The organism is Pseudoalteromonas sp. OF5H-5 (genome assembly GCF_021530695.1).
In the GTDB taxonomy this organism is placed as follows: domain Bacteria; phylum Pseudomonadota; class Gammaproteobacteria; order Enterobacterales; family Alteromonadaceae; genus Pseudoalteromonas.
In genome coordinates, this window is record NZ_JAKGBF010000001.1 from 346,029 (window position 1) to 461,371 (window position 115,343).

Annotated in this window: 110 protein-coding genes, 7 tRNA genes and 1 pseudogene (1 of these 118 only partly in view); 83 read left to right on the forward strand and 35 right to left on the reverse strand. The window is 42.3% G+C overall.

Annotated elements, in window-relative coordinates; genetic code table 11:
- Positions 1–210: 210 nt before the first annotated feature.
- Positions 211–1,041: a M90 family metallopeptidase gene (locus L1271_RS01560; protein ID WP_235366622.1), complete on the forward strand. Its 831-nt coding sequence runs from the start codon at positions 211–213 to the stop codon at positions 1,039–1,041.
- 67 nt (positions 1,042–1,108) lie between these two features.
- On the opposite strand, the gene L1271_RS01565 is transcribed toward L1271_RS01560, so the two are convergent.
- The 6 genes from L1271_RS01565 to L1271_RS01590 all read right to left on the reverse strand — a co-directional run bounded on the left by L1271_RS01565 (position 1,109) and on the right by L1271_RS01590 (position 8,407).
- On the reverse strand, positions 1,109–2,923 hold the full coding sequence (locus L1271_RS01565) for a DEAD/DEAH box helicase (protein WP_102057245.1): 1,815 nt from the start codon (positions 2,921–2,923) through the stop codon (positions 1,109–1,111).
- Between the two features lie 129 nt (positions 2,924–3,052).
- Positions 3,053–3,316, reverse strand: coding sequence for a GrxA family glutaredoxin (locus tag L1271_RS01570; protein WP_010378880.1), 264 nt, complete (start codon positions 3,314–3,316; stop codon positions 3,053–3,055).
- 291 nt (positions 3,317–3,607) lie between these two features.
- On the reverse strand, positions 3,608–3,886 hold the full coding sequence (locus L1271_RS01575; RefSeq protein ID WP_010378882.1) for a peptidylprolyl isomerase: 279 nt from the start codon (positions 3,884–3,886) through the stop codon (positions 3,608–3,610).
- Positions 3,887–3,946: 60 nt separating this feature from the next.
- On the reverse strand, positions 3,947–6,010 hold the full coding sequence (locus L1271_RS01580; protein WP_235366623.1) for a TonB-dependent receptor plug domain-containing protein: 2,064 nt from the start codon (positions 6,008–6,010) through the stop codon (positions 3,947–3,949).
- 109 nt (positions 6,011–6,119) lie between these two features.
- On the reverse strand, positions 6,120–6,602 hold the full coding sequence (locus L1271_RS01585) for a TlpA family protein disulfide reductase (protein WP_211866660.1): 483 nt from the start codon (positions 6,600–6,602) through the stop codon (positions 6,120–6,122).
- A gap of 83 nt (positions 6,603–6,685) precedes the next feature.
- Positions 6,686–8,407 carry a GNAT family N-acyltransferase gene (locus L1271_RS01590; protein ID WP_235366624.1) on the reverse strand — a complete coding sequence of 574 codons (1,722 nt, stop codon included), beginning with the start codon at positions 8,405–8,407 and terminating at the stop codon, positions 6,686–6,688.
- A 116-nt stretch (positions 8,408–8,523) separates the two neighbouring features.
- Here L1271_RS01590 and L1271_RS01595 point away from each other — a divergent pair, with 116 nt between their 5' ends.
- Positions 8,524–9,450, forward strand: coding sequence for a 2-hydroxyacid dehydrogenase (locus L1271_RS01595; RefSeq protein WP_235366625.1), 927 nt, complete (start codon positions 8,524–8,526; stop codon positions 9,448–9,450).
- 136 nt (positions 9,451–9,586) lie between these two features.
- Complete coding sequence (locus L1271_RS24675; protein ID WP_010378895.1) at positions 9,587–9,721, forward strand: hypothetical protein; 135 nt, start codon at positions 9,587–9,589, stop codon at positions 9,719–9,721.
- Between the two features lie 34 nt (positions 9,722–9,755).
- Here L1271_RS24675 and smrA read toward each other — a convergent pair whose 3' ends face one another.
- Together smrA and L1271_RS01605 are read right to left on the reverse strand one after the other, a co-directional pair.
- Positions 9,756–10,337, reverse strand: coding sequence for a DNA endonuclease SmrA (smrA, locus tag L1271_RS01600; protein ID WP_010606588.1), 582 nt, complete (start codon positions 10,335–10,337; stop codon positions 9,756–9,758).
- 122 nt (positions 10,338–10,459) lie between these two features.
- Complete coding sequence (locus tag L1271_RS01605) at positions 10,460–10,699, reverse strand: hypothetical protein (protein WP_010378899.1); 240 nt, start codon at positions 10,697–10,699, stop codon at positions 10,460–10,462.
- A gap of 360 nt (positions 10,700–11,059) precedes the next feature.
- Here L1271_RS01605 and L1271_RS01610 point away from each other — a divergent pair, with 360 nt between their 5' ends.
- The 6 genes from L1271_RS01610 to L1271_RS01635 all read left to right on the forward strand — a co-directional run bounded on the left by L1271_RS01610 (position 11,060) and on the right by L1271_RS01635 (position 18,371).
- Positions 11,060–12,670, forward strand: a complete 1,611-nt coding sequence (locus tag L1271_RS01610) for a diacylglycerol kinase family protein (protein WP_102057240.1) — start codon at positions 11,060–11,062, stop codon at positions 12,668–12,670.
- 80 nt (positions 12,671–12,750) lie between these two features.
- Positions 12,751–14,154: a sigma-54-dependent transcriptional regulator gene (locus L1271_RS01615; RefSeq protein ID WP_029215868.1), complete on the forward strand. Its 1,404-nt coding sequence runs from the start codon at positions 12,751–12,753 to the stop codon at positions 14,152–14,154.
- A gap of 15 nt (positions 14,155–14,169) precedes the next feature.
- On the forward strand, positions 14,170–14,385 hold the full coding sequence (locus L1271_RS01620) for a histidine kinase (RefSeq protein WP_010606592.1): 216 nt from the start codon (positions 14,170–14,172) through the stop codon (positions 14,383–14,385).
- Complete coding sequence (locus L1271_RS01625; RefSeq protein ID WP_102057239.1) at positions 14,382–15,866, forward strand: sensor histidine kinase; 1,485 nt, start codon at positions 14,382–14,384, stop codon at positions 15,864–15,866. Before L1271_RS01620 ends, L1271_RS01625 begins: the two co-directional genes overlap by 4 nt.
- A complete protein-coding gene (locus L1271_RS01630) occupies positions 15,856–16,305 on the forward strand; it encodes a response regulator (protein WP_010606594.1) in 450 nt (149 codons plus the stop codon). The genes L1271_RS01625 and L1271_RS01630 overlap by 11 nt, the downstream gene beginning before the upstream one ends.
- 113 nt (positions 16,306–16,418) lie before the next feature.
- On the forward strand, positions 16,419–18,371 hold the full coding sequence (locus L1271_RS01635) for a response regulator (protein ID WP_235366626.1): 1,953 nt from the start codon (positions 16,419–16,421) through the stop codon (positions 18,369–18,371).
- 28 nt (positions 18,372–18,399) lie between these two features.
- Here the strand turns inward: L1271_RS01635 and L1271_RS01640 are convergent, their stop codons facing one another.
- The 5 genes from L1271_RS01640 to L1271_RS01660 form a co-directional block, all read right to left on the reverse strand.
- Positions 18,400–18,654 (reverse strand): hypothetical protein, encoded by a 255-nt coding sequence (locus L1271_RS01640; RefSeq protein ID WP_045989359.1) that lies wholly within the window; start codon positions 18,652–18,654, stop codon positions 18,400–18,402.
- Positions 18,638–19,075 (reverse strand): hypothetical protein, encoded by a 438-nt coding sequence (locus tag L1271_RS01645; protein WP_010606597.1) that lies wholly within the window; start codon positions 19,073–19,075, stop codon positions 18,638–18,640. Before L1271_RS01645 ends, L1271_RS01640 begins: the two co-directional genes overlap by 17 nt.
- A gap of 2 nt (positions 19,076–19,077) precedes the next feature.
- Positions 19,078–19,407: a hypothetical protein gene (locus L1271_RS01650; RefSeq protein ID WP_010606598.1), complete on the reverse strand. Its 330-nt coding sequence runs from the start codon at positions 19,405–19,407 to the stop codon at positions 19,078–19,080.
- A 584-nt stretch (positions 19,408–19,991) separates the two neighbouring features.
- On the reverse strand, positions 19,992–20,567 hold the full coding sequence (locus tag L1271_RS01655) for an outer membrane beta-barrel protein (protein ID WP_010606599.1): 576 nt from the start codon (positions 20,565–20,567) through the stop codon (positions 19,992–19,994).
- Between the two features lie 62 nt (positions 20,568–20,629).
- The gene (locus tag L1271_RS01660; protein WP_010606600.1) at positions 20,630–21,193 is read right to left on the reverse strand and encodes a BON domain-containing protein; all 564 of its coding nucleotides are present in this window, start codon (positions 21,191–21,193) and stop codon (positions 20,630–20,632) included.
- Between the two features lie 236 nt (positions 21,194–21,429).
- Here L1271_RS01660 and L1271_RS01665 point away from each other — a divergent pair, with 236 nt between their 5' ends.
- The 5 genes from L1271_RS01665 to L1271_RS01685 all read left to right on the forward strand — a co-directional run bounded on the left by L1271_RS01665 (position 21,430) and on the right by L1271_RS01685 (position 25,180).
- Entirely contained in the window at positions 21,430–22,314 is an 885-nt protein-coding gene (locus L1271_RS01665) for a mechanosensitive ion channel family protein (RefSeq protein WP_235366627.1), read from the forward strand.
- Positions 22,315–22,479: 165 nt separating this feature from the next.
- Complete coding sequence (locus L1271_RS01670) at positions 22,480–22,926, forward strand: PA2169 family four-helix-bundle protein (RefSeq protein WP_235366628.1); 447 nt, start codon at positions 22,480–22,482, stop codon at positions 22,924–22,926.
- A gap of 10 nt (positions 22,927–22,936) precedes the next feature.
- Positions 22,937–23,104 (forward strand): DUF1328 domain-containing protein, encoded by a 168-nt coding sequence (locus L1271_RS01675; RefSeq protein ID WP_010378934.1) that lies wholly within the window; start codon positions 22,937–22,939, stop codon positions 23,102–23,104.
- 40 nt (positions 23,105–23,144) lie between these two features.
- Positions 23,145–23,336 (forward strand): hypothetical protein, encoded by a 192-nt coding sequence (locus L1271_RS01680; RefSeq protein WP_010606603.1) that lies wholly within the window; start codon positions 23,145–23,147, stop codon positions 23,334–23,336.
- A 218-nt stretch (positions 23,337–23,554) separates the two neighbouring features.
- Positions 23,555–25,180 carry a methyl-accepting chemotaxis protein gene (locus tag L1271_RS01685; RefSeq protein WP_235366629.1) on the forward strand — a complete coding sequence of 542 codons (1,626 nt, stop codon included), beginning with the start codon at positions 23,555–23,557 and terminating at the stop codon, positions 25,178–25,180.
- A gap of 361 nt (positions 25,181–25,541) precedes the next feature.
- Here the strand turns inward: L1271_RS01685 and L1271_RS01690 are convergent, their stop codons facing one another.
- The gene (locus L1271_RS01690; protein ID WP_235366630.1) at positions 25,542–27,698 is read right to left on the reverse strand and encodes a TonB-dependent siderophore receptor; all 2,157 of its coding nucleotides are present in this window, start codon (positions 27,696–27,698) and stop codon (positions 25,542–25,544) included.
- A gap of 354 nt (positions 27,699–28,052) precedes the next feature.
- Here L1271_RS01690 and L1271_RS01695 point away from each other — a divergent pair, with 354 nt between their 5' ends.
- Positions 28,053–29,387, forward strand: coding sequence for a PepSY-associated TM helix domain-containing protein (locus tag L1271_RS01695; RefSeq protein WP_235366631.1), 1,335 nt, complete (start codon positions 28,053–28,055; stop codon positions 29,385–29,387).
- 59 nt (positions 29,388–29,446) lie between these two features.
- On the opposite strand, the gene L1271_RS01700 is transcribed toward L1271_RS01695, so the two are convergent.
- The 3 genes from L1271_RS01700 to L1271_RS01710 form a co-directional block, all read right to left on the reverse strand.
- Positions 29,447–29,818: a hypothetical protein gene (locus tag L1271_RS01700; RefSeq protein WP_010606607.1), complete on the reverse strand. Its 372-nt coding sequence runs from the start codon at positions 29,816–29,818 to the stop codon at positions 29,447–29,449.
- Positions 29,819–29,963: 145 nt separating this feature from the next.
- Positions 29,964–30,728: a YdcF family protein gene (locus tag L1271_RS01705; protein WP_235366632.1), complete on the reverse strand. Its 765-nt coding sequence runs from the start codon at positions 30,726–30,728 to the stop codon at positions 29,964–29,966.
- A 100-nt stretch (positions 30,729–30,828) separates the two neighbouring features.
- Positions 30,829–31,716, reverse strand: coding sequence for a LysR substrate-binding domain-containing protein (locus L1271_RS01710; protein ID WP_010606609.1), 888 nt, complete (start codon positions 31,714–31,716; stop codon positions 30,829–30,831).
- Positions 31,717–32,005: 289 nt separating this feature from the next.
- Here L1271_RS01710 and metE point away from each other — a divergent pair, with 289 nt between their 5' ends.
- On the forward strand, positions 32,006–34,282 hold the full coding sequence (gene metE / locus L1271_RS01715) for a 5-methyltetrahydropteroyltriglutamate--homocysteine S-methyltransferase (protein ID WP_267134924.1): 2,277 nt from the start codon (positions 32,006–32,008) through the stop codon (positions 34,280–34,282).
- Between the two features lies 1 nt (position 34,283).
- Here the strand turns inward: metE and L1271_RS24815 are convergent, their stop codons facing one another.
- Complete coding sequence (locus L1271_RS24815) at positions 34,284–34,484, reverse strand: hypothetical protein (protein ID WP_328265817.1); 201 nt, start codon at positions 34,482–34,484, stop codon at positions 34,284–34,286.
- 111 nt (positions 34,485–34,595) lie between these two features.
- Positions 34,596–36,956, reverse strand: coding sequence for a bifunctional diguanylate cyclase/phosphodiesterase (locus tag L1271_RS01720; RefSeq protein ID WP_235366633.1), 2,361 nt, complete (start codon positions 36,954–36,956; stop codon positions 34,596–34,598).
- A gap of 184 nt (positions 36,957–37,140) precedes the next feature.
- Between L1271_RS01720 and pyrC the strand changes: the two genes are divergently transcribed.
- From pyrC to L1271_RS01735, 3 genes are all read left to right on the forward strand, one after another.
- The gene (gene pyrC / locus L1271_RS01725) at positions 37,141–38,178 is read left to right on the forward strand and encodes a dihydroorotase (protein ID WP_174169966.1); all 1,038 of its coding nucleotides are present in this window, start codon (positions 37,141–37,143) and stop codon (positions 38,176–38,178) included.
- A gap of 167 nt (positions 38,179–38,345) precedes the next feature.
- Positions 38,346–38,651, forward strand: coding sequence for an H-NS histone family protein (locus L1271_RS01730; protein WP_010606613.1), 306 nt, complete (start codon positions 38,346–38,348; stop codon positions 38,649–38,651).
- A gap of 120 nt (positions 38,652–38,771) precedes the next feature.
- On the forward strand, positions 38,772–40,508 hold the full coding sequence (locus L1271_RS01735) for a DEAD/DEAH box helicase family protein (protein WP_442960401.1): 1,737 nt from the start codon (positions 38,772–38,774) through the stop codon (positions 40,506–40,508).
- Positions 40,509–40,524: 16 nt separating this feature from the next.
- On the opposite strand, the gene L1271_RS01740 is transcribed toward L1271_RS01735, so the two are convergent.
- A complete protein-coding gene (locus L1271_RS01740) occupies positions 40,525–40,857 on the reverse strand; it encodes a ribonuclease E inhibitor RraB (protein WP_010606615.1) in 333 nt (110 codons plus the stop codon).
- A gap of 238 nt (positions 40,858–41,095) precedes the next feature.
- On the opposite strand from L1271_RS01740, the gene L1271_RS01745 reads away from it, so the two are divergent.
- Genes L1271_RS01745 through L1271_RS01760 form a run of 4 tightly spaced genes read left to right on the forward strand, consistent with a single transcriptional unit; the run spans position 41,096 to position 48,178 of the window.
- Positions 41,096–42,832, forward strand: coding sequence for an autotransporter assembly complex protein TamA (locus L1271_RS01745; RefSeq protein WP_102057228.1), 1,737 nt, complete (start codon positions 41,096–41,098; stop codon positions 42,830–42,832).
- Complete coding sequence (tamB, locus tag L1271_RS01750) at positions 42,832–46,491, forward strand: autotransporter assembly complex protein TamB (RefSeq protein ID WP_235366634.1); 3,660 nt, start codon at positions 42,832–42,834, stop codon at positions 46,489–46,491. Before L1271_RS01745 ends, tamB begins: the two co-directional genes overlap by 1 nt.
- A complete protein-coding gene (locus tag L1271_RS01755; RefSeq protein ID WP_235366635.1) occupies positions 46,488–47,309 on the forward strand; it encodes a transporter substrate-binding domain-containing protein in 822 nt (273 codons plus the stop codon). Before tamB ends, L1271_RS01755 begins: the two co-directional genes overlap by 4 nt.
- Positions 47,310–47,311: 2 nt before the next feature.
- Positions 47,312–48,178 carry a peptidylprolyl isomerase gene (locus tag L1271_RS01760; protein ID WP_235366636.1) on the forward strand — a complete coding sequence of 289 codons (867 nt, stop codon included), beginning with the start codon at positions 47,312–47,314 and terminating at the stop codon, positions 48,176–48,178.
- A 307-nt stretch (positions 48,179–48,485) separates the two neighbouring features.
- On the opposite strand, the gene queF is transcribed toward L1271_RS01760, so the two are convergent.
- The gene (queF, locus tag L1271_RS01765) at positions 48,486–49,331 is read right to left on the reverse strand and encodes an NADPH-dependent 7-cyano-7-deazaguanine reductase QueF (RefSeq protein ID WP_102057224.1); all 846 of its coding nucleotides are present in this window, start codon (positions 49,329–49,331) and stop codon (positions 48,486–48,488) included.
- A gap of 127 nt (positions 49,332–49,458) precedes the next feature.
- Here queF and syd point away from each other — a divergent pair, with 127 nt between their 5' ends.
- Positions 49,459–50,010, forward strand: a complete 552-nt coding sequence (gene syd / locus L1271_RS01770) for a SecY-interacting protein (protein WP_235366637.1) — start codon at positions 49,459–49,461, stop codon at positions 50,008–50,010.
- 28 nt (positions 50,011–50,038) lie between these two features.
- Here syd and L1271_RS01775 read toward each other — a convergent pair whose 3' ends face one another.
- The 3 genes from L1271_RS01775 to L1271_RS01785 all read right to left on the reverse strand — a co-directional run bounded on the left by L1271_RS01775 (position 50,039) and on the right by L1271_RS01785 (position 51,371).
- A complete protein-coding gene (locus L1271_RS01775) occupies positions 50,039–50,812 on the reverse strand; it encodes a Zn-ribbon-containing protein (RefSeq protein WP_235366638.1) in 774 nt (257 codons plus the stop codon).
- On the reverse strand, positions 50,812–51,072 hold the full coding sequence (locus L1271_RS01780) for a hypothetical protein (protein ID WP_227386968.1): 261 nt from the start codon (positions 51,070–51,072) through the stop codon (positions 50,812–50,814). The genes L1271_RS01775 and L1271_RS01780 overlap by 1 nt, the downstream gene beginning before the upstream one ends.
- Before the next feature lie 71 nt (positions 51,073–51,143).
- On the reverse strand, positions 51,144–51,371 hold the full coding sequence (locus L1271_RS01785) for a DUF2789 domain-containing protein (RefSeq protein ID WP_010370914.1): 228 nt from the start codon (positions 51,369–51,371) through the stop codon (positions 51,144–51,146).
- Between the two features lie 276 nt (positions 51,372–51,647).
- On the opposite strand from L1271_RS01785, the gene L1271_RS01790 reads away from it, so the two are divergent.
- Together L1271_RS01790 and L1271_RS01795 are read left to right on the forward strand one after the other, a co-directional pair.
- On the forward strand, positions 51,648–52,280 hold the full coding sequence (locus L1271_RS01790; protein ID WP_010606625.1) for a GNAT family N-acetyltransferase: 633 nt from the start codon (positions 51,648–51,650) through the stop codon (positions 52,278–52,280).
- Between the two features lie 1,143 nt (positions 52,281–53,423).
- Positions 53,424–53,771, forward strand: coding sequence for a DUF805 domain-containing protein (locus tag L1271_RS01795; protein ID WP_102057220.1), 348 nt, complete (start codon positions 53,424–53,426; stop codon positions 53,769–53,771).
- A 78-nt stretch (positions 53,772–53,849) separates the two neighbouring features.
- Here L1271_RS01795 and L1271_RS01800 read toward each other — a convergent pair whose 3' ends face one another.
- Positions 53,850–54,155 (reverse strand): DUF3301 domain-containing protein, encoded by a 306-nt coding sequence (locus tag L1271_RS01800; protein WP_235366639.1) that lies wholly within the window; start codon positions 54,153–54,155, stop codon positions 53,850–53,852.
- Positions 54,156–55,184 carry a DUF3549 family protein gene (locus L1271_RS01805; RefSeq protein ID WP_010606630.1) on the reverse strand — a complete coding sequence of 343 codons (1,029 nt, stop codon included), beginning with the start codon at positions 55,182–55,184 and terminating at the stop codon, positions 54,156–54,158.
- Between the two features lie 158 nt (positions 55,185–55,342).
- Here L1271_RS01805 and L1271_RS01810 point away from each other — a divergent pair, with 158 nt between their 5' ends.
- From L1271_RS01810 to L1271_RS01825, 4 genes are all read left to right on the forward strand, one after another.
- Positions 55,343–55,660: a YqcC family protein gene (locus L1271_RS01810; RefSeq protein ID WP_010370929.1), complete on the forward strand. Its 318-nt coding sequence runs from the start codon at positions 55,343–55,345 to the stop codon at positions 55,658–55,660.
- Positions 55,660–56,394: a tRNA pseudouridine(65) synthase TruC gene (gene truC, locus L1271_RS01815; RefSeq protein ID WP_102057217.1), complete on the forward strand. Its 735-nt coding sequence runs from the start codon at positions 55,660–55,662 to the stop codon at positions 56,392–56,394. Before L1271_RS01810 ends, truC begins: the two co-directional genes overlap by 1 nt.
- Entirely contained in the window at positions 56,394–56,837 is a 444-nt protein-coding gene (locus L1271_RS01820) for a flavodoxin (protein WP_010606632.1), read from the forward strand. Before truC ends, L1271_RS01820 begins: the two co-directional genes overlap by 1 nt.
- A 205-nt stretch (positions 56,838–57,042) precedes the next feature.
- Positions 57,043–57,243: a hypothetical protein gene (locus L1271_RS01825; protein ID WP_039496929.1), complete on the forward strand. Its 201-nt coding sequence runs from the start codon at positions 57,043–57,045 to the stop codon at positions 57,241–57,243.
- Positions 57,244–57,473: 230 nt separating this feature from the next.
- Here L1271_RS01825 and L1271_RS01830 read toward each other — a convergent pair whose 3' ends face one another.
- Both L1271_RS01830 and gloB read right to left on the reverse strand, forming a co-directional pair.
- Positions 57,474–59,048, reverse strand: a complete 1,575-nt coding sequence (locus L1271_RS01830) for a lytic transglycosylase (protein WP_010606634.1) — start codon at positions 59,046–59,048, stop codon at positions 57,474–57,476.
- Positions 59,049–59,275: 227 nt separating this feature from the next.
- Positions 59,276–60,043 (reverse strand): hydroxyacylglutathione hydrolase, encoded by a 768-nt coding sequence (gene gloB, locus L1271_RS01835; protein ID WP_211866629.1) that lies wholly within the window; start codon positions 60,041–60,043, stop codon positions 59,276–59,278.
- A gap of 52 nt (positions 60,044–60,095) precedes the next feature.
- Here gloB and L1271_RS01840 point away from each other — a divergent pair, with 52 nt between their 5' ends.
- On the forward strand, positions 60,096–60,845 hold the full coding sequence (locus L1271_RS01840; RefSeq protein WP_010370946.1) for a class I SAM-dependent methyltransferase: 750 nt from the start codon (positions 60,096–60,098) through the stop codon (positions 60,843–60,845).
- A gap of 63 nt (positions 60,846–60,908) precedes the next feature.
- On the opposite strand, the gene rnhA is transcribed toward L1271_RS01840, so the two are convergent.
- On the reverse strand, positions 60,909–61,379 hold the full coding sequence (gene rnhA, locus L1271_RS01845) for a ribonuclease HI (RefSeq protein ID WP_010606636.1): 471 nt from the start codon (positions 61,377–61,379) through the stop codon (positions 60,909–60,911).
- Between the two features lie 69 nt (positions 61,380–61,448).
- On the opposite strand from rnhA, the gene dnaQ reads away from it, so the two are divergent.
- From dnaQ to L1271_RS01890, 9 genes are all read left to right on the forward strand, one after another.
- Positions 61,449–62,162 carry a DNA polymerase III subunit epsilon gene (dnaQ, locus tag L1271_RS01850; RefSeq protein WP_102057213.1) on the forward strand — a complete coding sequence of 238 codons (714 nt, stop codon included), beginning with the start codon at positions 61,449–61,451 and terminating at the stop codon, positions 62,160–62,162.
- 97 nt (positions 62,163–62,259) lie between these two features.
- Positions 62,260–63,630: a TIGR03503 family protein gene (locus L1271_RS01855; protein WP_235366640.1), complete on the forward strand. Its 1,371-nt coding sequence runs from the start codon at positions 62,260–62,262 to the stop codon at positions 63,628–63,630.
- Between the two features lie 110 nt (positions 63,631–63,740).
- A tRNA-Asp gene (locus L1271_RS01860) sits at positions 63,741–63,817 on the forward strand.
- A gap of 30 nt (positions 63,818–63,847) precedes the next feature.
- A tRNA-Asp gene (locus L1271_RS01865) sits at positions 63,848–63,924 on the forward strand.
- Positions 63,925–63,956: 32 nt separating this feature from the next.
- Positions 63,957–64,033 (forward strand) — tRNA-Asp (locus tag L1271_RS01870).
- Positions 64,034–64,065: 32 nt separating this feature from the next.
- A tRNA-Asp gene (locus tag L1271_RS01875) sits at positions 64,066–64,142 on the forward strand.
- 49 nt (positions 64,143–64,191) lie between these two features.
- Positions 64,192–64,268 (forward strand) — tRNA-Asp (locus L1271_RS01880).
- Between the two features lie 41 nt (positions 64,269–64,309).
- Positions 64,310–64,386, forward strand: a tRNA-Asp gene (locus L1271_RS01885).
- A gap of 29 nt (positions 64,387–64,415) precedes the next feature.
- Positions 64,416–64,492: transfer RNA gene (locus L1271_RS01890), tRNA-Asp, on the forward strand.
- Between the two features lie 259 nt (positions 64,493–64,751).
- On the opposite strand, the pseudogene L1271_RS01895 reads toward L1271_RS01890, so the two are convergent.
- Positions 64,752–65,312, reverse strand: a pseudogene (locus tag L1271_RS01895) (IS30 family transposase); the annotation flags it as partial.
- A 128-nt stretch (positions 65,313–65,440) separates the two neighbouring features.
- Here L1271_RS01895 and L1271_RS01900 point away from each other — a divergent pair.
- From L1271_RS01900 to L1271_RS02020, 25 genes are all read left to right on the forward strand, one after another.
- Positions 65,441–65,767 (forward strand): hypothetical protein, encoded by a 327-nt coding sequence (locus L1271_RS01900; protein WP_442960403.1) that lies wholly within the window; start codon positions 65,441–65,443, stop codon positions 65,765–65,767.
- A gap of 335 nt (positions 65,768–66,102) precedes the next feature.
- Entirely contained in the window at positions 66,103–67,050 is a 948-nt protein-coding gene (locus L1271_RS01905) for a polyprenyl synthetase family protein (protein ID WP_227386972.1), read from the forward strand.
- 28 nt (positions 67,051–67,078) lie between these two features.
- A complete protein-coding gene (locus tag L1271_RS01910; RefSeq protein ID WP_102057209.1) occupies positions 67,079–68,749 on the forward strand; it encodes an ATP-binding cassette domain-containing protein in 1,671 nt (556 codons plus the stop codon).
- A complete protein-coding gene (locus tag L1271_RS01915) occupies positions 68,742–69,944 on the forward strand; it encodes a hypothetical protein (RefSeq protein WP_010606642.1) in 1,203 nt (400 codons plus the stop codon). Before L1271_RS01910 ends, L1271_RS01915 begins: the two co-directional genes overlap by 8 nt.
- Before the next feature lie 27 nt (positions 69,945–69,971).
- The gene (locus tag L1271_RS01920; RefSeq protein ID WP_235366641.1) at positions 69,972–70,835 is read left to right on the forward strand and encodes a hypothetical protein; all 864 of its coding nucleotides are present in this window, start codon (positions 69,972–69,974) and stop codon (positions 70,833–70,835) included.
- A gap of 12 nt (positions 70,836–70,847) precedes the next feature.
- Positions 70,848–72,305 (forward strand): hypothetical protein, encoded by a 1,458-nt coding sequence (locus tag L1271_RS01925; RefSeq protein WP_235366642.1) that lies wholly within the window; start codon positions 70,848–70,850, stop codon positions 72,303–72,305.
- Positions 72,299–73,882, forward strand: a complete 1,584-nt coding sequence (locus tag L1271_RS01930; protein ID WP_158299122.1) for a carbamoyltransferase C-terminal domain-containing protein — start codon at positions 72,299–72,301, stop codon at positions 73,880–73,882. The genes L1271_RS01925 and L1271_RS01930 overlap by 7 nt, the downstream gene beginning before the upstream one ends.
- The gene (locus tag L1271_RS01935) at positions 73,875–74,777 is read left to right on the forward strand and encodes a phytanoyl-CoA dioxygenase family protein (RefSeq protein ID WP_102057205.1); all 903 of its coding nucleotides are present in this window, start codon (positions 73,875–73,877) and stop codon (positions 74,775–74,777) included. Before L1271_RS01930 ends, L1271_RS01935 begins: the two co-directional genes overlap by 8 nt.
- Complete coding sequence (locus tag L1271_RS01940) at positions 74,770–75,636, forward strand: phytanoyl-CoA dioxygenase family protein (RefSeq protein ID WP_102057204.1); 867 nt, start codon at positions 74,770–74,772, stop codon at positions 75,634–75,636. Before L1271_RS01935 ends, L1271_RS01940 begins: the two co-directional genes overlap by 8 nt.
- Positions 75,637–75,651: 15 nt before the next feature.
- Positions 75,652–76,872: a glycosyltransferase gene (locus L1271_RS01945; RefSeq protein WP_102057203.1), complete on the forward strand. Its 1,221-nt coding sequence runs from the start codon at positions 75,652–75,654 to the stop codon at positions 76,870–76,872.
- Positions 76,869–77,573 carry a hypothetical protein gene (locus L1271_RS01950; protein WP_010606649.1) on the forward strand — a complete coding sequence of 235 codons (705 nt, stop codon included), beginning with the start codon at positions 76,869–76,871 and terminating at the stop codon, positions 77,571–77,573. Before L1271_RS01945 ends, L1271_RS01950 begins: the two co-directional genes overlap by 4 nt.
- Entirely contained in the window at positions 77,570–78,502 is a 933-nt protein-coding gene (locus tag L1271_RS01955) for a glycerophosphodiester phosphodiesterase family protein (RefSeq protein WP_010606650.1), read from the forward strand. Before L1271_RS01950 ends, L1271_RS01955 begins: the two co-directional genes overlap by 4 nt.
- 14 nt (positions 78,503–78,516) lie before the next feature.
- Positions 78,517–79,401 (forward strand): glycosyltransferase family 2 protein, encoded by an 885-nt coding sequence (locus L1271_RS01960; RefSeq protein WP_010606651.1) that lies wholly within the window; start codon positions 78,517–78,519, stop codon positions 79,399–79,401.
- A 3-nt stretch (positions 79,402–79,404) separates the two neighbouring features.
- Complete coding sequence (locus tag L1271_RS01965; RefSeq protein WP_010606652.1) at positions 79,405–80,439, forward strand: hypothetical protein; 1,035 nt, start codon at positions 79,405–79,407, stop codon at positions 80,437–80,439.
- On the forward strand, positions 80,436–81,233 hold the full coding sequence (locus tag L1271_RS01970) for a glycosyltransferase family 2 protein (protein ID WP_102057201.1): 798 nt from the start codon (positions 80,436–80,438) through the stop codon (positions 81,231–81,233). The genes L1271_RS01965 and L1271_RS01970 overlap by 4 nt, the downstream gene beginning before the upstream one ends.
- An 11-nt stretch (positions 81,234–81,244) precedes the next feature.
- A complete protein-coding gene (locus tag L1271_RS01975) occupies positions 81,245–82,243 on the forward strand; it encodes a prenyltransferase/squalene oxidase repeat-containing protein (protein WP_235366643.1) in 999 nt (332 codons plus the stop codon).
- Positions 82,244–82,246: 3 nt separating this feature from the next.
- The gene (locus tag L1271_RS01980) at positions 82,247–83,143 is read left to right on the forward strand and encodes an RES family NAD+ phosphorylase (RefSeq protein ID WP_010606655.1); all 897 of its coding nucleotides are present in this window, start codon (positions 82,247–82,249) and stop codon (positions 83,141–83,143) included.
- Positions 83,144–83,154: 11 nt separating this feature from the next.
- Complete coding sequence (locus L1271_RS01985; RefSeq protein WP_102057199.1) at positions 83,155–83,904, forward strand: nucleotidyltransferase domain-containing protein; 750 nt, start codon at positions 83,155–83,157, stop codon at positions 83,902–83,904.
- Between the two features lie 11 nt (positions 83,905–83,915).
- On the forward strand, positions 83,916–84,551 hold the full coding sequence (locus L1271_RS01990) for a sulfotransferase family 2 domain-containing protein (RefSeq protein WP_102057198.1): 636 nt from the start codon (positions 83,916–83,918) through the stop codon (positions 84,549–84,551).
- Entirely contained in the window at positions 84,544–85,110 is a 567-nt protein-coding gene (gene idi, locus L1271_RS01995) for an isopentenyl-diphosphate Delta-isomerase (RefSeq protein ID WP_010606658.1), read from the forward strand. Before L1271_RS01990 ends, idi begins: the two co-directional genes overlap by 8 nt.
- The gene (locus tag L1271_RS02000; protein WP_010606659.1) at positions 85,104–86,147 is read left to right on the forward strand and encodes a hypothetical protein; all 1,044 of its coding nucleotides are present in this window, start codon (positions 85,104–85,106) and stop codon (positions 86,145–86,147) included. The genes idi and L1271_RS02000 overlap by 7 nt, the downstream gene beginning before the upstream one ends.
- A 174-nt stretch (positions 86,148–86,321) precedes the next feature.
- Positions 86,322–87,416, forward strand: coding sequence for a SidE phosphodiesterase domain-containing protein (locus tag L1271_RS02005; protein ID WP_235366644.1), 1,095 nt, complete (start codon positions 86,322–86,324; stop codon positions 87,414–87,416).
- Between the two features lie 686 nt (positions 87,417–88,102).
- Positions 88,103–88,789: a translesion DNA synthesis-associated protein ImuA gene (gene imuA, locus L1271_RS02010; protein ID WP_174169974.1), complete on the forward strand. Its 687-nt coding sequence runs from the start codon at positions 88,103–88,105 to the stop codon at positions 88,787–88,789.
- 2 nt (positions 88,790–88,791) lie between these two features.
- Positions 88,792–90,189, forward strand: coding sequence for a Y-family DNA polymerase (locus L1271_RS02015; RefSeq protein ID WP_235366645.1), 1,398 nt, complete (start codon positions 88,792–88,794; stop codon positions 90,187–90,189).
- Positions 90,189–93,266, forward strand: a complete 3,078-nt coding sequence (locus tag L1271_RS02020; protein WP_235366646.1) for an error-prone DNA polymerase — start codon at positions 90,189–90,191, stop codon at positions 93,264–93,266. Before L1271_RS02015 ends, L1271_RS02020 begins: the two co-directional genes overlap by 1 nt.
- 97 nt (positions 93,267–93,363) lie before the next feature.
- Here L1271_RS02020 and L1271_RS02025 read toward each other — a convergent pair whose 3' ends face one another.
- Positions 93,364–93,849, reverse strand: coding sequence for a hypothetical protein (locus tag L1271_RS02025; protein WP_102057192.1), 486 nt, complete (start codon positions 93,847–93,849; stop codon positions 93,364–93,366).
- Between the two features lie 92 nt (positions 93,850–93,941).
- Between L1271_RS02025 and L1271_RS02030 the strand changes: the two genes are divergently transcribed.
- A complete protein-coding gene (locus L1271_RS02030; protein ID WP_010370975.1) occupies positions 93,942–94,325 on the forward strand; it encodes a response regulator in 384 nt (127 codons plus the stop codon).
- A 93-nt stretch (positions 94,326–94,418) separates the two neighbouring features.
- On the opposite strand, the gene rpsT is transcribed toward L1271_RS02030, so the two are convergent.
- A complete protein-coding gene (rpsT, locus tag L1271_RS02035) occupies positions 94,419–94,679 on the reverse strand; it encodes a 30S ribosomal protein S20 (RefSeq protein WP_010370978.1) in 261 nt (86 codons plus the stop codon).
- 430 nt (positions 94,680–95,109) lie between these two features.
- Between rpsT and murJ the strand changes: the two genes are divergently transcribed.
- The 13 genes from murJ to L1271_RS02100 all read left to right on the forward strand — a co-directional run bounded on the left by murJ (position 95,110) and on the right by L1271_RS02100 (position 109,825).
- Positions 95,110–96,672 (forward strand): murein biosynthesis integral membrane protein MurJ, encoded by a 1,563-nt coding sequence (gene murJ / locus L1271_RS02040; RefSeq protein ID WP_082083474.1) that lies wholly within the window; start codon positions 95,110–95,112, stop codon positions 96,670–96,672.
- Positions 96,673–96,739: 67 nt separating this feature from the next.
- Positions 96,740–97,666 carry a bifunctional riboflavin kinase/FAD synthetase gene (gene ribF / locus L1271_RS02045; protein ID WP_010370985.1) on the forward strand — a complete coding sequence of 309 codons (927 nt, stop codon included), beginning with the start codon at positions 96,740–96,742 and terminating at the stop codon, positions 97,664–97,666.
- A 21-nt stretch (positions 97,667–97,687) separates the two neighbouring features.
- On the forward strand, positions 97,688–100,516 hold the full coding sequence (ileS, locus tag L1271_RS02050) for an isoleucine--tRNA ligase (RefSeq protein WP_235366647.1): 2,829 nt from the start codon (positions 97,688–97,690) through the stop codon (positions 100,514–100,516).
- 9 nt (positions 100,517–100,525) lie between these two features.
- Positions 100,526–101,029 (forward strand): signal peptidase II, encoded by a 504-nt coding sequence (gene lspA / locus L1271_RS02055; RefSeq protein ID WP_010370991.1) that lies wholly within the window; start codon positions 100,526–100,528, stop codon positions 101,027–101,029.
- Positions 101,026–101,466 carry an FKBP-type peptidyl-prolyl cis-trans isomerase gene (fkpB, locus tag L1271_RS02060; RefSeq protein ID WP_010370993.1) on the forward strand — a complete coding sequence of 147 codons (441 nt, stop codon included), beginning with the start codon at positions 101,026–101,028 and terminating at the stop codon, positions 101,464–101,466. Before lspA ends, fkpB begins: the two co-directional genes overlap by 4 nt.
- Positions 101,466–102,395, forward strand: a complete 930-nt coding sequence (ispH, locus tag L1271_RS02065; protein ID WP_010606669.1) for a 4-hydroxy-3-methylbut-2-enyl diphosphate reductase — start codon at positions 101,466–101,468, stop codon at positions 102,393–102,395. Before fkpB ends, ispH begins: the two co-directional genes overlap by 1 nt.
- A 13-nt stretch (positions 102,396–102,408) precedes the next feature.
- Complete coding sequence (locus L1271_RS02070) at positions 102,409–103,413, forward strand: sensor histidine kinase (RefSeq protein WP_102057188.1); 1,005 nt, start codon at positions 102,409–102,411, stop codon at positions 103,411–103,413.
- Positions 103,410–104,096 carry a LytR/AlgR family response regulator transcription factor gene (locus L1271_RS02075; RefSeq protein WP_102057187.1) on the forward strand — a complete coding sequence of 229 codons (687 nt, stop codon included), beginning with the start codon at positions 103,410–103,412 and terminating at the stop codon, positions 104,094–104,096. Before L1271_RS02070 ends, L1271_RS02075 begins: the two co-directional genes overlap by 4 nt.
- Positions 104,097–104,218: 122 nt before the next feature.
- The gene (gene pilV / locus L1271_RS02080) at positions 104,219–104,776 is read left to right on the forward strand and encodes a type IV pilus modification protein PilV (protein ID WP_235366648.1); all 558 of its coding nucleotides are present in this window, start codon (positions 104,219–104,221) and stop codon (positions 104,774–104,776) included.
- On the forward strand, positions 104,773–105,780 hold the full coding sequence (locus tag L1271_RS02085; RefSeq protein WP_235366649.1) for a PilW family protein: 1,008 nt from the start codon (positions 104,773–104,775) through the stop codon (positions 105,778–105,780). Before pilV ends, L1271_RS02085 begins: the two co-directional genes overlap by 4 nt.
- Complete coding sequence (locus L1271_RS02090; RefSeq protein ID WP_010606674.1) at positions 105,768–106,229, forward strand: hypothetical protein; 462 nt, start codon at positions 105,768–105,770, stop codon at positions 106,227–106,229. Before L1271_RS02085 ends, L1271_RS02090 begins: the two co-directional genes overlap by 13 nt.
- 25 nt (positions 106,230–106,254) lie before the next feature.
- On the forward strand, positions 106,255–109,392 hold the full coding sequence (locus tag L1271_RS02095) for a pilus assembly protein (RefSeq protein WP_235366650.1): 3,138 nt from the start codon (positions 106,255–106,257) through the stop codon (positions 109,390–109,392).
- Positions 109,385–109,825 carry a type IV pilin protein gene (locus L1271_RS02100; protein WP_102057183.1) on the forward strand — a complete coding sequence of 147 codons (441 nt, stop codon included), beginning with the start codon at positions 109,385–109,387 and terminating at the stop codon, positions 109,823–109,825. Before L1271_RS02095 ends, L1271_RS02100 begins: the two co-directional genes overlap by 8 nt.
- Positions 109,826–109,888: 63 nt before the next feature.
- On the opposite strand, the gene L1271_RS02105 is transcribed toward L1271_RS02100, so the two are convergent.
- Together L1271_RS02105 and L1271_RS02110 are read right to left on the reverse strand one after the other, a co-directional pair.
- Positions 109,889–110,395, reverse strand: coding sequence for a GspH/FimT family pseudopilin (locus L1271_RS02105; RefSeq protein WP_233525169.1), 507 nt, complete (start codon positions 110,393–110,395; stop codon positions 109,889–109,891).
- Between the two features lie 90 nt (positions 110,396–110,485).
- Positions 110,486–111,022 (reverse strand): GspH/FimT family pseudopilin, encoded by a 537-nt coding sequence (locus L1271_RS02110; RefSeq protein ID WP_233525168.1) that lies wholly within the window; start codon positions 111,020–111,022, stop codon positions 110,486–110,488.
- A gap of 137 nt (positions 111,023–111,159) precedes the next feature.
- Between L1271_RS02110 and glnB the strand changes: the two genes are divergently transcribed.
- Positions 111,160–111,498, forward strand: coding sequence for a nitrogen regulatory protein P-II (gene glnB / locus L1271_RS02115; RefSeq protein WP_010371023.1), 339 nt, complete (start codon positions 111,160–111,162; stop codon positions 111,496–111,498).
- A 217-nt stretch (positions 111,499–111,715) separates the two neighbouring features.
- Here the strand turns inward: glnB and L1271_RS02120 are convergent, their stop codons facing one another.
- Positions 111,716–112,480, reverse strand: a complete 765-nt coding sequence (locus L1271_RS02120; protein ID WP_010371025.1) for an outer membrane protein assembly factor BamD — start codon at positions 112,478–112,480, stop codon at positions 111,716–111,718.
- Between the two features lie 123 nt (positions 112,481–112,603).
- Between L1271_RS02120 and rluD the strand changes: the two genes are divergently transcribed.
- The 3 genes from rluD to clpB form a co-directional block, all read left to right on the forward strand.
- Positions 112,604–113,581 carry a 23S rRNA pseudouridine(1911/1915/1917) synthase RluD gene (gene rluD, locus L1271_RS02125; RefSeq protein WP_010371027.1) on the forward strand — a complete coding sequence of 326 codons (978 nt, stop codon included), beginning with the start codon at positions 112,604–112,606 and terminating at the stop codon, positions 113,579–113,581.
- A 1-nt stretch (position 113,582) separates the two neighbouring features.
- On the forward strand, positions 113,583–114,299 hold the full coding sequence (gene pgeF, locus L1271_RS02130) for a peptidoglycan editing factor PgeF (protein WP_235366651.1): 717 nt from the start codon (positions 113,583–113,585) through the stop codon (positions 114,297–114,299).
- Between the two features lie 90 nt (positions 114,300–114,389).
- Positions 114,390–115,343, forward strand: partial view of an ATP-dependent chaperone ClpB gene (clpB, locus tag L1271_RS02135; protein WP_235366652.1) — the start only. The gene runs 1,620 nt beyond the window's last position; 954 of the gene's 2,574 nt are visible here — the first part of the coding sequence; it begins with the start codon at positions 114,390–114,392; the stop codon falls past the right edge of the window.

Consider the following 115,343-nt stretch of genomic DNA (forward strand, 5'->3'; position numbering starts at 1 on the left):
GAACTCGGAATAAGAAGTTAGGGAACTGATATAAAATACGCCTTCTAACATTATTCAACTCTAGCCAGATGTTCTTTCTTAATACAAGGCAAATTTGTGCGTCAATAGCTAGCCTATTGCAAACAAATTTAACGCAGTAGTAAGGGATAACAACCGCTAGAGAATAAGTTATTATTCCTAGTTCAGGTTATTTTATAAAGGCCAACAGCCATGATAGAAATAGTGCTTATTATCGGCCTTATTCTATTTGTTTCTCTGTATTGGAACTGGGAAAAAATTCAAAGACTGCAGTGGCAAAGGAAATACCAAGATCAAACGCTGAGCGCCTCAGATAAGCAAGTATTGCTAAAATACATGCCTATCTATCGTAAGATGACAGATGTTGACCGCGCACAGCTGGAAAAACATATTGTCTGGTTTCTTGGCGAGAAACGGGTGTTGGGTAGAGATGGGTTAACGGTGTCACGGCCGATGACTTTAATTATTGCCGCAGATGCCTGTTTACTGGTTCTTAAGCAAGCTTGGCCGTTATATCCCAACGTCAAAGAAATATTACTCTATCCCAGTAGTTATTACGCGCCACAAACTTCTAGAGATGGTGCAGGTTTGGTTAGTTTTCACCAAACAGTTCGTCAAGGAGAGTCTTGGCCTGGAGGTACTTTAGTGCTGAGTTGGCACGATGTACTTGAGGGAAATCGATTGCCTGAGGATGGCCACAACTTGGTGTTTCATGAGTTTGCCCATCAACTTGACCAACAAACTGGTGCGACGAATGGAACGCCTGCGTTACCTGTAGGAATGAGTTACCAAGACTGGGGGAGGGTGCTATCAAAGGCTTACCAGCACTTAAAAATGCAGCTGTCTTACAATATGCCCCATGCTATTCATTCATACGGCGCAACAAACGAAGCGGAGTTTTTCGCCGTGGTAACAGAAACCTTTATTGAAAAGCCCCATGAACTCAAACAGGAAAACCCAGAACTATATAATTTGTTAAAAGACTACTATCAGTTTGAACCAAGAGATTGGCAACAACATTAAAGCATAACTGACGCTAGCTAAAATAAAAAAACCGCTCGGTTGAGCGGCTTTTTCTTAAGAGCTTCGATTAAGAAAAGCTAATTTCTTTTCTTTCGCGTTTTTCTCTTCTTTGACCTTCAGGACGGCGTTTATCACCACCGCCACTACGTGGGTCTTTAAAGCTACGCTTACGGTCTCTTTGCTCTTCGCCTCTGCCTTGACCTTGGTCGGCAGGGTGAGTGCTCTTAGTCATGTTCATAGGGCGTTGACAGATGTGAACGCTCTTGAAGTGGCTAAGTACATCACTTGGCATATTTTGCGGCAATTGAACCGTGCTGTGTTCATTGAACAGACGGATCTCACCGATGAACTTGCTTGAGATATCCGCTTCGTTTGCGATAGCACCAACGATGTTCTTAACCTGAACACCATGATCACGACCTACTTCGATACGGTAAGTATCCATTGGACCTGATGCACGGTCACGACTACGAGATTTGCGTTCACCACGCTCGCCACGGCTACCATCTCTGTCGCGACGCTCGCCACGACGGTCGTCACGTTCTCTACGCTCACGCTGTTGAATTTGAATATCTTCAACTTTCAGCGGCGTTTGCTGCTGTGCAAGACACAATAGCGCTGCTGCTAAGTCTTCTTGGCTCAGCTCTAGCTTTTGTGCAAGGCCTGATGCGACTTTTGAGAAGAACTCAATGTCTTTGTGCTCAAGCGCTGTAGAGATCTTAGTCTCTAATGCACCAATACGCTTTTCTTCAACGACTTTCGCACTTGGTAATTCAACCTGTGCAATATCAGAGCGCGTATGGCGCATGATGTTCTTAAGTAAATAACGCTCGTTGTTCTTAACGAACAAGATTGCTTTACCTTGACGACCAGCACGGCCGGTACGACCGATACGGTGAACATAAGCTTCACAGTCTTGTGGGATATCGTAGTTAACAACAAGGCTTAGACGTTCTACGTCAAGACCTCGTGCTGCAACGTCGGTTGCGATAACGATATCTAGCAAGCCGTTCTTAAGACGGTCTACTGTGCGCTCACGCGCCTGTTGGTTCATGTCGCCGTTGAGCGGTGCAGCTGAGAAGCCTTCACGCTCTAGTAGCTCTGCAAGCTGAACAGTGTCATTACGTGTACGTACGAACACGATAGCACCGTCGTAATCTTCCGCTTCTAAGAAACGTACGATAGCTTTGTTTTTGTGTGCAGTTGCACGCCAGTAAACTTGCTCGATCGTAGATACTGTAGAGTTACGCGGAGTGATCTTAACTTGTTCAGCATTGTCTAAATATTTATTACAGATTGATTGGATCTGCTTAGGCATAGTCGCAGAGAACAAACAAGTTTGCTTCTCTTCCGGTGTTTTCTCCATGATGCTTTCAACATCATCGATAAAGCCCATGCGTAGCATTTCATCAGCTTCATCAAGTACAAGTGCGTTTAGACCAGAAAGGTCAATCGTCTTGCGGTTGATGTGATCAATCAAACGACCTGGTGTCGCCACAATAATTTGGGCACCACGGCGTAGAGCACTTAGCTGAATGCCATAGCTTTGACCACCATAAAGCGCTAGTACTTCAACGCCTTTAGTATATTTAGCATATTGCTGAAATGCTTCAGCAACTTGAATAGCCAGCTCACGCGTTGGCGTAAGCACAAGAATTTGTGGTTGTTTAACGGATGCGTCTACTTGGTTTAACAATGGCAGTGCAAATGCTGCCGTTTTACCTGTACCCGTCTGCGCTAGTCCCAGTACGTCTTTTCTTTCTAGCAATAACGGTATACATTGAGCTTGGATCTCAGAAGGTGTTTTATATCCTTGCTCTTCGACTGCTTTTAAGATTGCAGGTGAAAGGTCTAAAGATTCAAACGTAACTGGTTCTGACATTAATGCGCCTCAACTATTTTAAAGAGGCGCGAATTGTACAGGAAAGATAAAACAAAAGCTTGCATAAATTCACACTATTTTATATGTGCCTGATATTGGTTAAAATTTAATCTACAAGGTTTTGCTAATTTACTGGTAAAGGCCTAAATTTGCTTTTGCATAGGCTTCAAATTCAGTAAAGCCACCAATGTGATCTTGGTCGATAAAAATCTGTGGTACGGTAGGGCAAGGTTTGCCAGCTGACTTTTCGAGGTCGGCTTTGCTTACGCCTTCCTTGATAATGTCAACATAGCGAAAATTGAAGTCATCGCGCTCTTGGGTTAAACGCTCTGCCACTTCTTTTGCACGAACACAAAACGGGCAACCTTCACGACCAAAAATAACAGTAAACATATTCTTTCTCCTAAATGAACCTGAACTTCGGATAATTAATGCCTTTCTAGCAGCCAGTTTTAGCGCTAACTGCGTTGAATTCACTTCCAATAGCCAGCTATTGGTGCGTAAATTCGCCTGATTATCTCCAAAACTCTCTGGCTAGATAAGGAAATAATTTAATGTGAGCTTAAAAACAATGAGTTGGCTCATTCCTTATCCAAACCTCAGGTTAAATGATTAACTTTAGTATAGAGGATTAATCATGAAGGTAAATTGAATTAAAATTATGAGATTAATCAAAAAAAGCGATTAACTCCGATAGACGGTTTTGATCAAGTGGAAGCCGAACTTGGTTTTTACTGGGCCGTGCACTTCAAATAACGGCTTTTTGAATACCACATCGTCAAAGGCCTTCACCATATCCCCTTTATTGAACTCACCAAGGTCGCCACCGCGCTTTTTTGAAGGACAAAGGGAATGTTGTTTAGCCAATTTGCCAAAGTCAGCACCTTTGGCTAGTTTGGCTTTGATGTCTAAACACTCTTTTTCGGTTTTTACTAAAATATGATAGGCGCACGCTTTAGGCATGAAGGGACTCTCATTATAAAAATAAATGCGATCATGCAGAGCTTGCGCGCCTATGGCAAGTTAAAATGTTACGCTGAAGCCAATAGAAGGACGCATTTCAAAGTCATCGCTTTCCTCTTCTATATATAAATCATTGATTGATTTGACCCTATCGTAGTCAAGGTCAACATAGGCTGTATTGTCTTGGCCATATGCATTCATTAGCTCCAAAATTAGCTTGCCATTGAGACCAAATAATTCTGTTTTGCGTTCAAAGCGAATATCTAGGCGATGATAAGTATCAAAGCGCTCTGAGAATGGGTCGCCATACACAGGCAAGTAGCGGTTTGCAAATTCAGGGTTCTCTTTTACACCCACAATTGGGGTATAGGCTTGACCGCTGCGAGCGGTAAAGTTAAAGCCTCCAGACCACTTTTCACCAAAGTCATAGTGAAACACGGCATTCAGAATAAAAGGGGTATCGGCATAATAGTCACGCTTAATGCCGGTTAGCTCATCCTCACGTTCACTTTTTGCAAGGCTTATCGCAATCCAACCATACCAGTCATCGGTTTTGTTTTTGTTAACAATAAAATCAACACCGTAGGCTGTACCGGAAGTCCCATTGATGTAGTTTACTTGATATAAGGGGGCGCTTTTTGGCAGGTCATCCATGGTTTTATAATAGGTCTCGACGGAATATGACCACTCATTTTCTAACTCCTGTTTAAAACCTAAGGTATAGTGAGTTGAACGCTGTGCTTCAAGTTCCGGGTTACCAACAACAGGTAAAATGTATTCAAGGTCTTGAATGCGGCTGTAAGTGCCAGCCTTGGCTGAGATCACTGTGTCATCGTTATAGAAGTAATTGAGCGCAAGGCGTGGATGGACAATCGTCTCGTCACTGTAGTCATAATATTCGCCTACTATTCCTAATTCACTTTGCCAGTTTGGTGAAAATTGCCAAACGTGATTAACCCCAATAAAGGCAGAATCTGTTCCAGCACTCGATGTGCCCTTAATCCTTTCACCTTTATTTAGATCACAGTCGGGGTCAAACTCAGTGCAAACATAATTAAAAGCGTCGTAGCGGTAGGTGGATTTTTTGTCGTAGTAGCCGGCATCTGCAATGACACGTTGCTCTTTATTTAGCTTATAACTGGCTCGTACTTTATAACTGAGTTGTTCTTCTTCAAAATTCTCAAAGTAGCCATCAGATAAAGTCGCGCGTTGACCGTAGCGCATGGTGGCTTGGTGATTGAGATAACCGACGCCTGCGCGAATATGTAAGTCTTTGGCGTAGTGGTCCCACAAAATGTTCTGACTATTAAATTTACGAATATAGCGAGCATCGCCCTGATATTCTGGGGTTTTAAGGGCAAGATCTGACGCGCCTGAAAACCCAGCCGCAACCGAATCTTCCGCGCCATTGATATTTACCGTTAAGGTATTATTTGCATTGATATCCCACAGCCACTTGGCTTGATAGTCGTGATCATCCGGTGGATCGTTAATGGTGATCCCTGTTGGCTTGCCATCATCATCCTCAAGCTCCTCGCCATCACTGAAAAACAGCGGTAAGGTACTTTTTCTTGCTGACACATAGAATGCAGAATTTTCAGTTGCTTTACCTTCAACAAAAATACCTGCGTTAAACATGGTTAAATCAAGTGTGGTGGCAATATCTTGGTATTTTGGATTACGCAGCGTGACGTCAAACACGGCACCAGTGGCATTGCTGTAACTGGTACCAAATCCAGCAGAATTTAGCTGAAAATCTTGAATTGTATTGCGGTTGAAAATAGAGCTGCCGAAATCGTGAAAGATATATCCTGCGGGCATAAAGTCCACTTCAAAGATATTGTCGTCAGGAGAAGAGCCTCGCACGGCAGGTGCGCCCATAGATCCACCCGCAGCAACAACGCCAGGTAGAGCAAAAGCAGCCCTGAGCGGGTCGCCCATGGCTCCTGGCATGTCTACGAGTTTTTGCGCATCTTCGGTAATTTCTGAAATAACTGAGCTGCGTTTATAGATAACTTCGATGTGTTCAATTTTCTTTTCATCGGCTAATGCATGATTAGTAAGGGTAGTGCAGAGCACGAGGAGTGAAATTTTGCTGAGCGTAAAGTGTGGGGCGTGGCGCATGGTCGGCTTCCTATTCATCCTTTATTAAGATGTGCGTCAGCCTAAACGAAATAATTGTTGATTAATTTCAGAGAGTTGTAATTAACTGTAAGCGGTATACTGAGGTTTCTTACAATCTCGCTCGGATCCCTATCTCAGATGAGTAACCAACAGAGCGCTCGGTTATTTTGAAGTTTTCATCCAGTACATAATAGGTAGGGTAAGCCTGCACTTTATACGCTTGTGCTGTGGTCTGATTACCGAGCAATACGGGCATGTCTAATTGTAGATCGCTGACAAACTTTGTTACTTCTTCAGTGGAACGATAATCCAACGCAATCGCCACCGCTTTGACTTTGCCTTGCTGATGTAGTTTATCAATATTTGGCATGCTCACTCGACATACGCCGCACCAAGGCGCAAAAAAATACACGACACTTTGTTGACCTTTAAGCTGAATAGACGAATAAGTTTGCTTGGATTGTAAAATGGGTAGGTGAAATGGCGGCGCCGTTTGCTCTCCCGAGTCGGCAAGCATGTTTCTTTCTTGATAGGCTGAAACGGCGAAAAACACCAGCACAATGATGACTGCTTGGCCAAGTAGCTTGAACATACTAATGATCCCGTGATAACAATAGGCAACAATAAAGACCGCAGTGTAGCGATCTTTATTGCAGCGGATCAATGTATTTGAGCTTAACCGTAGGGGTTGTCGCCTAGGTAGCGTTTCGCTTTTTGCTCTTTTAATTTCGCTAAGTCAACGAGTACCAGACCATCGATACAGTTATTAAAGTCGGGATCTATACTAAAGCTCAGAAAGTTCACGCCTTGCTCTTCGCAAAGCTCAGTATACTGTTTAAATAAGGTTGGTACTTGAGCACCCATATTAGCAAGAATATGTTTGAGCTCTGCGAAATCTTCTTTGATGTCATCGCCACTAAACATGTGTTGATAACGGTTAAGCTGATCATTACTTAGCTTCATTTCGTTGTTCGGCGTGGCGATACCTGCAAGGTTTGAAAAGTAATGTTGGTAGTGATAAACCAACATGGCTTTTGCTTCATCCGGTAACGCGTTTGAGAGGCTGACTGCACCAAACATATAACGGTGTTCTGGGTAGCGCTTTACGAATGCACCGATCCCATACCACAGGTAATCTAGGCTCTTGCGACCCCAGTACTTGGGCTGCACAAAGCTGCGACCAAGTTCGAGGCCTTTTTCGAAGTATGGGGCCATGGCTTCACTGTACGAAAACAAACTGTCGGTATAAAGCCCGGCTTGCCCATGTTCTTCTATCACTTGCTTGGCACTTGCAAGGCGGTAGGCGCCCACCAACTCAAGCTGTTTCGTGTCCCATAACAACAAATGGTGGTAGTGCATATCGTATTTATCGATATCGCGACGATTACCACTCCCTTCTCCCACGGCCCTAAAGGCAATTTCTCTAAGGCGTCCAAGCTCTCTAAATATCACCGAGCTGCCGGTGTATTGGTAAACGTATATTTGCATGCCATCGGGTGTTTCACCGATACATTCGCACGCTTCCACTGCCTTTTTAAGTTCTTTGCGATTTTCTGGAACTGCAATGGGGGTTTGTGTTTTGAGTGGCAGTGGCTTTTTACTGGCAAGGCGATAAAGTTGCTTGCGAATAAGCGCGACTATCTCTTTGTCTTTAAGGTTATCAATAAGATAAGATTCTGGAGGAATGCTGGCGCCTATTTCAAATTCTAGCGACTTTTGCCTTTGTTTAAACATCTCTTTGACCAATAATAAACTGGCTAAAGGCTTATAAATCATACTGGTGCCGTAAAAGAGCGGACTGTTTTTCGCTTTGATAAAAATGGGTAGAATGGGGCAGTTGGCTTTTTTAGCCATTCTTAAAAAGCCAGAGTTCCATTTACAGTCTTTAATACCGGTTGGGCTTAAGCGAGAAACTTCACCTGCTGGGAAGATAAGTAGCGCCCCCTCAGATTTTAAATGCTTGTGAATGTTTGCCAGCTCTTGCTTTTTACTGGTCCCTGAGAGGTTATCAACAGGCAGTAATAGTGGATGCATTGGTGTAACCGACATCAACATCCGGTTAGCAACAACCTTTAAGTCAGGCCGTACTTGCGCCAGCACTTTGATTAGTGCCAGTGCATCTAAAGAGCCAATAGGGTGGTTTGCGACGATCACCACCGGACCTTCGCTTGGGATATGCTCTATTTGCTTTGGTTTAAAGCGAGCGTCAAAATCTAACTCATCGAGCACCTGTTCAACAAACTCGAGCCCCTGCAAATGGGGGTAGGTGTCAGCAAACGCGACAAACTCTTGCTCATGCAAGAGATAACCAAGTCCTTTTTTTACTAAACCTTTTACCTTTGGGGAGTTTTCAAGTTGTGGAAGATTTGCTTCAATGACTTTATCTACACTGATCATTTTTCATCACCTGTTGGCGCTTTTTTGCAAGAGTAAAAACTATTAATGACAAGCATGTTGCATTGGTATGTCATTTATTTTGCAGTGATAGCGTATAGCGAAAATAAAGGAACGATATGGCTTTACTTATTTGTGTTACTGGTCGTAATAATGACAAGTTAGTTGCTAAGCTAGCGGCGCTGCTGCCGCAGCAAACCTTGCTTGAATGGCCCGTTGATGATGTTAGCTTATTAAAGGAGGTCGAGTTTGTACTGGCATGGAACGCGCCGGAGACGCTATGGTCACAGCTTCCTAATTTAAAAGTTGTGCATTCTTACGGTGCCGGTGTTGATAGTATTCCGATGCAGCTATTACCACCACATGTAGAAGTTGCGCGTATCGTTGACCCAAATTTAGCGAATGATATGGCTGAATATGTATTAGGCCAACTATTAAGTCATAAGCTTAGAGTTAGAGAGTACGGGCACAATCAATCTCAGCAAATATGGAAGCCAAGGCGCGCAAGAGCAGGTCGCACGGTTGGTATTATGGGGATGGGGCAACTTGGCCTTGCGGTCGCGCACAAGCTACACGTAAATGGATTTAACATCAAAGGTTGGTCCGGCTCTGCAAAACAACTCGACAATATTGAGCATTTCAGTGGGCAAGATGAGCTAGCTGCTTTTCTTTCAGATATTGATTATCTTGTGTGCCTGCTACCATTGACTGAACAAACAAAAGGGATATTGAACGCCCAGCTATTTGCACTCGCGCCAGATCATTGCGTACTCATCAATGTTGCAAGAGGAGGTCATCTTAACGAGGCGGATTTACTCAATGCATTAGCGGCTGAGACGTTTGGCGGGGCTATTTTAGACGTGTTTGACACTGAGCCACTCCCTGCATCACATGCTTTTTGGCAGCAGCCAAACATTAGTATTACTCCACATGTTGCCGCATTAACCAGTTTGAATACGGCTGCTCAGCAAATTGCTAACAACTATTTAGCGATGCAGGAGGGCAAAGCACTCGTTCACTCAGTCCAGAAAAAACAGGGCTACTAATTGATTAAATGATTGTAATTAGCCACAGAGCAGAGTGTAAAGAGAATAGAATAAACTACTGTATAAAAAAACATCTTGAGTGTTTATGAATGATGCATTAATTTAACAAAAAAACAATAATAAAAAGGTCTAACCCATGAAGCAAAGTCAAGGTGGCGCGAAATTATCACTTGTTGTGGTTTCGGTTATTTTGTTAGGTGTATCAGCTTGGTTTAATCAAGCTAGTGCAAGTGAACTTCAGGGGACGACACCCACCGCAAATAGCAAATAAGCCGAGTTTTACTCGGCTTTTTGTTTTTTAGCGTTTAGCGTTTAGCGTGACGCTCTCTATTCTCTTGTTTTTTCTCTTCACTCTTTCTTAGTAGTACGTAAGTAGAGCCGCTACCACCATGGCATTTTAATGCAGAGTGAAATGCCAACACTTGCGGCATTTCTTGCAGCCATTTATTTGTATAGCTTTTCAATACAGCGGGAAAGGGTTTACTGTTTAAACCGATACCATGTCTTAATAACAACACTCGGATGCTTTTCGCATGGCAATCGGTAACAAAGTCAAACAAGGCTTTACGGGCATCATGAAAGGGTTTGCCATGTAAGTCTAAGGTAGCATCAACTTGGTATTTACCTAATCTGAGATTTTTGTATACACCATCTTGGACGCCACTTTTTTTATAGGCGAGTAGATCGTGTGGATCTAATAGATCGACGTACTCTGTAGATAAGTAATTAGGATCAAACTCAAGTTCTTGCTCGGCGGCCTCGCGTTTTGCGAGTTGCGAAATAGTAGGTTCGTTTTTGTGACGGCGTAATTCTGCTTTTTTGTCTTGGGCGAGCGGAGTGACGTCGCCCATTGAAGCTAAAAATAGCTCTTCATCAGTCATGGCCATACTGCTTCTCCATTAACAAGCAATGATGGCCATGATTTTAGCGCACCGAAGTGAAATAGGGAACTAGTCGCTGGGAACTAGTCGCTGGGAACTAGTCGCTATGAACTAGTTACTGCAAAGAACTAGTGAACTTCCAGCTGACCAAAGGTATAGACTTTGAATAGATAAAAAGTATTTATCAAAATCAAGCTAAGGTTAGAAATTACACTGGTGTTCATCAGATCAAGGCTAAACGAGATAAAAAGTACGCCACATGCGCACACAGCAGCTACTCTTAGTAGCGTTTTATGGTTAATAAAAAAGGCACCAAAACCTAAAGTAAGTAATATTAAGTTAAGTAGCCAGTCGAGCTCGTTTGCCATTGTCTGTTTGGTTCTCCAAATGCGTTTAAAGGATCGCCATTATGGTGATCATTTATGCTTCATTCAACTGATAAATTTTATGATTTTCACATTAGAAATTTTAATGGATTAATGGTGGCTGAATACTTATGTAGCAGCGCTTGCATAAGTCGTTACAAATACCCAGACGCACTTTTTATTTCTTTGTGAATAGTCTCAGCTATAGTTAAGTATCTTCATGATTATCATAAACAAGTTGATGAATCAGCGCAGATTAAGAAATGCATACCTATACTTAGTTACATATGTACAAACCTAAGAGAGTTCCGCATAAGGCGATAATAAAAAGCCGTAGGCGACAAAAATAATTAAGGAAAGGCAATGAAAATGCTCAAGTACTACCTGTTTGCAAGTCTCTGTTTAGCCGCACTCACGATCCACAGTATTGGATCTTGGCTAATGTTGCCGCTTGCGTGGTTTACCGTCTCTATTTCTTTAGTTACTTTTGCTTATGCAACCAACTATCCGCACATATTTAGAAAGCACGGTACAGGCAAAATTCCTTGGTATATAACTTGGCTATTTTGGCCTTATTTAGGCTGTGTACATTTATACAATGCAATTGAAAGAGGTAGAGATGTTGTTGATGCATTTCAGCCGCTTACCGATGATTTATTTGTTGCTTGTCGGTTATTTCCAAGCGATGTGGATATGCTTAAGGCGGAAGGGATTGAAGCCATTTTAGACGTAACTGCGGAGTTTGATGGGTTAAACTGGTCAGCAGAACAGCAAGGCTTACACTACCTCAATATTCCAGTGTTAGATCATCAAGCGCCTACCTCAGAGCAGTTAGCGCATGGCATGGCATGGATAGCGGCGCAGCACGAATTAAAGCGAAAGGTTGTGGTGCATTGTGCGTTAGGTCGAGGACGCTCAGTGTTCTTTTGTACTGCTTATTTACTTGCAACCAACCCCGATTATACCGTCCGTGAAGCACTTGAAAAAATTCAAAACCGCCGTGAAACAGCAAGGTTAAACAAGCATCAGCTAAAAGGGCTGACAAAGCTACATCACAGTCAAAATTTTACCCATAGTGAGCAGGCGGCATTAGTCATTAACCCTGTATCAGGATCGGGTAAATGGTTTACCTATGAAAACGACATTGTGGGTATGCTGACGGAAAAATATAACTTATCCATTCACTTTACAGAGAAAGAGACAGATGTCGCGGCTTTGGCTAAACAAATCATGTCTGATAAACAGCCAAATATCATCATCGCAGGAGGCGGTGATGGCACATTAGCAAGTGTTGCTCATGGTGTTCATCAAAGTGATGTACAGTTTGGTATATTGCCTTTAGGTACTGCCAATTCCTTAGCGACCGTGTTACTTGGTTCACTGTCCAAAATAGATCCCATTAACCGTGCCTGTGAAGCAATTTTAGCGGGTAAAACTAAGCCTATTGATATAATGAACTGTAACGGCCGCACCGCGCTTTTAGCAGCAGCCGTTGGCTTTGGTCAGGAAATGATAGAAAAGGCTGGGCGTGAAGAAAAGAATAACTCGGGGCAATTAGCCTATATTCGAGGCCTTTGGCAGGCGGTAAGTGAGAATAAGCCTCTTAATTTTAAAGTGAGCTTTGATGGCGCTGAGCAATCTCAAATAGAATGTGTTAGTCTGGTTGTAGCGAATGCAGCACCAAAAACCACAATTCTTGCTCAAGGTCATGGAGAGCCAATCTATGACGATGGCAAACTAGATATTACGATTTTACCGGTTGAGCCGGATGGTGCGCAGAATCTTACGGTAGCCGAACTTATTTTACCTAAATTGGACGGCAAACCTTCTAATATTCGCACCGAGCAGTGCGAAAAGATAAACATAGAATTTGAACAAGAACAACACTTTGCACTAGATGGTGAAGTGCTTAGTGCAAAAAGTATTGAGATAGTGATCCAGAAACACGCGCTGAACGTAATGGTTCCGAATTAGGTATTTTGCGGCCATTCATTAGTGTGCGAGATAAAAATCAAAAGTGGAAACACTATTGGAGTATTGAGAGAGGGACTCAATTGAAAACCGTTTTATTAGTAGATGATGATCATGATTTTGCAGAGCTGGCCTGTCGCATTGTCGAATACTTAGGCCATGACGCGTGTTTAGCGAATGACTTAGCGTCGGCCAGACAATGGCTAGAAACACAAAGTTTTGATCATATCTTTCTTGATTTTATGCTGCCAGATGGCAGTGGTTTACATTTAGTTGATGAAATCAGAGCTGCAGGGATCCGTACACCAATAACTATGGTTACGGGACATCCATCAGTAAAATCAGCATTGTCGCAGCTTTGTCATGATGGGTTAAATTATCTCACTAAACCAGTTGATGCAGACGATTTTAGAAACGCATTAAGCCCTTCTAAGAACAAAGCCAAGCGAACCGAGAGTCAAGCACATTTTGGTGTGTTGCTGGGCGAGTCTGCCAAAATGAAACATCTATATAAGATGATAGAGCGCGTTGCGGGTACTGATGCTAATGTGATGTTGATGGGGGAAAGCGGTGTAGGTAAAGAAATGTTTGCCCGCGCAATTCACAATGCCAGCACAGTGACAGGGGACTTGGTTAACGTAAACTGTGGTGCAATTCCGAAAGACTTGATCGGTAGCGAACTATTCGGTCACGAAAAAGGCGCGTTTACGGGAGCAAATGCTCAAAAAGTTGGAGTATTTGAACAAGCAGAAAATGGCACTTTGTTTTTAGATGAATTAACCGAAATGCCAATAGAGCAACAGCCAAACTTGTTACGTGTACTTGAAACGCATACGGTGACACGGGTCGGTGGCACAAAGCCGATAAAAGTAAACTGTCGGGTAATATCAGCGACTAACCGTAGCGTTGAAGATATTGCTACCAATGATGTACTGCGAGAAGACATTTATTTCCGATTGGCGGTATTTCCAATCCATATTCCACCGCTGAGAGAGAGAAAAGAAGACATTCCATTGCTTGCCGAGCATTTTCTCCAAGGCTTGAATAAAAAAGGTAATAGCCAATATGTGATCAAGGCGGCGGATATGAGCCGTTTGGTTGAATATGACTGGCCTGGTAACGTGCGTGAACTCAAGCACACAATTCATCGTGCCTATATTATGGCAGATCACGATGACCATAGCTTAGTATTTGATGCGAACTTCGCTTCACCATTCGCACAGGCTAAACGTATGATGGAGCATGCGCAGCTTAATCGTACTCCAATTCCACCACAGGTGGGGACTTCAAGCAGAGCAAATGCGATTCAAGTACCAACGCCTGAAATGAAGCCTGGTAAAACGATTGAAGAAGTAGAAAGAGAATTGATCTATCAAACGTTAGAATCAGTAGAAGGTAATAAGACGCTGGCCGCGCGAATGCTTGGGATCAGTACAAAAACGCTCTACAACCGTTTAAACGCCTATGAGGGAGAAACACAGTCATAATTTCGGGGAGGAACAATGACACAACATGATCAAGGTGAGCTCGCGAAGCTAGTACACGATGCACGCAAACCTTTGAATCAAATTTCAATGAACTCAGAGTTGATTAAGCTTATTGCTGAACAGCCTGGTTCTCAGCAACAGGTGATCGAGATAGCGAATACGATTATTAAGGCAACCAAAGAGTGCAGCGAGTTGTTACAAACGCTGGTGGAGCAAGGAAATGATGAGTGAACAATGAAACAAAGTCGAATTACTTTATGAATTTGAGTAGTAAGCTTAATTTTATTTGGTTTGCGGTGGTTGTGAGCGTTGGCCTTGTCGCGTCCAATGCCCTAATCGGTTTTAACAATGTTAAAGAATTAAACCAAGTTCAAGAGAGTATCCGTAACACCAGCGAAGTGATGATGTCATTGGACAGGCTGCATATTGCGATGCTAAATGCAGAGGCTGGACAACGAGCATTTTTAATCTCAAATAAAGAAAGCGATTTGGCACCTTTTAGAAAGGCGTTGCAAAACCTTGATGAAAGTCTATCTAGGGTTGATCGTAATCACTCTGAAAGTGAAGTACAGCAGCAAAAAATCAATCGTTATGTTGAAGGTGTAAAAGCGCGATTTAAAACTTTACAAAGTACGGTAATCGTTGCGCGTAACACCGATACAGGTAATGAAAACTTATTACTTGACCGAGCTGCGGACTCTGGTGGCGACCTACGAGAAGAGTTTACTCAAATCATGGCCGCAGAAGTGGATATTCGAACCATTCAGCTTAATCAGTTAAAACGCGTCCGCAAAGAAGCACAAATGAATATCGTTGTATTTACTTTGCTGAGCGCCGTGATGATTTTTGCCATTTTGGTACTTTTAGTTGTCAATCTACGCAGCGCAAAGAAAGCAAAGAATGAGTTAGAAAAAGCGAACGATCACCTGGAAGAAAAGGTACAAGCGCGTACCGAAGCGTTAGAACATTATGCTGAAGAGTTAAACCGTAGTAACCGTGAGCTAGAAGACTTTGCATTTGTTGCCTCTCACGATCTGCAAGAGCCGCTGAGAAAGATCCGTGCTTTTGGCGATCGCATCGAAAAGAATTATGGCGAACACCTTGATGATAAGGGCAGAGATTATCTGGCTCGAATGACGAGCGCCGCGCAACGGATGTCAACGCTTATCACTGACTTGCTTGAGTTATCCCGAGTTACCACCAGAGCAAAGCCTTTTGAAGATCAGGATCTTAATCAAGTTTTACAGTTTGTGTTGGATGATTTAGAAATAGCAGTTCATGACAGTAGAGCGAGCGTAAACTCGGATGTGTTACCGACAATAAAATGTGATGCCAGTCAAATACATCAGTTGTTTTTAAATCTACTTTCCAATGCAATTAAATTCAGAGTAGAAGGGCGCAATCCGATTATTACAATCGCGGTTGAAAACAGTCAATTGATGAGTCAAGATGCCTACACCTTTGTAGTGGAAGATAATGGCGTTGGCTTTGACGTTGAATACGCTGAGAAAATATTCTCGCCTTTTCAACGACTGCATGACAGAAAAAAATATGCTGGTACTGGCATTGGTTTAACCGTGTGTAGACGTATTGTTGAGCGACACGGCGGAACGATTTCAGCGACCAGTGAAGATGGTAAAGGTGCTAAATTCACGATAACACTACTCGCTGAACCAACACCAATTATTCAGGAATTGAAGAATGAACTATAAGAAAACTCAGCCGATCCATATTTTGATGGCGGATGATGACGAAGATGATCGTTTATTGGCTCAAGATGCTCTAGAAGAGAGCCGAGTACTCAATGCGTTTCAGTTTGTTAAAGACGGGGTTGAGCTTTTGGAATACTTGAGAAATGAGGGCCAGTTTACTGATAAGCAACAGTACCCAAGACCTAACCTTATTTTACTTGACCTGAATATGCCAAGAATGGATGGTAGAGAAGCACTACAAGAAATCAAAAAAGACCCGATACTACGTTCTATTCCTGTGGTGATTTTAACGACCTCAAAGGAAGAAGAGGACAAATTGAGAGGGTATGACTCAGGCGCTGCATCTTATATTACTAAACCTGTTGATTTTGATGGCTTAGTCGATTTGATGAAACATTTAGGCAAGTACTGGATTGAAATAGTAGAGCTGCCAAACTAATCCTATCGCGCTTGTGCAAGCAAGCGCTACCTCACCCCAAGTCGTCCTATATCTGTATCAACATAACGTGGCGACCTAAACGAATTAGTATCACTTCATTTGTGGAGGACAGTATGACAAAGGAGTCGGTCAGTGAAGTCAATGTGCTACTCATTGAAGATGACGAAGACGATTATATTTTAACCTTAGATTATTTACAGTCTATTCCTAACTTTAAATTTAATCTCGTTTGGCAAAGCCAATACCATCAAGCGCTAGAAGCACTTGAGAGCAATGGCTTCGATCTCTGCTTATTGGATTATCAATTAGGCCCACAAACCGGTTTGAGCGTGTTAAAAGAAGCGCGAGCAAGACAGGTCCATACACCGATAATCATGCTGACGGGGCAATCAGACGAAGTGTTAGATAACGAAGCCCTAAAAGCTGGTGCTGAAGACTTTGTACTTAAGTCAGAGATCAGTAGCGCACGATTTATTCGTTCCATTCGCTACGCTTTGGCACGCAAAGAGCTTGAACGTGAGCGCCTAGAGCGATTACGTGTAGAGTCTGATAGTCGAGCAAAAGACCGCTTTTTGGCCCATTTAAGCCATGAGTTGAGAACACCGTTAACTTCTATCTTAGGTTACACTAATCTCCTCCTATCTCGGGAAGAATTGCAGAATGTTAAGCCTGAGCTTTCTATTATCAATAATAATAGTGAGCACTTACTTAACTTGTTAAACGATGTGCTTGACCTATCCAAGCTAAATGAAAATCGGTTACAGCTCAATAAACAAAACACGTGTTTGAGTAGCTTTTTAAGTGATTTGTATAGTTTGTTTAAAATGGCCGCAGCTAAGAAAGGCTTGAGTTTTAGTATCGAGGCTAAAACGCCATTGCCGCAGGATGTAAAAGTAGATAAGACGCGGTTGAAGCAGGTACTTATCAACATTATTTATAATGCGATTAAGTTCACAAGCTCCGGTTTTGTGAAGGTTGAGATAACACTACAAGCGGATGCAAAACTTGAATTCAAGGTGATTGACACGGGTATTGGTATTCCTTGCGAGAAGTTAAAACGTATATTTAAACCTTTTGAACAAGTACAAAATGTTACGACTCGTACAGACGAAGGTGCAGGTCTTGGTTTGGCTATTAGCTCGGCACTCATTAAATTGATGGGGGGGGAGCTGGCGGTTGAGTCGGCTTTGGGAGAGGGGAGTGAATTTGGCTTTAGTATTGATCTTGATACTATCGATGAAATGACTCTGGCGCCATTAATGCTTGATAAGACCCACAACGCGGCTAATAACTCGCTTCCATCTGATTTGAAAGGGCATATCCTTATCGTTGAAGATATCAGTGAGATCCAAATGTTAATGCGTACCTTGATTGGTCAAACTGGCGCAACCGCTGAAATTGCGGGTGATGGTATTGAAGCGCTTGCGATGCTAAAGGATAACCCTGATAAGTATGACTTAGTCTTTATGGACTTGCATATGCCTAGAATGGATGGCCGAGACACGATTGTTGCACTCAGAGAGCGTGGTATTGACTTACCTGTTGTCGCACTGACAGCAGCAGCTCAAAAAGGCACAAAAGAGGAGTTAATGGCATTAGGCTTTAGCGATATGATGAGCAAACCTGTTAATGTCTCTGAGTTAGGAGAATGTTTAACACACTACTTGAGCGGGGAGTTGGTAGCTTCTAGCAATGACGTAGAGCAAGCTAGCGGCACATTGCAGTTTTTAGTGGTAGAAGACGACGTAGATACACGCAATCTGCTTAAGCTGTTACTTAATTCACTGCAAGTGAATGTGGTTACGGCAGAGTGCGCGCAAACTTGTTGGCAGCATTTTGTTGGTTCTGAGCGCTTTGACACGATTTTACTGGATATAGGTCTGCCCGATAAGTCCGGGCTTACGCTTGCTCGAGAAATTAAAGCACAAGATCCTAATCAGCATATTGTGATTGCTAGTGGTTTTGATCCAGAGCCGGAAAAGTTGGCTGAGTCGCAAGTGGATGAAGTGTTATTAAAGCCAATTACACTTGTGGATTTGAAAGAAATTAAAGAAAAGCTAGTTTAGATAGAGAGCCAAAGAATAGCTCAAGGAGTTAAATGATACCTTGAGCTATTCTTTGTAAAAGTACTATTTTTCTTAGTGCGCCGAACTTGCCATATTTAGCGCTGAGTGCGCCAAACATAAACATGAAGCCCAACCCTTGAGGAGAGCTAATCGCGCCGGTGAATACCTTCTTGGCTTTCACTTGGGTAAGTTGATTAAAATGTTTAGCGGTAATGAGCTTTTTCTTCTCAATCACCACTTCTTGGTGCAACTTATCAGTGATGAATTCAGCGAGCTTCGTCATTGCTAGCCTCCTGCTTCGCAACTGGGGTATAAAACCCAGACGTCAGGTCGTTAATACTATTATTAAAGAGCTTCAGCCCTGTTATGATTAGGTAATAAATCATCGCGATATTGATAGTCAGTACGATACCCGCCGAAACAAACCAACTTAGTCCCGCGTAGGTTAACGCGTAAGCAAATAACACATGCAAGCTTCCCCACACCATTGCTGTCAAGATTAGAGAAAATAGAATTAACCCGAGCGCAATACATAAGGTTTTTAGATTAGCTCTAAACTTAGCACCTAATAGGTTTAGTTGTGCTTCTGCGATTTGCTGATAGCTGTTGAATAATAGAGACACAGAATCTTTAAGCTCAGCGAGCGCTGGAGTGCGCTCGTGAGCTGCTGCTTGACGGTCTCTTATTTGAGCTTGGTCTTGCATGATTACTTATTCCTTAACAGCATAGTTGCTAACATACCAAGTGAGAATGCGATACCAGCCGTTTTTACTGGGTTTTCCGTTGCATACTTTTTCACACCTGATGTATTCCACGCACGTTCCCACTCCTTGCGCTTGGCACCAATCGCTTCACTCGAATTATGGCTTTTTTCACGTAGTGAGGTTTCAGTACGAGATGCCGAAGCGTGCAGTGAATCTACTGATGCATGCAATGTATCTGCAATTTGATCCGTAACAGGATGGCTAGAGTCTTGGCCATTTGGCTGTGGTTTAGCTGTATTGCTTGTCTGTGTTTGGTTTGCTTGATTACTCATAAACTACTCCTTATTCGTTTAGTTCACTATATAGGTAGCAAACCCTTTGCCAACTTGAAAGTTGTTTAAATTCATAAGGTTAATGTTTTTCGGTATCGTTTGTCGGTAGATGCGAAATGAAGGGTGTAAATGTTACATAGCAGAACCTACAGGGTATTGTGGTCGCAAAGCTTGCAGCTTTTACATTGACTCACAACAGCGATAACCCATTCGTATCTTTTACTCGGCAGGATTACAGGGATCTGCAACAGTGGATTTTTATTTAGTAACCTTCGTGCTCGATGAGAGATTTCGACTGATGTTGGATAGGTATAAACTTCTTATTTCGAGTAACAAAGTAGCAAATTTATTACCTTGCCTATATAAATTTCGGCCTTAGCGATAGCGAGCTACGGCGGAATTACGAGTCCGGTTTTCTTGCCTTGGTTTAGTTACTTAAATGAGTAAGTTAGTATGGGATTACTATGAAGGAAGAAACAAAAAAAGCGCTACCAAGTGGTAGCGCCAAAACCAGACTCTTGTGGAAGAGCCAGGACTGAGTCAAAGGGGAAATAATTGGGAGGCTATAGAGCCAAAATTACTGCTTAAAACTGATATTCGATAGAGACGGCAGCTACGTCCATATCAGGGTCGATATTGTCTTCAAGTTCATAGCGAGTGTATTCTAACCGCATGTTAACGTTTTCATTGAGGTGAAACTCAACACCGGCACCATAGAGCCAGTCGCCACCCTCAAGGCTAGATGAAACTCGACCTACAGCTGGAATATCCGCGTAGATATCAGCATCCCACTCAAGCCAACCACCTTTTGCATACACTGAGAAATGTTCGTTTAGTGGAGCTGAAATACGTGTAGATAAAGAAATACCGTCTATTTCAGCAGAGTTGTCAATGTCACTTGCTTCGTCGAAGTTCTCATAGGCAAGTTCAAAACTCCAATATGGATTAATTTTTGTACCCACATACGCTTTTAGCATAGAAGAGTCGTCGTCGAATGAAGTGTCATTCTCACGATCTTCCCATTGGAAAGAGTATTGGCCATAGCCGATACCTGTGTAAATTTTATAATCATCTAGTCCAAAATCAGACTCCGCGTGAGCGGCTGTGGATGCAAGACCTAGAGAGGCAAGTAGCGCAGCAGCAATTGTTAATTGTTTCATCTTTACTCCTTAAATCAATATAAGTATGGGAGGGGGAAAGCCCCCCTCAAATCAAAATTGGCTTATGATTTTGTGGTAACGCGAAGGTTATCTTTTACATCTCTAACGTCATTGGCGTTTTTCGCGATTTGCACAGCAAGTTTGCGCTCCGCTTCGCTACCAACATGACCATTTAGTGTTACGACTAGACCTTCAACATCAACATCGATGTCAGTACCATCTACATCAGTGTCAAACAGGTAGCGAGACTTGATTACGGTTGCGATTTTTGCGTCAGTAAAGCCACTATCGCTTTCGTAATTACGCTCTTTTTTACGCTCATCTGACATATCAACGATAGTCAGGTCGTTTTTCACTTCTTTTACGCCATCGATACCTAGTACCAGTTCCTCAGCTAGCTTCTTATCTACTGAGTGTTCAACTTTACCAGTTAGCACTACAACGCCGTTCTTTACATCAGTGTTAATGTCAAAGTTGTTCAGTTCACCGTTGAAAAGCAGTGTTGCTTCTGCTTTACCGTCTATCCAAGCGTCACTCGCTTCTTTTTCCCAAGAGTTATCAGCAGCAAATGCTGAAGCAGTAGTAAGTGAAGATACTAGTACAGTTGCAATTAATGTCTTTTTCATAATTAAACTCCTTTAATTTCGTAGTCGAATTATCTGTTGCAGCTGTTGTGCCAATCTTTAACTTATTGATAATTATGTGATTTATTTTTATAGAGTAAGTTTTAAGGAAGAATTTACCGAGAAGATGTGTAAATTAGTTTGTAATAATTACCTTTTCCATGAACGGCTAATTAATATAACTAGGAATGATTACTGCATTCTAGATTTGTCGAGTACTTAAATAGGAATATTTGATTATGAATTTAGAAAAATTCTGGACGTTAATTAATGATAAGTTAATCTCTTGGCTTGAATCCGGTGTGCAGTTACTACCGAATATGATCCTAGCCTTAATGATACTCATATTCTTCACTGTTTTGGCTAAAATATCTTCAATTTGGTTTTCAAAGGCAATTAAAAAAGCAATAAAGACAGAACAAGTGGCTTCACTTATTAGTTCCATATTTAAAGTCTCTATTATTGCCATTGGGATTTTCTTCGCTTTAGATATAGTAAAACTATCAGGTGCTGTAATGTCATTGTTGGCTGGGGCGGGGATCATTGGCCTTGCTATTGGCTTTGCATTCCAAGACATGACCGAGAACCTCATCGCTGGATTTGTGATGGGGGTCAGAAAACCTTTTATGGTCGGTGACATTATAAGAACCAAGGATTGCTTTGGCACGGTAAGCAAAATCAATTTGAGAAACACCTTAGTAGAAAACTTTTATGGCCAGCTGTCTTATATCCCCAACAAAATTCTCTTTAAGAATGAGTTACAAAACTACACTAAGCTTGGCAAGCGAAGAATAGAAGTACCAGTTGGTATCTCGTATGCGGACGACCCAGAGCAAGCCCGAGAGGTGATTGTTGAGGCAATTAACAAGCTTGATTTCGTAGTAAGCCAAAAAGAAACAGATGTCTATGCAGAGTCTTTTGGTGACAGCTCTATTAATCTATTAGTGTGGTTTTGGATAGATTACCCAGCAGATCCGGGCTTTATGGTGGTCAGGCACAAAGCAATTTGCACCATTAACCGTGTATTAGTTGATAACGATATCTTAATTCCTTTCCCAATTAGGACTATGGATTTCAATGCTAAAGGGAGCACAACCTTAAGTACGCAATTATCACAGGAATAATTTACATCTAGTTTGTAATATTTTCACCGGTCTGAAGGTGCTTAGATTAAAAAGCCTTATATAATAAAGGTTTATGATTTGGCATTTAATCTGCATTAGTGAAAGGGACAGAAAATAATATTTGCAAAATGCACTTATTAAATATCGCAACGAAAGGAGTTATTTATGGCAGATTCAAATTACGACATGGGGCCGGTAAAAGAGCTCATCAAAGTATTAAATGGTGGTGTTGATTTTTACACTGAAGCTAAAAAGAAGCTAGATAATATCGAATTAAACCGCGTATTTGACCAAATGATTGTAGATAAAGCGCAAGCAATCTCGGATCTACAACCATTTGTTCTTATTGACGAAGGTGAAATTGAGACAGATTCAGCGCTTAGCATCGACATTCGTGAATCGTACACCAAGTTGGTTGGTATGGTGAGCACCGACAAAGAGCACACCTATATTTCTCAGCTAGAAGAAGTGGAAGACAAAGTGTTAAGCAAGCTTGATAAAGCATTAAGCAAAGATCTTCCACCTAAATGCAAGAGTGTATTACTGCAAATTCAAACCAGAATGCAAACTTGTCACGATCAAATGAAGCAGTTGCAAGAGCTAACTGCCTAAGGAGAATGTTATGTTGAGTTGGGCTGTAATGTTTTTATTCCTAGCACTTGTCGCAGCCGTGCTAGGTTTCACTGGAATCGCTGGCGCTGCGGCAGGTATGGCGAAAATTCTATTCTTTGTGTTTATCGCCTTTATGATTATTTCGTTTATTTTTGGCAAAGCACGAGCTCCCAGGTAAAAGGGAATTAACGTACAAAAACGGTTTTAGGAGATAGATTATGAAATCAGCAATTACATTAGCAAAAGCATTTGGTTTTGTTTCAATTTTAGCACTTTTTGGTTGTAGCGAAGGTCCGGCGGAAGATGCTGGTGAGCGTTTCGATGAAACAGTTCAGGAAGTAGAAAATAGCGTGGAAGACGCGTGTGAAGATGTAAAAGAGAACATGAACGCTGAAAACGAAGAGTGTTAAGCGAAAGTGATTTCGACGTGGAATAAAAGAGGAGAAGCCGATAAAAGCTTCTCCTCTTTTTTTGTAATAGGTTTAAAAATCAAACCTATACAGTTAAGAGACACAGTTACGAAGTATGATGCATATCAATAATGCGCTGCTTAATTTGCAATTATTATTGTAATCTATGAACTTTGAGTAATACTTTATTTCTATGTTTACTCAATAAAAATCAGACTATGCTAAATAGGGTTTCAGTTAAAAGCAGATTGTTGTCGCTTTCGGGCATACCTGCTGTGTTTTTTATTCTCGCTACTATCTTTACAATTGGAACATTATCAAATCTTATCAATTACATTGACCGTATTTATGACGACAGAGTTGTACCGCTGAGGCAAATAAAAGTAGTGTCAGATAACTATGCGGTGGTTATTGTGGATACGTTTCACAAGTTACGAGGCCATCAATTATCCAACAGTGCCGCGTTAAAGCAAATCGCAGAAGCTAAAAATATCGCTGAAAAAGAATGGAGCCAATATTTATCTACAGAATTGACGAGTGAAGAGCGAAGTTTGGTGAAGCAGGTTGAATCCGCTGAGCTTGCTGTTAAACAATTACTTACCAACTACACGAGTCGTGTTAATACGAATACTTTTGAAGAAATTCCTTATGATAAATTTGTACACGATCTCTATGCCGCCTTTGACCCCCTAAGTGAAAGCTACAATGCACTAATTGAGTTACAACTTGCAGAGGCAAGTGCACTAAGAGATGTTGGCCGCTCAGAAGCCAGTGCGACAAAAACGGCGATGATTATCTCTTCCGTTACTATTGTGATCGTAATGGTGCTGATTGGTATGTTGATATTTAGGTCAATTAACGAACCACTCAGTCGTTTGCGTATGCGTATTGGCAACATTGCAAGAGATGCTGATTTAACCCAACGTGTAGTGGTTGAGGGGCAGGACGAGCTGAGTGAGATAGGAAACGACTTCAATACTATGGTGTCGAGCTTACATGAGTTAGTTACCAACCTAGTTACGATGGTGAATAGTCTGTCCACTACATCCAACGAGCTAAATGGAATAAGCCAGTCAATTGCAGGCACCTCGCAAGAACAAGAGCAGCAAACGGTAATGATCGCAACTGCAGCGACAGAAATGAGTAGTGCAATTCAGGAGGTTGCACATAATGCGATGAATACCGCGAACAAGGCCGAAATGTCAGGTCAGCTTGCAAAACAAGGGATGGATGTTATTTCGCAAAATATTCAGGCTATTGAACGCCTCGCTAGTGAAGTCGGTGATAACGCGCAGTTAATTAAAGCGTTGAATGACCAGTCGAATGAAATCAACCAAGTGGTGTTAATGATCCAAGGTGTGGCTGAACAAACAAACCTTTTGGCGTTAAACGCTGCAATAGAAGCGGCGAGAGCTGGGGAATCAGGCCGAGGTTTTGCGGTTGTTGCCGATGAAGTCAGGCAATTGGCACATAATACGCAAAAAGCCACGGAATCTATCCGAGATATGATCAGCAAGCTACAGGGCATGGCACAAAATGCTGTGTCGTCGATGGAGAATGCGCAGTCGAGTGCAGCGGCAGGTGTAGATAGGGCCAACGAGTCAGCTCAAATCATGACAGATATAGATAAGGCGGTAGACGAAATCGTTGGTATGAACATTCAGGTTTCAACGGCAACGGAAGAGCAAACAACGGTGGTTGCGGAAATCAGTGAAAATATTAATGATTTCAGTAGTAGTATTTCTGAAATTACTCGAAATGCACAGAGTAATGCAGATGTGAGTAATGACTTAGAAGCGCTAGCTGAGCAGTTAAACGGTCAAGTGTCGGTATTTAAGGTTTAATGGCAACTCGACTAAGCACTTAATTTGAGAGGTTCGGCTCTTGGGCTTGAAAACACAGTTACGTTAATTGGTGTGAGATAGAAAAGCGCGGGTTTCTAGTCAGAAACCCGCGCTTTATTTATACCAGTTGTATTAAGTAAATGATCTATCTTGAAGCGGGGAAATAGCTTTAGTAGCAAGGCAAAAATTTTGCTATTTAGTTGTTCTAAATGAGAAATTTTTAACGAAGCTAATATGCTATTTCACCCTTCAAATTGATTAGAGAATTAATTCAATTGGTATTATAGGCATTTTGCTGCTGCAGCTAAGTTTAAAGGCGTTGTAACCCTATCACGCCACAGCATTTGCATAGTGCTTTACGTTAAAACAGATATTCCATACTTAAATTGTATGCTCTAGGCTCGCTGTACTTTTTCGGCACGAAGCCGTATGTATCGTAATAGCTTTCATCTGTGAGATTACTGATATTCAGTTTAACGCTCAGCTGGCTAGATAATTGATATTTGACGTGTGCATTTAGTAAAAGCTGGCTATCTTGATCTGCACGCACTGCGCCTCGACGACCACCTGTTGGAAGTCCAAGGTCAACTCCTGGGACGTTTAAAATATCGACTTTTCTGTCCGTATCCCAAGTTGCATTTAGCCCTAATCGCCAAGCCCCATAAGTATACTTGGTGCTCGCATTGAGCGTTTGTCTTGGTGCATACAAGTTAATATCTTCGCCATGCTCATCGACAACATCAAAATCACTGTAACCAAAGTTTACTTGCCAATCATCAGTCAGTTTTGCTTCTAATTCAACTTCAAATCCATCAGCTTCTGCACCATCTACGGGTCGATACCTAGCAGGTCTTTCGTCTGCATATTCGGGGATAACAACACCGAAGTCTTCCTTTAAACTATCAAAGTAAGCGACGTTTAGACGTAGCTTATCATCCCAAAGTGTGGTTTTAATGCCGACTTCTAAGTTCCGAGCGGTGATTGGTGCTAATTGATTTAAATTGGCATCCACTTTATCCAGTTGCGGCTCATAAGCATCGGTATAACTTGCATACGTACTGATCTGGTCATTGAGATTGTAAACCAGCCCTAAGTATAAGCTCTCACCCGTTTCTTCACCTTTGTCGCTTGAGAACCCGCTCCAAGCAAAGTCACGTTCATTGGTACGTTCATAATCAAAAAATTTGACACCAACAATGGCATGAAGGTCATCCGTTAACGTTAACTTACTGCTGAGTGCAATACTCTGTTCTTTCGTCGTTTTGTCCCAATAGCCAATAAATTGCTTATCTGTCGCAGTTAAATGAGCGGCTGGGTGAAGGTTATTAATCGATTGGAGTGGATAAAATACTGTTCTCGCGTTTTCATCCAGTTCTTCGAAGCGATCGTCTGTGGACTCAAAATCGGCATTTAAATAGGTGATATTCACCTGATGTGCGCGGTCAAATAACTCAAACCGACCAACCAGTCCCAAAATAAAATTAGTCCCATCAACCGTTTCAACCCAGCGTCTGTCACCGCCTTGAAGGCCAAGGCCTGTTTCTTTGTCTGGGTTACCACTAAAGTAGGTCAAGGTAATGTCAGCTTCTGTTTTACTGTATTGTGCGCCAAAGTTAAGTTCCCAATCTAAATTGATTTGGTGAGATAATTTTAAATGATAACTTTGGTGGGTATTGCCGTTGTGACTATCTGGCGATGATAAATTTGTTTTCTTGTCTATTTCAACGGAACTACCATCAGAGTAAAAAATGGGTAATCCCCACGGTGATAGTTTCAGTTCATTGTCTTGATAATGAACACTAAAAGAGGCTTCGGTATCTTCAGAAAAATAATGATGCAACTGGGTGTATGCAACGATCTTATTACTATTTTCTTTGTCGACAAAGCTATCTTTTTCCTCATAGGCTAGAATAACTCGTCCGGCCAATGCTTCATCTTTCGTTAGGGAGCCTGTTGCATCTATGTGTGTACGCACTTTATTCCAAGAGCCAATCTCAGCACCAACTTTAACAAATCCACCTCGGTCTGGTTGTTTTGTGATGACATTTAAGGTTGCCGATGGTTGTCCTGCACCCGCCATTAACCCCGCAGCGCCCCGAAGAACCTCTACTCGGTCATAGACAATAGTGTCTAAGCGACTCTCTTGTGGTCCAGCAATTGAGGTCGGTAAGCCATCTTTAACCAATGCATTGACGAGATAAGCACGAGAAGTAAACTCAGTATTATCACCCGCGCCAAATTTGTATCTTGAGATACCTGTTGCCTGTACCATGATGTCCTCAAGGTCATTCAGTTCGAAGTCTTTTATGTAGTCGTGGCTTAACACGGTAACAGACTGGGGGGTTTCTTTAATGGTAAGGTCAAGTCCTGTTGGACCCGAGTTACGCTTGATTGGCTGGCCTACAACACTGATCCGTTCAATATTGTCGCGCTCGGCTTTTGCTGCCGCATTTGGAGAAAAATAAAGGAGTGATAACATCAGAGCTAGTGCTGTAGATTGATGCGCTTTGGTTTGCATGGGTGTTTCCTTTCCTAAATTGTTTTTTCGTCACAAGAGATAAAGATGAAAGTTCCTATGATATGTAGGAGCTATTTTTCTGAGATTGAACCAAGCTTTTGAATAGTTCTAACTGAAAACAGAAATTATTTTCAATTCTAAATGATAATTCTTTTTGTTACTATAAGGGGTAATTCAAAAAATGAATTATTGCAAAAATAATGGTTTACCCAAATCTCATAGTTGTTAGGATCTGATTGTTAGGTGGGATGTCAATTAGGTTGGATAGCGCTGTCATAGGGGCTTATCTATGTTTGAATATTAATACAAGGCAAGGAAGTGAAGTCGTTTTATGTCTTCGCTATTGGGTGGTCCATGACGGCAAAACAATGGTTCAACTGGCATAGTTTGAGTGGCGTGTGGTTTGGGGTGTTGCTGTTCATAATATGCTGGACTGGCGCGTTTGCGAGTATTGCCCACGAACTAGATTGGCTATTCAACGATCAGGTGAGGGCAGTAGACGGGCAATCAAACATAAGCTTAGCAGCAGCTTACGAGATGGTACAAAAGGCGTATCCTGACGCCCGAATAGGGATTGCCTTTACAGGTCCTGATACTTATTTTGCGCATGACATCGTGATGCGAATGCCTGATAGTCCATGGCAACATGTTTATGTTGATCCGTATTCAGGAATTATCCTAGGTGAAAGTAGTTTTTTTAATATTCAGCGCTTTTTTCGCGATTTCCACATGCATTTTTTCGGCGTGTTTGACAGCATCATTTCATACTATCTTGTGCTTATCTTTGCAGTTCCTTTGTGTATTTCGACCGTGAGTGCGCATTATGTATATCGCCTCTGGTGGAAAAAGTTATTTGTATTTACGTTTAGCGGGGATGCACGTGCCAAAATGGCAAGTATGCATAAAATAAGTGGGGCGTGGGGCTTATGGCTTGCGGTTGTTATTTCGCTCACGAGTATCTGGTATCTATTTGAGTTTGTACGAATGGATATGGTCGATGGTAAAACAGCTTATACTGATGTTGGGGATTTTGCCGTTAATCCCTTGGCAGAACTGCCGAGACAGGATAAACCACAATTGTCTGTTGTGGAATTATTCGCAATAGTAAAAGCGACGAGACCCGATCTTGAGGTGAAAGCTATTCGCTATTCTGGGGGTTATTTTTATGCTGAAGGACAATCGCAGGATTGGATAGTTCGGGATAGGGCAAACAAGATCTATGTCAACCCTTACACGGGGGAAGTTGTTTATAGCCAAACAGCATCGAGCCAAGGACTATATTGGCGATTATCCGACACCGCAGATCCTCTACATTTTGGCAATTTTGCGGGGATATGGGGGAAGATACTGTGGTTTATATTTGGGGTTGCGCTCTCATTTTTGGTTCTCAGTGGTACTTACATGTATATCAAGCGGCAGTTTAAATTGCGCCGCAAAGATGAGTACCGAGGTGTAATGGTATCACTAGCGTTGAGTTTCGGATTGGTCTTATGCATTTGTTTTTACGCCCATCGCACAATTGCGGGTTATGGTATGGCAGGAAAGTGGCCGGAATTGCCGCTTGCTTCGTTGACTTTTTTATTAGGCTGGGTGTCACTAACTTGCTTGATTATCCTGGTTTGGAGCACCGCCCTGCTCAATTTACGTCATAAAAATAGCTCTTCTTCGCTCAGGTTGAATCGGTATTAATTGCAGCTGACCAAAAAAAACCTCGCAGCAGCGAGGTTTCTTCACTCATGAAACTGTGCTTACACAACACCACGAGGTAAGCGACAGTCGTGATCTTTTGCTGCTAGTTCAGCAATCCACTGTTCTTCCGCTTTGAAGCCATCTTCGTTTTCTGTAACGATAGTAAAGCTTGCTGATTTTACAGCTGCTGCCTTCGGCGCTTTCTTAGTCGTTTTCGCTTTTTTGGCAGGCGCCTGCGTTGTCTCACTTGCTACAGCTGACCCTGAAGTTAGCTCTTCTGTTAATTCAGCTACCTCAGCAAGACGCATGTTTTTGCCACCATCGATGCTATACCAACCTGGCTTTGCAGTGATTTCAGGCTTTTTGCCATGTGCAGCTTCGTACGCAGCTTCGAAAGCGCTTAGTACTTCAGTTTTATCTAGTTTACTCATCGTAGATCCTAGTCGTGTTGTACGCGGATACGCGGGTTAAGATTAAACTCTATTTATACCCATATTTGCGCAAATTTTCAATTTTTTACGTTTTTCAGCGCCAATTTATCGAACTTTAGCCTGGTTTTGATGCCTTTTTCGACGCTTAAAGTGCTTCAGGGTCGATAATGCGACGTATCGTGATCCACATACTACCAACTTGTTCATGCCAAATTCGAGTGACTATATCTAGCGCCTTATCATTTGCGATAAACTGCCGACTTAATGGGAGTGACTTAAAATTATAAAACTCTGTCGGGGCAGGGAATACTTCAACGCCTTGTGCTTCAAGTAGGTTTTTTGCGCGTTTCATGTGCGAAGCTGACGTGACAAGTGCAACATCATAATCTACCAAAACGGGCGCGAGCATTTTCGCTTCGTCTGCGGTGTCTTTGGCATTGTGGTTTTGCTTGAGACGGGTAGCGGAAATACCTAAGCTCTGTGCAGTTTTAGCCATGAGTCCTGCGCTTGTTGCGTTGCCATAGCCATAACCAGAAACATACAGCTGGGCTTTTGGGTAAATATTAGCAAGTCTAATGCCTTCAACTAGTCGAGCTAAACCGCAACTACCTAGTTGAGCATTACTGGGGAGGGAATCATCGGGGTATAAATTACAACCAAGCACAACAATTCTGTCTATGTTTTTGTGCCTGCTTGGATTGAATGCGGTGAGCGTGCCCTTATCCCACTCGATAATGTGTTGCGCGACATAAGGAGTGGATATGCTCCAAGTAGTTAGTAGGACCAACCAGACTGCGATATACGGCCCTTTGCGTGTTTTGGCGATAAAAAACATGAGCCCCATAAGTGCAACCAAAGATAACGGTAACGGCATCAGAAGTTGACCGATAACCTTTTTGACTTCAAACATTTAAACATGCCTTAGATTTAGATAAGCCTGACGCAATGCTAGCATGAGATGGGAGCTGTAGAAATGTATAACAGTTAGGGCTCAAAAAGAGCCCAGTCAACTATCTTGCCGTGGTTTTACGGCAAGTATTGAGGAAATGGCGATAAACAGGGTTATCTTTCATGCTTTTCTTCATTGCTAAATACATTGGACGATTTAGCCCAAGAGCGCCTAGAGGAATCGATTTAATCAGCCCTTGGCTTTCATACGGTGTGACCAACCAGTCTGGTAATGCCGCAACCCCCATACCTGCACTCACAAGTTGGAAGATTAATAAACCTTGATCGACGGTTTTTAGCGTACCATCAAAGCGTGCATTTTGAATAAAGTGCTTAAATATGTCCTGACGCTCGCGAGGAATAGGGTAAGAAATGATGGTTTCATCTTTTAGGTCGAGTGCTGTGACATAGGCCTTCTTGGCCAATTCGTGATCTGGTGCAACGATTAACTTTAATTTAAAGTCAAAAAGATGCGCGTATTCGAGCTGTTCTGGTTCTCGAATGTCCGAAGTAAGCACTAAGTCCAGCTCATCTTCAATAAGGTCAGGAATCGCATCATAGCTAAAGCCTCGTTCGTAATCGACTTTAATGTCAGGCCAAAAGGTATTGAATTCTTTAATCGTTGGCAGCAACCAGTGAAAACAAGCATGACATTCCACGCTTAATCTGAGTTGTGAGATGGGCTGGTTAAGGCTTTCCTTCAAACGACACTTTGTTGCTTCAACTTTAGGCAATACATCATTGGCGAGCTCTAATAGCAACATGCCTTGAGGGGTAAAGCGTACCGGTTGGGTCTTGCGCTCGAATAGTTGGCAGTCGAGTTTGTTCTCTAGATCTTTGATCTGATGAGATAAAGCGGATTGAGTCAGGAATAGCTCTCGTGCTGTATTCACAAGAGAACCAGTTTCTTTCAAGGTGGAGATAGTCTTTAGGTGCTTTATATCAATCATTATCAACAATTCTCATATTTGAAGTGAGCAAATCTCAGCATTACTCAATATTACGATTCTATTTAGTTATTATCAATGTCTAGACGTCTAAATACCTACGGTGAATTGTTCAAAAATTCACAAATCCACTATAACACTAAAAATGACAGCGTTGTCACTACTTCTGTAAAAATTTTGCAAAAAATTACAAATTAATTTTATTCATATGAAATCTGAAAAAGCATCAATTGTTGTTTTTGATTATGATAATTAAATCTAGACATCCATACATCTAGACGGAGTTAAAATCATGGCATTAACACATAATTTGGGTTTTCCACGCGTAGGCAAAAAACGTGAACTTAAATTTGCAGTAGAGCGCTATTGGTCGGGCGACTTAACGCAAGACGACTTAATCGCGGAAGGAAAGCGCATTCGTGCAGAAAATTGGGCATTGCAAGCTGATGCTGGTGTTGACCTTCTCCCTGTCGGCGATTTTGCTTGGTATGATCACGTGTTGAATATTTCATTACTTGTCGGCGCTATTCCTAGTCGTCACAAAAATGATGAGTCTGTAAATCTCGATACTTTGTTTCGGATTGGCAGAGGGCGAGCACCAAGCGGCTGTGCGTGTGCTGCAAGTGAAATGACGAAATGGTTCAACACCAATTATCATTACATCGTCCCTGAGCTAACTCAAACACAGGAGTTTGCTCTGACTTGGACTGAGTTATTCATTCAAGTAGAGGAAGCACAATTACTTGGCTACCGAGCAAAACCCGTCTTGGTCGGCCCGGTAACCTATCTCTACTTAGCTAAATGTGTTGGCCAAGAGTTTGATAAATTAGTTTTATTAGATAAGTTATTGGCTGTATATCAGCAGGTACTTGCCAAGCTTGCAGCTCAAGGTGTTGAGTGGGTACAAATTGATGAACCTATTTTAGCACTGGAAATCGACGATGCTTATCGTAACGCGCTGCGCCGGAGTTTTGATGCGTTGAGTGGCCAAGGAGTAAAAGTGTTGTTAGCCAGTTATTTTGACTCCGTACAAGCACATGTTGAAGATATTCAATCTTACCCCGTAGAAGGCGTGCATTTTGACTGCGTAACGGCAAACTACGACTTGGCTGCGTTAGAGGAAGTAGTTGGGCAAGATAGCGTACTGTCTCTCGGGATTGTGAACGGTCGTAACATTTGGCGCTCGGATCTCGAAGGTGTATATCAGCAACTTGCTCTGGTTCATGAACGTCGCGGTGATAATCTCTGGCTCGCTCCTTCGTGCTCATTATTACATACGCCAGTCGACTTAGAGCAAGAGCAAAAGCTTGATAGTGAGTTAAAGTCTTGGCTCGCATTTGCCAAACAAAAAGGGCAAGAGCTGGCATTATTGAAAAATGCATTGGAGCAGCGTGATATTACCCAGTTGGTCGAATATTCTAAGCCTGTAAAAGCGCGTTTGACTTCTACTCGAGTGAATAATAATGAGGTGCAGCAGCGTGTTTCAGCGCTTACAGCAAAAGACGGTCAACGCACTAGTGAATTCGCAACCAGAATTAAAAAGCAAGCACAATCGCTAAATTTACCCTTATTGCCAACCACAACGATAGGCTCTTTCCCACAAACCCAAGCTATTCGTAAGGCGCGACGTGATTATAAAGCGGGTACGTTGAGTACTGATGCTTATCAAAGCCAGATGGAAGCGGAGATCCGTTATGCCGTTGAAGAACAAGAAGCGCTTAACTTAGATGTGCTTGTACATGGCGAAGCAGAGCGCAATGATATGGTTGAGTATTTTGGTGAATTACTCGAAGGTTTTGCCTTTACTCAGTTTGGTTGGGTGCAAAGTTATGGGTCGCGCTGTGTTAAACCCCCTGTGATCTGGGGAGATGTCTCGCGTGCAGCACCAATGACAGTGAAGTGGACGAGTTATGCACAGAGCTTAACCAAAAAACCGATGAAGGGCATGCTAACAGGGCCGGTGACTATTTTATTTTGGTCGTTTGTCAGAGATGACTTAGACAAGCCGAGCATCGCGAATCAAATAGCTTTAGCACTGAGAGATGAAGTGGTGGATTTGCAAAATGCAGGGATTAAGGTGATCCAAATCGATGAGCCTGCATTTAGAGAGGGGATGCCACTCAAAGCCAGTCAGTGGAAAACTTACTTAGCGTGGGCGGCATATGCGTTTAGGGTATCTGCAAGTGGTGTGAATGACGAAACACAGATCCATACGCATATGTGTTATTCGGAGTTTAACGATATTATCGCCGCCATAGCGGATATGGATGCGGACGTGATCACAATTGAAACGTCACGTTCAAATATGACCTTACTCGACGCCTTTGAAGATTTTGACTACCCCAATGACATCGGGCCTGGCGTTTATGATATTCACACGCCAAACGTACCTGAGGTGGTATGGATAAAAGATTTAATTCACAAAGCAGCGAAGAAAATCCCAGTAGAAAGATTATGGGTGAACCCTGATTGTGGGCTTAAAACTCGAGCATGGACAGAAACCCGGGCTGCACTTGAGAATATGGTGGCAGCAACCAAAGAGCTTAGAAGCGAATTAGGTAGAAGTTAAACTAAACCGGTTCAAACACCTCATTGTTTATAAACAATGAGGTATTTGCTAGGGCCTGTTGACCTTTGCTGTTTGATTTTTGTTCTTCTGAGTGTGTTTTGGTCGCGACGCTCGACTTGCCGCCTAGTAATCTAGGCAAAAGTTGAGCAACAATGAACAAAGCGCACTCAGATGAACCCAAAGGGCAGCGCTTGATTAGCATTTCTACTGTGTTATCGCCAGACTTACATAGAATGACTATGCTACGCTGGTTCTGCCTTGTATAAATACCAATCAAACTGCTGCAAAAACAAACTTGAAAGATCAACAGGCCCTAGTTTCTACTCAGTAAAAATGCCATCGCTTGATCTGCGGCGAGTGGTTTAGAAACAATATAACCTTGACCAAATTGACAGCCTTTTTGCTTTAATAGCTGCCACTGGGTTTCGAGCTCGATACCTTCGGCGACAACGGTCAGGTTAAGTGATTGTGCAAGCTTCAAAATCGCATCAACTAGGGGGTTTTCTCTTTCAGTTAGTTGGTCAATAAAGCTCTTATCAATTTTAAGCACATGAATGGGGAGCTGGTGCAAATAACCTAAAGCAGAGTAACCGGTGCCAAAGTCGTCAAGATAAAGCTTCACTCCAAGGGATTCTAATCCTTGAATAATTTTGGTTGCAAGAGCTAAGTTTGCTATTAATCCAGATTCTGTGATTTCCAAACATAAAGAGCCAGGTGTAAGCTCATAATGATGATAAAGTTGCTGAATTGTATCTACGAACTCTAAGCTTGCGAAATGTCGCGATGAAACATTTACCGTAACGCGAGTTTTCGGCAGCTTTTGCGCTTTCCAACGTTTGAGTTGTTTGGCTGCTAATTCCAACAAATGTAAGTCAAGTTCAATGATCTGTCCGGTTTGCTCTGCAATTGGAATAAAAGCATCTGGAGAGACGAGACCATTTTTGGGGTGAAACCAACGGACAAGGGCTTCAAAGCTCACAATAGCGCCAGTCGTGAGAGAAAATATCGGCTGATAGTACAGCGCAAATTCATTGTTTTTTATGCCATGTTGCAGATCATTTTCAATATCGGCTTGCTGTTTTAGGCGCTTGCGCATGGCATTATTAAAATAGAAGACCTGACCCCGACCCGAAGATTTTGCTTCGTACATGGCGGCATCTGCTTGCTGCAGTAAATTAATTGCGCTATCGGATTCGTTATCAGTGAAGGCAACGCCAATACTGCCAGAAGCTTGCAGAACATGACCATCTATATGAAGGGGCTTGGTTATTGCTGTGGTGATCCTATCAAGTAGCAGAGTGACTTGTTGCCTGTCTTGGACATTTTCCATAAAAATTGCAAACTCATCACCCCCGAGCCGCGCGAATGTATCGGTTTTGCGAATACAGCCATTTATCATCTCGACAATAGCAATCAAGAAATGGTCACCAACATCGTGGCCAAGTGAGTCATTAATGCTCTTAAATCTGTCTAAATCCAGATAAATTAGGCAGTGCAAATTAGAGGACTCGATTCGTGCAAGCCTCAAAATGGCATGCTTGATCCGCTCTAACAATAAATAGCGATTGGCAAGACCTGTTAAGTCGTCATGTAAGGCTCTATGCTCTAACGCTTGTCGTGAAAGCTGCCGGTCTATGGCCATGCTGACTTGGCGACTTATATAAGTCAAAATAGATAAATCATGATTCACGAAAGCTTGGTCGTTATTGTAGCTTTGCAGTACAATCACGCCCTGATATTGATCATTAACCAAAAATGGTACGCCTAACCAAGAGCGCGGCGAGCGGCCCACCATTTTAAAATCACCCCGCGTAATGTGCATTCTAAATTGATTGTTATCACACAGCAGTGGTCGTTGGTTCTTCAGTATATAGTAGGATGCAGTATGCTTAATCTGATCTTTTGATACTTTTTGATGTGCATTACATTTTTCGCCTCCCTCAATCAAATAATCGATTTCTAAAATATCCTGTTGAGTATCATAAAGGCCGATAAAGAAGTTCTCGGCGCAAAGCTGAGAGGCAATGATTTTATATAAGTCATCATAAAAAGCTTCAAGGTTCTCAAAGCGGTAAGTGATGTTTGCAATTTTAAGCAGGGACTTTTCTAAATTCTGTGCTTGGTGTAACTGGGCAATCGTGGTTTGGAGGTTTTCTAAGGTACGTAACTGATGGATTTTGGCACTGAGCAGATGTGCGACCGTCGATAATATCTGTAAATGCGCGGAGGTAAAATAATCGGCCTCTGGATGCTCACAGTCAATCACACCGATTAAATGACCGTCATACTCAAGTGGTACACAAAGCTCTGACATGGCGGGTCGTAAATCAGCAATGTACATAGGGTGAGCGGCGACGTTTCCAGAAATAAAGGGCGCTCTAGTCGTTGCTACTTGACCAGTAATACCTAAACCAATCTTTATCTTGGTTTGTTCAACACGATAATCACCATTAGTATGGGAAACGCCCATACTTGCAGCGACTTCTAGGTATTCTTGGTAAGGATCAGCGAGATAGATAACACAATCGACAAACCCCAGTCGGTTGACAACCTGTGTCGTAACGTATTCAAATAATTCGTCAAGTTTGGTTAGATGCAGCAGCGACGAAGAAAACTGGTTAATGATGCTAAGCTGCTCAGTTTTTGATTCTAATTTTTGGTTCTCAGATAGCATACATATTTCTCATGAAAAGATGCTACTAAGTTAACTTAAATTGTACATATTTACCAATATTGTGAAAAATGAAAACGCGCTAAAGTAAACTCACAAAGTGAAATAATCTGCGGTTGGCCTGAAAAACTTTACTAACACCCATGTGCAGCCTATGATCGGGCAAATTCAGCAGTGGAAGAGAGCAATGACGAGCAAACAAACGCTAACGATTACACGACCAGATGATTGGCATGTGCACCTACGTGATGGTGATGTATTGGTCGATACGGTAAGAGATATTAGTCGCTATATGGGCCGCGCGATTATCATGCCAAATCTGGTCCCACCAGCAACTTGCACAGAGACTGCTTTGGCTTATCGTGACCGCATAATGGCCGCTAATCCTCAAGGTAACTTTCAGCCTCTAATGGTGTTGTACCTTACGGATAACACTACTCCTGAAGAAATAAAAAAAGCGAAAGCAACCGGTCATATCGTTGCTGCTAAGTTGTATCCAGCCGGTGCGACGACAAACTCAGCGTCGGGGGTAACGGATATTGAAAACGTGTATCCAGCACTTGAAGCGATGCAAGAAGTTGGCATGTTGCTGCTTGTGCACGGTGAAGTGACGGACTCATCTATTGATATTTTTGATAGAGAAAAAGTATTCCTTGAGACGAAGCTATCTAAAGTCGTTGATAACTTTCCAGCGCTAAAAATCGTACTCGAACATATCACAACAAAAGATGCCGTTGATTTTGTCAATCAAGCACCTGACAACGTTGCAGCAACTATCACTGCTCATCACTTGCTTTATAACCGCAATCATATGTTGGCTGGTGGTATTCGCCCTCACTATTATTGCTTACCTATCTTAAAACGTAATACACATCAACAAGCGCTAATTGAAGCGGCGACAAGCGGAAGTAAGAAATTCTTTTTGGGCACTGATTCAGCCCCTCATGCGAAAGATAAAAAAGAAGCCGCATGTGGCTGTGCCGGTGCATACACTGCACATGCCGCAATAGAGCTATACGCCGAAGCATTTGAAGACGCGGGAGAGCTTGATAAATTAGAAGGCTTTGCGAGTCACTTTGGTCCGGACTTTTATGACTTACCACGCAATACAGATACCATTACGCTGACTAAGTCTCCTTGGCAAGTGCCTGATGCATACAAATTAGGTGAAGGATCTGTTGTTCCTATTAAAGCGGGTACAACTATTGACTGGAAAGTTGAATGAGATTTAAACAAAATGTAATTAAATCTTCTTAATCCTAACTAGAAAGCGCTATTATGGCGCTTTTTTCGTAACAAAATTAAAATTCACAGAATACAATTTGTTTTTTATTAATTTTAATATAGTATTCAATATAAATATTAAAACTAAGCTTAATTGAGAGAGTATCAATGCGTGAGATCAAGTCTTTTATTAAAAATGCAAGCTACGGTGATTTAGAAAAAGCGTTAGAGCTTATCCAAAAAGCACTGGACGAGCAAAAGGAACAACAGCAAGCTAAAGAAGAGGTATTGGCTATGCTGAAAGAAAAAGGACTTACGCTTGATGATTTAGTGGGCACTACGTCAGCTGACCGTCGTTCTAAAGTAAAAGCAAAATACCGTATTGAAAAAGACGGTGAGGTAATCGAGTGGACTGGCCGTGGTAAAACACCTAAAGTATTCCAAGGTGTTAACCTAGATGATTATCTAATCTAATAATGCTTTATTATGAAGGTGGTTCGGTGTTGAACAACCTTTGTTTAAATTGCTTAAATAAAAGGCGTACCTTAGTAGGTACGCCTTTTTTGACTTAATTATATATCCCCTGAGGCGCTTATTTACGTTTTAAGACCTTATCAGCAGGAAGCGGTACAAAATACACTGCTCCACTTTCGTAAATCTAGCGAGTCTGCAGTAATTGTTTTGCCTACTGGCGCCGGAAAGAGTTTAGTTATTGCGGAGCTTGCACGGCTTGCTAGGCACAAAATATTAGTGTTGACTCATGTTAAAGAGCTTGTAGAACAAAATGCACAAAAATATAAAAGCTATGGATTACAAGCGAGCATTTTTTCTGCTGGATTAAAAGAAAAGTCGTTACAGCATCAGGTGACTTTTGCCAGTGTGCAGTCGTTGTCTCGAAATTTGTCACAACTTAATCAATTCTATTCATTAGTTATCATTGATGAATGTCACCGAGTAAGTGGTGATGATAATAGTCAGTATCAGCAAATTTTAAACCAGCTGACTGAATTTAATCCTGAATTAAAGTTACTGGGCTTAACAGCAACACCTTATCGCTTGGGTATGGGATGGATATATCATAAGCATTATCACGGTTTTGTGAGGGGGAAAGCAGAATCACCATTTAAGCGGTGTATTTATGAGCTGCCGCTCAGATATATGATAAAAAACTCGTACCTAACGCCACCTAAAAAAATTGATCCAGCGGTTGAAAACTATGACTTTTCTAGTTTAAGTACAGATTCATTTGGGCGTTATTCAGAATCTGATATGAATACATTATTACAGGCTCAGACCCGTGCAACAAAAAGCATTATCTCGCACTTACTAGCGCTAAGTGAGAATAGGGTCGGCGTAATGATTTTTGCCGCGACGGTTATGCATGCAAAAGAAATTCTCGGCTATTTACCTGAGCAATATAGTGCGCTAATAACGGGTGAAACCAAATCTGCCGTGAGAGATGCACTTATCGTCCAGTTCAAAAATAGAGAAATTAAGTATTTAGTGAATGTTTCTGTGCTGACTACCGGGTTTGACGCGCCCCATGTTGATGTTATCGCTATCTTGAGACCCACGGAGTCCGTGAGCCTCTATCAGCAGATTGTAGGCAGAGGACTTAGGTTAGACGAAAATAAAGAAGATTGCTTTGTCATTGATTATGCTGGCAATGACTTTGACTTATTTGCACCTGAAGTGGGAAGTAAAAAGCCAAATTCAGACAATGAGCCCGTACAGGTGCTGTGTCCTGGTTGTGGCTTTGCCAATATTTTCTGGGGCAAGGTAGACGAGCAAGGCAAGCTTATTGAGCATTTTGGTAGGCGCTGTCAGGGGTTGCTTGAAGACGATGAAGGTCACTCACAGCAATGTGATTATCGTTTTAAGTTTAAAGAATGTGAGCAGTGCGGTGCAGAAAATGATATTGCTGCAAGGCAATGTCATCAGTGCGGCGCAGTAATGGCAGACCCAGATGATAAGCTGCGCGCGGCACTGAATTTAAAACATGCAATGGTATTACGCTGTAGCGGGCTATGTAGCGAAGTACTCGGTGGCAATAAATTAAAAATTACTTACTTTGATGAGGATGGGGCAAGTTGCAGTGAAGTCTATGACTTTTCTAATCAAAAGAGCCTATTTATATTCCACCAGCAATTTGCAAAGCGGAGAAAGTCAACATCGGCACCTGCGCAATGGCAGTCAGCTGAAGAAGTGATAGATACTGACTTAATTGCACCGGATTTTGTGATTGCTAAATTACACAAGAAGTTTGGTTGGCAGGTTTCTGAAAAGCTGTTTGATTATCAAGGAAGCTACAGAAAGGCCGACAAAAGTTAGCTTTTCTGTAGCAAGTTTATTCTTCCGAGGCCATTAAGCCCCAGCCATCACCATATCCTTCATAGCCATTGGCTATGCTTTCTAGGTATTGCTCTGTCTGACTCAGCAGCTCGTGCATAGGGACCATAGTCACTGTGGTGATCACTTCCCAAACGCCAGTATCAGGACATTGTTGTAACTGGGTTTTAGGTGCTAATTCATCTTTCTCAATCGCGCTACTGAAGCGCTTAGCATCATCAGCTTGCTCGAAAAGAATATAAAAATCGATATTCTGCATTTGCGTCAGATCAACGCCAGCAGCGGCAATCTCAGCTAAAAGTTCACCGTTATCATCATTTGGGAATTGCATAATTTCACTCTGCAGGTTCAATTGCTGCTATTGTCCGTCATCTGCAAGAAAATAAAAAGGATGAATGTAAATAAATGTGCGATAAAGCCACTGCGTTACATCAAAATACACCCTATGTTCAGCTTAAGCTCAGTAAAATTGCACTTTCTCTGAAAAGTCGTTTTACAGTATCCATTTTCACAAGCACAATGGCGTTATCGATGCCCATAAGTCGCGATATTTAGGTCGTTTTATTTTAATGAAGCCGTATTTCTCTTGTTTAACACTAGCGCTTTTTTTGTGCTGCTTTTCCTCGTTTAACGCAGGTGCGGAGTCTCGCCCTGCATCAGTAAAAATCTCCAACATTGAAGTCAAAGTCGAAAACGGCGACGTAGAAGACAACATCACTGGTTTTTTAAAATCTTACAAAGGTAAGCCAAAAGTCCCTCGGGTGATGAAAGAGGTACGTGCGGACATACGTCGCGCTTTGCATGCTTTAGGTTATTATCATTTTGATATTCAACTCAGTGGAGCAGGGCAAAACGTCATAGCCGAAGTCAAACTTGAAGCACCACTGAAATGGAAAGATATTAATATTGAGCTTGTGGGCACGGGGAAGGACAATGCGGATTTAGTTTCGCTTATCAAAGATGTACCAATCCAAGTTGGCAAGCAAGTTAATCATAGTGATTATCAGGCAACGAAAAGCCGCTTTGAAAGCGAGCTACTAGAACTTGGATATTTTGATTATCAATGGCAGGAGTCCAAGTTGCTTGTTCACAAAGCGAATCGCTATGCTGGCGTGCGACTACTTCTCAACACAGGTAAACGTTATCAATTTGGCGACCTTGCTATTGAGGGAAACACCAAAGCGGCTAACTATATACGTTCGCTAAGCCCATTTTCGAAAGGGCAGCCGTTTGAAGCTAGCCTCTTGTCTGATTTTAATCTGTCTTTAAATGCCACACCTTATTTTAGTGCGATAAAGGTTTATCCGCTGTTAAAGGACCGGACGAGCGATCAGATCCCCGTTCGAGTGAGTGTTGAAGACAAACCCGCAAATAGCTTTGAAGTGGGTGCTGGCTACAGTGATGATGTGGGTGCAAAAACCCGTTTTAAGTGGACTAAACCTTGGATCACCGAGGATGGCCATTCCTTTGAATCCAATCTGAGGCTGTCGCAAAAGCAACAAGATATCACTGCCAGTTATACCATTCCAGTAGACAATCCTAACGACGATTTATGGCGTGTGTTAGGCGGTTATAAGGTGCAGGATGAAGTAACTGAAGGGATCAACAGCCGGATTTGGAACGTACAAGTACAGCGACAATGGCTAACGGATGACGAGTGGGTGAGGACGGCGTTTTTGAAACGTGAACACGAAACTACGGAACAGCTAGGCGAAAAACAACGGACGGAAATGTTGATCCCAGGTATTAGCTACTTAAAGAAAGAAAGTAAAGGTGGCGCGCTACCTTATTGGGGGAACGAGCGCCTGATCTCCATTGAAGCTGCAGCAGATTCTGTACTATCGTCTGCAAATATGTTGAAAGTGAGATGGAACAATGAATGGTTAAGAAGCTTTGAAACCAAGCACTTGTTTTTTGGTCGTTTAGACTTAGGGGCGATTGTGACAAAGGATATTGACCAAATTCCGTTTACCCATCGTTTTCTTGCTGGGGGGGATCAGAGTATCCGTGGTTTTGCCTATGAATCTATCGGCCCTCGCGATGACGAAGGGCGCATACTTGGCGGCAGATATTTAGCCACTGGTACAGTGGAATATAACTATCAATTCCATCCAAGTTGGCGAGCTGCTTTGTTTGTTGATGCGGGTACTGCAACGAACGATTTCTCGGACGCTTGGGAAGTTGGAGCTGGGTTTGGTTTTCGTTATTTAACCCCCGTTGGTCCAATCCGGCTCGATCATGCTTGGGGGCTGACCAAAGAAAGTAAAAGCACCCGTCTCAGTATTGTTATAGGACCTGAAATCTAATGCAGTTCAGAAGCTTAAGAATCAAAATCATTACTGCCATTATTAGCTTATTTTTACTTTTGGTTTGTTTATGCTTTACCTTGCCTGGGCAAAAGTTACTGGTTTGGACAGCGAATAAAACGGTTTCAGGGTTAGAAATCGATGGCTTAGATAAGCGCTTGTTATCTGGCGCCAATCTTACGTTGCGTTATCACAATGACAATATAGATATTCGTCTTAGAGACACCAAAGTCACTGTTGAGTGGTTGACCTGTGCCAGCGTTTGCATTGCGCTAGACGCAAAAACGATAGCGATCGTACAAAAGCAGAAAAGTGTCAGCGAAGCGGAAACTACTGAAAGTGGCCAAGTTGAGTTACCACTGCCAATTGCAATAAAACGTGCTCAAGTTCAGCAATTCTCGTTGGACACGCCGGAAATTACTGTGCGATTGCAAGGCTTAGACACGCAGTTTTCAGGTTCTGGCTCACATTTTAATGTCCCTTTTTTGCTGTTAGACAGTGTGAAGTTGACCACAAAGGCAACTGAACAGCCTGTGCCTGCAAAATCGCCAGCACCACTTAATGCAATAGCGCCACTCCAACTGCCTAAGATAGATCTGCCGCTAACCGCTGAGCTCGGCGAGTTAAAGATTAACAATCTCGCGGTAGATGAGCAAACACTTGAGAATATCAAGCTTTCTCAAGTTGTAGTGGATGAAAATGTGGACGTGGAGCAGGTTCAGCTTAACTATCAAGAATGGTTTATATCAGCAGCGGCAGAAATCTTGCTTAATGACTGGACTATTGATCTGAGGTCAACCTTGAGTGCGCCACAGGGGTTAGCCAGTTTAACACTGGCGGGTCGCCCTCACGATCTCACGCTTACTTTGAATAGCGAGGGAATGGCGTTTGCAAAACTGCAAGCCCATGCGGATTTGACAGCGACAAACTGGCCTTTTGATTTACAGGGTCAAATAGATAAATTAGTTATTCCTTCAGAGCCCACGACTTTAAAAGGTGCGACACTCGGCTTGAGCGGGGATGCCTCAAAATACCATTTGTCAGGCTCAATCGCTGTTAATACTGTGCAGTTTGGTGATGTTACCGCGACACTTGAAGGGCAAGGTGGACTACAAGCGTTTACATTAGCTAAAGCAAAGCTTCAGCTTGAAAAAGCGCAAGCGCAAATCGCGGGACAAGTGAACTGGTCGCAAGGGGTGAAGGGTAAAGTGAACGGGGACTTTTCTCAGCTACCAGTCGATAGATTACTAGGGCTAGTGCAATACGATGCAGGCCTGACGAAAAACGATATGCTGGCAGGGCAATTCGCGTTTGATTTTATGAGTCAAGGTGAGCAGTGGCAGGTTAATGTTGAGCGCTTTAAGCTCGATGGTAAAGTAGCGGGTACACCACTTAATGCGGACGTTAAGGTCGTTGTGGATGAAAGCCTGCTAGGTGAGTTTAGCCATGCACGCCTGAATTATGGCAAAAATAGCCTGACGGTAAGCGGTGAGCTTGGTCAGCAGTTAGATCTCGATATTGACTTTCAGTTTGAGCAGGCGGCAAATACGCTTATTCCAGCTGACTTAAAGGGCAGTGGTGAAATCTTTGTTCAGGGCGACCACCTCAAGCCAAGGATTCAGACCGATATTAAGTTTGACTCTGTGCGTTACCAGAATATAGCACTACATGGCTTAACGACGAAAGGCACGGTTGATATTGCCAATGAAGTGACTGGGCAAATTAAACTGGCATTAGACCGTTTGATTGTTGACTCTGAAATGGTTGAAGACATTCGTTTAGCTGTGAAAGGCAATCAGCAGCAACATAACGCGACATTGGATATTCGTGATAAGCGAGTGGTTGCAAGCTTTGAAGTCAATGGCAAGTTGCAACAGTCCACTTGGCAGGGAGAATTATCGTCTGGAGAGGTAACTTCTCAAGGGCAAACGATAGCATTGCAAAGTCCTGCCGCAATCGTGATCAGTGAAGTCAGTCAACGCATTGCAAAGCAGTGTTGGCGGATGGATGATACTGATTTGTGTTTTGCAGCCGAGCAACAAGGCACACAAGGGCAAGCCGATGTTAAACTGGAGAAATTGGCACTTGCTAAACTACAAACTTGGTTGCCAGCAGAGCTCAAAGTAACTGGTGAAACTCAGGCCGTGGCTAAACTTGCGTGGCAAAATGGCCAAGTAACGCGAGCCGATGGCGAGCTGAACATTGTTGATGCCGGCGTTACGACTCATGGGCAAACATTTTCAATTTCTGAATTTAAAGCGTTACTAAAAACCAATAACAAGCAAATCCACGCTGATTGGCGCATGACCTCCGAAACCTTAGGTAAGTTCAGTGGTGGTACGCGTGTGCCGCTAGATAAACAATCCCCCCAATTAGCTGGTAACGTAAAAATAGAGTCAATTGAGCTGGCTAAGTTGTCAGCGCTACTAAACCGAGTAACGGAACAAAGTTTTGACCTGCAAGGGGAAGTGTTAGGGGATATAAATATTTCAGGTAGCCTCGCGGCCCCTGAAGTGAACGGTAAACTAACTGCTCAGCGCTTATTTATGTCTTCTGACTCTTTGCCTGTTGAAATTGATAAAGGTCACATCAATCTTGATTTTAATGCCACTTCCGCTCAACTTGAGGCTGAGTTAACAGCAGCAAAAGGCGGCAAGGTAGCACTAACTGGCGAAGCCTATTGGTCGCCCGAGCTCTCTGCTGAAGTAAAAATAAAGGGCGAAAATATTTATGTGCAACCAGACTCACAGATTGAACTAACCGCAAGCCCGGATCTAACACTTGCCTATAAAGATAAGATTGCGCGAGTACTTGGAGAAATTGTGGTGCCGTTTGGCCGAGTAAACATTGAATCTCTGCCTGAGGGAGTCACATCTCCAAGCGATGATGAGGTCATTGTTGATGCCAAAGTGAAAAAGCAGATGTCGGTGCCAGTTCAACACGAAATAGATTTAAAACTGACCGTTAAAGATAACTTTAGGGTGAAGGCGCTTGGGCTAGATAGCTTTGTTACCGGTGCAATCGAAATTGACAAGCAAGTTGAGTCGCCAATGTTAGCAACGGGAGAGTTGCAATTGCGAGAGGGGAAATATCGTGCATTTGGCCAAGACTTGTTGATCCGTACAGGACAAATTGGCTTCAATGGCGCATTAGATAAGCCATATTTGAACATTCGAGCTATTCGAAATCCAGCGACAACCGCCAATGATGTGATAGCCGGTGTTGAGCTCACTGGCAATATTGCTAAGCCGCGTTTGACTGTATTTTCAGAGCCTGCAATGGACCAAGCCAAGGCACTGTCATACCTACTTAACGGTCAGCCTTTAGGGGAGTCTGAAACCTCTAATAATGCGCTACTCACGCAGTTTTTACTCTCACAGGGAATTGACCGCAGTGAAGGATTCTTTAGTAAGGCGGGGGAATCGCTTGGACTTTCGGATGTTAACCTATCAGCAAAAGGCAGTGGTGACGATACACAGGTCGAGGTGTCAGGTTACATCACCCCCAATGTTCAGGTCAGTTATCGTGTTGGGGTATTTGAGTCTATTAATGAAATTGCGCTGCGTTATCGTGTTTTTTCGAAGTTTTATGTTGAAGCCACGAGCGGTTTGTACAACAGTATAGACTTCTTATACAAATTTGATTGGGATGATAAATGAAACTGCTTTGGCTCGTTCTAGGTTTTGTGATATTTCCTCTCAAAGCACAAGAAACAACGGAAATTAGAATCAGCGCTGGTGCCGATCCGTACATTATAGAGCTGCTTACTTTGAGTTTATCCTACCAGGTAGAGTCAGCGAGGCTCGTATCAGTGAGAAGTATTCCTTCTCAAGACAGAGCGGTGCGCCTACTTGGAGAAAAAGGGGGGCTGGATGTCAGTTGGTTAGTGACTAACTCACAGCGCGAAAAGGCCGCGAGTGCAATTCGCATTCCCCTAGTGAAAGGGATTTTGGGTTATCGCATTCCTTTAGTGCACAAACATAATCAAGCCTTACTGAGCGGAGTACGCTACATTGGCGACTTGCGCCGAGTTACTTTTGGTTTACGCAGAGATTGGCCAGACCATCAGATTTTTGAGCGTAATGGCCTCAGTGTGACTTCTTTCTCACAAGAAGACAGTGGTTACGACATGCTGTTGAAAAAACGTTTTGATGTGCTACCAAGCGATTTAGTGAGTATTGAAGCTGCCCTGAGTGACACGGATTTGGTAGCAGATCAGCATGTGGTGTTTTACTATCCTTCGGCGGTATATTTTTTTGTTTCTCACGACAACCCGTTGCTCCATAGCCAAATTGAGAAAGGCCTTAAAAGCGCACTGCAAGATGGCCGATTCGAGGCGTTATTTTTAAAACACTTTTCCGCTCGTCTTGAAAGGCTAGATCTTAAAAACAAAACAGTCATAGAATTAGACAACCCAAACCTGCCACCCAGTGCGCCGTTGGAGGTGCCATTTTATTGGTATAAACAAGGAAAATAATAATGAAAAAAACCTTACTACTTATTGCGCTTGGCATAAGTTCATCTCTTGTCTTTGCAAAACCTTATACAAAGTCACCATCGGAAGTCGTTGCTGAGGCCAAAAGCAGCGACTGGCAGCAGCTGGACCCTGAAAATATTCTTAAAATAGAATTACAAACAGGATCGGTCTATATCGCGCTTAACCCTGAACTTGCGCCCAATCATGTGGCAAATATTAAAGCGTTAGCGCGAGAGGGGTTTTACACAAACTTGAGTATGTATCGGTTCGTGGAAAACTTTGTGGCCCAAGGCGGCGATATGTCGGACAATAAAATGCCGCAAAAAGGAAAAGAAGCGATTGCCGCTGAGTTTTTTCATAGCACAGAATCAACCTTGAAGATCACACCTCTTGCTGCTGTAGACGGCTACGCGCCGCGTACCGGGTTTTTAAATGGTTTTGCCGTAGGACAAAATGAAGCTGGAACTAAAACCTGGATGACACACTGCGTTGGTTCGTTTGCCATGGCCAGAACCAACGATGTTAATAGTGGTGGTACCGAGTTTTACATCACGTTGACGCCGCAGCGGTACCTAGACAAAAACACCACCGTGTTTGGGCAGCTGTTATCGGGAATGGAGCATGTTCAGCATCTAGATCGTAAACCAGTTGCTGGGCAAGCGTATAATGTTATCAAAGGCGTTACGGTACTTGCTGATGTAAAAGGTGCACCTTCTTTTAAAAGGCTAAAGACAAATACGCCGGTTTTTGAGTCGCTAATTGCTGCACGTAAAAATAGAGCGGGAGATTGGTTTGTTGATACGCCAAATCACACCGATATATGTTCGGTCCCCGTCCCTGTTGAAATGGAAGACACGACAGGGGAATAAATAACCTGAGCTGCGGATAATTAATGCCTTTCTAGCAGCTAGTTTTAGCGCTAACTGCGTTGAATTCACTTCCAATAGCCAGCTATTGGTGCGTAAATTCGCCTTGCCTACAGGATGTAGGTACCTTAGCGAGAGCAGGACGCGGAAGCGGTGTTTTCCCTAAAACTCTCTGGCTAGACAAGGAAAAAACTAAGTTTTGCTTTAGCAACAATGAGTTGGAACATTCCTTATCCAAACCTCAGGTTAAATAGCAATACTTAGATGTGATAAAAAGCCAAGCCATGTGAGAACATGGCTTTTTTACGTTTTACTGTCGGTTAGTTCTTACCGTATACGGAGTCTGATCTTGTTCACTCGAACGATATGGATTGATATCTAACCCGCCACGGCGAGTATAGCGTGCATAAACCGATAATTTTTCAGGGTTAAAGGTGCGCCAAAGCTCGCAGTAAATGCGCTCCACACATTGCTCATGGAACTCGTTGTGGTCACGGAATGAGATTAGGTACTTAAGCAGCGCTTCTCGGTCGATTTGCTTACCACGGTAACTTATCACCACGCTTGCCCAGTCTGGCTGTGAGGTGATCAAGCAATTTGACTTGAGTAAGTGGCTGTGAAGCGTCTCGTCGACCACATCCTCAGAGGCAAGTTGTAGTAAGTTACTATTTGGTGTGTAGCTATCAACTTCAATATCCAGCTCGTCGATACACTCACCAGGGAGACGTGAGAAAGGAATACAATCGAATTCGTCTGCGCCAAATAAAGTCACGCTAACTTGGCTATTTGATGCCGTGGAAAGATCCGCAGCTAGCGTTTGGCGCACGGTTTCCATCGTATCAAAGCGACTTTGGTTAAAGCTATTCAAGTAAAGTTTGAACGATTTTGACTCAATGATATGCGAGCTTTGGCAAGGAAACACAAAAGTGGCAACCGCAACTTGAGGCTTACCTTTGTTATTGAGCCAAGACAATTCGTAGCCTGTCCAAGTATCTTCACCTTTGAATGGTAAAGCGGACTCATCAACATTGATTTGGTCACGATTGAGTTTACGTGCAATGGGGTGTAGCAGGCTTGGAGTATAAACACTGGCATATTCTGTGGTTTTACCAAGCACAGAAGATTGCAGCTCTGGCGAATTACTGTAGTCTGTCATGTTAATTCAAATCTCGTTACAATGCGGTCATTATAACGAATGTTCACCTCGGGATTAATAGCAATTTGCTTAATTACACGAAACAAGTATTCAGCCCGAGGTGAGAAAAATAAAGAGAGCTTTATATATGACTCAGCCCGTAAATATGGCGCGCTTGCATCAAGCCTATGCAGACTATCATCAACAGACCTTCAAAGATTTACCGAGTACCGAGCATGATGAAAGTTGGCCGAGCCCATGTGAGCAGGGTGAACCGAACAAGCTTAACGAGATAAAATGGCTAGCGGTAGCGCGCTCGCCAGCGGGACATCTAAATGATTTAGCCAGAGCGTTGGAAACACAATTTCCTGAGGGATTGAACGGACTGTATGGTGATTTCTTTGCTGGCAATATCGTGGCATTTATTGAGGGTAAGCAAATTGAGCTACTGCAAGCATGGAACGAAGATGACTTCGAGCGCTTGCAGCAAAATATCACCGGCCATATTTTAATGAAGCGCAGGCTCAAACAACCTGAAACCGTATTTATTGGCTTAACAGAAGCAGACGACTTATTGGTGTCGGTCGATGTCGCTACGGGTCAAGTTGGGTTAGAGTTTGTCGGTAAGAAACAGCATCATGTTTTGGCTGATTCTATCGCGGAGTTTGTAGAAAAACTGACAGTCAACTATCCAATATAGCTAGTTGGTATCAAGGAGCTTGCGCTCCTTATTGAAAGTCCCACGAAATATTCGAGACCAATTGGCAAGTTTCGCAGCGAAAGTCGAAAAGGCCGAACCAAGGCTCCTCGAGTAACCAGTCTCCCTGACAGCTTGGGCATTTTCTTGCTTTTTCTGTGGCGAGGTTTTCGCCGCCAACACGATACAGATAATAGTAAACCGGTTTTTTCGTGAGATAGCGAATACGTTTGCTCAAATCCATGCCACGTCTAAACAAATCACTACCCGTACTGGAAATTTCCTCCAGTGCAGCAAATTCGCAGCGAGTCGCACCATTGATCTGTATTTGATCGCAGGCTTGCCAATCTTCTTTCCATTTGATCAGTGCTTTGTAATCACCGTTGGCAATAGCTGGGATTTTATATAAAGGTACTGGTAAAAAGTCGTCGCCACAATACAGAGGACTACAAGTGTGTACGTATGTGGTGTAGAGAATGTAGCTTGACGGTTCATGACAGGTATCAGCGCTGTTGGCATGTATATCTTGCCCAAAAACTTTGACCTTAGGTGCAAGCAAGCCTGATTGCTGTAGCTGGTCAATTGCAAACTTCACAAAAGGACTATGGTTTAATGGATGCAAAGCGTCTTCTTCTGGACACATCACACGAGTAACGAAATAGCCATCTTTAAGTACAGTTGGAAATTCGTCACCAATGATTTGACCATTAAAGCGAAGCGCATTGACCACACGGTTAATGGCCTGCTCGGCAGCATCTAAGGTGGTTTCCTCATAGCAATCAAAAGTTAAGTCGACAACAAACACTACGACTTCTCCAATAAGGCAATGAGCTTATCAAGCTTAGCTTCAATTCTATCTAATTGGCTTTGTGAACTTGCTTTGACGACCTCTTCAACCTCTTGATAGTGCTCAATACAGGTAGGGTCTTGTTTGTACGCAGCAATGCCTGAGATAACGTCTGGCATTGCGACGCTTTGAGTTAATTTGCTTTTTGTTAGCGCGACAGTTGGAGTCTTCCCACTATCGACTAATTTTTTGATAGCTCTGGCAACGGCAGGATGCATAGAGGTTCCTAAACGCCTTAATCATAGGAGTGGATCATAGCACCAAGTTACGTAAGGAGCGATTGCTTTAGCTATCTTAACATCGCATCTAGTTCGTCAATGATTTCACTCCAATCGGCGTCTTCTTTTAGCGATTCTTCAATAAAGTGACGTTGCCCTTCATTCCAAAATGGTGCTTGGCTTAACAGCATATCGTCAGGAAGGCGATGTTGTTTGACAAACCCTTCGATTGCCTTGGGATTGTTGTCGAGCCCAAGTTGGGCAAATAAAGTACTCATAGTGTGGCGACTAGTATCCATTTCGTTCTCCCTCGTTTGCTTGAATTTTACTCACTAACTATAGTAAAGGTGGTTGTAAAACCTTTAGCAAGTCATCATCGATAAAAACCATAATGACTAATGCGAGGATAAATATACCTGTCCACGACTGAATAAATTGTGACTTGTATCAATATCTATCACTAGCGAGTAGCCGTACATTATTAAAGTACACAGAAAAAATTCTGAGGTTTTGATATTAAGTAGTATTTCGGCATGATTATCAGAAGCTTGGGGCAATAACAATAAGGAACCATGATGTCAGTAGAAACTTCTCAACATGAATTAATCGTTAGATATTTGAATCCAGAAGATATCAACGTAGCCGCGAGTGTGTTGTATCAGGCTTACCATGATGATCCGTTACTCAAGCAGGTATTGGAGGCAAAACAAGAAGCAATTTTTGAAAAAAAACTCAGAGCCTTAATACGAGAAGAGCTGTCGGCATTTGGTCAAACGGGGCAGCCGATGGTGGGGTTATATCATCAAGATAGATTGGTCGCGGTAGCATGCGTTATTGCAAATGGCGATGAATTGGACGCAAATCGGCAGTGGCATTGGCGATTACGACTCATGATGAGTGCGGGATATTTGCAAACGCAGCAGCTTATCGATAAAGAAAAGTCGATTAGACAAGCGTTGCAAACGCAAGAGCCGTGTCACTTTTTATCTCTAATTGCCGTTGACCCACATGTTCAAGGGCTTGGCTATGGCCACTATTTACTCACTGCGTTGGATGATTTAATTGCACAAAGTGAAGAAACGAAAGGGATGGCAGTATTTATTACTAAGCCAGAACAAGCGCAGTTTTTTGCGGGTCACGGTTATCAAGTTCTGCAAAAGATGGCGTTTAGCTCAGTAGAGGGCACATTACTATTTAAGAGCAAATAGCAACAATGGAAATTACCATGTAAGAGATCTCGTACGAGAATGTGGGTTAAGGCGCTTTGTAGTACCGAATTTGTAGTGTGATTTTTAGTTACCCTTCTGTTTTTAAAGAAGTTACTTTGTTTTTCTTTTAAATGACAGCAAAAAGATTGTTCGGAGCTATCTAACAAAAGTGCTCAATCCCCGTAAACTTAACAATGTAAGGAAACACAAGAGCAGGAGCTCAGCGTCAAAGGATAAGGAATTTGACAACAAGAGAAGGATGTATTGCATAGGGCAAGGAAGATCAGGAACTCGAGGAAGCGAGTGTGAAGCGGAGCTTCACTAGGGATAAGGAGACACATGGAGTGTCAAGGAGCGCGGGAAGCGTAGTGGAGCAAGGAAGAGCAGATAAGGACGAGCAAGGCTCTAGGATGAGGGAGCGCAATCTGGATGATTGCGAAGTGGATGGGTTACACTGGACGTAACAATGTATAGGGAACACATAGGGATTATGTGAAGCGGAGCCAAGGTGGCATTGGAGCGCGGGAAGCGAAGAGGAGGCCAAGGTGGCTAAAATGGAGATGCATTGGAAGTGCTAATGGATGACACAAGGATGGGATTCGGGTAGGTCGGAGTACATACCCGTTCAGGGGAAGAAGAATTGGCGGATGGCTTTTGGGTTGTAAAGCAGAGGAATTGGATACCTCGTGGGATAATCGTCAGGATTGAGGCGCAGCAGATAGGCTAGCGCCTTAGTTTTTTTTGACGGTTGTAAATTTGATGTATATTTTCCTAGTAACTTAGTTGAAGTTCTCAAAACTCTCCGCTTGCAGTTTCATTCTTATCTTTCGATCTCCTTGCTAGATTATTCCACTCTCATTTTAGTCTTATACTGATTAGTCTTAATACTTGCTCAATTTTAAGGAGCAAATCTGACGCTAACCGCGTTAAAAATTTCTCATTTAGAACAACTAAATAGCAAAATTTTTGCCTTGCCTTGCCTTGCCTTGCCTTGCCTGCATGGATGTAGGTACCTTGGCGATAGCAGGACGCGGTAGTGGTGTTATCGCTAAGATTCTCCCGCCTCAAAATAGATCACTTAATTAAGCGAATTGGTATTGTTTTTTAGTGCGCGATGTTGGCGCAATAGTTAAGGAAAAAGAAATGGAATGGTATCTAACAGTATTAAAAAGATATTCCGATTTTAGTGGACGTTCAAGACGCAAAGAATACTGGATGTTTATCTTAATAAATGCGTTGATAGGCTTTGCAATTGGTATTGTCGACGGGCTTTTTGGCACTCTGTTTTTGACAGGTATCTATTATTTGGTGGTTCTAGTACCGATAGTTGCAGTATCTATTCGTCGTCTTCACGACACTGGACGCTCGGGCTGGTGGCTTCTAGTGAGCTTTGTGCCTATCGTCGGTTTATTAGTGATTATATATTTCACCACCATGGATAGTGAGGTTGGTGAAAACGACTACGGGCCAAGCGTCAAAGGGTATGTTTAAAATAGTTGTACTATTATAAATTCAGAGCAGGCACTTGTATTTATATGAATTTAAGTGCCTACTTTCGCACCCATCGGATTAACTTGCGATTTTATAAGCGGGCAATTCTTTTTTGACTAATCGTTCATTTTCTAAGTAAAGCTTACCTTGATAGGCTGACTCGCCATCTGAACTAAACTCAAACATAAATTGGCTTTTTATTCCAAGCTTACCGTCCTTTAATACCCCGAAACGGCGCTTAATACAGGCAACACTTAACAGTTGCACTTGCAAACTTTCAGTTTGATGTTGTGCATGTCTATTTGCCGCTTCTGCGATCTGGCGGCTATACCAAAATAGCGCGATACCAGATGATACGATGATAAAAAGCCAAAGTGTTGTCATTTAAGAAAATAACCTTCCAATTGCACGAGACAGAGTTTCACTGCGATTTTCTGCTCTAATAATCCCTAAAACATGTGGGCGTAACATAGGTATTGCAACTAAGTCTGCGAAAATACTGCCGAAAAGTCCATCGATTTGATTATTCTCAGCGGCTTTTTCCATATAGATAAAAAGCCTTTGCTGGTCGGTTAGTGTCTCCCAAGCACGCCCTGCAATAGTGAGTAAGCAATCGGCATCTGATCCCAACTCAGATGCTAAAATGGCGTCTACTGCATGTGCGATGAGACCAAGCGCGTGACTTCCCGACATTGCACGCAAATTGGTGACTACGGCGTCCTTATTTTGCTGTTGGCATGCGCGGTTTAAAGCGGCTAAAAAGTCTTCGGTTTGTGATGTTGAGACCGTAACGTGTTCAAGCATTGCAGCTAATGGTGTCTTAACTTCTGCTGGCAAAAAAGACCACGCCTGTTGCAGGTTGCTCGCGTTATGACCATGGTCTAGACGTAGGGCAAAGTCTGCAATACCTTGTAGCGCTATTTCTTGCCAGCGTTCAAACCCAAGCTTGCCAGAAAAATAGAGTTCGGCGTGCTCGTAATATTGAGAAGCCGGGCGATTAAGCTCACGCTTTAATAGCGCATTGAATGCCGCGAGTTTGTTCGCGTTTGGCGTGAAGACATAAGGGTTGTTATCAAGTTTCCCTTGAGCGGCTTCGCCCGTGAGTTGAGTACCTAATGCTTCGAGTACCATGGAGGCAAAGTGGTCACGGCTGGCGATAATGAGCTTGCTTTGCTCATCCAGTGGAAACTTTAAAAACCACACATAAGGATCAGCGGTCGCCTCATTATCCCAAAATTGAATCGCCATGATGGCATGGCCGCCAAGCGGGTAAGGATAAGGGACTTGAGTACTCTCGATTTGCGCAAACTGCTTCTTATCTATTTTTGTGATACGTCGACCCAGATCATAGGCCCGCCACTGCGTTCCGGCGTTTGTTAGTAATTCACCTAAAGTTGAAATTTGCGCTGTCATGAATGCTCTATATGTTACTTATATTTTCAATAGCGGCAATTATAGCTACTTTTGGGAGCGCTGATAAGCCTATGAAAAAGGTGCACTTGAGAGAATTGGCTAGCTCCTAAATAATGCAAATTGCTATAATGTAAAAAATTGAGAAAGAGACAGGACCGATGAACTCGGAATTATTGATTCAGTTAGACGAACTTGAGACTTGTTTAAAGGCGACGGGTCTTTGGCAAGACGAGCCAATTTCGGCTAAGGCACTTACCTCTACGGAGCCATTTTGCTGCGATACGATGACCTTCGCGCAGTGGTTGCAATTTGTATTCTTGGGCAAAATGCGAACAATGGTAGAAAGTGGTGAAGCATTACCGGAAAATATGGCGATTGCGCCAATGGCTGAAATGGTGCTGAGTGAACATCTTTATTTTAATGCGGTGCATCAGTGCTTAAAAAACCTCGATAATACAATTGCAAAGAGCGCGTAATGCTTGAGATTTTATATCAAGATGCACATTATGTTGCGATAAATAAGCCGTCAGGGTTGTTGGTTCATCGCTCATTTTTGGATAAGCGAGAAACACAATTTGCGATGCAAATGCTACGTGATCAACTTGGTCAACATGTTTTCCCCGTTCACCGTTTAGATAGGCCAACGTCAGGCGTGCTACTGTTTGCACTAAGCTCTGAGGCCGCGCGAGACATGAATGAAATCTTTATTAGCGGTAATATTCAAAAACGCTATTTAGCGCTTGTTCGCGGATTTGCTCCGGAATCTAGATTCATCGACAGACCACTCAAAGAAGAACTTGATAAAATTGCTGATAAGTTTGCCTGTCAGGATAAAGCTCCGCAGGAGGCGCAAACACAGATAAATTGTTTATTGCAGGGTAGCTTGCCAATTCCTTTTGGTAAGTATCCAAGTATTCGCTACTCATTGGTGGAGTGTTTTCCTAAAACGGGTAGAAAACACCAAATCAGGCGCCACCTTAACTATTTAGCACATCCGATTATTGGTGATGTCAATCACGGTGATAATAAACACAACCACTTTTTTGTCGATCATTTTGGCTTACGTCGGTTGATGTTATTTGCAACTAAATTGGAATTTGTACATCCTTATACCAACACGACGATTTCAATTACCGCGGATTTGGGAGAAGAAGCATTGGCTGTCTTCGCTCAGCTCGGCTGGTCAGACAACGAGAAGGATTATAAATAATGGCAAAAGTTTCCATTTTTGTGGGAAGTATGTACGGCAATGCTGAAAACTTGGCAAACGACAGTGCTGAGTTTTTGAATAAATCGGGTCATGAGGCAAGTGTTATTGAGCCTGCTTCCATCGTTGATGTAACGCAAGCTGAAAACATTTTATTTATTTCTTCTACTACCGGATCTGGTGATATTCCCGATAACTTGCTGCCTTTGTTTTTGCAAATGCAAAGCGAATTTCCGATGCTAACGGGCAAGAAAGTAGCGGTCATCGCATTGGGGGATTCTAGTTATGGCGATACTTATTGTGGTGCTGGAAAGCAAATTGATGCCCTGATTGAAGAGTTGAACGCCACTCGAGCACAACCGCGTTTAGACATCGATGCGTGTGAATATTTTGAGCCTTGGGAGCCGGCAGAGGCTTGGCTTCAATCATTGGCAAAAAACCTTTAGGTTTTATCTTCTGTTCAAGCATTACCTTTCAATTTACGCGGCTTAATAGGCCGCGTTGCCAGCTCAAATAGCAAACTCATCAGCATAGTTATAGTAACGAGAAAATATAAATATTTACATTCTGGTTACGTTGTGTGACATTAGTCTTGGTTGTATGAAAAGTGACCGATATTATAAAGTTCAAAATAATGAAAAGGAAAAAATAATGATTAAACCGATTCTATTTGCTGTATCTGCTATTTTCGCCACCGCTATGTCGTCTAATGCTACCGCATTCGAAGAAATTTACCTTGAATGTTACAAAAATGGTGAGTTGTTATGGGCTGACTCTTTTACTGATTATCGAGACGCGGATAACGCATCGAGAATTTGCAGGAGGATTGGTGGTACACCAATAATGTATTAACGATATCAGTTCTTTATGAAACTTTCTTTAGATAATACTAATCAGCATTGAAGTCTAACCAAATTTTTTGGTTTAAATCAGCTGTAAGCGACATTGAAAAACTGTGTATTTAAACGATAGTACTGTCGTAATTTTTAAGGAAAAGTGAGTCAAAAGAGCTGCTTTAATATGTAAAAATCCAATATCATCACTGATATTGGATTTTTATTTTTGAACTCTATACCTTAGCGCTAAACACGTTTCGTCTGAACTTTCAGTTTTAACTTTTGACCTGGCTGCAGGTACTTCTGTCCAGTCAGGTTGTTCCATTTGACGATTTCATTCACGCTAACGTTAAATTTAGTGGCGATACGTGCCAATGAGTCGCCTTTACGCACTTTGTAAGTGATTGTGCGCTCGGTGTTGACGAGGACGGTTTGATTTGCTGCTTTTTCATCTTTAAAGACAGTAAGCTTTTGTCCAAGGCGCAAAACGGCATTGGTTTTTAACTTATTCCAGCTAGCTAATTGCTTAACGGTAACATCATATTCGCGGCTGATATCCCACAATGTATCACCTGATTTTACTGTGTGGCTGAGTTTTTTCTTAGTTACTTTGTTGGCGGCAAGGCGCACTTCTGGTGGTAAATGCTCACTTTGCAATTCGCCATCACTGAGTGGCACCAATAACTTCTGGCCAACACGGATCATATTGCCATCGATGCTATTGAGTGAGCGAATGGCGCCGATACTAGTATTAAACTTAGTCGCAACGACCGACAGGCTATCTCCTTTTTGCACTGTATAATATTGCCAACGAAGTCGATCTTTTACTTCAGTTTTAGCTAATTTCTCTTGAAAAGCGTCAACTTTTTCCATGGGTAATAATAACTGGTGTGGGCCATCTGGATCGGTGGCCCAACGATTAAAACCTGGATTTAAGCGATAGAGTTCAGTTAAAGAAATATCGGCCATTTCAGCGGCAAACGCTAAATCAATTTGTGACCCTACCTCAACGGTATCAACAACTTGGGCATTGATTATAGGTTGCCACGCGACCTTAAACTCATCTGAACGTTTTAAGAGGTCGGATAAGGCAAGTAATTTAGGCACATACGCGGTGGTTTCGCGAGGTAAATCGAGAGACCAAAAATCGGTAGGCAAATGCTTTTTACGATTTTTTCGGATTGCTCTGAGCAATCGACCTTCACCTGAATTGTAAGCGGCAATTGCGTTTAACCAATCGCCTTCCAGTGTTTTATGGAGATAGGTGAGGTAATCTAATGCAGCCTGCGTTGATGCAATAATATCGCGACGGCCGTCATACCACCAATTTTGTTTGAGGTTAAAGCGTTCACCGGTTTGAGGCATAAATTGCCAAATACCGGAAGCGGTGCGGTGTGAATAGCCAAATGGATCGAATGCGCTTTCCACAATAGGTAACAACGCGATTTCTACCGGCATATTGCGCTTTTCTACTTCTTCAACAATGTAGTAGAGGTAAGGTTCTGCACGTTTTGCGATACGGTCTAAATAGGCTTGGTGACGTTGATAGTAATTACGTTCGGCTACCACAGGTCTATTTTGTGGTACTTCGATAGATAACTGATAACGGATCCGCTCCCATACGTCGTCAAATACAGGCACAGCCTCTTCATCTTCGTCTTGCCATGAGGTACTGAGTGTTTGAGAGATATCATAAGGGCTCGCGTGATCTAAGTTGGCCTGCTTCACTTGTTCAGTTGCAGTTTCCAATGGTGTTTCTTGCGTGATTTCACAACCACTTAATATTGCTAATGAAGCAACAATAAAAGCGAGCTTTTTCATAAATGCGTTCTTTTGCTTGGGGGTTCGGACAAAAACTCGGCAATATTACCGAGTTTGTATCAGCATTTAAAGCTTCTTTATTATTTTATTTCGACTTCCTAAAAATCGTTAGAAATGCTTATCTTTGGGGGTATTGCAAAGAAAATGGATAATTTATTCAATACTTCCCATGTAAGTCCGCCAAAAAAGCGTCATTTTGGCGTTACATTAGGTCACTATTGAATATTTTAGAAGTTATCCTTCCATTTTCTCAGTGCACTAAAGCGAGCTTCAGGTGTATTTTCTGACGCGATAAATTGCGTTGGAACATGGGTGAGAATGGCATCATTTGCGGCACGTACAAAAGGATTGATTGCTTTTTGTTGTTCAATTGTCGTAGGTACCGTGCGCTCGTTACTGGCACGTAATGACTTTGCTTGTTGGTGATACTGGATCAGTGCTTGGTTAGTGGGCTCAACGGCCTCAGCAAAAGCAAGGTTCGCGAGTGTGTACTCGTGCGTGCAATACACTTTACATGTGTCAGGTAGTGTGAGTAGCTTTTCAAAGGAGTGCCACATTTGGCTAGGTGTTCCCTCAAAAAGTCTGCCGCAGCCAGCATTGAATAATGTATCACCCGTAAAAGCCAGTTCATCATTTACATAACAGATATGGTCTAACGTGTGACCTGGGGTGGCAATAATGTTCAGCGTGGTATCAAAAAGTGTGATCTTATCGTGTTCACTAAGGCCATGAGTAATGCCTTTATATTTACCATTTTTAGGCCCGTAGACTGTTAAGCTGGGAAAATGTGATAAAAGCGGGGCAATGCCATCAGTATGATCCCAATGGTGATGGGTGACTAATATGCCTTGGAGTGTTAAATCAAACTTGGCGAGGTAATCTAAAACAGGTTGTTCGTCACCTGGGTCAACCACCCAACAGTTTGAACGTCGAGGGTCTTTTATCACCCAGATATAATTGTCATCAAATGCTTTGATTGCATCGACTTGCACCATAACGCAATGCTCTATAAAGTGATTAATAACACCAGTATAACGAGCTTAGTAAATGAAACCAGCGTTAAGTTTTTTACAAGGACCCAAACCCGATGAGTGGCAAGACTTTCCTCACGGTGAATATTTAAAGGTGGGGATCCAAAAACGACTGGATGAATGGCTACCAAGAATGTTTGGTTACCACATGCTAAAACTCGGCTGTTTGAGCGGTCAAATGAATACCTCTGCCAGCCCGATTAAGCATCAAGTTTGTGTTGCCCCACAAGGCAAACATGTCGGAGTATTTGCTGAAATTGACGAGCTACCTTTTTACGAAAACTCAGTCGATGCTTGTATTTTAAGCCAGTGCTTAGAATATCATTCTGATCCGCATCATATTCTACGCGAAGCCCACCGAACGCTTATTCCTGGAGGTTATATTGTGATCTCAGGTTTTAATCCGTTTAGTTTATGTGGTGTGGCGCAAATGCTTCCCTTTAGTAAAGAAAAACTACCTTGGTCAGGGCGCTTCTTTACTCCATCGCGGGTGAAGGATTGGCTAGATTTACTCGGGTTTGAAATTGTTGGTGACGAGCGCTTTATTTATGCGTCTTTAGCGCGAGGCTCGAGGCTTTCTCGTTTTGCGCCATGGCGTCGTTTTTGCCGTCATTACTTAAAGCCGATGGGAAGCGTGTATATGTTGGTGGCAAGAAAGCGGGTGATGCCGCTCACTCCAATCAAACCTAAGTGGCATGTAAAGCCTAAGTGGACACCCGCTGTGAAAGGGGCTGGACTCAGACAAACCTGCCAAGATAAAGAATAACGAGTATTATTACTTAATATAAATCTTAAGGGAGCTGTTATTTGTTATTGAATGATCCCTTAGTTAGACGCTGGCTTCGTAGCCTTCATCTACAAGTAGGTTTGGACCTGAAGCCGCTTCACGCGCTAAGTCATCAACAAGCTCATTATATTTATTTCCAGCGTGGCCTTTTACCCAGCGCCATTGGATCGTGTGTCGGCTGGTGGCAGCGTCCAGTCTTTGCCATAAATCGACATTTTTTACTGGTTGTTTGGCTGCGGTTTTCCAATTGCGCTTTTTCCAGTTTTCAAGCCAAGACTCAATGCCTTGCTTAACATATTGGCTGTCGGTATACAGAATGATATCGCAGGGGCGCTTTAATGTTTCGAGTGCAACAATAGCCGCAAGCATTTCCATTCTATTATTGGTTGTGAGTTTATACCCTGCACTCATTTCTTTTTCATGTCCTTGATAGGAAAGGTAAACACCATAACCACCTGGACCTGGATTGCCTAAACACGAGCCATCGGTATAAATCTCTACGGTTTTTTGCACTGAATTGCCTATTTTTATGTAAAATGTGCGAATAGGGCAAAATAATAGCAAAGTTAAGCGAGCAACGATATGCACACACGGCAAATAGTACTGGATACAGAAACCACAGGTATTGATCCTAAAGCAGGGCACAGGATCATTGAAATTGGTTGTGTTGAGCTAGTCAATCGCAGACTAACGGGGAATAACTTCCACGTATATATCAACCCTCAGCGCGACATTGAAGAAGAAGCCATTGATGTTCACGGTATCACCAACGAATTTTTACGTGATAAACCTTTTTTCCATCAAATTGCGCAAGAGTTTTTTGACTATATTAAAGGAGCTGAGCTTGTCATTCATAACGCGCCGTTCGACGTCGGCTTTATGGATCACGAGTTTGCTAAGTTAAATCAAGGCTTTCCGGCAACCCATGACTATTGTCAAGTGCTAGATACTTTGGTGATGGCAAGGGATCTTCATCCGGGCCAGAAGAACAGCCTAGATGCGCTTTGCCGTCGCTACGATATCGATAACTCAAAGCGTACGCTGCACGGCGCTTTGCTGGATTCCGAGATCCTTGCTGATGTTTACCTGTCGATGACGGGAGGCCAAAAAAAGCTGAATTTGGCAAATCAAAATAAAGGTGATCAGGCTAACTCAGCCGGTGGCATTATTCGTTTAGACAGCAATCGTCCTGCACTTAAAGTTTTACGTGCTTCTGCCGATGAAGAACAAGCACATACAGAACGTTTAGAGCTTGTAAACAAAGCTTGTGGACAAAGTCTGTGGCAACAATTATGAATATAATCGGTATCGTTGGGGTGGAGTAGACGCTTAACTAGGGGCTTTGTCCCAAAAAAAGATCACTCAGGCCATCAACGCAATGTAGGGTTAATACATGAATCTAAAACAGCTTATCTTGGGGTTTGTACTGCTAGTAAGTACGGTTGTTGGCGCTCAAACACCACAGATAACGATGTTGCAGCGGGACGGTAAGGTAAATGAAATCCCTCTTTTAGATAACCGTTTTCGTATTGATTATAATATTGAAGAGATCACTTTACTGTTTTTTCGCGCCCCAGGCGCTCCCGCCGTGGTACTTGTGAAGCCTGATGGTAGTAAATATTATGCGACCAGTTCACTGGATAATGATGCACTACGATGGTATGACGAAGTCAGTTATGACTTGATCATTCTAAAGAACCCAACGCCAGGCCCTTGGCAAGTCATCGGACAGATCCAAAAAGACAGCCGCATAATGGTGCTTGGTGACATTGAACTCGAAGTTGAAGCTTTGCCCCCGCTATTATTCCGTGGTGAAGTGCTGAAGGTAACAGGGCGCGTGACTAATGATGGCAAACAGATAGATGTGGGTTACTTCCGGGATGTCGTGACTTTGTATGTGGAGTTCTCTAGTACCAATAACGATGAATATGCCAACTTTGGTGCAGGTACGCAAAGCGTGACCGACTTTAAAGATGATGGCCGAGAGTTTGATGAAAGACCCTTGGATGGAATTTTTACTGGTGAGTTTAAATTAAACTTTCCTGCGGGAGAGTGGCAGCCTGAATTTTTCATAGAAACGCCCATTCTAAAAAGAAGAGTGATCAAATCACCTATTGTTATCGCTGAGCCGCCATTCAACTTTGAATTGATGCTAGCGGGTGAAAACGAGCTTGAACATGGCCTTACTATTACGATAGACGACACGGTTGTGAAACCTGAGACCATATTGCTACAGGGTAAAATCTTTTACCCTAATGGTGAAGAGCAGATGTTTACCTTAGATGCAGAAGAACGGCTTTATCGTCAGCTGCCAATCAAGAATTATGATTGGGGGCGTTATAGTGTAGAAATCTCCGTATTTGGTGAAAATATCAATGGCCGTGAGTTTATGGCAACGTTGCCAAACTACAATTTTGAAATTGAAAGACCCATTGAAAAAGTGCCTGAATTGGAAGCCGCTGCGTTACCGGCAGTGATACAACCCGAGCCAGAACCAGAGCCGACTATAAGTACAGCGCTATTAGTCAGTATTATTGTTGCTGGTAACTTAGTTGTATTATTGCTCGGTTGGTTAGCCATTCGTGTTCTGGTGCAAAAAAAGCCAATTAGACTAAAAGTACCAATGCCAAAGAATCCATTTAAGAAAACCGAAGAAGTCATTGATCTTGATGATTTAGGACCATCTGAAAATAACGCAGCAGGGAATGGTTCAAAAAATGATAAATCAGGTGATATTTTGAACCTTTCAATGAAAGATAACTAAAAAACACGGTTTTTTTTCAAAAAACGGTTGACTCATGAGGGGGTCATTCGTATTATTCACGCCGCTGTCAGGGAGCACACCTTACAGCAAACACTGCAAGAATATGACGCGGAGTGGTAGTTCAGTTGGTTAGAATACCGGCCTGTCACGCCGGGGGTCGCGGGTTCGAGTCCCGTCCACTCCGCCAAATTTCTTCGTGGTATCAATAAGTCGCGCTGGAGTGGTAGTTCAGTTGGTTAGAATACCGGCCTGTCACGCCGGGGGTCGCGGGTTCGAGTCCCGTCTACTCCGCCAATACTTATTACAAACGTGCATTTGCTTCTTATGGAGTGGTAGTTCAGTTGGTTAGAATACCGGCCTGTCACGCCGGGGGTCGCGGGTTCGAGTCCCGTCCACTCCGCCAACACTTCGAAGCAAAAAATGCGAATACTCAGTGGAGTGGTAGTTCAGTTGGTTAGAATACCGGCCTGTCACGCCGGGGGTCGCGGGTTCGAGTCCCGTCCACTCCGCCAATGTATCGCATAACTATATTCAAGCTTTATGACAGCTTGTTTACTCGCTGGAGTGGTAGTTCAGTTGGTTAGAATACCGGCCTGTCACGCCGGGGGTCGCGGGTTCGAGTCCCGTCCACTCCGCCAACACTAAAACGAGTAAAATAATGTCATTAAGATATCTCTGCGGAGTGGTAGTTCAGTTGGTTAGAATACCGGCCTGTCACGCCGGGGGTCGCGGGTTCGAGTCCCGTCCACTCCGCCATTTAAGATATCTTGCAAATCTATCACTGCGGAGTGGTAGTTCAGTTGGTTAGAATACCGGCCTGTCACGCCGGGGGTCGCGGGTTCGAGTCCCGTCCACTCCGCCAGTTTGCAATTTCTCTTCTCATATTTCAATTACTTATCTCCTAATTTTCTTTTTCTATTGTATTGTTATTTGATCCTGTGATCAGATGATCACCATTTGGTGACCGTGGGCGTTTAAAAATGGTATTCATTGGTCACGAGAATGCGGTTTGGTTTTCATGATCAACTTTGTTTTTTCTTAGCATATCTATCTTTTATCTTTGTTTTATTTCTCTTCATTGCTACCCGCGAATTCAAGTCCGAAGTGCGCCACTCGCTAAATTAGGCTGCTTTGCGTAATTCATTGAATATCACCACAGGTTGCCTAAACCCTATACATTTTCTCGGCCTCGCATTGATCGCCCGCTCTATATGCGCAATTTGCTTATCTGTCACCGTTCGTAAATCTGTTCCTTTGCAAATATATTGACGCAGCAGACCATTAAAGTTTTCATTCAACCCTCTCTCCCATGAGGAGTAGGGGTTAGCAAAATAGATATCGGTTTTTAGCTTATCTGAGACATATTCATGCTCGCAAAACTCACTCCCATTATCTGCGGTTATCGTATGAACATGACGTCGATAGCGCCACAGCATGCCTCTCATCGCTCTGCTCACTTGCGCTGCACTTTTTGCTGGAACGTTGCGTATCAGGTAAAACTTACTTGTACGTTCGACCAGACTAACGATTGCACCCGTGCCATGCTTGCCAAGTACAGTATCCACTTCCCAATCACCAAACCGTGTTTTAATGTCAACAATCGCAGGTTTATGCTCAATGCCAACCCGATTTAGGATGATGACACGTTTGCTTCGGCAACCTTTACGATAACGTCTGTGCCCTTATTCGGGGAGGACTCAGGGGGCGATTAACAGAGCTTGACCATAGGCAGCAATACATTGATTTAATTCAAGAAGCAAAACAATCGGGTTGCGCTGTAGAGAAAGCTTGCAGAGAAATGGATATCAGCTTGAGAACGTATAGACGATGGTATCAGCAAGGCATAGTACAAACAGACAAAGGCCCAGAGGCAGAGCGTCCAGTGCCAAGTAATAAACTAACCGTGCATGAGCAACAAGCCATTGTTGATGTTTGTAATGAGCCTGAATTTGCTAGCTTACCGCCTTCACAGATAGTGCCTAGGTTGTTAGATAACAATATCTATCTTGGCTCAGTTTCAAGCTTCTATCGTGTGCTTAAGGCTGAAAACCAATTACATCATCGTGGTCGCAGCAAAGCACTGAGAAAAGTGGCTAAACCCACGAGTTTTACAGCTGCTACACCGAATGAAGTTTAGTCATGGGATATAACTTACCGTGTGCCCGGAGTTCAGGGCTAACAAGGATGTTTTAAATTGAACCACGAACCTGTCTGAAATCGATAAATATATTGGCCGGAGCGCTCGTAGTAGTGCGAGGTGGGGAAAGCCCACTACATGGCGAAGGGGCGCAGTAAGCTCAATTTTGTTTTACCTTGAACTCTTGATTGTTTGACTGTTTATTTAGTTTGGTTGGTTGTTGTTTTTATGTTAAGCATGAGGGGTGAACTGAAAGTAAAATGTGATTTTTTAGTAGTAAAACTTAGAAAGTTGGGTATAATTCCGCGTCTCGAAAATTAAAAGGATATGCAAGCATGATGGATGATATGGACGTAGTTAAGCAACCAAATGATGTTTTGGAAGGGAAATCTTGGTTATCTTTTAGAAAAAGAATTGATGATGAAATCTTAAAAGAAATGGACAAGGTTCGTTTTTTAAATATCTATCAACCGATTTGTGATGCTCTTCAAGGTGGTAAACGTATTCGAGCGATTTTGGTTCTCATGGCCAACCAAGTATATGACGAACCTCAAGAATCTGCTTCTGATGCAATGAAAGTTGCTGTTGCTATTGAAATGTTACACGCGGCAGCGTTAGTACATGATGATATTATGGATAATTCTGATTATCGTCGTAATGAGCCAACAATTTACAAAAAATATGGTACCGATACTGCCATTTTGGCTGGTAACTTTCTTATTAGTCTGGCATTTAAATTGGCTAATTCTGTTAAGGCAAAATATGCTGCAGGTTGCAGTTTGTATTTGTGTGATATTTGCATGGAATTAGTTGATGGTCAGCTATTGGATATTAATGCTTTTGATACTGAAGATCTCGATAGTTATTATAAACTCATTGATGGTAAAACTTCCTCGATTATCTCTCTTCCGATGAAAATTCTTGGTGTGATTAATGAAAATGAACAGCTTAGTCAGCATTTGTTTGATTACGCCCGAGAAGTTGCTCGTATTTTGCAGATTCTAGATGATTTTTATGATGCCTTTATTGGTGATGAGAAAACAAGTAAAACGCCGGGGCTTGATCGGTTAAATGGTAAAAAGACTATTGTGGATTTGGTCAGTAACAAAGATGACTTAAAATCAATGACCAGAACACAAGTGAAAAAGGCGATTCAAGTGACTCTTGCTGAACATCGAGAGGCGGCACATGCTCTTCTTGCTCGAATCGATACTCCAAATACTCAAGCGCTGAGTGACTTAGATGCTTACGTTTGGCATATGTTGACTAAGTATACGATTTAGTTTGTGAGTATTATATCTGGTTTTGTCTATGCTTTTTAAACGTTTAAAACTTAGTTTTTCTTACTCCAAACATATTCGGGTATTGTTTGTTTTCGCTTTGCTAATTAGTTTAATTGGCTCGTTTACGGCGTTTTTTACCCAGTATCTTATCGATAGCGTTATTCCGTCGGGGGATATGCGATTTTTGCTAATCTTCTTAATGTTTTATGCTTGCTACGAAACTCTAAATTTGACTATCGGGTATTTGTCTAGAAGTTATCGAGTGGTGTTAGAAAAATTTCTCGATTACCATCATTTAGATAAGTATTTGGTGGCCTTACTTACGGCCAAAATCCCTGAATTAAACAGTTATAAGAAGGGCAGTTTGATTCAGAGGATTTATGATGCTCAGAATATCAAAAAGTATTATTTAACTTTGCAAGTTGATATCGCCGTTAGCTTTTTGACCATCTTTGTTCTTAGTTCGATTATTTTGTATATGAGCCCTCTGATAGGTTTGGTGATGGCTATCAGTTTGGGGTTGTTGGTGGTGATCTACCTTAAAGCCGTTCCTAAAACTGTTGAGTATGAAACCCAGCGTTTTCAAATTAAATCAGATTTTTTGTCTGTAGTCGATGATATTGTTGATGGGCGGGAAACTATCCGCGCTAATAATTATAAAAGTCAAGTCTTTAAACGATGTACTGCTCGTATGGAGGATTTTCTCAATCGTGAGCGGGATGTGTCGTTTTTACAGCAAAAAATTCAAACTAGTACTTCTGTCGTCCGTACTGTTAGCAGTATTGCTATCCGAGCAATTGTGGTGATAAGTATTTTGTCTTTAAATAAGTTCACTTTAGGTGAAATGTTGACTTTAATGGCATTTTCTGAAATTTCGATGAAAACCACAATGCAAATATTGATGTCTTTTATGCAATTGAAGCGCACTAGTATAACTCTAAAGCGTTATCGGGAGTTTTTGGATAGTGTCAGTATCAATGAAAAGGAGTTGAATGATAAACCTGTTGAATGTCAGCCAATTGAGCAAGTAAGTGTTTGTGGTCTTAAGGTTGGGGTTAATGGTAAGGCTGTTTGTGATGTACCTGATACTACCTTTAAACTTAATCGAATTTATAAATTGGTTGGTGCTAATGGTGCAGGTAAAACGACTTTTTGTAAGTCGTTGGTCGGTTTGTTTGACCCCATTGATGGCGAATTTTCTTTTAAAATTGGCGAGCGTTTGGTTAACTCAAACCGTCGTATTAACCATTGTGCGGCGTACTTTCCCCATGACATTCTGTTTACTACTACGCTGTGGGAAAACATTACTTTAGGCCAAGCAATCGAACAAGAAACGGTCGTTGATTTACTTAAGAAAATAGGTCTATGGTCTGTAATTGCAGCTTTGCCGGAGCAATTGCATACGCAAATTAGTGATAGGGTGAATCCTTTTTCTGAGGGACAAAGACAGATTATCTTGTTTTTGAGAGTGTATTTGTCGAATAAGCCTATATTGGTGTTTGATGAGGTGTTTCGTGGTTTAGATAAGCACACTAGTAAGATTGTTGGTGAGCTTATTAATCAGAAAACAAACTGTATCATTCTTTATGTTGCCCATGATTTTACTATTGATAGTGAACGCAGTGAACTTCTGACGTTAACTAAACGTCTGTCGGATAGTAAACAGACTGATAAACGCAAGGATGTGGCATATGCATGAGGTCAATGACAATATTCACGGTGAATTGAGAAAAGCTCGCTCTAAGTTGTTAAAAGTGACTTTTTGGTTATTTTCTATTGCATTAGTGGCGTCATTGGCGGTAACGATTCAATTGCGAGTGGTGCTGGAAGAAGCGTTTATTTATATCGTTCCCGAACCTGTCCTTCATTACGCTGAGCGAGATATTATTATTGATCAATATCAGGTGCCTGATGGGAGTAAAGTGGTGTCCGATATGTCTATGTACCAAGCGGAAAATATTCAGCTTAAGGATCAGTTGGTTTTGCTTCGGCAAGAAGAGATCCGCGATCAAGTGCAAGCGCAGGCTTTAAAGCAGAAAATAGAGCAAACTCGAAGTTCGGTGGCTATGCTCAGTCAGTTTGAAGAGGTTGAAGTCAAAAGTATAAAGGCTGAGATTATCATGATCGAAGACCTGCTGGTTAGGTTGAAGCAAGAATTGACTTTACTTAATAAGGATTATCTTAAGCAATCGACCTTTGTCGAAGGAGTGACTAATTTAAGTCATATCTCTAAAGACCGCAAAATCCGCTATCAACAGGATTTATTCCATAAGCGAGCGGAAATCATTGAGATGGAGCAAGATATTCATCAACAACAGCTGAAATTGGCGCAATTAAAAAATCAACAAAGCCAACAACAGATAGGTTTAACCCGTCAGCGCGATATGGCGGTGACTTTATCTGTATTGGAAAACGAAGCTAAAGTGTTTGCCGATAGCCTAAAACTTAAAGAATTAGAGTTAGCGCAATTGGAAAAAAATCATAACCGCTTGCAGGGCAAGGCTGAAGTTGATGGCCGAGTTGAGTTTGAAAGTCTCAATGGCATTCGCAAAACCCAATATAGAAAAGGCGAATTGGTTTACACCATCTACCCTGAAGGACAGCACTTTGTTACCAAAGGTTATGTCGATGAAAAGCACATTCTCGATATCGCCTTGGGTAAAGAGGTTGAAGTTAAACTCAGCGCATATAATTATCTTAAGTATGGTTCTATTAAAGGAAAGGTTAAAACCATTATGGGAGTAAAGGATGGTCGTGCTGAAGTGATTATTGATATTGTGGATATGAAAGACTTTAAGTTAGTTCATGGTAATTCAACTCAAGCCTTTATTACCCTTGAAGGGGTAAAACTCTATGAGTATGTGTTTGGGATTTTCTTCCCGTATATCGTTTAATTTGTCATTGATAATAAGGAATAGTCCATGGATAAATATGTTTCTGATGCGCTTGAGCGCATCTTGGATGCGACACCTGTCCGCAATCAAGTATCTCAACAGGTTTGTGAGCATTTGCAAGAATACGGCCCTCTTATTAGTTCTGTATTGGGTCAGTCGGCTCAATACTTTTCGTCAAAGTGCATGGGATACCCATCAATTTGGTTTTTATTTCGTGTTTGCGATATTCCTCAAGCGCAATGGCCTGAGCGCATTGAAAGTGTGATGCAAAGTTTACTGTTTAGCTTGTCTACTAGTATCGCCGACGACTTTATTGATGGCGACGAAAGGGTCGGCGATAAAGATATGTATGTCTTTTACATCATGATGTTAGCAATTGCTGAAAGAAGCAGCGGTGAGAAAAGTCGTTTAGATAATATTAAGCAGACTTGTAAAGGACTCTACGACTCCATTATTCAAAGTAAAATAGCCCAAGCAAAGGGGGAAAATGGTGACGAATATGTTTCTACTGACCGCATCGGTAGTTTCTTCGCGATGATTGCCAGAGATTTTGTTGATGCTTTACCACAACAAAATGACCATAACCTCATTGAAGCGACCCGTTATTTCGGTCGTATTTGTTGTTTGATTGATGATGCCATTGATTTTACTAAAGATGTCGAAATCCAAGGTGAGAATATTATTTTTGAAGTTATGGATAAGGCGACTTTTGAGCAATCTAAATCTGACGTTCAAATCCGCATTAATGCTGCTTTGCAAGTTCTTGATAGGGAATACAGTACTTTGAGCAAACTGCTTGAAAGCATATGGAGTCAAGATTGTCAGCAGCAATTTGCTCAAATTCGTTTGGATATAGTTGATTACATTACTACTACTATGAATGCACAATAAGAGGACTTGAGGATGATTTTAATTGTATGTATGAAGTCCTGGGGAGAATTTGGGAATTTTCTGGCTGCTAAACAGTTGCAGGCGTTTTTGACTAAGACCTCGGGTCAGCTTGTGGATTTGATTGCTGGTGATGATTATATTGACAATTTTGTTCAAGTGGGTCAAGACATTAAGATGGCGGTAAAGAGTGCCGCTAATAGTGATGAAGTATTTGATAATTATTTGAATATTGTTACCCGTTTAGATCATAGGGTGGCTAAGCAAACCGAAGAGCAAGATTTTTCTGAATATTTGCCTTTGCTTGAGGCGATTGAACAGCGTAAACCTACGACCGTTATCTGCACTAAAGGTGTGGTGGCTCGTATGTTAGCAGCCCAGAAAATTAAGAAAATGCCGGAACAATTATATAACTATGTGACTAATCACGGTCACTTTAGTATGGATGTTCACCGTAGTGCAATTGATAGCGGTATGAAATATCTGACTCGTTTACCTGCTGCAACTGAATATCTGCGCGATATAGTGAAAGTGCCTGCAACACAAATTCATGATTTTGGTTATATCTCTTCGGTGCAAATGGAAAATTTAGCTGATACGCAGCAAGTTAGTGAATTGACAGATGTGATTTTGGTAAGTAATCGCGGTGGGCGTAAATATACATTGTTGTATCAAGAGTTGTTGAAAAACACCAATTTAAACCTTCATTATATTGTGATCAATGATGCTGAAGAGCTGGCGGTAGCTGAACAAAGCGCCCGTGATTATCCGGGCCGTGCAAAAGTCCTTGATGGTCTGCAACAAAAGGATTTTTTAGCTTTAGTGGCCGAACTTGGTAAAAAAGGCACTGTGTATGTTGGTAAAGGTAGTATTAATACATTGATCGAAGCTGTACTTGGTAAGCAACCTGTGTTGGGTTTGCGTTCTGGATTGCCAATGGAAGAGTGGGGAGCACAGTACCTTGAGCAGCATCAACTTGGTTGTATCAGAGATGATTGGAAAGATATTTACAACAAGATTGCTGAGTTGGTTGACTCGCCACAGGCTTATTGTGAACTAAGAACCAATGTATTGAAGTATTTGGCTGGTGATTCGATTAATTTAAGGCCTAACTTAGCATGGTTACAACTACCTACCGAAGAGCAAAAAGTTCTTGGGCAAATAGGTCAGTGCAAGGTTCAACTGATTGCTGGTCTTGAAGCTAAAATGTCTGAGCATCAAGTTGAGATGACAGATAGCGCTAAGGCAATGATGAATATGTTTGTTGATGCTCAGTTGACTGACAAAGTTGTTACTTCACCAGAGGATTTGGTGTTGCTGTTGCAAAAGCTCAATATCGAACAGATTAGTCAAATGTATATTGAGGAGTTTGGAGCTTTGCGCCTGACCACTAATCGGACTGTGCGTTTATTAGCAATGATGCATGAACAATGGGTTGCGGCCAAACAAGCGCAGGAAGCAGCATCATGTTGATTATGGGGGTTCACTCAATAGGTCATGACTCGGCTGTTAGCTTTGTTGAAAATGGAGAATTGATTTGGTCGATTGAAACCGAGCGATTATCTCGGGTCAAACACGATGGAAAAATTCAAACTACCCTGGATTATCTAAAAGAGCATAAGGCCGATTTGTTGCAAAGGGTCGATGTGGTGTCTTTTAGTACTCACGTTAGCAATAAAGTCGCAAAAATCGATGATTTTGAAACGTTGAATCAAGGTATTGACCAGCATAACTTCTATTTTGAGTCTAAAACTCTGATTACAGGTAAGTCAGTTAAATGTTTTGTTGTTGCCCATGAAATGTGCCATGCAATGGTTGGCTTTCAATATGCTAAACCCGCGGAAAAACAGCTGTGTTTTGTTAATGAAGGGCGGGGGCATTTTTCACGTAATTGTGTGGTTCGTCGTGATGGCAAACAATTAACTATTACTCATTGCAATGAATTGCCTTGGTTTGGCTCTGGTATGGGTTGGACTTCTCTTGCGGTTATGATGGGCATAGAAAAATCTCCTTCAGCTGCAGGCAAAGTGATGGGTATGGCGGCATATGGTGAATATGAACCGAGATATGCTGAGATGATTTTGGCTGCACCACATAATCTTTATGATTATTCAGTAGTTGAAAGACCTAAGTTTTTAGCTAAGTTGTTTAAACAATATATAGGGCAACCGACGTTTAAAGTTAAGGCTAATTTGGCGGCGACTTTACAACAATTGTTCGCTCAGACAGTGGTTGAGCATGTTAGTCACATTGTTACTGATGAGGACCTCTCAGTTTCCATGTCTGGTGGTTGCGCATTGAATCTTATGGTGAATACTCTGCTGTGGCAGCGCTATGGTGAACGTTATTCTGTACCTCCTGTTTGCAATGACTCAGGTCAAAGTTTGGGAGCGGCGATATTTGCCCAGTTACAATTGAAAGGTCATTTACTTGAGCCTGTGTCTGTATATAGCTGTGGTGAAAGCTATACAGTTGAGCGTGACTGGCTTGAAAAGCAAGGTTTTATTGTCGAGGACTATACAGCGCAAAAATTAGCAAAATATCTACACAATCATGAGGTTGTTGCTTGGTATCAGGGTAAATCTGAGATGGGACCAAGAGCTTTGGGTAATCGTTCATTATTTGCAAGTTGTCAGGCTCATGGAATGAAAGATAGACTCAATCATATGGTTAAGTCTCGTGAATGGTATCGCCCTTTAGCGGCGATAGTTGCTGAAGAGTCTTTGGCTAAAATCACCAATGATATATTTCCGTCAAAATATATGTTGTTTAATTATGATATTGACTCGGACTTAATCCCAGAGGCTACTCATGTTGACGGCACGTCGCGTTTGCAAATCGTTAGCTCAACAGATAATGCTAAAGTTCATGAGTTATTACTAGCATATGAAAAGTTTAGTGGTGTTGGGGCGTTGATTAATACTTCTCTTAATGGTCGTGGCAAGCCAATTTGTTTGACACCAGAAGATGTAATCAATGATTTTGCCGACAGAGATGTTGATGTTTATGTATTTGGTGATTTGATTGCAAGGAGGGGGCATTTTGTTTGAGTGCCAATATGATTTTAATCAAAAGCGGCAACATTATCTAGATAATGGTGTTGTTGGTTTCGAAAAATTAATAGGTGAAGATTTGCTTGAAAGACTTGAAGCTTGTTTTGACCGTATTATTGAAGGTAATTATCTAACAGGTGTGCCACCGACTAATCGCACTCATATGCCAAATGACTCATACGATAATTTGACCAGAATTTCTTGTCCGGCAATTGCAGATCCGCAAATGGTCAGCTTATTAATGGAAGCTGGAATTGGGGTTGTGGCCAATGCATTAAGCGAGAGTGATTTTGTTCAGGCTTGGGGTATTCAATTGATTAATAAGGTGCCCGGCGAGGGGCCTGAGTTTAATATCGGCTGGCATCAAGATGGACAATATTCTCCTTGGTTATTTGAAGGAGATTGGATCACCGCTCACATTACTTTATCTGATGTTAATGAAGATGATGCGCCAGTATTGTATATTGAAGATTCACATCATTTACCGACTTTCAAACAAGGTTTACATAAAGGACAAATTACTGGGCAGGCCTTTAAGGCTGATTTGTATGAGCATGGCTTGGTATTAGCTGAGCGTTTAAATGTACCTTGGAAGGTTAAGTATCATACTTCTAAGCGCGGTGATGTTAATTTTCATCACAGTCGTTTAATTCACGCTTCGGACAATCTACGCAGTGGTAAAACCCGTAAGACCTTTAGTATTCATATGCGTACTAGTCATAACCCGTTGGTGATCAACGAACCGTTTTTAATTCGGAATAATCCGCCACAAACTAGTTATTACTTGGACTTTGCCGATCAATTGATGTGTCCGGTAATTCATGGTGTTGCTACTGATTTGGTCGGTTTTGCTGCGCCTAAACAAACATTTGAGGAACTAAACTGTGTTTGATAAATACTATGATATGTCTGCTCATCAAAAGCAATTGAATGATACTGGCTTGGTAAAATTTGAAGGGCTACTTAACGAGCAAATGCTAGATAAGCTAGAGGCTTGTTATGACCGTATTATGGCTGGAGAATATGTTAGTGGTAATCCGCCACCTCGTCGTACTCACCCTCCGAAAGATTCAGAAAAATACCTTACTCGTGTTTCTTATCCTACTGTGGCAGATCCTGCTTTGGTTGGTTTATTGATGGAAGCTGGGATTGGGGTATTGTCTAGTCGCTTGATGAATAGTGATTTTGCTCAGGCATTTTTTATTCACTTGGTTAACAAGGTGCCCGGTGAAGGTTTAGAGTACAACATAAGTTGGCATCAAGACGGTCAATACGGTAAACATTTGTTTAGTGGTCACTGGATTACAGCTCATATCGCTCTTGAAGATGTTAACAGTGATGATGCGCCAATTCTTTATGTTGAAAATTCTCACCGACTTGAGCCGCTGAATAAGCGCGAAGTGTCTGGATTCAGTTTCCGTAAACCGTTGGATGAATTGGGACAGCAGTTTGCCCAAAAGACAGGTATTAAGTGGAATGTGGTGGAATATCTATCTAAGCGTGGTGATGTGACTTTTCATGATAGTCGTTTGATCCATGCCACTGATAATTTACTCTCAGGTCGTACCCGTAAAACTTTTGTATTGCATTTGCGTTTTGAGCATAACAAGTTGCTGTTTAGCGATCCTATTCATGTTACAAACGAGCCGCCACAACCGAATTTTTATGTTGATATAGCCGATTCGATCATGTGTCCAGTTTTACACGGTGTTGCGACAGATTTACCAGAGCGTCGGTTAAAGGCTGGATAAATTTGGTTTAAACGGATGAAAATAGTCTATTTTCTCGAAAGATTTCCGGAGCTGAGTGAAACCTTTATTCGCCAAGAAATATTGGGTTTGTTGCAGCAGGGGATTAGCGTTCGAGTGGTCACAGTAGCTTGTTCAGAACAGAGTAATCATGTGGATTTGGCTAACGAGCATCCGCTGTTGGCTCGGTGTGAAGTCGATGTTATTGGTGAGCAAGATTTAGTTTATTCAAAAGGGCGTATGCTTCGTTGGTTATTACATCCTTATTCTCAAGGTAAGTTTAAACAGCGCTGGGATAATTTAAATGCTAAACATTACCGCACTAAGTTACTGTATAAAATTGTTTCAGGTCCTAAGCGTATTGCGGCTGATGAGATTGTCATCACTCATTTTGGGGGAGCAGGCGTTATGGCGGCACAGTTAAAGCAGTTTGGCTATATACAAGGGCCGTTAGTTAGTGTTTTACATGCCTATGAACTTACTAAGCTTCCAGCGTTTAAAGATTTAACACCACATTATCATAAGTTATTTACTCAAGCGGATAAGGTGTTATCGGTCTGCCGTTTTATGCAAGATAAGATCACGTCTTTGGGCTGTGCGCGAGAGAAAGTTGATGTTATGCATATGGGAGTGAATATTGAACAACTAGCTCAATTGGCTGAGTACCATAAAATGGATGCGGGGTTATTGCGTGTCCTGTTTGTTGGTCGCCTGACTCAAAAGAAGGGGATACTGGATGCTCTTGAAGCTTTGGCCAGAGTTTCTAATCGAGTCAATTTTCATTTTGATATTGTCGGTGATGGCGAGTTAAACCTAATTTGTGAAAATTCGGTTAGAGAACTAGAACTTGAGGATCGAGTGACATTACACGGTGCTTTGGCCCATCACAAAACTTTGCAGCTTATGGCGCAAACTGATGTTTTGTTGTTGCCTTCTAAGACTGCGGATAACGGTGATATGGAAGGGGTGCCAGTAGTGTTGATGGAAGCTATGGCCATGAAAAAAGTTGTGTTGTCGAGTTTTCATTCGGGGATTGGTGAGTTGGTCGATGATGGTGAGAATGGTTTTTTGGTTGCAGAAGGTGATATTGAAGGGCTTTCGTTGAAGATTGAACTAATAGCTAATTTTACATCTGATATGCGTCTTCATATTGGGCAACAGGCTGTAGCTAAAGTTAGTCAATTATTTAACCAAGGCAAGCAATCTCATGCCTTGGCTAGTTTATTGCGAGAATTATGATGCAGTACGATATTGTTTTTATTTCATATGATGAGCTGTGTGCTGAGGATAACTGGCTAAATTTACGCAGACGTTTTCCAAAAGTTAAGCGGGTTCATGGTGTTGATGGTATTCTCAATGCGCATAAATTAGCAGCTCAAGCGGTTAGTGGTGAGTGGTTTTTTGTTGTTGATGGTGATAATAAAATTCATTCTGAGTTTGATTTTGCCTTACCTGAATCACAGTTGTGTGACGACACCACTTATGTTTGGCGTTGTATCAATTCGGTCAATGGGTTGTGTTATGGCAATGGTGGGGTAAAACTGTTTAATAAACGAGTTTTTGCTACGGTCGATGAGTTTTGGGGCGATATGACAATGTCGCTAAGTAAGCGATACAAGCCAGTGGATGTGGTTGCTTCTACCACTATTATTAATGCTAGCGCTTTTCATGCGTGGCGTGCAGCGTTTCGCGAGTCGGTTAAATTGAGTGTGCCGCGAAAGCGAGTGCGGGAAGAATTTATACGTCAACAACGCTTAGGACAGTGGTCCAATGTTAAAGAGGATGTTGAATATGCGCAATGGGTTGCACGGGGTTGTGTTGAAGGTATAGAGTTTTATCGTCAATGTAGTGCAACAGGAGAAGATCACGCTAGCTTCATTAACAACTTTAATTGGTTGCAACAGCGCTTTAATGAAAAATATTCCGAGGATCAAAGATGAAGAAGCTTGCTAACATACTGCTGATATTGGCATTGGTTGGTACAGTCATTGTTGGTTTTTTTAAAAGCCCTGAGTTTCAATTGCGCCACCAAGGTGATGTTGTTGCTTATCGTGGCGGTGGTTTGGTGGTGGACTATCTTAAACTCAAGCAAACTGGTTGTATGGCTCAAAGTATTACGGCAAGTGAAAGTGGTTTAATCGAAAACACGCTGGCGGCGGTTGAGCAACAAATCAAAAACGGTGTACGTAATATTCATTTGAATGTGCAGTTAACTCGTGATAACCGTTTGGTGGCGTTTCATGATAATGACTTGAGCTGTGCTACTGATGGTGAAGGTAAAGTTCACCAATTGACTTGGGAGCAAATAAAAGATTTAGATGCTGGCTACGGTTATACCCTAGATGGCGGCAAAACTTTTCCTTATCGCAATCAAGGATTAAGAATAGCTTTGTTAGAGACTTTAGTTACAGATCCAGATGTTACTTACTGGTTGAATCTAAAAACCACCGCTAAACGTGCATCGCGTATTTTGTTGGAGTTTATCGATACTTTAGAGCCTCAAATGCAGCAACAAATTGTACATATCGGCAATGCTCAGGTTGTGGATTATATTCATAGCCTCAATCCGCAAGTGAACAGTATTACCCAACGGGATTTAAAGACTTGTCTGATTGATTACGCGCTGGTTGGTTGGAGTGAGTCTTATCCTAATTCGTGTAAAAACCGCATCATTATTGTGTCACCTGAATTTGCTGAATACTTGTGGGGGTGGCCTGAACAGTTTGCTGCCAGAGCGCAACAGCATGGTAGCCGAGTTTATTTATGGACCAAACATCAAAGCTATCAACACAGTGATAATTTGTTGCTGCATGGTATTGGTTTAATTAGTGGCAACGCGCCTGCTGCTTTGTCCCAAGGTAGTTTATAGCTAGTTGTATTGTGATGCATAAGGTAGCCATAGGAATTCCAACTTATCAACGGCCAAAGTCGTTGTTACGTTTGCTTGATTCAATTAATCAACTGAAATTTTCTGCACAATTTTGTGTTTTTGTAGTGGACAATGATAATCACAGTCAATCAGCAGTTAATTTGTTGGCTAGCAGGTTAGCCGATTATCGTTTTACTTTGCATACTCGTGCCGTTGCGCCTGCCAATATTTCTGTAGCTCGCAATATGTTGTTGCAGATGGTATTTGAAGAACATGACTTTAGTGTCATTGCTATGGTAGATGATGATGAAATAGTAGATTGTGATTGGCTTAACCAGTTGGTTAATTGTCAATTGCAAAGCGAAGCGGATATTGTCCAGGGTAATACACTTCCTAACTTTTTAGTTAAGGTTGAACCTTGGATGAGTCAAGTGCCTTTTTTCTATCGCCATCAATTGATGAGCAGTCATGATTCAATGGCGTTGAGTTCTTGCAATATTTTGATAACTAAGGCTATTTATCAAAAGATGCACGGGCAATTGTTCGATCTGCAATTTGGCATTTCAGGTGGTGAGGATACCGACTTTTTCCACCGGGCTAAAGCTTTAGGTGCTAAGTTTGCCTATGAGGGTAAGGCTTTGGCTTATGAAGATTATGATCAACTAAGAGCAACTAAAAGTTGGGTGCGTAAGCGTAGCTTTAGAGTCGGCCAAACTAATGTCAAAATTTTTCATCAAAATCGCAGTGGCTTCATTTTTAGCTTAAAAATTTTCGCCAGATTTTTGGTTAATTTAGTTAGATTGGCGCTGCTGTGTTGGCACCCTGCACACTCTATCCGTTATCAAATGAAAATTTGCCGCCAGTGGGGGATGTTGCTGGCCGCCTGTGGAAGTAGCTAATCAATGTCTTTTTTATTTAATCAAATGCGTAAGCTCATTGGGAAAACTTGGCAAGCTGATTTTGGCCGTTTTGATGCTCAAGTTGAATTCATCCGCGAAGGTGATACTGCCCAATTGAGTTTTTTACTACCTTTGGTATTGCCAAATGATAATATTGCCGCGTTTTATCGTTGTGTTTGTCAAGTGTGTGAACAATTGAATTCACAGCTTGAAAGTGGGTTGATCTCTAGTGCTCAGTTGATTTTAGGCATTCAGGGAAATTGGCAACAAAGTGTATACCAGCAAATTATTGCTGATTTATGCGCTAAATTGGCTAAATCTAATGTACATGTGACACTGATAAAGCAAAATAAAGCCAATAAAATCGCTATGATCAAAAGAGCAATTAAATGTGCTAAAGAAAAACAAAGTGAATTATTTGGTTGGTGTGATGGTGATTTGCTGTTGTCTGACAATATTATGGAAACATTAATTGGTAGTATTTATGTGCGACACAATTGCATCGTAGGTCCAGTGCATGTTCAAGTTAAAAATCCGCAAGATTTTATTGAGCAGCGTTACTTAAAACTTCCAAGGACTAAACCAAATAAATACCCCCAAGGCTGTGTGCTGTTTAAGCTCAATGCTGTTGAGCATGACTTTGATGAAAGAGATATCAGTGATGATGGCTATCTAACATTTGCCAATCTGTGTTTGGATGGTCAACCTATGAATGGAATACAGGTTATTGAAGCGGCCAAAATTTATTATTTGACCGATTTGAATCTTAAACAAAAGTTAATTCGTTTTCGCCGTATCAGTCTTAGTCATATGATCTTATTGCATAAGTTCGATAAGACTAAAGCTAAATATATTTATCACAATATTATGTTTGCACCATTGTTTGCACGGCCTTTGAAGTTTAATCGTCAACTGGTTGTAAAGTCTTTACTCTATTTTGGTTATTTGTTAGTGACCTTTGAATTGCTTTTAAGAGTGCTGATAGACAAACCGTTAAAACGAATTGTGTGGTCTGCTTCATCTGGTGGTGACGAATGAGCCGTATCAGTATTGCTATTCCTCATTATAATCAACCTCATTTGATTAGTAGGGCTATTGAGTCATTGTCTTTGACGTGTCTTAAAGATATTCAATTATTGGTAATGGACGATGCCTCATCAGATGATGTCTTTGCTCAGTTGCAACAGCAGTTAGATAAAACTAAACAACTAAGCAAACATCCTATTCGTTTGTTTCGTGCCAGTAAAAATGTTGGTACTTATCGGATGAAAAATGCCATTATCCAGCAGTTGGATACTGAATATTTGGCCTTTCACGATGCTGATGACTTCAGTGTGGCTATGCGTTTAGACCGTTTATATGATGGGATGAGAGACAGCAATATCGATATACTTGGCTCTGCTTATATGGAAGTCATGTCGGATTTAGATAAAGGCGATAGTTATTACATTAAACGGTTTTATAAGATGCCTTATCTTGCCCATAAAGTGGGGATTAAATACATCAGTTATCAACCCTCTCAATTAGTGCGCTTTAGCTGTTTTGACACTTTAGGTGGATTTGATGGTTCTACTCGAATTGGTGCGGACGATGAGTTTACCTTACGTGCTGTACATTGCAAAAAGGTGCGTAATTTAAGTGAGCCTCTCTATGTAAAAATAGAACAAGCTAAGTCGTTGACTACCGATGAGACGACTGGCTATCAATCGCCTATACGTGCAGCTTATAAACAGAAAATGGCCGATTTGCGTAAGAAAATTAAAACTGGCTTAAGCCAAGAGTTTTATCGCAATACGCCTAATGATGAAGATTTTAGTTTGAAGGAATTTTAAAAGGGATACATATGACAACAGGAATTTCTACAACACAACTCAAAGATGCCTGCGAACAAGGGTTGGCTTATTTGCGTCAGCAACAAAAAGCCAATGGAGCAATTACAGCTGCTAATTACGGCACTTTTGATGTTTGGGAAACTATTGAAGCGGCTATGGCTATCACTTTGTGGGCTGAGCAGGAAAGTTTGCAAAATGATGCTGTGCTAAGTGCCGCTATGGCGTTTTTGGCCAGTAGCGAAACTGATGATGGTATGGTGCCAGACTCAGCAAAACGCACGGATTTATATTGCATTGAGACTTCCAGTGAATATCTACAATTATTAAAGACCTTGCTAGAACGACAATTTCCTCTGCGCACCGATGTGATAAATCAAGCGCAATATATCTGTGAGAAACAACTTAATGATGGTCGTTGGAGAATCGAAAATCCGGCGGTAAGCGAAGATGTACAGCACTTGCCTAGTGTCACCGCTTTTGCCATGTTGGCTTTGCTTAGGGTTGATACTGAGCCTAAATATTTTTTACAAGCACTGACATTTTTAACTGAAGGACAGTTGGCTAATGGTACTTGGGGTCAACATTGGCAATATTATGAAACGCCGTTTTATCTGATGGCTCCAATTTGCGAGTTGTTGCAGCGCTTAAATGATAATGGCCGTTTTGATAGTTATCTTGCTAAAGCGCAACGTTTTGTTTTATCTGAGCAACAAAGTGATGGACGTCTGGTTAGTGGCCAAACTGATGGTGAAAATCAGATCAGTGAGTCTTTGCATACGGTATTGGGGCTAAAAACTTTATTGGCGACGGGCATTCAATTAGATGATCCTAACGTTCAAAAAGCCCTTAAATGGTTGCTTAGCCAACAAAGTGAAAACGGTTGCTGGCATGGTGGGGTATTTCCTCATCCGAATGTCAAAATCAAGAAAAATGAAGACGTCTTTTGTAGTGCTCAGGTGCTGATGATGTTGAATCGATATTGGCAGTTGAGCCAAGGCTATAAGGTATAGCGGATGTCTGCTGTTGTATTGTGTTCTGATTGTTTTAACAATCCGGGTTTGAAAAGATATGTTGAGGAATTGTTTGTCGCTGATTTAGCTGGGTGCCCTCATTGCGATTCGACTGAAGGCCATTGTTTAAGTGGCGCTATGGTTATTGAATTGGCTGATAAGTGCTTTTTGCACGGGGAAATAGCTAAGGCTGCTTATTACAATGATAAGAATATAGAGCGCAATAAACAGCAAAAGTTGTCAAGCAGTCTGGGGAAAACCCTGAAACAGGATATATTGTGCATTGAAAATGCCATTAATGATGCCTATTTGGAGAATACTGATTCCCAGATACTACTGCGAGCGTTAGAGAGTTATCCGGTTCGGGTTTTAACCCCATCAGATCAATTTTACCGTATAAGAGTATCGCCAGAGCAGCCACAAAATTCAGCAGAATATGATAGCCCTCCAGATGAATTGTTGGGTTCGGGACGACTTGATTCGGATAACATGCCTGTCATGTATGCATCGCAAAATCTTCAGATATGTATTCATGAGTGCCGGGCGGCGGCAAATGATAGCCTTTTTGTTGCGACATTGCGCCCGACGTCACATTTAAAATTGCTGGATTTGACTTGTATTGCAGCCGAACCGCTGCAAAAAGCTTTGCATATGGTATTTATGTTTAGTCGTTTTTCTTATCCTCTGACTCGCAGAATTGCGGTGTTGGCTAAACAGGCTGGTTTTGATGGCATTATCTATCCGGCTACATCTACTATTCTGGCAAAAATCGATCCTAAGGCTAAACAACAAAATAATTCGAAGGTGGTAGAGAATATTGCCATGTTCGGCAGGCCCATACTCGACTCATTGGTCGAAGTGGTAACTATAGAAGCAATAACATCGAGTAACCAACTTTAGGGAAAATGAAGATGGGTTTAGAATTAGTGAATCAAAAATTCGATGCAGAAATCGAAAAACTTAAACAAGACGATGAAGTGCTTGCTGTGATGGGCTACGGCTCATATTTTAAAGGCAGATTTAAATCTGGCAGCGATATTGATTTGATTTTGATACGCGATGGCGAAGATATTTCATATAAAAAGAAAGTGTTTAATGAAGGGTTGGAATTTGAATTTCGTTATGTGACTGAAGATTTCTTACTTGAACTGCTTAGCCGAAGGCATGGTCCTACCATCAAACATATGTTGGAAGCCACTATTGTGTCAGATCCAAACGGCATAGCTGAAAAACTAAAGCAATACGCTATAGATATTACTGCCAAGTCTATTGATGAGACCTTTCCTCATGATGCCAGACGGGAAAAAGCGCTGGTGATTGAAAGCCTGCATCGCAAAATCCATCAGGTTAAAGATCATCCCGGATTTTTTGAATTTGCTTGTTCAAAACTATTGCTTAATTTGGCTGATGCTTTTATTCGTCTGCATTGTCATTGGGGGCTACAGGGCTTTCGCGAATCAACAAGACAACTCAAAGCGATAGATCCTAAAGTGCACCAGCAATTTGAATCTGCTATGGCACCTAATCCTCAAGAGCTGAGAATGGAAAACATTGATGCCTTGTATCATTTGGTGATTGATGCTCTTGGCGGTGTGGTGGCAGTGAAAGAGTCGGTGCTGTCTATGGGCGTTGAACAGGTGATCAATACCATTGAAAATTAAGGGATGATGTGATGGCTTTTTTTAAAAGTATAAAGCAACGGCAATTGTTGGTGACCAATAAAAAGGTGATGTATACCAGCTTAACGTGCGCGCAAACTCTTGAAGAGATTGACTTGGCCCAATTTAAGGCGCTGTTCGATGAAGGTTGGCCTATATTGCAACTGGTTAGAAATCCGGTGGATAGGGTCGTTTCTTTTTATAAAGATAAAATTATCGATGCTGGTAGACGTAATGATAATGGCAAAATTCAAATTCAAAATTGCCAATATATGTTGTTGGCCATGATGCAAATGGAGCTTAGTTTAGAAACCACAGTAGCCGATATTTTGGCTGGATTGCGGGCGGTGCGTTTTGATGTTTTTGCTTTAAAAATGTTACCTCATTTGTATCCTCATACTAAACACTTAACTCCACAATATGCGATTTTGCCTGAAGAAATTCGAGAGGCTTTGAATGATAACAATTATCGTGTGGTAAAGATGGAAGATAGTGAACAATTGTCCAAGGAGTTGACGCCGCTTGGTGTTGATGTCGGAGTGATACACAATCAATCGAAAGTAAATACTCAAGTTGAGCTTGAGGAGCGTGTGAGTGTGTTTATCAAGAACCTCTATACTCAGGATTATGGAGAATATCAATATGAGTGATATTAATCCTCAGTTGCTTTTAGTAGATGAAAATGATCAAGTTATTGGTCATCAGAGTAAATTGGCGGCTCATTTGGGTGAAGGTCAATTACATCGGGCTTACTCGGTGTTTATTTTTAATCGTCAAGGGCAGTTGTTATTGCAACAAAGGGCTGCGCCAAAACCACTTTGGCCGGGAAGTTGGTCTAATTCTTGTTGTTCTCATCCGTCAGTGGGTGTTGCTATTAAAGATTCTGCTCAGTGCCGTGTTCAAATGGAGCTAGGCTTAGAGGCATCAGTGGAATACTTGTATAAGTTCTTGTATCGCGCTAAATATTTGGATGTTGGTCATGAGCATGAGTTGTGTCACGTGTTTTGGGCTATTTGCGATGATTTGCCAAAACCAAATACCGATGAAGTGGCTGCATATCAGTATATTGATATTGATGGTGTCGCCGATTTTATTGCTGCTAATGAACAGCAAGTGACTCCTTGGTTTAAGATGGAATGGGCTTATTTGCAAGTTCATCATCTTGAGGCTATTAAACAACAATTATTCGGTGAGTTATCGCCATGTTAAACACAATTAGACGTGTCATTGGTGAAGTTTATCAATATGATGCGCCGAAAAATGGTTATCAAATAGAGTGGGGAGGAGTTGCTGAGTCTGCACAGTTAACTGTTTTAGTGCCTTGTTTACTTACTAGCGATAGTCTTATTGATTTGTATAAAACGCTTGAAAGTTTGTTTGCAGAAGTCGAGTTGGTGCTAGAAAAGAAAATTTGCTCAGATGTGCAGCTGGTCGTGGCTGCACAATATCATCCTGCTCATCAGCATGAAAGTGATATTTACATTGAATTGTTGCAAGGGTTATTGGCATCGAAGTCGATTGTAGGCCTAACTACATTACTCATTAGTATGGATTATCCAAATAAAATTGATGCGATAAATACTGCTGTGGAATTGGCACGTCAAGCTGGCTCATTGTTTTTCTGTTGGTGTGACGATGATATTAAAGTGTCTTCTGGAAGCTTGGGTATGTTGGTGGACAAAATTAAGTCGGATGATTGCCATCTTGCAGGCTGCCGTAAGGTGTTGATTGAGCAAAAAGGCCAAACCCTATGGAGTAGCATCCGAAATTCACATAATAAGGTTAATAAATATCCGCAAGCATATTTAGCGTTTAAATTAGATAAAATTGATCACCAATTCGATTCAGGGGTTATTAGTGATGATACCTATCTTACATTCGCTAATATTTTTATTGATGCCGAACCTATGAATAAAATTGCTATTGTTGAGCAGGCTGTGGGGGAGTTTCAATCGGGGGCGACACCCTTGTCTAATCTAAAACGCTTGCGTCGTTTGGTTCTGAGCAATTTTATTGTGTTATCTAGAGTGGATGAAAGCTCTGCAAAATACGCATTTAATCAGATTATTTTTAAAGAATTGATGGATAAATCCCATCATAGCACTGCTAAAACTCGTTTGGTAAAACGTTGCTTATATGGTTTATATGGGCTGTTTCTAGCCGAGATCACTGTAAGATATTGGTTGAAAAAACCAATTCGGCAAGTTGGGTGGTATGGTCATTCTGGTAAAAGGCGGCCCACTTAAGTTTTATTTGCTATGGATATTATTGTAATGAACGAGAATCAATCCATTGTGTTATTGGTTATTGTGCTGGTATCGCTATTTATTTTTAGCTGGTGGTATAGGCTGCGAGGCCCTGTTGTCCAAGTCAAACAGAGTCGATTACTTAAACAGCTTACACAGCGTTTAGGTACTCAATTGAATTGGTCGCGACTTGAGTTGCATTTAATTGAGCAGGCTCATCCGCAATTGACAGAACAAATTGGTAATATTAATAAGACTGATTTTGAGCTGTTTTTCCGTCGTACATTCGGCTCTGGCTATTTGTATGAGTTCCATTCAATAGAGCCTGATCGCAATGCAGTGACCGTTACCAGTCGTTATAGCCCTGAACAATTGCAGAAGATGAAACTCTACGCTGAACAAACGGGCAGAGCTAAGACTGAATGGGAGTTTGTTCGAACGTTACTGGATTTGATTAAGTTTCATTTTGGTCGGCCTTATTTGCTAAAACCTAATGACAAAATAAAAGCGTATGGTGTAGAAGTTTTTAGGCCTAATCATCCATTAGATCATGGTATTCGCCAAGGTCGTTTGTCTGGAGATATTATTCGCTTGGTGGGTAAGTACCCTGATGAGTTCCGACAAGATATTGTTCAATTGGTTGCGGCTCAAACATACCTGTGTAAGTTTATCCGCCAAATGCAATTTACGGGGGCATTTCAGCGCTCGGGACGCGAAAGTGAGGGGAATGTTGCTGAAAACTATCAAGCTTATGCCCGTGCTGATGTTGGCTTTTTTCGTCAGGCTGCACGATATTCAAGTTTATTTGATGATCAACTACAAATAGATGATTTTGCCAACGCTTTGACTGCTGCTTGTGATTATCTTGCTGAGCCTCATGTGATGGGTGATATAATGGCAGCGGCCCATATGTTGGATTTACAAAGAATTGGTTTGTATGGTGAAAAAGATAGTATTATTGCTGCTCAATTACTTAATACTAATACACAATTAATGCATAATAGTGCGAATAAGGGAGGTACTGGTGGCTCACAAGTAATCAGGGAACTTAGACAGTTAACTGACTGCTATTTGGTTAATAATGGTGTTTTGGGTTTTTATCGTTTTGAGAAGAAATGGTATATGCAAAACAATGATTTAGATTTAATGGCGCAAGCTGTGGTGTTGGACTATTCAAAACCGTTGCCAGTATATTCACCGAGAAAGAAAAAAGTTGGAAAATTGGTAAAAGCTAGTCGTAAAATATTTAAACGATTGAAAAAATATTAGTCAAAAACTTGCCAAATGTTATAAGTGATAATTTAATTTCGCAGTAAGTATACCCGAATTCAGATAATAATTGATAACTGTAATATTATGCCTTCCAAACTCTGATAAATAAAACTTTACAAAACTCGTGATCAAATAAAAGTTTTTATTCGGTGTTGGCGCATTAAATTAAATAAAACCAATGAGTTATGGGTTGTACCTATTAAGCCCGATTAACAATATGAAGTGGGCACGGCCTGTCACGCTGGGGTTACGGCGGTTCGACGCTTCGATTCGAATCCCGACCACTGGGCCAGCTTGCATTTCCTCTTCTAAGCGAGCTTCCTTTACAAAAATCCAAAAATCCAAAAATCCAAAAATCCAAAAATCTCATTTACTTTAGCCCTTCCTTTGTCATCGTAATCAAACAGCTCACTTTTCAACATAAGCTTATAATAATGTCGACATAACTTTGCCTGTTGTGGCAAAGTGGCAGGCTCAGTTGGTTAGCTCTTGTCTTAGATAACTAGGCCTAAGACGATTATCTACGCGCCGTACTCATTGCAACTCTCATATCCTCTAAGCAAAACACGATTAACTTAAAGCGTAAACCATGGTTACTTTTTAACTCGTCTCTTTTCTAGCGATCTACTTGCGATCTGTTTTTATTTAAATATACTGTATGTATAAACAGTGTTTGGTGATGTATGGCGAATTATATAGATCTTCTTGAGCGTAAAAACTTGCTTTGGCGTGGGCGTGGAAAGGCCGTGCAGCATGATGTCGTCAGTACTCGCTTTGCTGCACTTGATGATGTGCTGTGTGGTGGTTGGCCGCAACAAGGTGTGATTGGTGTAAAAACTGCAATGGGAATAGGGGAGTTAAGGTTGATATTGCCCCACTTTGCGGATGATAACCGTTTGAAGGTATTAATTAATCCACCAGGACAAATACATGCCGCGGCATTGCATTATTTATCGTTAGACCTGAGTGAATTTATGATATTGCAGCCACCAAGTGAAAAAGAAGCACTGTGGGCTGCGGAGCAGTGTGTAAAAAGTGGTGCGTGTAGTGCGCTTGTACTTTGGCACGAAGCGCTTTCTATTGCCGCTGTAAAGCGTTTGCAGCTAGGTGCACAGACGGGAGGTTGTAGGTTATTTGTTTTACATCAAGCACAGTACGCTCAAACTCTACCATTTACGCTTTCAGTGGCTTTACAAGCACAGCACAGCGGCTTGGATGTGATAGTGAAGAAGCACAAGGGGCACTTGGCACATCGTAGTCTTAAACTAGAAAACCCCCACTATTGGCCAGAGCTTGAAAAGCCAAATCTACCTCATGTTAGCGATAATATAGTTGCATTTACAGGCTATGAGCGGCGTTTAACGAGCTAGTTATGTGGTTATATCTCTATTTTCCTATGCTGCAACTAGAGGGAATGACAAAGCAAACGGTTTCCGGTGATTTTGTTACACCCGTTGTTATTATTGATGGCCGCAAAAACCAGATAGTGCAGCTCAATGATGCAGCGCAGCAGCGAGGTATAAAAATAGGAATGGGCCTTGGGACTGCTTGTGCATTGTGTACACAGCTTCATGTTTTGCCCTACGACGACCTTCTAGAAAGACAGCAGCTATTAGAAATTGCCAATACGCTTTATCAAGTAAGTGCAGATATTGTAATCGATGAACCTAATGGCCTTGTGCTTAAAGTCGATTCTATGCTGTCGCTCTATCATGATTTGCCAAGTTACTGGCAAGTAATATCTGGACAATTAGCGCAACTTGGCAAGAGTTATTATTACGGCATGGGTGAGTCCACAATAATGGCTAAGCTCTTAGCGCGAGAGCATTGCAATGCGCTTATGTTAACGCAGTGCCAAAAGCGTCATTACTTGGGGAAGATAGGATTAACACGTACAAGTCTAGACAGTCAAGTGATTGAGTTGCTTGCTCGCACCGGAGTTAAAAACGTGGCGCAGTTAGAGCAGTTTTCACTCAGTGAACTGGCCAAACGTTTTGATACTGAACTCGTACATTATGTAGGCTGCTTGTTTGGAAAACTAAAGGAAACCCTTAACTATTACCAACCTGTGGAAACCTTTGAGCTTACTGCACCTTTACTTTACGAAGTCGAAGTAATGGCTTGGTTAGAAAAGCCAATCGAGCATTTGCTATCGCGTTTAGCGTTATTCCTACAGCAACGTAACTTAGTAACTCGAACGCTTTATTTTACCTTAGCACTTCGAGATAAAGAGGCTTTAGAGATCACATTAAACAGCGCGGAGCCTGAATATAAGGCGGCAAATTGGCAGCGCTTGTTAAACCTCAAGCTAGAATCCATAACCTTAGATGCACCCGTACAAAGTGTTTCACTCAAAGCTGATGCACTAGAAGCGCAGCATGCCACAATAAAAGATCTCTTCTCAACGCAGCAAAGTGCGATGTCTGCGCAAGGACTGCGGGCTATTCTATGTGCTAAGCTCGGTGAGCAGGCAGTGCAAGGTTTACAACTTACAGGCGATCCTCGTCCTGAAAAGGCCAGCACTTATAGCCACGAGCCACGTTTCACGACACTCAAGAGTAAATTAAGACCTACTATCCTATTTCCGAAGCCACAGCCGTTATGTGAAAGAGTCAATATTATTTCTGGTCCAGAGCGTATCGCTTCGGGGTGGTGGGACGGTGAGCCGGTCCAGCGAGATTATTTTATTGTACAAAATGAACAAGCGCAGCGGTTATGGGTATTTCGAGAGCAAAATAATCATTGGTATATTCATGGAGTATTTAGCTAATGTCTTATGCCGAGCTTTTTTGCCAGAGCAACTTTTCATTTTTGACTGGCGCATCGCGACCAGAAGAGTTGGTCAAACAAGCAGATTTTTTAGGTTACAGCGCAATAGCTATTACTGACGAATGCTCTTTGGCTGGTATTGTCCGTGCTCATGCTTATATTCGTGATCATAAACTCAAGATAAAACTGATAGTTGGGAGTTTACTGAAGTACAACAATATTGAGTTGGTTGCTCTTTGTCCTTGCCAGCTCGCTTATACAGAGTTATGTCGAGTGATCAGTAATGCTCGCCAGCGAACGGAGAAGGGACAATATCAGCTTAGTGAGTGGGATATTATGTCGCTTAAGCATGTCTTATTGTTATGGTTGCCAAAGGGAAACAGTCAAGATGTTCAATCATTGCAATGGCTGTGTAAATATCACCATAATAGAATATGGATTGGCTACCGACGTAACTTGAGTGCAAAAGATGTACATTATTTTACCCATTGTGTAAAACTGTCAAAAGCTTACCAAATACCTATTTGCGCTGTTGGTGGGGTGCTTATGCACTGCTCGTCTAGACTTGCGCTACAGCATACACTGACAGCCATTCGACAGAATCGTGTGATAAGCGAGATCCCTGAGAAAATGATTAGCAATAGCGAGTCGGCACTTAGATCTATCTCTAAGCTTAATAAGTTGTTTTCACCTACCTTTCTTGAAGAAAGTGCCAATATCGCGAAGCGATGTGTATTTAATTTAGACTCATTGCATTATCAATATCCTCAGGAGTTAGTGCCTAAAGGTTTTACTCCAATGACTTATTTACGCGCGTTGGTCGAAAAGGGTAAACAAGTTCGCTTTCCTGATGGCGTGCCGCCAGATATAGAAGCCATTATTGATAAAGAGCTAGCGCTTATCGAAGCGCTTGATTATCCGTTTTTCTTTATCACTATTCATGACATTGTGATGTATGCCAAACAGCATCAAATCTTATACCAAGGGCGAGGCTCAGCCGCTAACTCTGTGGTCTGTTATTGCTTAGAGATAACCGCGGTTGACCCTCGGCAAGTGGGTGTATTGTTCGAGCGTTTTATTAGTAAAGAGCGTAATGAGCCACCCGATATAGATGTGGATTTTGAACACCAACGTCGTGAAGAGGTGATCCAATATATCTACAAAAAATATGGTCGTAAACGCGCAGCATTAGCTGCAACGGTGATCACGTATCGTTTAAAAAGTGCCATGCGTGATGTTGGCAAAGCCTTGGGCATTGAAATGGCGCAAATAGAGTACTTTATTGAGCACCTCAACCGCCGTGATAAAGGGCTTAACTGGCAGGCCCAATTAGTGGAGTTAGGGTTAGAGCCAAACTCATTAAAAGGTCAGCATTTTATTCAGTTGGTTAATGACATTATGGGGTTTCCAAGGCATTTATCGCAGCATGTTGGTGGTTTTGTTATCTCAGAAAGTCCATTACATGAATTAGTGCCCGTAGAAAATGCAGCTATGCCAGAGCGCACCATTATTCAATGGGATAAAGATGACCTTGAAACTCTTAAGTTACTCAAAGTCGATATCTTGGCCTTGGGTATGCTAAGCGCTATCCGTAAGTGTTTTGGCTATATTGCAGCGCATACGAAGCGAAATCTGGATCTTGCCCAATTGACTCGTATGCAAGACGACCCTTTGGTCTATAAGATGTTGCAAAAAGGGGATAGTGTTGGCGTGTTTCAAGTAGAGTCTCGTGCACAAATGAGTATGTTGCCAAGGCTGAAACCCGCGAATTACTACGACTTAGTGATCCAAATAGCGATTGTACGTCCCGGCCCTATTCAAGGGGATATGGTGCATCCATTTTTAAAGCGACGGGATGGTGAAGAGCAAGTGACTTATCCATCCGAAGCGGTTAAATCGGTATTAGAGAGGACAATGGGGGTTCCTATTTTCCAAGAACAAGTGATAAAACTGGCTATGGTTGCTGCTGGGTTCACTGGAGGAGAAGCGGATAGCCTACGCCGAGCCATGGCGTCATGGAAAAAAACCGGGGAGCTAATGCAGTTTAGAGAAAAGCTTATTCGAGGCATGCTGGATCGGGGCTATGAAGCACAATTTGCTGAGCGGATTTTTGAGCAGATCTGCGGCTTTGGTGAATATGGTTTTCCTGAAAGTCACTCAGCTTCTTTTGCAGTGTTGGCTTATGCCTCTGCGTGGTTGAAATACTACTACCCCGCAATGTTTTATACCGCTCTACTCAATAGCTTTCCAATGGGGTTTTATTCGGCTTCACAGCTGTTGCAAGATGCATCAAGGCATGAGGTTAGCATTTTACCTATCTGTGTTAACCAGTCCGATTACGAACATCAAGTCGTACAAGAGCCAAGACAAGCAACGTTTGCGATCCGCTTAGGACTTCGGCTTATAAAAGGGTTAAGTGAAGAAGAAGCACTGCAATTATTACAATGCAGACCTCAAGAGGGGTTTGGGAATATCGTGCAGTTACAGCAAGCTGGTATTACTAACAGCACTATTGAAAAGCTGATTTCCGCGGATGCTTTACATCACTTTGTAGATAGCCGTTATGCGGCTAGGTGGTCACTTGCAGATCAAAGTAAAACCTTGCCACTATTCAGCGATATTGAAGAGAAAGAGTCGCAATATAGTCACTTTAGCGCCACAGAGTTTGAAAACTTACAGGAAGATTACAATAGCACTAAGGTTTCTTTACGCACTCACCCAATCAAGCAACTTGAGCAAGAAAAGCTTATACACCGAACGGTTAAGGCCAATGAACTGCTTTATCGACCGCATAAATCGTTAGTAACAGTGATAGGGCTGGTGACAGGAAAGCAAGCCCCGGGTACCGCAAAAGGCGTGACCTTTTTTACTTTAGAAGATGAAACAGGCAACATCAATGTAATTGTGTGGTCTGGTACTGCTCGAGCACAAAAGCAAGCCTATATGGGCGCACAGCTATTAGAAATAAAGGGTATAGTAGAGAAAGAGGGGGAAGTGGTACATGTTATTGCTGGTAGGTTAATCGATAGAAGTGAATTACTAGCAGCGATGACAATTAAGGCTCGCGCTTTTCATTAATTGCTTGTGAGGTGCTCGGCCTTTCGTAAATGCGTTTCACATATGCGTATAAGGTTTAAATGCCCCAATAGAGAGGCATTTTCGTTGTTTTTTCGCTTTAGCCTTGGAGCAGCTTCATCATGGCTGCAATAAACCCTTCTTGCTTAACGATTTGGTACTTCTGACAGGAGTCAGGATTTTTCAAATCGTGGCATAAATATAGTGTATTGCGCTCAAGCGCAGGCTTTGGATGTAAGTTTGAATCGAATAGCACAGGATCTATACCAGGAAGACCAGACCAATATACACTACTAGCCACAAGGCCTAATTTTTCATAAGTAATCAGTTGTGGTTTTGGCAGGATAATAAATAAAACACCAATCACAGCAAACACTATCCACTTACCTTTACCCTTGGGTTTATCGTTATCTGTAGCTGCTTGTGTTTGAGGTGTATTTGTTTGCCGTGCTTGCGCGGTTTGTTGAGCCTTTATCGCTGCAATTTGTTGTGGCGATGGTCGACGGTTTTTTGTTGTACTAGTGCGTTTCTTTTGATTGGACTGTACTTGACCTAAAAGCGATTGTTTTTTTGATGGTTTTGCCATGCTTTAAGTAGCCTTTTAGTTGCAGGTCTCTATAATGCTTCTATGCTAAGTATAATAGCTTATTTTTACACTACAGCCTACGGGAAAGGACTATGGATCAAAACATCTCTATTTTAATCGTCGATGATGTAGGGACAGTTCGCAGCTTTTTACATCAAACCTTAATGCACTTAGGCATTGATCATGTGAGAGAAGCCTCCACTGCAACGCAATGCGTAAAGTCATGTGAAGAGCAACATTTTGATATTGTCTTTTTAGATATTGAGCTGCCCGATGGTGATGGTAAAGAGTTAATTGCAACCCTAAATGAAATAAACCCGAATATTAATGTCGTTATGGTGTCGGCACACTCAACGGTAGACAATGTTAAAGATGCGATTGAGCGCGGTGCTAAAGGTTTTGTTGTTAAGCCATTTTCGCCAAAGAAAATCGCGGCTATGCTGAAGAAGTTTTACCCAGATTTAGAATTGGTTTAAAACGGCACTGATTTTATCTTTTGATACCAAAGTATATAAATTACAGACATAAAAAAACCGACATAATGTCGGTTTTTTCAATCCAGCAACAAATTAAAGTGCTTTGATCTTAGCAACTAAACGGCTCTTATGACGAGCAGCTTTGTTTTTGTGGATTAGACCTTTAGTTGCGTAACGGTCTAGGATAGGTGCAGCAACAGCGAATGCTTGAGTTGCAGCTTCTTTATCACCAGCTTCAATTGCAGCGATTACTTTTTTGAAGTATGTACGCATCATTGAACGACGGCTTGCGTTGTGCTTACGACGCTTTTCGCTAGTGATAGCGCGTTTTTTTGCAGACTTGATGTTAGCCAAGGTTTGCTCCTAACAATCTTAAAATAAGCTTAATTTAAAGGCCGAGGAATATGCCTGTTTTAATCGCAAAAGTCAATATAAATTAACAAGCGCGGCCTAATGTTCAACACCCAAGACTCGACTTGGGCTATTCTCAATTCTTAACCTGTACAAATCAAAACGTTGCTATGCGACATTTTTACTTCTATAGCAGGCAAGTAAACCCGTAATATCCCAAGTTGCACTAATAATTTGCAAAGCGTAGCTTCACAAAGTGCCTTGAAAATCTCAGGTCTGAACCAAAGTAAACAGTCAAATTTCACAAGGTGAAACAGGCCTACCAAGGTTAATGGCGCGTATTGTATCAAAGCTGACAGGGCACGCCTAGTGCTAAATGCACAACGACTGTGGCATAATCTGCCGCGATTCACTGAATTTAGGAGTTAAGGTGGTGGCAAAAGGGTTATTTAAATCGGGTATGATTGTCAGTGCCATGACTATGATTTCGCGGGTTCTGGGCCTCGTTCGAGATGCTGTCGTGGCAAACCTATTGGGCGCAGGATTGGCCGCCGATGTCTTTTTATTCGCCAACCGGATCCCTAATTTTTTGCGTAGGTTATTTGCAGAAGGCGCGTTTGCTCAGGCCTTTGTTCCTGTACTTTCAGAAATTAAAGAAAAGCATGGAGACGATAGAGTAAGGTTATTCGTTGCACAAGCCGCTGGGACACTCGGGACTGTATTGCTTATTGTTACTATTTTAGGGGTGATAGGCTCTCCTGTGATCGCCGCATTATTTGGTACAAGCTGGTTTCTCGACTGGTGGCAAGGTGGTGCAGATGCCGAAAAATTTGTGCTTGCAAGCGCACTATTAAAGCTCACCTTTCCTTACTTATTTTTTGTTTCATTAGTTGCACTTAGTGGGGCGGTACTGAATGTTTATAATCGCTTTGCCGCAGCGGCCTTTACGCCAGTTTTACTCAACGTGTCGATTATTGGCTGCGCTATTTTTCTCCATGATAAATTTGCACAAGGTGCGTACGCTCTAGCACTCGGTGTATTTATTGGTGGTATTGTTCAACTATTATTCCAGATCCCATTTTTGTTGCGCTTAAAAGTTTTGAGTCGCCCTCAATTTGCATGGCGGAGCCCTGAAATAACCAAAGTAAGAACTCTGATGATCCCAGCATTATTTGGTGTTTCTGTTAGCCAAATTAACTTACTACTGGATACCGTCATTGCCTCTTTTCTCGTGACGGGATCGATTGCTTGGCTTTATTATTCAGACAGATTAATTGAATTTCCACTCGGCCTATTTGGTATCGGTATTGCGACCGTGATACTGCCTGCACTTTCTAAATTACACGCAGGAGAAAAAAGTGAAGATTTTCAGAAAACTCTAGATTGGGGTGTCCGTTTTGTCATCTTCTTGGGGTTACCTGCGATGCTAGGGCTGATGGTGACAAGCCCACTTATCATTTCTGTATTATTTGGCCATGGTGAGTTTGTTTCTCAAAATGCAGACAATATAAACAAGGTAAGCTTAGGGGTAGCCGCATACTCCGTTGGCTTATTAAGCTTTATGTTGATTAAAGTACTTGCACCGGGTTTTTACGCTAGACAAGATACTAAAACGCCTGTTCGAATTGGTATTATTACTATGGCACTCAATATGGTTTTCAATCTTATCTTAGCGCCTTTTATTGGTTATCTAGGCCTTGCATTGGCAACTTCATTATCAGCGTCTTGTAATGCGTTTTTACTTTATCGTCAGCTGTCACATCAAGGTGTGTATCAGCTAAGCGCATTTTCTCTTGGTTTTACTGCCAAATGCTTTGTTTCAGCGGTCGTGATGGCTGTATGCGTATACTTTCTCGGCGCACGCTTTGAATGGCTAGAGTGGGGACTAATGGAGCAGGTGCTATTACTTTGCGGATTATTAGTAACCGCAATGGTGAGCTATTTTAGTTTACTATTTATACTAGGGGTAAGATTGAGCACAATCCGAGATGCTTGATTCGCATTTTTAAGCAACTTGGGTATAATCGGGCTCTTTGATATTTGCTGCACAAAGGCACGGCACTATGCAACTAATCCGAGGGATCCATAATATTCGACCACATCATTTTGGTTGTGTGTTGACGATTGGAAACTTTGACGGGGTTCATCTTGGACATGTAGAGGTTTTGAAGGGGCTGATTAGCGACGCAAAACACTATCAACTTCCAAGTACAGTGATGTTATTTGAGCCGCAGCCCTTGGAGTTTTTTGCCAAAGATAAAGCACCGGCTAGGCTGACGCGATTACGTGATAAACTAGTCCTGTTGCAAGAGCTTGGTATAGAGCGAGTCATTTGCGTCAACTTTAATCGCAAGTTTGCCTCGCAAGATGCAGAGCAATTTATCAAAGAAGTCCTAGTGACAAAGCTTGGAACCAAGGCGCTCACGGTCGGCGATGACTTTCGTTTTGGCCGTGAACGTGCTGGTGATTTTGCAATGCTAAAACGAGTGGGCGAACCGCTAGGTATGCAAGTAAAAGACACGGCAAGTTTTCGCAAGCAAGATTGTCGTGTAAGTAGCACGTTGATCCGCACGGCACTTGCAGCTGGTGATTTGCGTCAAGCACATGATATGTTGGGCCATACCTATGCCATTTCGGGCCGTGTTATTCACGGTTGGAAGAAAGGCAGAGAGCTTGGTTTCCATACTGCAAATATTGCCTTAAAACGCCAAGTGAGCCCTGTGCGCGGTGTGTATGCGGTCAAAGCGACTGTGAATCACAAAACACATTATGGCGTAGCGAATGTTGGCACTAAGCCAACCTTAAACGGAACGAAAGCCCTTTTAGAGGTGCATCTGTTTAATTTTAATGAGACCATCTACGGTCAGTTTATGAAAGTGGAGCTAATTGAAAAGCTTCGCGATGAGCAAAAATTCGAAACATTGTCGCAGTTAACAGAACAAATCAGTCGTGATGTTAGCAATGCAAAACAGTGTTTTTCTTTAACGTAGCCGATACGGAAAGTAGGATAAATGAGCGACTACAAACATACTTTAAATCTACCGGAAACTGAGTTTCCGATGCGTGGTAATTTGGCGCAACGCGAACCAAAGATGCTGAAAAAATGGTATGAAGAAGACCTATACGGTCAAATTCGCATTGCGAAAAAAGGTAAAAAGCCATTTATTTTGCATGACGGTCCTCCGTATGCAAATGGTGATATTCACCTAGGTCACTCAGTAAACAAAATCCTAAAAGATATTATTATTAAGTCAAAAACGCTTTCTGATTTTGATGCACCTTACGTACCTGGTTGGGACTGTCATGGTCTTCCAATTGAGCTACAGGTGGAAAAGAAAGTAGGCAAACCAGGTAAGAAAGTATCGGCTGCTGAATTCCGTGAAAAGTGCCGCGACTATGCTAAAAAGCAAGTTGATGGCCAAAAAACAGATTTCAAACGCCTTGGTGTGTTAGGTGACTGGGATAAGCCATACTTAACCATGAACTTTGATTTTGAAGCCAATGCTATTCGTGTGCTTGGTCGTATCATCAAAAATGGTCACCTGCACAAAGGTGCAAAGCCAGTTCACTGGTGTACGGATTGTGGTTCAGCGCTTGCTGAAGCGGAAGTTGAATACCAAGACAAACAATCGCCAGCAATCGACGTAAAATTTGTGTTTGCTGATCAAGCGGCAATCATTGGTGCGTTTGGCTTGGCCGAAGGCCATGAAGGCAAGGGCGAAGTAAGTACCGCAATTTGGACTACAACGCCTTGGACATTACCAGCAAACCGCGCTGTGGCAGTACACGGCGCGCTAGAGTATGCGCTGGTACAAATCGAAGATGAAGGTCAAGAGCAGCGTATTGTGCTTGGTTCTGAATTAGTAAAAGACGCTGTTGATCGTTTTGGATTTAAGCACTTCCACGTACTAGGTTACACGAAAGGCGCTGCACTTGAGAATCTGCACGTTGCACACCCATTCTTAGATTTCGATGTGCCTGTTATTTTAGGTGAGCATGTAACAACAGACTCAGGTACTGGTATCGTTCACACAGCACCTGGTCACGGTCAAGAAGACTTTGCAGCGGGTCAGGCTTACGGTCTAGAAGTTGCAAACCCTGTTGGTGCAAATGGTGTTTATCTACCAGATACACCGATTTTTGCAGGTCAGCACGTATTTAAAGCAAATGACAGCATCATTGAGTTATTAACTGAGAAAGGCGTATTGTTCCGTCATAAGGCGCTAACGCATAGTTATCCGCATTGCTGGCGTCACAAAACTCCTATTATTTTCCGTGCGACGCCACAATGGTTCGTCAGCATGGATCAGGCTAACCTACGTGCTGATTCACTGAATGAAATCAAAAAGACAGAGTGGTTACCAGAGTGGGGTGAAAGCCGCATCGCAAACATGGTTGAAGGTCGCCCTGACTGGTGTATTTCACGTCAGCGTACTTGGGGTGTACCAATCGCATTATTTGTCGATAAAGACACCGGTAGCCTACATCCTGAAACGGAAGCCCTTATTGAAGCCGTTGCTAAATTAGTGGAAGAAAAGGGTATTCAGGCGTGGTACGACTTAGAGCCTAGCGCGCTATTAAGTGAAGCAGATGCTCAACAGTACGTAAAAGTACAAGATACGCTAGACGTATGGTTTGACTCAGGTGTAACGCATGCGTGTGTTGTTGATGCACGCGAAGATTTAACAGGTCCTGCAGATCTTTACCTTGAAGGCTCGGATCAGCACCGTGGTTGGTTTATGTCATCAATGATGACTTCAGTTGCTATCAATGGTCATGCACCTTATAAGCAAGTGTTAACGCACGGCTTCACGGTCGATGAAAAAGGCCACAAGATGTCTAAGTCATTAGGCAACGTGATCTCGCCGCAAGACATCATGAACAAACTAGGTGCAGATATTTTACGTTTATGGGTAGCTTCTACCGATTATACGGCCGAAATGACTGTGTCTGATGAAATCTTTAAGCGCTCAGCTGACCGTTATCGTCGTATTCGTAACACAAGTCGTTATCTACTTGCGAACCTAAGCGGCTTTGATCCAAAAACGAATTTAGTAGCAATTGAAGATATGGTTGAGCTAGATCGCTGGATTGTTGCGCGTGCTGCACAGCTACAAACTGAGATCAAAACAGCGTACGACAAGTATCAAATGCTTCAAGTAACACAGAAGCTTATGAATTTCTGTACTGGTGAATTGGGCTCGTTCTATCTAGACGTGATTAAAGACCGTCAGTACACGGCGAAAAGTGATAGCCATGCCCGTCGTTCTTGTCAATCAGCGCTTTATCATATCGCCGAAGCGATGACACGTTGGATGGCGCCAATCATGAGCTTTACTGCACAAGAAATCTGGGAAGTATTACCAGGTGAGCGTGGCCAGTTTGTATTCACGGATACTTGGTATGATGCAATTGAAGGGGCGACAGAAGGCTCGTTAAATAACGAGTACTGGCAAAACCTACTTGCGGTACGTGATGAAGTAAACCGTGTACTCGAGAATGCACGTAAAGAAGAAGTGATCGGTGCGACGCTACAGGCTGAAGTAACGCTATATACTGGCGGTGACTTAGCTGAGCAGCTCAATGCCATTGGCGACGAATTGCGCTTCGTTTTACTAACTTCGAAAGCAACGGTAGAAGTAGTCAACAACAAACCAGAAAATGCAATTTCATCAGAAATTGATGGTTTATACATTAGTGTAGCGGCAACATCGGCTAAAAAATGTGATCGTTGTTGGCACTATACGGACGACGTAGGTAAGAATGAGCAACATGCAGATATCTGTGGCCGTTGTATTAGTAACGTTGAAGGTGACGGCGAGCAGCGTCAATTCGCCTAGGAGTAAAACGTGACACAAACTACACAGAAAAGTGGTCTGGTGTGGTTGTGGCTTAGTCTACTGCTTTTTGCAGTAGACTATTTCACCAAAGCACTGGTTATGGCTGAAATGGAACTCTATGAGTCCATTGATATTTTGCCTATATTCAATCTCACCTATATGCATAACTATGGTGCGGCTTTTAGCTTCTTAAGTGAAGCTGGTGGCTGGCAGCGTTACTTTTTAAGTGGCATTGCCGTTGCTATTAGCACTTTATTGATTTTTTGGCTTCGTAAATTGCCAGCATCAAATTGGAAGTTGGGATTAGCTTATGCGCTGGTATTAGGTGGTGCGGTAGGAAATTTATACGACCGCATTATTCATGGTTATGTGATTGACTTCCTACATTTCTATTATCAGGATTGGCACTATCCAGCGTTTAATGTCGCAGACATGGCCATTGTCGGCGGTGCTGCCCTATTAATTTTCGATGCCTTTACCAGTGGCGATAAACCACAGGAGAAAAATGCGTGAGTGAGCAACTAATTGGAGCAAAGTCTGAAGTCTTGTTCCATTTTTCAATCAAGTTATCAGACGGTTCAGCAGCAGATTCTACCAAAGTTCATAATAAACCCGCTAAGTTGTTTATGGGTGATGGCAGCCTGACGGAAAATTTTGAAAAGTGTTTGCTTGGATTAAAAGCGGGCGATGAGAAATCTTTTGAGCTAGAGCCAGAAGACGCGTTTGGACAACCAAATCCTGACAATATCTACTATGTTGATAGAAGCAAATTTGGCGCAGAAACCCCCGCTCAAGTAGGTAGCATCATTGCATTTACGCAACCAGATGGTACTGACTTACCTGGATTGATCCGAGAAGTAGCTGGCGACTCGGTAACTGTCGATTTCAATCACCCGCTTGCAGGCCAAAAAGTAACGTTTGAAGTTGAAATTCTTGAGGTAAATAACTAATGGATATCTTGCTGGCAAACCCGAGAGGATTCTGTGCAGGTGTAGATAGAGCGATTAGCATTGTTGAGCGTGCACTCGATATTTTCGAAGCGCCTATTTACGTTCGCCATGAAGTTGTTCATAACAAATATGTTGTTGATGGTCTGAAGTCTCGTGGTGCGGTATTCGTTGAAGAGCTAAATGAAGTGCCAGACGACAGTATTGTTATTTTCAGCGCGCATGGTGTTTCTCAGCAAGTACGTAATGAAGCGAAGCGCCGAGAGTTAAAAGTCTTTGATGCAACTTGTCCGTTAGTGACAAAGGTGCATATGGAAGTGACGCGTGCTAGCCGCAGAGGTACAGAGTGTATTTTGATTGGGCACCATGGGCACCCTGAAGTTGAGGGTACTATGGGTCAGTATGACAATCCGAATGGTGGTATTTATCTCGTTGAAAAACCAGAGGATGTAGCAGCACTCGAAGTGAAAGATGCTGACAATGTGTTCTATTGCAGTCAAACAACATTATCGGTAGATGACACTGCGGATGTAATTGACGCACTGCGTAGCAAGTTTCCGAACATCAGTGGTCCTCGAAAAGATGATATCTGCTATGCTACGCAAAACCGCCAAGATGCGGTTCGCGACTTAGCGGACAAAGTTGATTTATTGCTTGTGGTGGGTGCGAAAAATAGTTCTAACTCTAACCGTTTAAGAGAACTTGCGGATAAAATGGGAACTAAAGCATTTCTTATCGATGATGCCTCTTCCATCGAAGAAACTTGGTTCGATGGGGTTGCAAAGGTAGGTGTAACTGCCGGCGCATCTGCACCTGAAGTGTTGGTTCAACAGGTTATCTCTCGACTTAAAGAACTTGGTGGGAAAACGGTAGTTGAGAACCCAGGACAAGAAGAAAATGTCGTGTTTGCCGTACCTGTAGAACTCAGATAAGAGAGTTAGCACGATGACACCGCGTATCAGGTTGTTGTCTGCACTATTGAGTGAGCGAGGTGTGCTAGCATTGCTAGTTGCCTCGCAAATCCTAGCCTTTTTATATACGTTGATTTCCGCGACTGCGTTTTGGCAATCCCTTGGGTTAACTAGCTTATTTATTCATTTCACCGCCTTTTTATCACTTGCCGTGATAGCGATTGTGCGCCACGCTGTTGAGAAGCGCTCAGATCTAGTTGAAGCAGGTATTCTCATTTCTGTCTTCGTGCTTTGTACTGTTGTTACTAGTACGGCTTTTCCCTATGGTTTTACACTGCTCGGTTGGATTGATGAGGCAAAAATTGAATTGAGCTTATGGCGTAACATCGCAATATGTCTTTGCATTATCACGCTTTTCGCGCATTTCTTAGCTATCTTTACCGATAATATTCGTAAGGTGAAAGCGCTATCTCAAGCGGAACTTGAAGCGTTACATGCGAGAATTCGGCCGCACTTTTTATATAACTCACTCAATACCGTGGCCGAATTGACTCATATCGATCCAAGTGCAGCAGAAAAGTCAGCATTAGCCCTTGCCGATTTATCTCGCGCTGCGATGTCCACACAAAATATTGTTCCGCTGGAAAGTGAAATATCTTTATGCAAAGCGTATTTAGCACTTGAGCAGTGGCGCTTTGCAGAGCGTTTGAGGGTAGAGTGGGAATTAGACAATGTCTTGGGAAATGTTTTGATCCCTGCGTTGATATTACAGCCATTGGTGGAGAACGCGGTTAGCCATGGGGTAGAGCCAAACCCAAATGGAGCGGATATTCGTATTCATATTCACTGTAGTAAACGCACCTTAACGGTGGTAATTTTTAACAGCTATGACGCAAAATTAAAGCCGACGCACCAAGGGCATGGCATTGGGATAAGTAACATCAGACGCCGCTTGGCTTTACACTACAATCAGCCAATTGATTTTAAAACCGAAGCCAGTCAAGATAGCTATACCGTCAGTTTTTCGCTACCGCTATGAAAACAGTAATATCTTACCTTATTGTGGATGATGAGCCGTTGGCAAGAGCTCGCGTTAAACGATTAATGCAAAAGCACGCAAGCTTTCGTTGTATCGGTGAAGTTGACTGCGCTGACGGTGTGGAAGCGCTACTAAATCAGGAGCCTGTACAGCTAATTTTTCTTGATATTTCGATGCCGGGTCAGTCAGGTGTTGAGCTTGCGAGTCAATTACGCCTGCAATTTCCGAGGATGAAAATCGTGTTTCTAACGGCGCATCCGGAATATGCGTTAGAAGCATTTGAACTGCACGCCAATGGTTATCTAGTGAAGCCACTAGATAGTGATAAGCTTGATGCTTTATTGACTACTATCTTTCCGAGTATGGAGACGCTAAGCTATTACGTTGGCAGTGAGTTGCGTTACGTTCAGGTTTCGGATGTTATTGTTGCCGAGGCGGATGAAAAATATACGCGAGTAACCTTGAATTCCGGCCTACAAGCATTAATTGACATGTCACTCAAGTCACTGTTAGATAAGTTTCCAACACATTTTATTCAAATCCATCGCAGTACATTAGTTAAGCGAACAGAAATTTCAGCTTTAGAACTACATGAACAAAAGCACTATGTTTGCCTCAAGTCGCTGCCCAATCGCTATGAAGTTAGCCGTAGAGCTTACACCCAACTAAAAACATTATTTTGAGTGTTAAGCTAAGCGGTGAATAAACCGTTTATCGCCTCAATAGACCTTTCATACTATCCCGTATTGAGTTTCAAAGACGACTGCTTACACTGAAGCTAGGACAATTGAATTCTGGTTGAGATATGCATATTTCGCTAAAGCAACATGGCTTCACACTGTTAGAAGTGCTTATTGCGTTTATGATTTTAAGCTTTGGGCTGCTTGGTGCTGTGGCATTACAAGCAAAAGCTAAACAGGCAAGTTTTGATTCTATGCAGCGAGCAGCTGCGGTCGAGCTTGCCAGTGACATTATGCATCGTATTCGTAGTAATGATGCGACTAATATCACAACACTTTACGATGTTGACTTTAATAGTACCGAAGACGTACAGGCAAACACCACGTGTTATACACAGCGCTGTAATGCAGAAACGCTTGCGAAAACAGATATTGCTAATTGGCGTCAAGCGATAAGAGCAAGGGAAAATACAGGCTCATTGGATAACGCGGTAGTGTGTATTAACCCCACCTCCGTTGCCGGTGATACATCAGGGGTAAATGTACAGGTCATTGTCACTTGGCGAGGTCGTCAAGCCATGACAGCCCTTGCGAATAATCCCGCGGGAGATTGTGGCACGGTTGATGATAGACGCAGAGCAGTAGTTATGGACACATTTGTTTTAATTAGGAGTGAGCCATGAAAAGGATGTTAGGGTTTACTTTATTAGAAATAATGATCGCCATGTTCATTGGTGTAATGTTATTGGCAGGTGTTATAGCAACATACATAGGTATGAAGGCGACCACCAATGACACGATGCAAATTGGAGAATTACAAGAAAAGGGTCGCTTGGCTCTATCAATAATGCGCCGTGATATTGAGCAAGTAGGTTTCTGGGGAACTTTTTACGACAAGGGTTTCACTGCTACTAATCAAAATGCACCGGCAAACCCTGGGAACGATTGTTCTGGCGGACCTAACAACGGAAGTTTCCCTAACAATGACCCAACAAATTTTAGGCCTATATGGGCAACAGTCACAAATGGTGCATCAGCACTAGGGTGTATCTCTCGAGCTGTGCCTCAGTCTGAGGTGTTGCAAATGAAATTTCTTGAAGGTAACCCTGTAGGTATCACGGGATTAGTTCCGAATGCAGGGGAGGTACAGAAGACTAGGTACTATTTTATTGCACAGCAGGAGCAAGCAGAGTTTATTGCTGGTAATAGCATTGTCGATATGCCAAGTGTAAATGCCACATTATGGCCCTATAGCCATCATGTTTACTATGTGAGTGAAGAAGAGCAAGTTATTAATAACCGTACGATTACTGTTCCAGTGTTGAGGCGGAAGAGGCTATTAATTAGCGGTGGAATGGTTGATGAGCTAGTGATTGAAGGTGTTGAACAGATACGGTTTGTGTTTGGTTTAGATACCGACTATGACGGCCGCGTAGACAGATACAGGCATACTGCGAATATGTCTGAGGCTGATTGGAGCGGAACACGAGGCATTTTGTCTTTGCAGCTGTTTGTTTTAGTTAGAGTATTACAGCCTGATGCAGATTTCGGGGTGCAAAAGCGAACATATTATCTTGGTAATGATCCTGCTCGTCGAGAGCTAACTTATACAGATGCGGTTCGCAGAACGGTTTTCTCAACCACGATTTCGATGTACAACATGGGAGGCTCAGCATGGGAAATGTAAAGCAACGAGGTGTAGTGCTGATCATGGCGATGGTGATGGTGGTTGCTGTTATGGCGGTTGCAGTGACTTTAATGAGCACAAGTACCTTGGATATTAAAATGACGCATGCGGTGATGGAACGAGAAGAAGCCGAGAGCTTACTGTTTGGTGAAATGCAGAGATTAATACGACAAGAGCAGCGAGCCCCCAATAATGTGTTTTTACGCTCACGGCAGCAGCTAGCAGACGATGGGGCAACAGTACAAACACCCAATGGCTTACAAGCGACCGTAACGAACTTAAACAATGGAGAGCTTGAGTTATTTTGTCCTCGGCAATTTGATTACACGGATGGATTCGTCTGTAACATGACGGAAGTCCAGGCGACGGTGGATTACGGCGATAGAGGTCGTCACAATGTAACTATTGTGATGGGTATTGGACAAGAAATAGTCAGTGTTTCAAATTAATAATAGACTTCTTCGGATATAAATTATGAAAAAGTTATTTTGTATTTTAATTACTTGGTCCGCGTTGACACAAATCGCTCAGGCCGAAGATATCGAGCTTTACGTTAAACATAATGTCTCTACCCGTGAGCAGCCCAGAGTATTAATGTTATTTGATACATCGGGCAGTATGGCGTGGGACTCACAAAATGGTAAGGCGTGTTATGAGCGTTACTCATATCGCGTGTGGACTGGCTGGCGTTATGAAACACGTTATGGATACCGAGAAACAGAGTGCTTTAACGGTAGTAACTGTTATCAAGCAAATGAGTACAATCAAGCTGTACAGGGCTGTGCTGATAGCCGCCTCAAAGTTGCGCAAAACGCGATGCGTAAACTGGTGAGAGACAACGCAGATATCCAATTTGGTTTATCTCGCCTATATTCTTCAAGTGGCGGTTATATATTAAATGGTATTGGTAGTAGTAGTGATGACATTGTAGAAAAAATAAATGCATTACCAGCGTCTGGCTCAACGCCGTTATCTGAAACCTTATGGGAGTTGTATAACTACCTTAAAGGTGGAGATGTCTACTGGGGCGAAAACGGTGGAAACGATAGAGATAAGAGTATAGAGCGTCGTGGTAATTATATCTCCGCGTTTACTCCAGCCCGTGGCGCGGATGAACGCTGCGATACCTCAATTAATTTAATTTTAATGACAGATGGAGATCCAACCAGTGACACTAGCTCAAACAATAGCATAGTGAATGAATATTTTTCAGTCTATGGCTCTTATCCCAATTACTTTGATATAAATGAAGGTTCTGGTGTCACTAAAAATTATTTACCCGCATTAGCTAAAACAATGCGCGGTACGTCTCAAGTTAAAGTTGACTTATATCCTTCTACACCTGATGAACACGATTTTGCACGGGTCTTCACGATTGGTTTTGGTAATGGTATGTCGGGTACAGGCATAGATCTGCTTAAAGAAACCGCGACGCAAGGTGGTGGGCAATATCTTCATGCGCATACCGCAAACGACTTGTCGGACGTGCTCAAAACCACGATTACCAATATCAGAAATGTGAGTGCAAGCTTTAGTTCACCAACCGTGTCTGCCAACGCACAAGACCCGACACAAACTGGAAACGCTTTATACTACACTCAGTTTAAGCCGGAAACTCATACTCGCTGGCGCGGTAACCTTAAAAAATTAAAATTTGAAAATAAAAAAGTGGTGGGCCAAGAAGGTACCCCCGCGATAGATGAAAAAGGCGCAATCTCAAACAGTATTACCACCTTTTGGTCAGCTGGAGGCTCGAAGGATGGCAATAATATTGAAAAGGGTGGTGTTAACTACGCTTTGGAAAATCAACTAACGAGAAAAGTGCTGTCGGATTTTGACGGCGGCTCGTTAGTTGAATTTACTTATGATAATGCAGAGAGTGCATACGGTGGCCGAACACAATTAGCGGATGCGATGGGCCTAAGTGGTGCCAGTAAAAGCCAGTTACAAGAAGTCTTCAACTGGGTAATTGGCAAAGATGTAGATGATGACGATGGAGATGGTTTTTCTTCGGATAGAAGAGCCGATATATTTGCAGATCCGCTTCATTCAAAGCCAGCATCAATTGACTATGGGAATGGTGACGTTCGCATCTTAGTAGGCACCAATGCTGGTGTGTTACACATGTTCAAAGACAATGGTAACAGTGTAAGCGAAAGTTGGGCATTTATTCCGAAGTCGCTTTTATCTATCTTAAACCCAGTGAAAACGGAAAAAGCAGAAACCAAGTTATATGGCATGGATGGCCCAATTACTGTCTATTTTCATGATATCAATAAAAACCGAAAAGTAGAGTCTGGTGACAAGGTGTGGGCCTTTGTTGGTATGCGCCGTGGTGGAAACAAGTACTATGGTTTCGATATCACTAACCCTGATTCGCCATCATTACTTTGGGGTGGGCCTATTTCTGGTGATTCAAATAAGTTTAAAGATTTGGGACAAACGTGGTCTAAGCCTGTCGTCAGCTTTATTGAAAAGCAAAAGAATAGACCCGTATTGATTTTTGCTGCAGGTTATAACACCAACAAGGATAATGTATCGCGCTCAGTCGATGAGAATAACAAAGGTGTTGGTATTTACATGGTCGATATCATGTCAAACAATGCTGATATCGTTTGGTCGCTTACTGGAGATGCGTTTAAGGGGGAGCATAGCATCGTTGCGCAACCTGCATTGACGGATTCGGACTACGATGGCTTTAGCGACCGAATATATTTAGCGGATACCGCAGGCAGTATATGGCGAATAGATATGCCTGGACCAAACCCTAATGATCCTACGGAGCCGTGGACACACTTTGAGCTTGCACAACTGGGTAGTACAGCCGCTGATCAGGATAGACGTTTTTTCTATAAACCTACGATAGCAAGAACCTTCTATAGCCAAGTAACGAAAACTATCTTTGGCACAGGAAAAGATGATTATCGAATGGATAGAAAAGATACGCCGTTTGATGCCATTGTAATAGGGAGCGGAAATCGCGCAAAGCCAATAGATTCAAGCGTAACGGATTATCTCTTTATGGTTAGGGATATGAATACCAAGACAAAATCCTTTGTTGAGGATATCCCGGAACCGATAGTAATCAGCGATTTAATGGAAATGAAAGATGATCCTTTTGGTAATGCGGTAAATGACTTGGAAAAATTCGTTAAAGAAGAGGCTAAGCTGGCTCAATTTAAAGGTTGGAAGTATCAATTGTCTGGTGGAGAAAAGTCGCTAGCAGAATCAACAGTGATTGGTGGGGTCGCTTATTTTACGTCATTTACCCCAGCAGACCAGACTACTCAGCAATGTACGCTCACAGGCGGTAAGGGGCAGCTCTATATGTTTCACCTACACTATGGAACAGGAAAAACCTATATTACATCACAAGACTTACCAGATAAGCCCTCGATCATAGTAAGAGACAATATTGTGTATATTCCAGGTCCTGGGATTGAAGCAGGACCTGATGCAAGTACTCCTTTTGCACCACCGAGTATTCCTAGTGAACCAGTACCTTCTAAAGAGCCGGTCGAAATATTCACAACCAAAAGTACAAAGATAAAGACTAAACAGCTTTATATCTATAAGAGAGAAGATAGCGATGAGAAAGGGAAAGATGAATAGAAATAACTCCGCAGGTTGTTTAGTCGAAAGAGGGTTTACCTTAATTGAAGTAATGATAGTGGTGGTGATCATCGGTATTCTCTCTGCGATTGCGTACCCTAATTACACTGAGTATGTGAGAAGAGGGGCAAGGGCTGATGCCATGACTTTGTTACTTGACGCCGCGAATAAGCAAGAGCAGTTTTTTGTTGATAATAGAGTTTACAGCGATAATCTAGCGGCAATCGGTGTAGCGACGGCAACAGAAAATGGTTATTTCAATGTAACACTTGAAAACGTTACTGCAGATACCTTTAGAATCGTTGCAACAGCCGCAGCAGGGCCGGTTCGAGGCGATGAACAGTGCCCAGCTTTAACTATTGATGAACTTGGGGTTCGTGGTGTGACTGGGACAACGGATCAAGACGCTATAGATAGGTGCTGGGAACGTTAATTTTCGGGGGGAGTAGCTAACTCCCCTTTGTATTCATACTAACTATCCCCGAGCTTAGGTTATTTACTTTTGACACTCATCAGTATCTTTTAGAGTGCTTCTCCCAGTGTAGCTAACTGACAACGACAACCCCACGGTAGAACTTGCGTTACAATAGACAAAAGTACCGTTATAGAGTCCCGCGAGATGGCCAAAGCGGCGAAATATAATGGCGTTTCTTGGGTAGGTGAGTTTGTCACCTGAGTCTACTGAGTCCACAACCGCTAATTTATAATCATCGCCTGAAAACTCACCTTGGGGGCGGTAGTCGATAAAAACCGTTAACTGAGTGTGCCACTCTTTGTCGTCGCAGCGATTGTTTTTCAGTGGGCATAAAGTAACGGTTGCACCGCTTGCAACAGCCTGAATACGAGCAAAATTGATGGCTCGCCGTAATGCTTCAAGTTTCATTTTTGGTTTATCAAACTGAAATAAAGCCGTAAGACTGGGAAGAGAAAATAAACTGACGATGGTGATAATCGCCAAACATACTAAAGATTCCAATAGGGAAAAACCCATGTGACGATGCATATCCTTTGCCTCGTATTATATTTTCTTTAAGCCTAGTCGTTTATATATTAAAGGCAAGATTGGCACTTCGAGATATTAGTATTTTTGTGGCTATTCACAGGTATCTGTCGTATTCCCTCGGTATAATGCTGTGCCGGCAGTTGAAACACTCAATTGCTGATTGTTGTCGTCACTGCCTGGGCAATAGGTAAAATTACCAGCGCTTGAACCACTCAAGAGTCCACTTGAATCAAACCTCAGACGATTGTCACCAGAGAATACCATACTGTCGTTATCGTCTACGACCTCCATCGTACGATGGATAGTATCACCATTACTAAATGTGCCATTTTTATCTCTGTCAACAAACACGCTAATTCTGTTCGTTGCCCAATTATCTTGGCAAGTAAATGCGGTTCTAGCTTGAATATTTGCTGGTGGGGCCGGGCAGAGAATGACAATTTCGTCTGCGGCGGTTGCTTTTACACGAGCAAAAGCGATATTGCGCTGTAATTCTTGTAAGAAGGACTCTGCTCGGTTGCGTTGCAGCAGGTTGCCATCAAAGCTAAATGAAATGGCCAATACGATAGCCAATATAGCGATGGTTATCATCAGTTCTAGTAGATTGAATCCTGCTGATTGTTTCATTACCGCCTCACAACCAAAAAGTAATAATTTATGATTAATATTATTGCGTGAAATCACCTCAACTTTCAATGTCTTTGTTTGCCTTGGGCAAGCGGATTGTCTAAAATCGACGCTATACCAAAGGAATCGAGATAGTCATGAAGAAAATAGAAGCAATAATTAAACCGTTTAAACTTGATGATGTCCGAGAAGCGCTTTCGGATGTGGGGATCACAGGTATGACGGTATGTGAAGTAAAAGGTTTTGGTCGTCAGAAAGGTCATACTGAGTTATATCGCGGTGCTGAATATATGGTAGATTTCTTGCCTAAAGTAAAGCTTGATATTGTTACCGCAGATGAAGACGTTGACAGAGCCATTGAAGTTATCCTAAAAACTGCGCAAACGGGCAAAATTGGTGACGGTAAAATCTTTGTGACCGATGTTGAGCGTGTGGTTCGGATCCGTACAGGTGAAGAGGACGAAGAAGCGATTTAATACGCTGTTAAGTCAAATGCTTACCTTTTAAGGCTGCTTACCTTCTATTATGGGCAGCCTAGTTCCTTCCTTATTCAACTAGAATCAAATAAAACACGCTGACGGCTGATGTCTATGTACAGAAAACAAGTATTTTTTACTGCTGTAGGATGCTTGAAGGCGAGTACTGCTGGGAGAGAAGTCACGACATCGGTGATATCGTGACTTAGCACTCTATTTATTTGTTACGTGCGTTAACCGATTTGGCTTTTTTCACGTTATCTGCAAGGTCTGGCAGGCCGAGTTTGCGGTAGCTTTTTTCCATAATGTCAAAAGCTTGGGTCAGATAACTACTTTGAGAGTAGTGCTCTACTACATATTTACCACGGTTTGCTGCGGCAAGATATGCTTCACGCTCGAAGTAATATTCAGCGACTCTCAGTTCGTAACGAGCCATTTTGTTTAGTAACCATACTAAGCGTTTTTTAGCCTCTGGTGCATACGGACTGTTTGGATAGTTTTTAACTAACGTGGTTAAATCCTGAAAAGCAACGCGGGTGCGATTGGCATCGCGGTCGGCTCTGTCGACACCAAAATATTCTTGGAATGCGTTTTCGTCAGCTTTAATACTTACCAGGCCTCGCATGTAGTACATGTAGTCTAGGTCTTTATGATTTGGATTTAAGCGAATAAAACGATCAATAGTGGCAAGAGCTTGGTCAGTGTTACCTGTTTGATAATATGCATAGACTAAGTCCATTTGAACTTGTCTTGCATAAGGGCCAAACGGGTAACGAGCATTAATCGCGCCCAATAATTCAATGGCACGGGCATATAAACCTGAATCTAATGTTTGTTTAGCATCTTCATAAAGCGCTTGGGCGGATTTGTTTGGTACGCGTTCAATATCTTCTTGTTCTGGTGCGGATGAACAGGCTGCCAAACCCAAAACAGACGCGGCTAACGCCAGCCTAAAGGCGTGTGTCCTTAAGTTTTTAATCATTTTATTTTACTACCTTTGTTTTCTTCGGCTAGGCCAACTCGGCAAAACCGAGTAAACTATGCATTAATACGATTCTAACCCAGTCGAGCACGGCTTGCACTGGTAAATTAGGTAAAGTTTCAGATGTCAGAGCAAATTTCCCTCCAAGCGGAGGTTCCAGTCGAACTCGGTGGTAAACGTCTAGACCAAATATTGGCGCAATTGTTCCCGGATTTTTCTCGTTCAAGAATAAAAACTTGGATCCTTGAAGATAAAGTCACCGTAGATGGCGAAGTATTCAACACCCCTCGTGAAAAGTTACTTGGTGGTGAAAGTGTCGCTATCGAGACGGTTATCGAAGCACAACGTGAATACGAAGCGCAAGATATAGAGTTAGACATTGTTTACGAAGATGATGATATTCTTGTGATAAACAAGCCGATGGGGCTGGTGGTTCACCCCGGTGCCGGTAACCCAGATGGCACTGTGTTAAATGCTCTACTGCACCATCACCCAGAAATCATTAACGTGCCTCGTGCTGGTATCGTACACCGTCTAGACAAAGACACGACTGGTCTAATGGTCGTAGCGAAAACTATTCAAGCACAAACGCACTTGGTGAAGAATTTGCAAGCGCGTGAAAACTTCACACGTGAATACGAAGCTGTCTGTAATGGCACGATGACCGCAGGTGGTATGATTGAAAAGCCAATCGGTCGTCACGCAACCAAGCGTACACATATGGCAGTACATGAGATGGGTAAGCCAGCTATCACTCATTACCGTGTTGCTGAAAAGTTTCGAGCACATACGCGCCTGCGCCTGCGCCTAGAAACCGGTAGAACGCACCAAATTCGTGTACATATGGCGTATTTGAATCACCCGCTAATTGGCGATCAGCTCTATGGCGGCCGTCCTCGTCCACCAAGAAATGCGACTCAAGGATTAACCGAGCAATTAAGAGAGTTTAAACGTCAGGCATTGCATGCGATAAAACTGAGTATCGCTCACCCTATTACTGGCGAGAAGATGACATGGGAAGCGCCTGTGCCTGAAGATATGATTAAGTTGGTGGCAGCGCTCAGAGAAGACACCAAAGAAAACCCGGATTTAACGTTATAAGATGCAACTTGCTCAGTGGCCATTAACCCAATTCGTTGGGACATTATCAACAACGCGCAAGGGCGGTGTTTCTGCACCGCCGTATGACAGCTTTAACCTAGCCTTTCATGTTGGTGATAATGCTGAACATGTAGCCGAAAATCGCCGAATTTTACACGGCTATGTGGCCAACCCGATTGTATGGCTTGAGCAAGTGCATGGCGCAGAAGTGGTGGTGGTCGACGAGCAGTTTGAAATCGCGCAGGTCCATCAAGCCGATGCCTTATATACTCGATTGCGTCAAACACCACTGGCTATCATGACAGCAGACTGCTTACCCATTCTGCTTGCATCAAAAGATGGTGAAGAGGTGGCCGCTATCCATGGTGGTTGGAAGCCTCTCGCTGCTGGAATTATCTCGCAAACACTGGCTAAGTTTAACTGTGCACCTGAAGAGATCTGTGTATGGTTTGGCCCTGCGATTGGGCCTAGTGCATTCGAGGTGGGTGAAGACGTAGTACAGGCTTTTGAGGCGCAACGAAATACGGCATTTGTTGCTAAAAAAGATGGTAAATATCTTGCGAATATTTTCGAGCTTGCACAATCGTTATTACGCGAGCAAGGTGTAAAGGATTTTTACGGCGATAAACACTGTACAGTAACTATGTCCGAGCAGTATTTTTCCTATCGTAGAGACAAAACAACGGGCCGTATGGCAACTTTGATTTGGCGCAAATAATCAGGGTAAATTATTACTTTTACGCTTGATCTTCGTTCAGTTAATACCCATAAATAAGGTAATTCGATATTTTATATGGGTAAATAAATCATGCGTTTAGATAGATTTACAAGCAAGTTCCAAGCTGCGCTTTCTGATGCGCAGTCATTAGCGCTTGGGCGCGATCACCAATTTATTGAACCTGTTCATTTAATGTATGCTTTGCTCCAACAGAGCGGCTCTAGTGTGCGCGCATTATTAGCACAAGCAGGTGTGAGCGCCGACGAGCTTAATACTAAGTTGTCACAAGCCATTGAAAAGCTATTTAAAGTAGAAGGTGTAGGTGGTGATGTACAGCTTTCAAATAACCTTATTTCACTGATCAATCTGTGTGATAAATATGCACAAAAGCGTAAAGATAAATATATCTCCAGCGAGTTATTTGTTTTTGCTGCGTGCGAAGATAAAGGCCCATTAGGCGAGATTTTCAAAGCGCTTAACATCACCCAGCCAAAGGTCGAGCAAGCCATTAAGGCTATTCGAGGGGGTCAAAAAGTGGATGACCCTAATGCTGAAGACACTCGCCAAGCTCTTGAGAAATTTACCATCGATCTCACTGAGCGTGCTGAGCAAGGTAAGCTTGATCCTGTTATTGGCCGTGACGACGAAATTCGCCGCACTATTCAAGTGCTACAGCGCCGTACTAAAAACAACCCTGTACTTATCGGTGAACCGGGCGTTGGTAAAACCGCCATCGTTGAGGGGCTCGCGCAGCGTATTATCAACGGTGAAGTTCCTGAAGGTTTGAAAAGTAAGCGCGTACTATCGCTAGATATGGGCGCATTGGTGGCAGGAGCCAAATACCGTGGTGAATTTGAAGAGCGCCTAAAGTCGGTATTGAACGAGCTGGCTAAAGAAGAAGGTCAAGTTATTCTCTTTATTGATGAAATCCATACTATGGTAGGGGCTGGCAAGACCGACGGTGCAATGGATGCAGGTAACATGCTAAAACCCGCACTTGCTCGTGGTGAGCTTCACTGTGTGGGGGCGACCACGCTCGATGAA

What these genes read in the sequence shown, in the direction of transcription:
- L1271_RS01810 (WP_010370929.1), top strand. Translation starts at nt 55,343, where the DNA reads ATGAACTCGGAATTATTGATTCAGTTAGACGAACTTGAGACTTGTTTA.
- ispH (WP_010606669.1), top strand. Translation starts at nt 101,466, where the DNA reads ATGGATATCTTGCTGGCAAACCCGAGAGGATTCTGTGCAGGTGTAGAT.
- L1271_RS01945 (WP_102057203.1), top strand. Translation starts at nt 75,652, where the DNA reads ATGAAAATAGTCTATTTTCTCGAAAGATTTCCGGAGCTGAGTGAAACC.
- L1271_RS01915 (WP_010606642.1), top strand. Translation starts at nt 68,742, where the DNA reads ATGCATGAGGTCAATGACAATATTCACGGTGAATTGAGAAAAGCTCGC.
- L1271_RS01780 (WP_227386968.1), bottom strand. Translation starts at nt 51,072, where the DNA reads ATGCATCCTGCCGTTGCCAGAGCTATCAAAAAATTAGTCGATAGTGGG.
- L1271_RS02000 (WP_010606659.1), top strand. Translation starts at nt 85,104, where the DNA reads ATGTTAAACACAATTAGACGTGTCATTGGTGAAGTTTATCAATATGAT.
- L1271_RS01785 (WP_010370914.1), bottom strand. Translation starts at nt 51,371, where the DNA reads ATGGATACTAGTCGCCACACTATGAGTACTTTATTTGCCCAACTTGGG.
- L1271_RS01990 (WP_102057198.1), top strand. Translation starts at nt 83,916, where the DNA reads ATGGCTTTTTTTAAAAGTATAAAGCAACGGCAATTGTTGGTGACCAAT.
- L1271_RS01670 (WP_235366628.1), top strand. Translation starts at nt 22,480, where the DNA reads ATGGCAGATTCAAATTACGACATGGGGCCGGTAAAAGAGCTCATCAAA.
- L1271_RS24815 (WP_328265817.1), bottom strand. Translation starts at nt 34,484, where the DNA reads ATGCTAATCAAGCGCTGCCCTTTGGGTTCATCTGAGTGCGCTTTGTTC.
- L1271_RS01960 (WP_010606651.1), top strand. Translation starts at nt 78,517, where the DNA reads ATGCATAAGGTAGCCATAGGAATTCCAACTTATCAACGGCCAAAGTCG.
- L1271_RS01820 (WP_010606632.1), top strand. Translation starts at nt 56,394, where the DNA reads ATGGCAAAAGTTTCCATTTTTGTGGGAAGTATGTACGGCAATGCTGAA.
- L1271_RS02090 (WP_010606674.1), top strand. Translation starts at nt 105,768, where the DNA reads ATGGGAAATGTAAAGCAACGAGGTGTAGTGCTGATCATGGCGATGGTG.
- L1271_RS01630 (WP_010606594.1), top strand. Translation starts at nt 15,856, where the DNA reads ATGAACTATAAGAAAACTCAGCCGATCCATATTTTGATGGCGGATGAT.
- L1271_RS01665 (WP_235366627.1), top strand. Translation starts at nt 21,430, where the DNA reads ATGAATTTAGAAAAATTCTGGACGTTAATTAATGATAAGTTAATCTCT.
- L1271_RS24675 (WP_010378895.1), top strand. Translation starts at nt 9,587, where the DNA reads ATGAAGCAAAGTCAAGGTGGCGCGAAATTATCACTTGTTGTGGTTTCG.
- L1271_RS02020 (WP_235366646.1), top strand. Translation starts at nt 90,189, where the DNA reads ATGTCTTATGCCGAGCTTTTTTGCCAGAGCAACTTTTCATTTTTGACT.
- L1271_RS02110 (WP_233525168.1), bottom strand. Translation starts at nt 111,022, where the DNA reads ATGAAACAATCAGCAGGATTCAATCTACTAGAACTGATGATAACCATC.
- L1271_RS01640 (WP_045989359.1), bottom strand. Translation starts at nt 18,654, where the DNA reads ATGACGAAGCTCGCTGAATTCATCACTGATAAGTTGCACCAAGAAGTG.
- L1271_RS01560 (WP_235366622.1), top strand. Translation starts at nt 211, where the DNA reads ATGATAGAAATAGTGCTTATTATCGGCCTTATTCTATTTGTTTCTCTG.
- idi (WP_010606658.1), top strand. Translation starts at nt 84,544, where the DNA reads ATGAGTGATATTAATCCTCAGTTGCTTTTAGTAGATGAAAATGATCAA.
- L1271_RS01805 (WP_010606630.1), bottom strand. Translation starts at nt 55,184, where the DNA reads ATGACAGCGCAAATTTCAACTTTAGGTGAATTACTAACAAACGCCGGA.
- L1271_RS01950 (WP_010606649.1), top strand. Translation starts at nt 76,869, where the DNA reads ATGATGCAGTACGATATTGTTTTTATTTCATATGATGAGCTGTGTGCT.
- L1271_RS01610 (WP_102057240.1), top strand. Translation starts at nt 11,060, where the DNA reads ATGAAAATGCTCAAGTACTACCTGTTTGCAAGTCTCTGTTTAGCCGCA.
- L1271_RS02075 (WP_102057187.1), top strand. Translation starts at nt 103,410, where the DNA reads ATGAAAACAGTAATATCTTACCTTATTGTGGATGATGAGCCGTTGGCA.
- L1271_RS01965 (WP_010606652.1), top strand. Translation starts at nt 79,405, where the DNA reads ATGTCTTTTTTATTTAATCAAATGCGTAAGCTCATTGGGAAAACTTGG.
- metE (WP_267134924.1), top strand. Translation starts at nt 32,006, where the DNA reads ATGGCATTAACACATAATTTGGGTTTTCCACGCGTAGGCAAAAAACGT.
- L1271_RS01795 (WP_102057220.1), top strand. Translation starts at nt 53,424, where the DNA reads ATGGAATGGTATCTAACAGTATTAAAAAGATATTCCGATTTTAGTGGA.
- L1271_RS01760 (WP_235366636.1), top strand. Translation starts at nt 47,312, where the DNA reads ATGAAAAAAACCTTACTACTTATTGCGCTTGGCATAAGTTCATCTCTT.
- pgeF (WP_235366651.1), top strand. Translation starts at nt 113,583, where the DNA reads ATGCAACTTGCTCAGTGGCCATTAACCCAATTCGTTGGGACATTATCA.
- L1271_RS01620 (WP_010606592.1), top strand. Translation starts at nt 14,170, where the DNA reads ATGACACAACATGATCAAGGTGAGCTCGCGAAGCTAGTACACGATGCA.
- L1271_RS01920 (WP_235366641.1), top strand. Translation starts at nt 69,972, where the DNA reads ATGGATAAATATGTTTCTGATGCGCTTGAGCGCATCTTGGATGCGACA.
- L1271_RS01685 (WP_235366629.1), top strand. Translation starts at nt 23,555, where the DNA reads ATGCTAAATAGGGTTTCAGTTAAAAGCAGATTGTTGTCGCTTTCGGGC.
- L1271_RS02015 (WP_235366645.1), top strand. Translation starts at nt 88,792, where the DNA reads ATGTGGTTATATCTCTATTTTCCTATGCTGCAACTAGAGGGAATGACA.
- imuA (WP_174169974.1), top strand. Translation starts at nt 88,103, where the DNA reads ATGGCGAATTATATAGATCTTCTTGAGCGTAAAAACTTGCTTTGGCGT.
- L1271_RS01720 (WP_235366633.1), bottom strand. Translation starts at nt 36,956, where the DNA reads ATGCTATCTGAGAACCAAAAATTAGAATCAAAAACTGAGCAGCTTAGC.
- L1271_RS01910 (WP_102057209.1), top strand. Translation starts at nt 67,079, where the DNA reads ATGCTTTTTAAACGTTTAAAACTTAGTTTTTCTTACTCCAAACATATT.
- L1271_RS02030 (WP_010370975.1), top strand. Translation starts at nt 93,942, where the DNA reads ATGGATCAAAACATCTCTATTTTAATCGTCGATGATGTAGGGACAGTT.
- L1271_RS01565 (WP_102057245.1), bottom strand. Translation starts at nt 2,923, where the DNA reads ATGTCAGAACCAGTTACGTTTGAATCTTTAGACCTTTCACCTGCAATC.
- L1271_RS01925 (WP_235366642.1), top strand. Translation starts at nt 70,848, where the DNA reads ATGATTTTAATTGTATGTATGAAGTCCTGGGGAGAATTTGGGAATTTT.
- L1271_RS01590 (WP_235366624.1), bottom strand. Translation starts at nt 8,407, where the DNA reads ATGATCAGTGTAGATAAAGTCATTGAAGCAAATCTTCCACAACTTGAA.
- L1271_RS01975 (WP_235366643.1), top strand. Translation starts at nt 81,245, where the DNA reads ATGACAACAGGAATTTCTACAACACAACTCAAAGATGCCTGCGAACAA.
- L1271_RS01655 (WP_010606599.1), bottom strand. Translation starts at nt 20,567, where the DNA reads ATGAAACAATTAACAATTGCTGCTGCGCTACTTGCCTCTCTAGGTCTT.
- L1271_RS02100 (WP_102057183.1), top strand. Translation starts at nt 109,385, where the DNA reads ATGAATAGAAATAACTCCGCAGGTTGTTTAGTCGAAAGAGGGTTTACC.
- pyrC (WP_174169966.1), top strand. Translation starts at nt 37,141, where the DNA reads ATGACGAGCAAACAAACGCTAACGATTACACGACCAGATGATTGGCAT.
- L1271_RS01695 (WP_235366631.1), top strand. Translation starts at nt 28,053, where the DNA reads ATGACGGCAAAACAATGGTTCAACTGGCATAGTTTGAGTGGCGTGTGG.
- L1271_RS02120 (WP_010371025.1), bottom strand. Translation starts at nt 112,480, where the DNA reads ATGATTAAAAACTTAAGGACACACGCCTTTAGGCTGGCGTTAGCCGCG.
- L1271_RS01700 (WP_010606607.1), bottom strand. Translation starts at nt 29,818, where the DNA reads ATGAGTAAACTAGATAAAACTGAAGTACTAAGCGCTTTCGAAGCTGCG.
- L1271_RS01680 (WP_010606603.1), top strand. Translation starts at nt 23,145, where the DNA reads ATGAAATCAGCAATTACATTAGCAAAAGCATTTGGTTTTGTTTCAATT.
- L1271_RS01955 (WP_010606650.1), top strand. Translation starts at nt 77,570, where the DNA reads ATGAAGAAGCTTGCTAACATACTGCTGATATTGGCATTGGTTGGTACA.
- L1271_RS01755 (WP_235366635.1), top strand. Translation starts at nt 46,488, where the DNA reads ATGAAACTGCTTTGGCTCGTTCTAGGTTTTGTGATATTTCCTCTCAAA.
- syd (WP_235366637.1), top strand. Translation starts at nt 49,459, where the DNA reads ATGACTCAGCCCGTAAATATGGCGCGCTTGCATCAAGCCTATGCAGAC.
- dnaQ (WP_102057213.1), top strand. Translation starts at nt 61,449, where the DNA reads ATGCACACACGGCAAATAGTACTGGATACAGAAACCACAGGTATTGAT.
- L1271_RS01730 (WP_010606613.1), top strand. Translation starts at nt 38,346, where the DNA reads ATGCGTGAGATCAAGTCTTTTATTAAAAATGCAAGCTACGGTGATTTA.
- L1271_RS01575 (WP_010378882.1), bottom strand. Translation starts at nt 3,886, where the DNA reads ATGCCTAAAGCGTGCGCCTATCATATTTTAGTAAAAACCGAAAAAGAG.
- L1271_RS01745 (WP_102057228.1), top strand. Translation starts at nt 41,096, where the DNA reads ATGAAGCCGTATTTCTCTTGTTTAACACTAGCGCTTTTTTTGTGCTGC.
- L1271_RS01800 (WP_235366639.1), bottom strand. Translation starts at nt 54,155, where the DNA reads ATGACAACACTTTGGCTTTTTATCATCGTATCATCTGGTATCGCGCTA.
- L1271_RS01705 (WP_235366632.1), bottom strand. Translation starts at nt 30,728, where the DNA reads ATGTTTGAAGTCAAAAAGGTTATCGGTCAACTTCTGATGCCGTTACCG.
- L1271_RS01595 (WP_235366625.1), top strand. Translation starts at nt 8,524, where the DNA reads ATGGCTTTACTTATTTGTGTTACTGGTCGTAATAATGACAAGTTAGTT.
- L1271_RS01905 (WP_227386972.1), top strand. Translation starts at nt 66,103, where the DNA reads ATGATGGATGATATGGACGTAGTTAAGCAACCAAATGATGTTTTGGAA.
- L1271_RS02095 (WP_235366650.1), top strand. Translation starts at nt 106,255, where the DNA reads ATGAAAAAGTTATTTTGTATTTTAATTACTTGGTCCGCGTTGACACAA.
- L1271_RS01830 (WP_010606634.1), bottom strand. Translation starts at nt 59,048, where the DNA reads ATGAAAAAGCTCGCTTTTATTGTTGCTTCATTAGCAATATTAAGTGGT.
- L1271_RS01980 (WP_010606655.1), top strand. Translation starts at nt 82,247, where the DNA reads ATGTCTGCTGTTGTATTGTGTTCTGATTGTTTTAACAATCCGGGTTTG.
- L1271_RS01855 (WP_235366640.1), top strand. Translation starts at nt 62,260, where the DNA reads ATGAATCTAAAACAGCTTATCTTGGGGTTTGTACTGCTAGTAAGTACG.
- tamB (WP_235366634.1), top strand. Translation starts at nt 42,832, where the DNA reads ATGCAGTTCAGAAGCTTAAGAATCAAAATCATTACTGCCATTATTAGC.
- ileS (WP_235366647.1), top strand. Translation starts at nt 97,688, where the DNA reads ATGAGCGACTACAAACATACTTTAAATCTACCGGAAACTGAGTTTCCG.
- L1271_RS02025 (WP_102057192.1), bottom strand. Translation starts at nt 93,849, where the DNA reads ATGGCAAAACCATCAAAAAAACAATCGCTTTTAGGTCAAGTACAGTCC.
- queF (WP_102057224.1), bottom strand. Translation starts at nt 49,331, where the DNA reads ATGACAGACTACAGTAATTCGCCAGAGCTGCAATCTTCTGTGCTTGGT.
- ribF (WP_010370985.1), top strand. Translation starts at nt 96,740, where the DNA reads ATGCAACTAATCCGAGGGATCCATAATATTCGACCACATCATTTTGGT.
- L1271_RS01740 (WP_010606615.1), bottom strand. Translation starts at nt 40,857, where the DNA reads ATGCAATTCCCAAATGATGATAACGGTGAACTTTTAGCTGAGATTGCC.
- smrA (WP_010606588.1), bottom strand. Translation starts at nt 10,337, where the DNA reads ATGGCCATGACTGATGAAGAGCTATTTTTAGCTTCAATGGGCGACGTC.
- L1271_RS01970 (WP_102057201.1), top strand. Translation starts at nt 80,436, where the DNA reads ATGAGCCGTATCAGTATTGCTATTCCTCATTATAATCAACCTCATTTG.
- L1271_RS01690 (WP_235366630.1), bottom strand. Translation starts at nt 27,698, where the DNA reads ATGCAAACCAAAGCGCATCAATCTACAGCACTAGCTCTGATGTTATCA.
- gloB (WP_211866629.1), bottom strand. Translation starts at nt 60,043, where the DNA reads ATGGTGCAAGTCGATGCAATCAAAGCATTTGATGACAATTATATCTGG.
- L1271_RS01645 (WP_010606597.1), bottom strand. Translation starts at nt 19,075, where the DNA reads ATGCAAGACCAAGCTCAAATAAGAGACCGTCAAGCAGCAGCTCACGAG.
- L1271_RS02105 (WP_233525169.1), bottom strand. Translation starts at nt 110,395, where the DNA reads ATGCATCGTCACATGGGTTTTTCCCTATTGGAATCTTTAGTATGTTTG.
- truC (WP_102057217.1), top strand. Translation starts at nt 55,660, where the DNA reads ATGCTTGAGATTTTATATCAAGATGCACATTATGTTGCGATAAATAAG.
- rluD (WP_010371027.1), top strand. Translation starts at nt 112,604, where the DNA reads ATGTCAGAGCAAATTTCCCTCCAAGCGGAGGTTCCAGTCGAACTCGGT.
- L1271_RS01585 (WP_211866660.1), bottom strand. Translation starts at nt 6,602, where the DNA reads ATGTTCAAGCTACTTGGCCAAGCAGTCATCATTGTGCTGGTGTTTTTC.
- L1271_RS02070 (WP_102057188.1), top strand. Translation starts at nt 102,409, where the DNA reads ATGACACCGCGTATCAGGTTGTTGTCTGCACTATTGAGTGAGCGAGGT.
- L1271_RS01825 (WP_039496929.1), top strand. Translation starts at nt 57,043, where the DNA reads ATGATTAAACCGATTCTATTTGCTGTATCTGCTATTTTCGCCACCGCT.
- L1271_RS02085 (WP_235366649.1), top strand. Translation starts at nt 104,773, where the DNA reads ATGAAAAGGATGTTAGGGTTTACTTTATTAGAAATAATGATCGCCATG.
- L1271_RS01790 (WP_010606625.1), top strand. Translation starts at nt 51,648, where the DNA reads ATGTCAGTAGAAACTTCTCAACATGAATTAATCGTTAGATATTTGAAT.
- L1271_RS01650 (WP_010606598.1), bottom strand. Translation starts at nt 19,407, where the DNA reads ATGAGTAATCAAGCAAACCAAACACAGACAAGCAATACAGCTAAACCA.
- L1271_RS01660 (WP_010606600.1), bottom strand. Translation starts at nt 21,193, where the DNA reads ATGAAAAAGACATTAATTGCAACTGTACTAGTATCTTCACTTACTACT.
- L1271_RS01635 (WP_235366626.1), top strand. Translation starts at nt 16,419, where the DNA reads ATGACAAAGGAGTCGGTCAGTGAAGTCAATGTGCTACTCATTGAAGAT.
- L1271_RS01580 (WP_235366623.1), bottom strand. Translation starts at nt 6,010, where the DNA reads ATGCGCCACGCCCCACACTTTACGCTCAGCAAAATTTCACTCCTCGTG.
- L1271_RS01605 (WP_010378899.1), bottom strand. Translation starts at nt 10,699, where the DNA reads ATGGCAAACGAGCTCGACTGGCTACTTAACTTAATATTACTTACTTTA.
- L1271_RS01985 (WP_102057199.1), top strand. Translation starts at nt 83,155, where the DNA reads ATGGGTTTAGAATTAGTGAATCAAAAATTCGATGCAGAAATCGAAAAA.
- pilV (WP_235366648.1), top strand. Translation starts at nt 104,219, where the DNA reads ATGCATATTTCGCTAAAGCAACATGGCTTCACACTGTTAGAAGTGCTT.
- L1271_RS01840 (WP_010370946.1), top strand. Translation starts at nt 60,096, where the DNA reads ATGAAACCAGCGTTAAGTTTTTTACAAGGACCCAAACCCGATGAGTGG.
- glnB (WP_010371023.1), top strand. Translation starts at nt 111,160, where the DNA reads ATGAAGAAAATAGAAGCAATAATTAAACCGTTTAAACTTGATGATGTC.
- L1271_RS01930 (WP_158299122.1), top strand. Translation starts at nt 72,299, where the DNA reads ATGTTGATTATGGGGGTTCACTCAATAGGTCATGACTCGGCTGTTAGC.
- L1271_RS01710 (WP_010606609.1), bottom strand. Translation starts at nt 31,716, where the DNA reads ATGATTGATATAAAGCACCTAAAGACTATCTCCACCTTGAAAGAAACT.
- L1271_RS01675 (WP_010378934.1), top strand. Translation starts at nt 22,937, where the DNA reads ATGTTGAGTTGGGCTGTAATGTTTTTATTCCTAGCACTTGTCGCAGCC.
- L1271_RS01570 (WP_010378880.1), bottom strand. Translation starts at nt 3,316, where the DNA reads ATGTTTACTGTTATTTTTGGTCGTGAAGGTTGCCCGTTTTGTGTTCGT.